We start from the raw sequence: 115,343 nt of genomic DNA, 5'->3' as shown, positions 1-115,343 counted from the left end.
TCCGAAACACACGCTGAAAAAATCTGTAAAATTATGGACATGGCTGTTAAAGTAGGTTGCCCATTAATTGGCCTTAATGATTCTGGTGGTGCTAGAATACAAGAAGGCGTAAGATCTTTAGGTGGTTATGCCGATATCTTTTACAGAAATGTGCAAGCCTCTGGGGTTATTCCTCAAATCTCAGCGATTATGGGTCCATGTGCAGGTGGTGCTGTATATTCACCAGCGATGACAGATTTTACCATTATGGTAGAGAACACAAGCTATATGTTTGTTACTGGCCCCAATGTAGTCAAAACAGTAACTAATGAGGAAGTAACCAGCGAGGAACTAGGAGGTGCACAAACCCATGCTTCAAAATCTGGTGTAGCCCACAAAACTTCAGAGAACGATATTGCATGTCTTGAGGATGTAAAAAAACTATTAAGCTATTTACCTCAAAATAATACGGAAAAACCAAAAAAAATAGATATTAAGATTGAAAGTGAGGTTCGCGATGTTTTATCAGATATTGTTCCAGACAATCCAAATAAACCATATAACATGCACGATGTTATTTCAGGTATTATAGATGATGACTCATTTTATGACATCCATAAAGATTATGCAGAAAGTATTATTGTAGGGTTTGCAAGGTTAGGTGGTAGAAGTATAGGAATTATAGCAAATCAGCCTTTGGCATTTGCAGGTGTATTAGGAGTTAATAGCTCAAGAAAAGCTGCTCGATTTACAAGGTTTTGTGACTGTTTTAATATTCCTTTACTGGTTTTAGTTGATGTTCCAGGGTTTTTACCGGGAACCGATCAAGAATGGAATGGTATTATTGTACATGGTGCAAAATTACTGTATGCATTGAGTGAAGCAACTGTACCAAGGGTAACTGTAATTACGAGAAAAGCATATGGAGGTGCTTATGATGTTATGAACTCCAAACATATTGGTGCTGATTTTAACTATGCGTGGCCAGGAGCTGAAATTGCTGTAATGGGAGCTAAAGGCGCTAGTGAGATTATTTTTAGAAAAGAAATAGCTGATGCGGATAACCCAGAAGAAAAATTGGCCGAAAAAGAAGCTGAATATGCTGAAAAATTCGCAAATCCATACAGAGCTGCAAAACGTGGTTTTATAGATGAGGTTATTTTACCAAAAAATACTAGGAGAAAACTTTTAAAGGCATTTACAATACTTGAAAATAAAAAAGTTGATAGTCCAAAACGAAAGCATGGAAACATCCCTTTATAAAAAAAGGAGTCTATCTCTAGACTCCTAATTTTACTTCAATTTACAGAATCCAAAAAGGACTCTCAATTAATCACAAATTTTACTTGTTTTGATAATTTAAACTAATTTGAAATACAACCAACCTAGTATATCAAAATAGAACTAAATCAAACCTTAAAAAAGAACAAATAATTAAACTTGATGAATTAATTTATTGATAATAGCAATATTCAAATATCAAAAAAACTTACAAATTCTCACAATAATTGACTACGCATTCAATACGCATCACTTATAAAGCAATAAAACTAATGGTTTAAGCCATTTTTCAAGGTATAAGAAAAAGTGTTTTCTATATACTCAAGAAGTGTGGTATCTGTTTTTACAAGATGTATCTTTTTTGAAATTCTATAACGTCTACTCTCAACAGATCTGATTGTGGTATTTAAAAAAACGGCTATTTCTTTATTTGTAAAGCCCATAAACAAATAATAACAGATTATGATTTCAGACTTGTTTAATTCAGGGTGAACTTCTTCAATTTTCTTAAAAAACTCAACATTTAACTCATTCATTATATCCAAATGACTCTCACTTTTATCTAACAAGGTTGAAGAATTGATATGCAAGTTTTTATATAAGTCTTTAATCTGTTCTTTCTGGTGATTTATACATTCAGTTCTGGAAATCTGTTTTACTTCTTTTTTAAGATTCTTTATATACGCTTCTAATCCATGAACTTTTAAAGCCAGCTGTTCATTATTAGTCTTTAAATAGGATAAGCTCGTATTGGTTTCCTGATTATAATTAACTAATTTATTTTTTTGCCTCTTAAAATGAATATATAGTAATAAAGAAAGTAATACTAGAAAAACAACTATGGTTACTGCTAAAAACCTATTAAAAGCCTTCTTTCTATTTTGAGAAATTAATTCTGATTCGGCTTTATCTAAAGAATCATTTACATCAAAACTAGCCTCAATTGTCTTGCTATGTATTTTATTATTTAAAAAAACCATAGAATCAATATAAATTTTTGAATTTTCTATGTTTCCTAAGTATTTGTTAAGATCTGCATGTAGTCCATAATAATCCTCTAATGCATCTTCCGACATGTATTTTGTTAACTTTGAAGATGATTCTAAATAAAAACTTGTTGAGTCAATATCCTTGTCTTTTAAATAAATATCAGCAAAACAAGTTTGTATTGCACCTTCAAAAGAGAAGTAATTATATTTCGTTATGGTAGTATCGTTCTTTAAAGATTTAAATTCATGATAATACTTATGAGCTTTTTTTAAATCGTCTAAATAAATATAGTTAGAAGAGAGCATATACAAGGCGAACATGTAATAGTACGCATCATCTTTTATGTTCTTATAATTTTTTAATTCTTTAAGTAAAAATGTGTTGCAACCTATGTAATCCCCATCAAGAAATTTTGCATAGGCTTCTGCTTGTAGCACTTCAACGTCACCATATTTATAGTCGCATTTTTCATAATAGTCTCTGGCTTTTTTTAAGTATTTATAGGCATCATTAATATTTCCTATAAAATATAGATTTGAAAAAAGTCCAACACTAGCCTCCCCTGCAATGCAAAATGTATTTTCCTTTTCCGCATATTTAATAGCTAAAATACAGCATTGGTGATATTTGGTATACTCATCAAAATCGTCATGAACTAGAGCTTTAAGAGAATAATATTCTGCAACTCTTCCTGGAATAAATTCTTCAAGTGGTTTTGGAATAGCTTCGAGAAAGGAAAGCGTTTTTTCCGAATCCGTATCAATATGGATATCTGCAGAGTCAATAAGCCTGAAATAATCATTATTTATCTGACCATAACCCAATAAACCGATAAACCAAAAATACAAGCACAAGCTTATAATCCTTAGAGAGAAATTAATTTTAAGCATGATTTTTAACTCTTACTATTTGTCAATAACGCAGTAAAAATATACAAATAAAAATAAAAGGCGTAAAGGATTACAAAATAAGGTTATAAAACAAAAACAAGTAGTTACACTTGGTTAATTATTGATAATAACAAATAAGCATATATTACTAAAAATAATTTATCAAGCCTCTTTTAAAGTATAAGAAAAAGTATCTTGCAAATAGTCAAGAAGTGTTGTGTCCGTTTTTACAAGGTTTATTTTTTTAGAAATTCTATATCGTCTACTTTCAACTGATCTGATAGTTGTGTTCAAAAACACAGTTATTTCTTTATTTGTAAAACCCATGAATAAGTAATAACAAATTATAACTTCAGATTTATTAAGTTTTGGATGCACTTCTTTAATATTCTTAAAAAATTCAATATTTAGATGGTTTACCAATTCTAAATGGCTTTCGCTCTTATCTAAAATAGTAGATGAATTAACATGTAGTCTTACATATAATTCTTTTATTCTTGTTTTTTGGATTTCTAAACATTTTAGAGAAGAAATATCTTTTACTTCATTTTTCAAATGTGTTAAATACTCTTCAAACCCACGCATTTTAAGAGCTAACTGCTCGTTGTTAGACTTAACATACGAAAGAGAATCAACTACCTTTGATGCTTCTTTAAGTTGATTACTCTTCTTCTTATAAAATAAGTAGTAAAAAAAACTAGATATAAGGACAATTGATATCAACAAAAAAATCAATGTTTTTTGCTTCTTAGTAATTCTATTTTTATGCTTTAGCTTTGATTCTACATCATTAATACTTTGGTTAATTGATAACGATGCGTCTCTATTAATCTCTAGCATATCATATTGAAAATCTTTTAAAGAGTCTAAATATGTTTCAACTAAATCAAAATTTTTCTTTTTTTTATGTAAATCAATATTGAGTGCATAGTAACTAGCAATATAGGTGTCATCTAAATAGTTTAATTGCTCCTTTGTATTGATTAAATAATTTTCACATGAATCTAATTGCTTTTGTCTAAAAAAATACTCAGCCATCTCAAAATATATAGAAGCCTCAAATGACCAATAATTAAAAGCGGTAATTGTTGGATTATCTTTTGTTGTTTTAAACTCTTTAAAATATGCTTGTGCCTTAGGCAAACTATCTATAGCTAGATAACTAAGTGCTATTTGTGCGTTAGCTTCCATATAAATATAACCATCTTCGTTAAGCACTGCTTTATACTTTTCAAGATTTGGAAGTAATTTTAAAATACTCCCATAGTAATCCTCTTTTAAGTAAGTTATGTAAGATTTTATAAGTTCAACCTCATATAGTCCATAAACATCATTGCTAAGTTTAAAATAATGCTCAGCTTGATTTAAATAGTTTAAAGAAATACTATCATTAACATCAGGAAAAACACATCTAAACAATTGAATATTCGCATCGCCTGCTACAAGGTAATCCTTATCAATTTCAGAATATTTTAGTGCACTAAGAAAGGATTGAAAAGCTTTAGCATCCTCATTTTTTAAACCATAAATATGTCCCTGGATGATATAAAACTCATCTAAATGACCACTTATATAATTTTCATGTGGCTTGGGAATAGAGTCCAGATAAGTTTGAGCAGTTTTTAAACTTACATCTAAATTATCTGAAGCAGCGTCTATATAACGTAAATAAGGACTAACATTTTGTCCTATGCATTGTTGTGATACTATCCACAACAAAAAAATACCATATATGGTTTTATTCGCCTTAATAATTAGAAACTTATAAAGTGAATATATTGAATTTTACATCCAATGCAACTCTGTTTTTCTAAAAAATCAGTTTATTTATATATTGTTTAATCAAAAATTAAAAATATAATAAAAAAAGCAAGTGTTTTTTTAAATATTTAACAATAATGAGAATTCCATATTGGTGGTATTATGCCCACCATTGGGCTGTTTAAATTCAAGATTAGAAGTATGTCTTACAGAATATCGTAAATCAAATTGAAGTTTATTTATCTCATAAGATAAGCCAAGTCCAAAAATATCTGAAAAAGCAAAACCTTTTGCTAATCTTTCAGTTGCTTTATCTGCATACATTGGTCCAACACTAATAATTGCATAAGAACTTATTCCATTGTAAATTTTATACCTAGAGATAAAACCACAATTTAAAACATACTCTTTTAAAGTTCTTCTCTGCATGTACAATTCGGTTAACTCCTCGTAATTATCAGCATCACTTGGTTTAATATAAAATCTATTTAAAAGTTGGTGTTCAACGATATTAAAACTAGGCTCTAAATTTACTTCAAAAGCCCATTTTCGCTTATCTTTAAATCTATAATTAATTTGAATTTTATAAAAATCGACTTCATGAATATAGTCATCTGCATTAAATGGAAATTTATCTTGTGCACCTGTACCATAAGTAAATCCAAATTTTAAATTTTCCTTTTTAATTTGAGCATTGATAAGATTTGTATTGAAAACAAATAGTCCTGCAAATAATAAAACGATACTAAAACTTAATCTCATTTAAATGTTAATAATTTTGATATTATGACTAATCCGAATAAATCCGTCGGTAAATATAATATTAAAAAGTTTAGATAAAATTCCCTAAAAAGTAAACATATTATTTATCAATGCCTATATTGTATTAATAGATTAATGATATGTTTATTTTGATTTTAATTGAAGTACTTTTGCTTCATGGAAAAACCCCATGAATTTAAACTAGAATTTGTAGCATTAATGGCGTCTTTAATGTCTATTGTTGCATTATCTATTGACGCTTTGTTGCCCGCACTTCCCGAAATTGGAAACCATCTTGGAGTGACCGACACCAACAATAACCAATTACTCATTACCATGATATTTCTAGGTTTGGGTTTCGGACAATTAATTTTCGGGCCTTTATCTGATAGTTTTGGTAGAAAACCTATGGTGTATTTTGGCTTTGTACTTTTTATAATTGCGAGTATTATTTGTGTGTCTACTAAAAACTTTGAGGTAATGATTTTGGGTAGAATTCTACAAGGTGTGGGTTTATCGTCTCCAAGAAGTATTGCATTATCTATGATTAGAGATTTGTTTAGTGGCGATTATATGGCTAAAATAATGTCAATTATAGTTATGTTTTTCATTTTAGTTCCGGTTGTTGCGCCAACCTTAGGGCAATGGATTATTCAAATTTTCAATTGGCAATCTGTTTTTTTCTTTAATTTGATATTTGGCGTCATTATAATGATTTGGTTTTGGTTACGACAAGAGGAAACGCTTCCGAAAGAAAAACGAATAAAATTCTCTCTGCATCTTTTTATAGATGGCACTAAAGAATTTTTTAAATATAAAGAAGCTGTTGCATTCACATTTGTATCTGGGTTTATAACAGGATCTTTTATGGTGTATTTAAGCACATCGCAACAAATATTTCAAGAGCAATACGATTTAGCAGAGTTATTCCCATACATTTTTGCAAGTTTAGCCATATCAGTAGGTTTCGCAACATATTTAAACAGCAGGCTTGTGGAACGATTTGGAATGTGGAATATGGCATATGTAGCTGCTATTGCTTACTCTATCGTGTCTATTTTATATGTTGTTTTATTTCATTCAGGTAAGAACCCTGATATTTTAATTTTGTTATCTTTTTTTGCATTACAGTTTTTTGCTGTAGGCTTCTTATTTGGTAACCTCCGCGCAATTGCTATGCAACCTTTAGGTCATATTGCAGGTATAGGTGCTGCAATAAACGGTTTTATCAGTACGGTTTTAGCGGTTCCAATAGCAAATTATATTGGTAGTTTTGTTTCTACCTCTGTCCTACCCTTATTTATAGGTTTTTCTATTTTTGGGTTACTATCCGTTTCTGTTTTTCTAATGATGAAAAAGCATCTAAACACCAGTATTTCATAAATTATAAGTAGCGATCCTTTATAACATCAATATGGTGTATTTCGTGCCCAAGTATAATAAACGCTGCAGCTCTTGCTGAAAGTGGATTGCCGCTGGCATGTCCTATAAATTTTAAATCGGTGGTATTTAAACTTTTTAGTAATTCAATAAAACTTTGCCGTACTGTTTTATATTCTTCCAATAAATCATCTAATGTTTTTTTATTAGCGTTTGAAGGATTAATAAAATCGTCTTGTTCAAATCCAGCCAAAGGTTTAGTATCATGTCTTGCAATTCTAAAACAACGATACATAAAAACACGCTCTGTATCTATAATATGCTGAAGAATTTCTTTTATACTCCATTTATCTGAGGCATATTGATATTCTAATTTATGCTCAGGAATAGATTTAAAAAAATCAACAACACTATTTTTTGCATCAATAAAACCATCAATTAATGTGATGTCTTTTGAAACCTTATTGGTATACGTTTCGTAATAAGCGTTACACTCTAATGGACTTAAATCTGTTACTTTCATAGGTTTTAAATTTTTGCTTGGTAGGTGTATAAATCATAATAGCGTCCGCCTTTTTCTATCAAAGTATCGTGCGTACCGCGCTCTACTATTTTTCCTGCTTCAATCACCAAAATTTGGTCTGCTTTTTTAATGGTACTTAAGCGGTGCGCAATTACTATTGTAGTCCTATCTTTCACCAATGCATTTAAACTTTTTTGAATTAAAGCCTCACTTTCGGTATCTAAATTTGAAGTAGCTTCATCTAAAATTATAATTTTAGGGTTCGACAAAATAGCACGTGCAATGGCTAAACGTTGCCGTTGTCCACCAGATAATTTTACACCGCGTTCTCCTATTAGTGTTTCTAAACCATCATCAAACCTATTGGTGAATTCATCAACATAAGCCGCTTTAACTGCATTTTGCAATTCATCTTCAGTAGCATTAGGTCTTGGAAATAAAATATTGTCTCTAATGGTGCCTTCAAATAAAAACTCATCTTGCAAAACCACGCCTAAATATTGGCGGTAGCTATTTAATTTTACTTTTGATACATCTTTATTATCAATAGTAATTTTTCCTGATTTCGGATTTAAAAACGTGGCCGATAAACCAGCTATTGTAGATTTTCCAGAACCCGAACTTCCTACTAAAGCTGTAACAGAACCCGCTGGCGCGTTAAAACTAATATGATGTAGTACGGTTTTATCTTCCTCATAGGCGAATGATACGTCATCAAAAACTATATCACCTTTTAAATGCTTTAGTGTGATGGTACGTTGTTGGTCATCTTCCTCAGCTGCCATATTCATTAATTCTTCGGTTCTATCCAAACCTGCCAACGCTTCGGTAAGTTGGCTTCCAATATTGCTCATTTGTACTATGGGCGCTATCATAAAACCAAGTACTAACGTAAAGAACAGAAAATCACCCGTCGTCATTTGTTCTTGAATCATATAATAACCTCCAATACCCATAATACCGGTTGTGGCAACACCTATTAAAAATGTTGACGAACTCGTCATTAACGCAGTGGCGGTCAAACTCTTTTTTACATTTTGAAATAACTTATCTACACCCTTTTCAAAAATTTGGTTTTCTTGGGCTTCTGCATTAAAAGCTTTTATAACACGAACACCTGCTAAAGTTTCGGTGAGTCTCCCTTTTACTTCTGCATTTATTTTACCCCTTGTTCTAAAAATAGGACGAATATATTTAAAAGCTCTAAGCGCAATATACCCGAATATTGAAAGTGGGATAAACACAAAAAGTGTCATCCATGGGTTTAATTTTATTAAAATAATCAACGAAACTATAGCAGTAAATGTGCCGCCTACCAATTGTACCAATCCTGTTCCTATAAGATTTCTAACGCCTTCAACATCACTCATAATTCTTGATACCAATGCGCCAGATTTTGTATTATCAAAAAAGCTAATGGGTAAAGACAGTACTTTTTTTTGAACCTGAGCACGCAACTCACTTATTAAATATTGCGCTTGCACACTTAATATTCTAGTTAAAGCAAATGATGTTGTGGCCTGTACTGTTATGGCTGCAATTACTACAGCTATTAGCGTATAAATTTGCGATGTATCCTTACTTGGGACAACCTCATCAAGTAGTACCTTACTTTGCCATGGTAAAATTAAACCAGCTAAACTACGAATTACAATAAGTATCAAACCCAAAAACACTAATTTTCGCCTTGGCCAAATAATTGTTTTAAAGGCTTGCGCCATCGTTACTTTTGGTTTAGATCTACTCTTAGTTTTTGATGTGTTTTGAAGATGCTGCATGCTATAGTTTTGAATCCTGAAAGGTAAGTTTTTCTTAAAAACTATACTATTAAACCATGGTAGAAATGATACATATTGGCAATGTTTACGCTCTCGCGTTTAAATGATATTCTAAACAAACAATCTAGTTCTAGCAATCCATAAATTCAAGCTAAATATTGGCAAAAAAATTCGTGATACTGGTTTCATTTATTACTTTTGAAACATAACATTGATACAAACTGAACAGATGAAAATAATTGGAATTGGTAAAAACTACGTAAACAACACAGCTGATATTGCGCCACTTAAAACAGGGCATCAACTTATATTTATTAAGGCAGAAAGCACACTTGTAACAGATAATAAAGATGTGATTTTCCCGAAAATAACAAACGCTTTAATTTATGAAGTAGAGCTAGTGGCCAAAATAGGAAAAACAGGTAAGGATATTTCTAAAAGTGATGCTGCATCTTACATTAGCCACATTGGTGTAGGCATTGATTATACTGCAAAAGATGTGTTGAGTGCTAGTAGAGAAAACAAAGGGCCTTGGGCTTTAGCTAAGGGTTTCGATGGTGCATCGCCTGTAAACGGATTTAAGGCCATTACAACATTTAGCGACATAAATAATATTAATTTTAGCTTAAACATTAATGGCAAGGAAGTACAACATGGAAATACAAGTCATATGATTTACAATTTCGCCGAAATTATCGCATTTGTTTCAAAATACATGACATTAGAGCCTGGTGATTTGATTTTTACTGGAACACCCGCAACTGGTGCTGGAGAAAATGTAAAAGGCGACCATTTACAGGCCTATGTTGAGGGCGAACTCCTTTTAGATTTTAAGTTGATATAATATTATTTAAAAACGAATAACGCCACAAAACAAAAAAACCTATGAAACTTCGCAGGTTTTTTTATGTTTATATTAATGTGCTGTCTTTTTAATTTTTATCAGTTTAAGTTTATCTAGCACTACCATAATACAGTAGGTAATATCTATCTCAAACCAACGCACTCCAAAATTTGCTCTTCCTCCATTTTTATGATGGTTGTTATGATAGCCTTCGCCCATCATCAATACATCAACAGGAAATAAGTTTTTAGACGTATCACTTACTTTAAAATTTGTATACCCATAAATATGGGCAAACCAATTAATAATTACGCCATGTATTGGCGCCATTAAAATGGCTATTGGTAATAACAACCATTGCCACCATGCTGTTGCAAAAGCAACAAAAAAACTTATATATGTAGCCGTAAACACTAATCGAGACCCTTTTGAGCTTGCAAATTTATCAAACGACTCCCATTGTGGTACATTTTTGGTAAATTTTTCTGGTACTGCAATACGTTTTCTATTAATATCTTGGTATGTGTTTTTTGTACGCCACATCATCGCAAAAACGTTAGTATCGTATTTTGGCGAATGCGGATCTTTTTCGGTATCAGCATACGCATGGTGCATTCTATGCATAACACCATACCCATAGGCACTTAAATAGTTAGAACCTTGAAATATCCAAGTTAACACATAACAAACCCGCTCTCCTAATTTAGACATGGTAAAGGTTTGGTGTGCAGCGTAGCGATGTAAAAAGAATGTTTGAAAAAACAAACCAGAATACCACAACACAATAATTAGAATAATAATTTTCATAGTTTCATTTTGGGTAAAGGTCTTAAATGTGGCTGATATCTAAAATGAACCTATGTTAAGAAATGGCATTACGAATTCTACTTAATGCCTGTGCTGTAACACCAATGTAAGAGGCAATATATTTTAGTGGAATTTCTTTTATCAAGTTTGGGCGCTCGGTAAACAAGTTAAGATAGCGTTGGGTAGCTGTTTCGTTTAAAAGCGATTGCTCTCGTTTAGATTTAATTAGAAATAAGCGCTCTGTAGAGAGCCTACCTATGGTATTACCCACAGCGGTTTTGGCATAAATTTCTTGTAAATCGTCATAAGAAATGCGCCAGAGCGACATGTCGGTTAACGCTTCAATGTCATATAAAGATGGTGTTCTTGTTAAAAAGGAATCGTAAGCACTTATAAATTCGTTTTCAAAACAAAACCCAAACGTAATGTCCTTAGCCGCTTTTGGTATGGTAAAACGCGCAACACCTTTTTCAATAAAAGAAATGTAATGCTCCTTTTCTCCTAGAGAAATCAATTTCTCCTTTTTTTTAAAAGTACTATATTTTAATTTTGAAGAAAATAACAACCAATCACTCTCGCTTATAGCAACTGTTTTCTCCAAATATGTTCTAATATTTTCCATATAGTATTGAAGGTCAAAAATAAGGTTATTTTATGATTACAAACCTTATAAAACCAATAAAACACAAGTTAAACTTGTGTTTTATAAAAGTGTTGTTTTCTATGTAAATATTAGAGTACATTATCCATAATATCTTGCACTACTTCTGGATTTAATAAGGTGCTAGTATCGCCCAAATTACTTGTGTCGTTGTGCGCTATTTTTCGTAAAATACGCCTCATAATTTTACCAGAACGTGTTTTTGGTAAACCTGATGTAAATTGAATTTTATCTAATTTAGCAATTGGGCCAATATGTTCTGTTATAATTTGATTAATTTCTTTTCGTAAGTTATCATGATTTCGAGACTCTCCTGTATCTTTTAGAATAACATAGCCATAAAGCGCATTGCCTTTTACATCGTGCGGAAAGCCAACAATTGCACTTTCTGCCACAGCAGGATGCTCGTTTACAGCATCTTCAATTGGGGCGGTTCCTAAATTATGTCCAGATACAATAATAACATCGTCTACTCTCCCAGTAATTCTGTAATACCCAACCTCATCACGCAACGCACCATCGCCTGTAAAATACATGTTTTCGAAGGCTGAAAAATAGGTGTCTTTATACCGTTGATGATTACCCCAAATGGTACGTGCCATACTTGGCCACGGAAATTTTATACACAGTCGCCCATCTACTTGATTGCCTTTTAATTCTTTAGCATTTTCATCCATAAGTGCTGGCTGAATGCCTATAAATGGCAAGGTAGCGTAAGTGGGTTTTGTTGGCGTTACAAATGGTATTGGCGTTATCATAATACCACCAGTTTCAGTTTGCCACCATGTATCTACAATAGGGCTCTTTTTTTTACCAATATTATCATTATACCAATGCCACGCTTCTTCGTTTATGGGCTCGCCAACGGATCCCAAGACTTTTAATGAAGACAAATCGTAGGCGTCTACCAATGCTGCACCTTGTTTTGCTAAGGCACGAATAGCTGTTGGTGCGGTGTAAAACTGATTTACTTTATGCTTTTCTACAACTTCCCAAAAGCGCCCAAAATCTGGATAACTTGGTACGCCTTCAAACATTACGGTTGTTGCGCCATTTGCTAACGGGCCGTAAACAATATAACTGTGCCCTGTAATCCAACCAATATCGGCAGTACACCAATACACGTCATCTTCTTTATACTGAAACACGTTTTTAAAGGTATAAGCTGCATACACCATATAACCAGCTGTAGAATGCACCATACCTTTTGGTTTGCCTGTAGAACCAGAGGTGTAGAGAATAAATAATGGGTCTTCGGCATCCATAACTTCTGCGTCGCAATGTGTTGATGCAGTATCTAAAAGTGGTTGTAACCAATGGTCGCGTCCTGAGGTCATATTAATATCAGATTGGATACGTTTTGCAACTAAAACAGAAGCTACACCTGCGCAACTTTCTAATGCTTCGTCTACAATACCTTTTAAATCTATGGTTTTAGCACCACGATAAGACCCATCGCTGGTGATTACCATTTTACAATCTGAATCATTAATTCGAGTAGATAATGCCGTTGCCGAAAACCCTGCAAATACTACTGAATGAATGGCACCAATTCTGGCACATGCTAAAACAGAAATTGCTAATTCTGGAATCATTGGCAAATACACGCAGACACGGTCGCCCTTTTTTATGCCTTGACTTTTTAAAACATTAGCAAATTTGTTAACACGTTCGTGCAATTGCTGGTACGTGATATGTTCTGCCGCTTCTTTAGGATCGTTAGGTTCAAAAAGTATCGCTGTTTTATCACCGCGCGTTGCCAAATGGCGGTCTATACAGTTTTCGGTAATATTAAGTTGAGCGCCTTCAAACCACTTTACTTCGGGTTTAGAAAAATCCCAACGTAACACCTTATCCCACTTGCGTTGCCACATAAAATGTTCTTCGGCTATTTCTTCCCAAAAATTTTCGGGTTCTCTAACCGATTTGCGGTATACTTGATAATATTCCTCTAAATGTTTTATATGGTAATTGCTCATTAGTTTTTAGGTTTATAGTGGTGCATTTAAAATTTAAAATTCTAAAAATAACAAAATATAGTGGTTTTTTAGTGTTTATGGCAAACATGCTATACGCTTTTGAAAGTACTTACCTTGGCGGATAAATGCGCTAGGGATTGCAGTGGAAAGCCCACAGCCCGACGCAGGAGGTGCGAGGACTTGCAACGTAAAGCCCGCCCGCTGGGAGCGCCCAAAAAAATTAATGTGTAGCATCGCCAGCACCGCTTGGTATTCTTATATTTTCAACAATTTCTTGAACATCTTCTGGAGGTGCTGGTGTAAACTGCATTACAATCACAGATACTATGAAATTTAATACCATGGCTACAGTGCCGAAACCTTCGGGTGATATACCAAACCACCATTCGCTTTTATTTGGGGTGACGTCATCAAACCAACCTAATCTATATTTTATCATGTAGAGTAACATGGCTGTTATACCTACAACCATTCCTGCAATGGCGCCTTCTTTATTCATTTTTTTGTAAAAAATACCTAGGATGATTGCTGGAAAAAATGAGGCTGCTGCCAAACCAAAGGCTAAGGCTACAGTTGCTGCAACAAAGCCTGGGGGATTTATGCCAAAATAACCCGCTACGCAAACGGCTGCAACTGCCGATAAGCGCGCTGCAATAAGTTCGCCTTTTTCTGAAATGTTAGGGTTTATCATTTTTTTAATTAAATCGTGTGAAACCGATGCTGAAATTACTAACAACAATCCTGCAGCTGTTGATAGTGCTGCTGCTAAAGCGCCTGCTGCTACTAAAGCGATAACCCAATCTGGCAATTGTGCGATTTCTGGATTTGCCAACACCATAATGTCATTATCTACAACTAGTTCGTTTTTAGTGGTATCTGCTAGGTATTGAATGCGACCGTCTCCATTTTTATCGGTAAATGTTATTAAACCTGTGGTTTCCCATTTTTTAAACCACTCTGGCACATTGGCGTAAGGTTGGTTTGAAACCGTTTCAATCATATTTGTTCTTGCAAATACGGCAACTGCTGGTGCTGCTGTGTATAGAATAACAATAAGCAACAATGCAATGCCTGCCGATTTTCGGGCGTCTTTTACGCGCTTTACTGTAAAAAACCTAACGATAACATGTGGTAAGCCTGCTGTACCAACCATGAGGGCTAGGGTAATTGCAAAAACATCTATAGTAGATTTTGAGCCCTTTGTATAAGCTGTAAACCCTAAATCGGTACTTAAACCATCTAATTTATCTAGTAAATACGTTTCAGAACCATCTGCTAATGTACTTCCAAACCCTAATTGCGGAATTGGGTTTCCCGTCATTTGAATAGAAATAAAAATTGCGGGTACCATAAAGGCAAAAATTAACACACAATACTGTGCAACTTGTGTATAGGTAATGCCTTTCATACCGCCTAAAACGGCATAAAACAAAACGATAATCATACCGATTATAACCCCTGTATTAATATCAACTTCTAAAAAACGAGAAAATACTAAACCTACACCTCGCATTTGTCCTGCCACATAGGTAAACGAAACAATAAGTGCACAAAATACACCTACAGATCGTGCTGTGTTAGAATAGTATCTATCGCCTATAAAATCGGGCACTGTAAACTTTCCAAACTTCCGTAAATAGGGTGCTAAAAGTAGTGCCAAAAGCACATAACCACCAGTCCAACCCATTAAATACACTGCTCCATCATACCCTGCAAAGGATATAATGCCCGCCATTGAAATAAACGATGCGGCACTCATCCAATCGGCAGCAGTTGCCATACCATTGGCTAATGGTGAAACGCCACCACCAGCTACGTAAAATTCTTTTGTTGATCCTGCTCTAGACCAAATGGCAATACCAATGTACAATGCAAACGTTAGGCCCACTAAAATATAAGTCCATTTTTGAATACCTAAACCTTCTGTGAGAAACAAACTAAACATCATATCCGTATTTTTTATCGAGTTTATTCATCAATCTCACATAAACAAAAATGAGAATAACAAACACGTACATGGCACCTTGTTGTGCAAACCAAAACCCTAGTTTAAAACCTCCAATTTTAATGGTGTCTAATGCATCTTTAAACAGGATTCCAGCTCCATAGGATACCAAAAACCATATCGTCATCAGTATCAGAACGTACTTTATATTCTCTTTCCAATAGGCTTTCGCATTTTTTTTATTTGTCATGATTTTTATTTTTTGGGCGTTACCACAAGGGTCGGGCTTTACGTTACAATCTTTTTGTAAGCTTCGCTTCGTCATCTTCAACCAAAAAATATTTTGGTCTTGATAGTCTCACAAAAAGGATTTCCACTGCAATCCCTAACGCAACCCACTCCTAACCCCTCCAAGGAATGGAATTTATACATCTATTAATATTTTAAGTTTTATTTAATCTTTTTAAGTAAGCCTTAATTTCTCTAACCACTTTAGGTGCCATAATAATAGTTGCCAACATAGTGGGTATTGCCATAAGTGCAAAAACACCGTCAATTAAATTTAACATCACACTAAAAGGCGTTGTTGCAGCAAGTATAATGCTCAAGATATAAATGTAATTATAATAATGCTTTTTATCAGCGCCAATTAAAAAAGACAAACATTTAGATCCATAATAAGCATACGAAAACAATGATGAAATACTAAAAATAGCCACACAAACCATAAGCAAATATTTACCATAAACAGGCATTGCATAATTAAAAGCAGAAGCTGTTAAACTTACACCATTATCCGAAGTGGTTTGCCATACACCTGTAACTAAAATAGCCAATGCTGTTAATGTACAAACTATTAAAGTATCAATAGCTGGTCCTAACATAGCAACTAAGCCTTCACGAACGGGTTCATCAGTTTTTGCTGCACCATGAGCCATGGGCGCAGTACCAATTCCAGCTTCGTTTGAAAATGCTCCACGGCGAATTCCTAGTAAAATTAAGGCACCTAAAACACCTCCCATAAACGCATCACCTTTGTAATAATCAGCTGAAAATGCATCTGTAAAAATCATCATAAAATATTTTGGTACTACTTCATAATTAGAAATTAGAATATACAGCACTAAAACAAAATATAATATGACCATAGAAGGCACCATTTTGGAAGCTGCATTACTAATGCGATTTAGCCCTCCAAGAATAATTACCGACGTTAAAGAAACAAGAATGAACGCCAAAATTAAATTCGATTTTAAACCGACTTCTACACCATTTGGAATTAATACAATATCATTTATGGCTTGTGTTAACTGATTAACATTAACAACAGGTAATGCGCCTAACATACCTAATAAACTAAACATTACAGCCAGAGGTTTCCATGCCTTTCCTAAACCTTCAGTTATAAAATACATGGGGCCACCTTGAATCTCGCCAGCAGTATCTTTTCCACGATACATAATAGCTAAAGTTGATGTGAAAAATTTGGTGGACATCCCCACAATGGCACTTATCCACATCCAAAACATCGCCCCGGGGCCACCAATAGAAATAGCTACAGCTACACCTGCAATATTTCCCATACCAATTGTAGAAGACAAAGCTGTAGTTAACGCTTTAAAGTGTGAGATTTGTCCAGGGTCATTGGGGTGATCATATTTACCTCTAAGTACATCAATCGCATGACCTAAGTATCGAAATGGTAAAAACCTAGACAAAACCAATAAATATAGCCCGCCACCTATTAACAAAATTACCAAGGGTAAGCCCCAAGCATAATTTGAAAAATCTTTAATGAGTTGCTCCATAAAAAGGTTTTATATTTTATAAATATATCACTTTACAAATATTTCAATTAATTATAAAGTATATTTAGGCATACTAAACTAACTTATGGTGCAATCTAATCGCCTATATTTTATTGACGCTGTTAGAGCATTTGCTATTTTAATGATGCTTCAAGGTCATTTTATAGACACATTATTGTCTCCTGCTTATAGAGATAATTCTAACACCTTATACAATATCTGGTCTTATTTTAGAGGTATTACAGCACCAACTTTTTTTACTATATCTGGATTAGTTTTTACTTACTTGTTATTGCGTGCTTATTCCAAAGGCAATGATAAGGCAAGAATTAAAAAAGGGCTTTTTAGAGGATTACTTCTTCTAGGGATTGGCTATAGTTTACGAATTAACTTAGTAAGTTGGTTATCAGGATATTTTAACCCATACTTTTTTGTAATAGATGTCTTGCAATGCATCGGTTTATCATTAATTTTCTTAATTATATTACACGTCTTATTTAAGAAATACAGTTACTTTTTTTCACTAGTGCTTTTTTCCATAGGATGTATTTGTTTTGTTACAGAACCACTTTACAGAAATCTAACTTTAGAAACTATACCAACATTTATAGCCAATTACATTACTAGTTCACATGGATCGGTATTTACTATTTTACCTTGGTTTGGATATTCAGCTTTTGGAGCCTTTATTTCTACTGTCTTTTTCAGACATCTACATCGAGGACGATTCAAAATTTCAACAATCATAACCTTTTTTATTGTAGGCTTATTTCTTATTTATTTTTCTTCTTTATTCCTTACCAGACTTAGCTATCTTACAAATATTGAATTATTTAAACTGAGTGCCGATTATAATTTTCTATTCACCCGTTTAGGAAATGTTCTTATCTTATTTGGAGTATTTTATGCTTTCGAAAACTTTTTAAAACAATCTATTATTGCACGAATTGGTGAAAAAACGCTTTCCATTTATGTTATACATTTTATTTTACTCTACGGAAGCTTTACTGGTTATGGATTAAAAAGGTTTTTAAGTAAATCTTTAGAGCCATCTACCGCAATATTTGGGGCCATCTTGTTTATGGTTATGGTTTGTTTTATTTCGTTTCACTATGCTAAAACCAATACTTTTGTTTATAATCTAATACGAAAATTGGTAGATACTATTAAAACTAAAAGAGATGGCTTACGATGAATATTTAGCAGATAGAATCCGTCAACAACTCAAAGAAAAACATATTGGTTTTTCAGAACTAAAAATGATGGGAGGTTTATGCTTTAAAGTAGATGATAAAATGCTTTGTGGTATTCATATCGATAAAAAATTTGGAGACAGTTTATTAATGGCTCGAATAGGCGAAGACTCTTATTTAAAAGTAATTGATAAACCCGAATGTTTACCCATGGATTTTACAGGACGCCCAATGAAAGGGTATATTTTTGTTACTCCAGATGGTTTTGATACTGAAAGTGAATTATCGTATTGGATAGATTTATGTTTAGCTTTTAATCCATTGGCTAAGGCAAGTAAATCTAGAAAACGAAATAGTTAAAAACGTATTATTTTATCTATTGAAGAGGTTCTCAAACTTAAAGATAACATGCCTTTAAATAATTATAGAAATGGCTACCAAAAAACTACAGAATTATGAGGTTTAATTATTAGTTTTGATTAAAAAATTATGACTTATAAAGCTGTTATTTTTGATTTAGATGGTACACTGGTAAATTCCATAAAAGACATCGCAGATGCTATGAATGTTGTACTGCAAAAACGAAACTATCCCACCTACGATTACGATACTTATAAAACCTTTGTGGGTAGCGGTGTAAAAAGCTTGGTTATAAAAGCCTTACCCAAAAATAAAACCAGCACAACAGAGGTAAATTTATGTCTTAACGATATGATGCAGGTGTATAGCGCATGTTGTACTTATAAAACAGAACCTTACCAAGGCATTTTAGAGCTTTTAGATACGCTACATAATAAAGGTTTAAAACTTGCCATTTTATCTAACAAAGAGGATGGCTTAACTAAAAAAGTAGCTTCAGCATTATTACCAGAATATATTACCCCTGTTTTAGGATTAAAAGACGAAGCCTTAAAAAAACCAAACCCAGAAGTGCTTTTGCAACTTTGCGAAACGCTAAATATAAACCCTGAAGAAGCCATTTACGTTGGTGATACTGACGTTGATATTTTAGTAGCAAAAAACGCCAATATGTGTGTTGTTGGGGTATCGTGGGGGTTTAGAGACCCGCAAGAATTAATAGCCCAAGGTGCAGATTTTATATTGCAAACGCCTAAGGATTTGCTTAACCTAGTTTAAGTACAATTAGCGTATTGATGCTCAAAATATTTCTAAAACAGATTAAAATATTGCTTTAAAATAAATAGTTGTGCTTATTGATTTTTGAATGAGAAAAATATAACTTCGCTTACTTGTGCTGAACTTGTTTCAGTATCGAACGATATAGTTCATTAAAACGAAACCATATCTAAACATTGTGTGTAATTAAATAGAACCTACTGATAATTGGAAAAGTCAATTAAAATAACTCGAAATCCTTATGAAGAACCTTATCACATTAATTTGATTTTTAAGGCTTCAAATGGAGACAGTATGGGACAACTTGAGATTTATGACAATGCGGATAGGCTTAAAAAATTAGCGGACGTTCTTGAAGATTTCCCATTTAAAGACGAGAAGAAATATTTATGGGAATTGGGTTCGGAAAAACCTAAGGATAGATTTGCATTCTATTTTAAGTGTGAATTCTCATTAATAAAACAAACGAGTGACTGTTTAGTCGGAATTAGGTTGAATAATAATGAAGACGGAATTGAAAAATCCATATCTGAATTTAATATACAATGCAAACCAGCGGAATTGAAAAAACTTGGACAACTATTCCGTGAATTTTCCAAATTGGAAAAAGAAACTCTGACTTGGAATGGACTAAATGGAAAAGTGGAATGAATAACTACAAACAACACTGTGTATAATTCATTGCTAGTAAAGGCTACTTACGAAAGTCCTTGCGGACTTTCTATCTGTTGATTTATTTGCTAACTTTAGTGCCTGCACACGCAACGAAATCATACACTAGACCGATAATCGCTAAAAAAAACAAACACCAAAACAATTTTGTTTAACTTATTTTTACAAAAATTAAACAAAATTGTATCTTTGTGTAAATAACTATGATTTTAGTCTTAAAAAATCATTTAGCAAAGCGATATATGTTTGGATTATTTAAAAAGAAATCAGAGAAAGAAAAACTACAAGATCAATACAAAAAGCTTTTGGAAGAGACGCACAAACTTTCTACTACCAATAGAAAGATGAGCGACCAAAAAGCATATGAGGCTGACGAGATTATGAAACAAATTGAAAAATTAGGCTAAGCCTTTGTTTACCATGAAAGCAGACAAAAAGCCTGATAACGTTGTGTTTAATACCGAAACTGAAGCCTATGACGCTGCGCTAAAGCCTTATGCAACTTCAGTTGGCGCACCTGTTATTAGCTCTACAGATAACACGCCTTGGAAAAACAGAAGCATCACCAAAATAAACCATAAAATAGAAACTAAATATTTAGAACTCCAAGCCGAATACAAAAAGATGATGGAAGAGTTTGAATACAACAAACTTATTTTTGATGCTAAATTTACGTTTGAACCTGTTATTGGTGAAGTATATCATTTATACAAGCGGGATAATGGCGAAACGTTTTTATCATTAATTGCACCTAATGAGTGTAACTTTAACGCATTAGGCAGTTTTTATTTAAATGCAGACCAAACGTGGCAAAAAGTCTAGCTTATAACTAAGTTACTTATTACAACATCACTCTACCTTAAAAACACGTTTTAGTGTTACGCGAATGTGATTTAACAGGTGTTATTTATTAACTATGTCAAAAAAGAATAGCACATATACCGATAAGTTATTCGCTAAATTGTAACACAATAAATAACTTGATTTATTTATCATTCTTATTATACTTCGAAATAATTCAATAAACTACTTGAAACATCCTAAAATTACTCTTAGTATATCCATACGATTTTTGGTATCTCACAAAACATAAATAATTATAAAAAATTACGTACAAATACGTATTGTTTTACAAGTAGGAAAATTCTAATTTTAACACATACTGAAACTCTCAGTGTGACATGAAATTCTAAAGCCAAGTAATCATTTAAAAAACAAAAACATGTGTACATCATTTTTAGCTTACAAATCCAATCTATTTGCCATAACAGGCAGATCTCTTGATTATGATCAAAGTAATAGTTATAAGACTATTATCACACCAACAGGTAACGTTTTTTCTTCTGTTCTAAACAATGGTGTTACTTGGACGTCATTATATAAAATTTGTACTGTTGCATCAGTTGTTAGTGATTCCAACTATCCAATTCCATTTGAAGGTATGAACTCTGTTGGAATTTCGATAAGTGGTAATCTAGCCAATGCACAATATCCTACAAGTAAATCTGGTAATGTTATTTCGTCTGATGACTTTGTAAATTATATATTAGCTCAGGTAGGTAACTTGAATCAAGTATCATCCTTACTTGCAAATTTAAATATACATAGTAAGTGGCAATACCATTATATTTTGTTTGATTCTTCTGGTAATAGTTTAGTGATAGAATTCAAAAATGGAGAAGTTATTTGTACACCTAATAAAACAAAAGTTTTAACAAACAACCCTGATTTAAATTTCCAGTTAGAAAACCAGAACAACTATGCAAATTGTAAAAATTGGTTTCCAGGAGCAACGCTTCCTGATTCAGGCGATCAGTTCCACGGTCAAGGCATGTTTGGAATACCAGGAGATTGGATGTCTACTTCAAGATTTACAAGAGTAAATACCATGTTAAACTATTCTACAAATTTAGTTACTGGAGTATCTGAAGCAATTTATTTAAGTAAAAAAATAATTGATTCCGCTAGCTTAATTAAGGGTATTGATTGTGGTTCTAGTTTTAGTGGAAAACCGATATATACTCAAATACAAATAATCAAAGATTTAATTAATAAAGTTATATACACAAGAGAATATGGAGTAAGTGATTGGACTATAAATAATTTATAGTCCAATACAATTACAAACATACTTTTTAACTTTAGTATATTATTTCAAATACGCTAAAACATTAGCTTCAATACGCTCTTGAATATTGGACACATCTGCCTTTACAAAGGTTTCGCCTGTGATGTTTTCGTAAAGTTCTATATAGCGTTCAGAAACTGTTTCTATATATTCATCGCTCATATGCGGTACCGTTTGTCCTTCTAAACCTTGAAACCCATTACTAATTAACCATTGGCGTACAAACTCTTTGCTTAATTGCTTTTGAGCTTCACTTCTATCTTGACGTTCTTGATAGCCTTCAGCATAAAAATAGCGTGAAGAATCTGGGGTGTGAATCTCATCAATTAATACAATTTTGCCATCTTTTGTTTTACCAAATTCATACTTGGTATCTACTAAAATTAAACCTCTTGACGCTGCAATTTCTGAACCTCTCTGAAATAATTTGCGCGTGTAATCTTCTAAAATCACATAATCTTCCTCTGAAACAATACCTTTTGCTAGTATGTCTTCTCTGGAAATATCCTCATCATGATCACCCATTTCTGCTTTAGTAGCTGGTGTGATGATAGGCTCTGGAAAGGCATCATTTTCTTTCATACCTTCTGGCATAGGCACACCACATAGCATACGCTTGCCTGCTTTATATTCACGAGCTGCGTGACCTGACATATACCCACGAATTACCATTTCTACTTTAAAGGGGTCGCATAAATGCCCAACAGCAACATTAGGATCTGGTGTTGCGGTTAGCCAATTGGGAACTAAATCTTCGGTAGCCGCCATCATTTTGGTAGCAATTTGATTGAGAATTTGTCCTTTATACGGAATGCCTTTTGGCATAACAACATCGAATGCAGATAATCTATCGGTGGCAACCATGACTAGTTCTTCGTCGTTAATATTGTAGACGGCCCGAACTTTTCCTTTATATAAACTCTTTTGTCCTGGGAAATTGAAATTGGTGTCTATTATGGTGTTACTCATTTTTTTTAATGTTTATGAGTTTATTTAATATCGCCATTACGAGGAGCATTTTTTTGCGACGTGGTAATCTCTTCCTTTTTAACAGATTGCCACATCACACAAAAAAGTGTGATTCGCAATGACGGTTCGTTGTTTATTCTAAAAAGCCCTAGCCCCGATTGAAGCGGCATCCTTTTTTTCTACAAAAAAAAGATATAGCGGAAAGCGGGAAATAGCTCCTAAAAAAAACATTAGTCTCTATTTTCTATGCTTTTATAAGCTTCAATAACTTTCTTTACAAGTTTATGGCGAATTACATCTTTGTCATCTAAAAAGATGATACCTACGCCATCAACATTTTTTAAAATTAATAGCGCTTCTTTTAAACCAGAAATGGTGCGACGAGGTAAATCAATTTGCCCAGGATCGCCTGTTAAAAGAAACTTTGCATGTTTACCCATACGTGTTAAAAACATTTTCATTTGGGCATGGGTGGTGTTTTGTGCTTCGTCTAGAATCACAAAAGCATTGTCTAAGGTTCGTCCACGCATAAAGGCTAATGGCGCTATTTGGATGGTACCTTTTTCAATGTAACTAGCTAATTTTTCTGGCGCAATCATATCTCGTAATGCATCGTAAAGCGGTTGCATATAGGGATCTAATTTTTCTTGCAAATCGCCAGGTAAAAACCCTAAATTCTCTCCAGCCTCTACTGCAGGACGTGTTAAAATAATACGCTTAACCTCTTTATTTTTTAAGGCTTGTACAGCTAAGGCAACACCTGTATAGGTTTTTCCCGTTCCTGCTGGACCAATAGCAAATACCATATCGTTTTTGTGCATGCTATCCACGAGTCTGCGTTGATTAGCCGTTTGAGCTTTTATCAATTTACCGCCTACACCATGTACTATGGTTTCTCCACTAGCTTTAGACGTTGTATAATCATCACTGCTTTGGCTCGTTAGGACACGTTCTATTGTGTTTTCATCAAGTTTATTATACTTCCCGAAATGTTTTAATAGCATGGTAATGCGTCTATCAAATTCCTCTAATAATTCTTCATCACCAAAGGCTTTAATTTTGTTACCGCGAGCTACAATTTTTAATTTAGGAAAGTACTTTTTAAGAAGTTCTATGTTTGCATTTTGAGCTCCAAAAAATTCTTTTGGAGTTATTTCTTCAAGTTCAATAATAATTTCGTTCAAAAGCGTGTTATAAGTTTAAAAGATTTACAAGTATAATATATTGAAATAATGTTTACTTAGATAAAATGATTTATTAGTTTTGTATATCATCTCTCAAACCCAAAAATACATAATTTTGGGTGAGTTAACATTAAAAACATATCAACAATTTTGCCTATGGCAATTATAACTTTAACAACTGATTTTGGGGAAAAAGATCACTTTGCTGGCGCGACAAAAGGCGCTATTTACAGTGAACTACCCGATGTTAAAATTGTTGATATCTCACACTCTGTTTCCCCTTTTAATATTCCTGAAGCGGCTTACATTATTCAAAATGCTTATAACAGTTTTCCAAAAGGGACCATTCATATTATAGGCATTGATTCTGAAATTAACCCAGAGAACAAACATATTGCCATTAAGCTAGACGAACACTACTTTGTTTGTGCTAATAATGGTATTATGAGTATGATATGCTCTGAAATTGCACCAGAGAAAATTGTTGAAATCAATATCCATGATAAAATTCAAACTAGTTTTCCTGTTTTAGATGTTTTTGTAAAAGTGGCCTGCCATATTGCCCGTGGTGGTACTTTAGAGGTTATTGGAAAAACCATTTCTGAGATAAAACCTATTAAAAACATTGTGCCTTACGTTAATGATGACAAAACACAGATTATAGGTAGCGTAATATATATTGATAATTATGGCAATGTAGTAACCAATATTAAGCGTAGTTTTTTTGAAACTGTTCAAAAAGGGCGTGATTTTGAAATTTCGGCTCGTAATTACACTTTTAAAAAGATTCTTAATAAATACAGTGATATTGTAAATTTTGAAATTCCGGAAAACAAACGAAACGATGAGGGTAGAAAACTTGTGGTTTTTAATTCTGGAGATTTTTTAGAAATTGCAGTTTATAAAAGTAATAGTGATACCGTTGGAAGTGCATCTACACTTTTAGGCTTAGGTTTAATGGATGCTGTGAGTATTAGTTTTGTAGCAAAACCTATTATACCTGAAGGTATTGAAATCCCGCAGAATATAACTAAAGCTGCGGACTACTAATTTAAAAAATATTTATGCTAGTAAGAATAGTAAAAATGGGATTTTACAAACAAAATGTAGAAGTATTTCTTGAGAATTTTGACAATACAAAAACCCAAATTAGAGCTTTTGAAGGTTGCGGATTTTTAGAATTGTATAGAGATAAAAACGATCCTAGTATATTTTTTACTTACAGTCATTGGGAGTCTGAAGAAGCCTTGGAAAATTATAGAAAGTCGGAATTATTTAATACGGTTTGGAGTAAAGTAAAACCCCTTTTTAGTATTAGGCCTGAAGCTTGGAGTGTTGATAAGTTGGAAAGTTTGGAGTAACAAATGAACCGTCATTGCGAAACAAATTAATAAATTTGTTGTGACAATCTGTTAAATTATAGAAAGATTACCATGTCGTTACCTCCTTGTAATGGCATACATATCGAAAAAGAAATGCTAGCAATTTTAAAAAAAGAAATAAACTCATTTTTCGCTTCTCCAATAGGGTATTTGGTTATTGCTATTTTTTTAGTTTTAAATGGGTTGTTCCTTTGGTTATTTAAAGGTGAATTCAATATTTTAGATTACGGATTTGCAGATTTATCATCCTTCTTTTTATTGGCACCTTGGATTTTGATATTCCTAATTCCTGCTGTTACTATGCGAAGCTTTTCAGATGAAAAGAAACAAGGCACTTTGGAGTTGCTTTTAACAAAACCTATCTCCCATTTTAATATTGTTTTAGGTAAATATTTTGGTGCGCTTGTTTTAATATTAATTGCGCTTTTGCCCACTTTGCTATATGTGTACACCGTTTATCAATTGGGTAACCCTATTGGCAATCTGGATATGGGAAGCATTTGGGGCTCTTATTTTGGCTTATTATTTTTAGTAACGGCTTATACAGCTATTGGTATATGCGCTTCAACATTATCAGATAATCAAATTGTAGCGTTTATATCTGCGGTTTTTATTTGTTTTATCTTTTATATTGGTTTTGAAGGTGTTGCAGAGTTTATCTCAAGTGATTTTATAGAGCAATTAGGCATGAGTACGCATTACAAAAGTATGAGCCGTGGTGTTTTAGATACCCGAGATATCATCTACTTTTTAAGCGTTACGTTGTTCTTTTTAATGCTAACTAAACTAAATATTAACAAAGTAAAATAAATGATTGTATCACCTTTATTTGTCATTTTTCTAGTGGTGGTTTTTATAGTCGTTTGGTTATTTGTAAATACCATAGATAAACGCAAATGGTTGACATTTTTAGTCAGTTTAGTATTAACTCCTGTTGTATATTTTTATTTGTTTTATCCGATGTTAAATATATTTAGTAGCTACCATCACGAAAAATATTTTGATGCTGAAGCTTGGGAAGACAAACCGGCATTACGTTACGAAATGACAAATCAAATTTTAACGGATAGTTTGTTTATAGGGAAAAACAAAAATGATATTAAAGTCCTTTTAGGAAAACCAGAATGGTATGGTTGGGACAACGCTATAAAAGCTAACTCAGAACAAAAATGGAATTACAATTTAGGTTTTAAACCCGGTGCATTCAACGATATGCAAGAATGTATAGAACTACAGTTTAAAAATAATATGGTTACATCTGTAAGACCTTATCAATTAGAAAAGACCTTTGAATAAGTATTTAAAACATATAATAATCCTTGTAGTTGCTTTAATTGCTCTTAACGTTATTAGCAGTAAGGTTTACAAGCGTTTCGATTTAACTTCAGACAATCGTTATACATTAAGCGATTCTTCTATAGAAATTATTAAAGATACAGACTCCCCTATTGTAGTTGATGTATTTTTAGAAGGCGAAGATTTTCCTTCTGAGTTTCGACGACTTAAAAATGAAACCAAACAGCTATTGGAAGAATTTCAAGCCGAAAACAGTAATATTGTCTTTAAATTTTTGAATCCACTTGAAGATGAATCAACTCGAGAAAGCAACATCCAACAACTTACTCAACGTGGATTAACACCCATGCAATTAAGTGTACAAGAGCAAGGTAAATCTACGCAAGCTGTTATTTTTCCATGGGCATTAGCAAGTTATAATGGGCAAACAGTTACCATTCCGTTAGTAAAAAATAAAATTGGTGCATCGCAACAAGAATTGGTTAATAATTCTGTTCAGCATTTGGAGTATGCGTTTGCTGATGGCTTTAGTAAACTTATAAAGCCAAAACGAAAAAAAATAGCCATCTTAAAAGGCAATAACCAATTAGAGGATAAATACTTAGTAGACTTCGCTAAAAAGCTAAAAGAATACTACTACATTGCACCTTTTACTTTGGATAGTGTGGCTTCAAATCCGCAAAACACCCTAAAAGCTATTGGTGCTTTTGATTTAATTATTTCTGCAAAACCCACCAAAGCCTTTACAGAAGAAGAAAAGTTGGTTTTAGACCAATACACAATGAATGGCGGAAAAAGCCTTTGGCTTATTGACGCTGTGGCTATGGAGAAAGATAGTCTATATAACGCTTCAGGAAAAAACTATGCGGTGCCTAGAGATTTAAATTTAACCGATTTCTTTTTTAAATATGGCGTCCGCATCAACCCTTATATGGTAAGTACACTTTACTCTGCGCCTATTACTTTGGCCATGGGAGAAGGCAGTCAATCACAATTCCAGCATTTAAAATGGCCCTATTCCCCTTTAGCGGGATCTAGTAGCAATCATCCTATTGTCAATAATTTAAACTTGGTACGTTTTGATTTTGCAAACCAAATTGACACACTTAAAAACAACCTTAACAAAACCATTCTACTTCAAAGTGCACCACTTACAAAATTAGAAGGTACACCACGCGAAGTAAGTTTAGAATTGGTTACTAAAGAGCAAAACCCTCAAGTTTTTAACAAGGGAAATCAAACACTTGCAGTGCTATTAGAAGGCGAGTTTCCTTCGGTTTACGAAAATCGTATTAAACCTTTTAATATTAATAACGCTAAAATAAAAAGCCCGCCAACAAAAATGATTGTTATAGCTGATGGTGATGTGATTAAAAACGACGTGATAAGAAATACCCCTCAAGAACTAGGGTTTGATAGATGGACGGGACAAACTTATGGCAACAAGGAATTTTTATTGAACGCCGTTAATTACTTATTAGACGATAATGGACTTATAAACATTCGGTCTAAAGAAATAGCGGTAGCCTTCTTAAATCAGCAAAAAATAGCCTCAGAAAAAACCAAATGGCAACTTATAAACATCTTACTACCACTCACATTACTTGCTGCCTTTGGTTTTGTTTTCAACTACCTCAGAAAGAAAAGATACGCTTCTTAAATGTTAATAAGTTTGTTTCCAAATAACCGCCTTTTGGAATATATTTGTAAGTAGCATAATTACAAATTAAACGAAGCAGGTTTCATGAAATTTATAGTATCCAGTACTTATTTATTAAAACAATTACAGGTTTTAGGTGGCGTTATTAATAGCTCGAACACCTTACCTATTTTAGATAATTTTTTATTTGAATTAGATAACAGTAAACTAACTGTTTCGGCCAGTGATTTAGAAACCACTATGGCATCAACTTTAGATGTTGAAAGTGATAGTGAAGGAAGCGTTGCTATTCCTGCTCGCTTGTTATTAGATACTTTAAAAACCTTCCCAGAGCAACCCTTAACTTTTGTTGTCGAAGACAATAATACAGTAGAAATAAGCTCTAACCACGGTAAATATGCTCTAGCTTATGCAGATGGTGCTGAATTCCCGAAGGCTGTAGCGCTTGAGGACCCAAGTAAAACTGTTGTAACTGGTGATGTATTAGCAACCGCTATTAGCAAAACTATTTTTGCTGCTGGAAATGATGATTTACGCCCCGTAATGAGTGGTGTGTTTTTTCAATTTTCTACAGAAGGCTTAACTTTTGTAGCAACAGATGCACATAAGCTAGTAAAATACACGCGTGAAGATGTAAAAGCCAACCAAGTGGCAGAATTTATTATGCCCAAAAAACCTTTAAATCTTTTAAAAGGTATTCTAGCTGCTAGTGAAGACGATGTAACCATTGAGTATAATGATAGTAATGCTAAATTTACATTTGAAAACTCTGAGTTGATTTGTCGATTGATAGACGGAAAATATCCAAACTACGAAGCGGTAATCCCGAAAGAGAACCCAAATAAATTAGTTATTGATAGAAACCAGTTTTTAAATTCTGTGCGTCGTGTTAGTATTTTCTCTAACAAAACCACACACCAAATACGCTTAAAAATTGCAGGTGCAGAATTAAATATTTCGGCAGAAGATATCGATTACAGCAATAAAGCCGAAGAGCGTTTAACTTGTGATTACCAAGGTGACGATATGCAAATAGGTTTTAACTCGCGTTTTTTAACTGAGATGCTGAATAACCTCAATGCCAATGATGTACAGTTAGAAATGAGCATGCCCAACAGAGCAGGTATTTTAACACCTGTAGATGGTTTAGATGATGGCGAACAAGTAACCATGTTGGTCATGCCAGTAATGTTAAACAATTAAATTCCTGCGAAGGCAGGAATCTCATAATATAAGCAGTAATCTCAAATAGATTGCTGCTTTTTTTGTCTCGCAAAGTCGCTAAGGCGCAACGTTTATATTAATGATAAAAAAAGTGCTGTTCTATTAATACTAATTTGGGCGTTACCCACAAGGGGTCGGACTATCCGTTACAAGTCCTCGCACCTCCTACGTCGGGCTGTGGGCTTTCCTCTTCTATCCCTAACGCGGGCTAATCTGCTAAGTCAATGTCTCTAAATCTTGGATTGGTTTATCTAAGTTGGTGAGTATTTAGAATTGATTTTTAAGAATGTATTGTTATAGTTGACTTTGTCAGAAAAATTAGCTAACTTCGTTTAACGTCGGATATAAGTCATTAAAACGACGCATATCCGCGGAACATTACCATACATTAGATGAAGAACATTACATTAATAATATTACTGATTTCTTTTCTTGGTTACGGACAAAGAAAAAGGGAGGTAATCGACAGTATTCATTCCAAAAGATTATGTCTAGGATACCCAGGAATAGTTGATATTCCAACAATTTCAGATGAATTTGAAAAATCTGAATATGTATTCACTGGAAAAGTTATAGAAATTATACGAAAAGAGACTCTTGAATCATCTGATATTGATGAAAATGGGCCAACAGATTTCCAACCAATTCAAAAGTACTGGTATGTTTTTGAAGTTTCTAAACTTTTTAAAGGAAAAAACAAGAAACATATTAAAATATTTGCAAGAATTTATAGCAGTACTTCTCCATTGTTAGTTTTAGATAAGGAATATTTGATTTATGCAAAAAAAGTATCAAAAAGAGAAAAAAAATATTTAGGACATTCCGACCCTTATATTTATTGTGGAGATAGATCTTGTCATATTAAATATGCTAAAAAAGATATCGTTGAGTTAAAAAAAATGATAGAATAAAAAACGTATGGTAACAATGTATAACCGCAATTACGGCGGATTCGACTACGTCCGAATCCACTCGGAATTGCTAACGTCTGTGCCAAACCGAAAATTAACGCATATTAACCCGTAACTGACGGTTATACGAGACCGTTAAACGAACCTGTCCCTAAAAACAAACAATCTTTTAAGTTTTTAATTAGCAGCCTATGCAAAAAACAAATAAACCAACCTCTTGGATTTATGTTTTAAAAGACCTTATTGACGCTTATTTTAAAAGTGCTAATAAGAAACCTAGAACGTGGCACCAACATGTTGTGCCTTACGAAGATGGTTGGGCTGTACGACGTGAGGGTAATAAACGTATTACCTCTAAACACCGAAAGCAAAGTACAGCTATAAACAAAGCCAAAACGATAGCTAAACGCCGTAATGCTGATGTGATTATCCATCACGCCAGTGGAGGGATACGTGAGCGTATTAATTATGACTAATGCTTAAATGGAAACGTGCTTTCTGCGTTAAGGATTGCAGTGGCATCCTTTTTAAAAGCTGGAAACTATAAATTTTTGAAGCAACTAGAATTTGACAGATAGTTACGTCCTCTCGGACTCACTATGACGTTTTAAAAAGATATAACGAAACATTTATGTTCATGAATTCAAAAATTTAAAATAGAAATGCATGAATAAAAGTCTGACCCTTTTTGAGGTAACGCCCAAAACATTAAAACAAATCTCCCGATTGATACTGAAACAAGTTGAGCACAAGAATTGGGATTTGTGATAATAATTATTGTCAGGTTGAGCGCAGTCGAAACCTCTTAGGTTTTCTACTTTCCAAGACATTTCGACTGCGCTCAATGTGACAAGTCGTTTTTATTTAAAGTTAAGTTTTACTAAAAAAAACGCCCACTAAAAGTGAGCGCTTTGGTTTATCTCGTAAATCGATTAAGGAATTTGCCTTAAAAGATTCCCGTCTACACGGGAATTCACTAACTAATAAAATTAAGAGATAAAGGATATGTTGGTGCTTCGCCTCGGCTTGCTCTTATGGCATTTACAATAGGGAATACTACTGATATAACGCCTAAAATAACAAAACCTAAAAGGCCTAAACCGAATAATAATATTAACGGAATACAGATGAGGCAATACACGATTAAACTTAACTGGAAGTTTATAATGTTTTTTCCATGGGTATCCATTTGATACACTTTTTCTTTTTGTGTAAGCCATAGCACTAGCGGTAATAATAAACTACCAAAACCAGTAACCAAAGTGATTAACTGACTTAAATGCGTGATGACTAATAATTGATTGTCTTGTCTCATGATGATTGATTTATTGATTGATACTTATATGACGCATATAAGTTTGAAATGTTACACCTTGAGTGGGGAAATATTAATTTTGGATGCCGTGATCTTTTAGGATTTTCTGGTAATCTGGATTGTCTTTTAAATACTTAAAGAATGATTTACTTTCTCTGCGAAAAGTTCTAGTTTGCTTATTCCTTATAGTATCTAAATGAAATAAAACACTATCGGTTTCTTTTAAGGCTGAAAAAACGACGGCGAGTTGATGGCTTTTTTCTGTGCGGTACGCATTTTTTCTTATGGAATCTAGTATTCTGTAACCTGAAAGCGTGTCGCCTACTTTTACATAACAATAGCCCAAGAAGCGATTGAAAACATCTTTTGTTTTTACAATATCTTCTAAATGTGGGATGGCTTTATCAAACTTATCTTGATCTAAATATAAATTAAAATACGCACGATCTACAACCAATTGATTACTACTACCGTGTAATTCTTGAATTTTATTGAGTAGTGTTTCTGCTCTTTGATACTCGTAATTCGTCATTAACGCTCTAAAATAACTGTTGGCTGTTGGGAAGGATAAAGGATCTAATCTATAAGCAATTTCTGCTTGCTCTAACTGCTTTTTAGTTTGATTGGTATACATAAAAAATGTAGAGTACTGATGTCTTGCCGTTAAATCGTTGGGAGAAAGTGCAATGGCTTTTTTAAAGGCAGCATCGGCAGCTTCTTGATTACCTTGAAAATTATTAATAAGTCCTCTTACGGAGTAAATTCTTGATACTTTATCATTAATAGCTTCTGCTTTTTCTAAATAACTTGCCGATAATTCTGAGGCTTCTTTAACGTTTCTATCAGAATAATAGGTTTCTAAATAAATAGAATTGGCAATTTCTGCGTAAGCTTCTGCATAATCAGGATCTAAAGCAATAGCCTCTTTATAAAACACAATGCTTTTTGCTAAACTTTCTTTATTGCGCTTATCGGCTTCATTTCTACCTTCTAAAAACAACTTATAGGCTTCAATATTTTTTGTTGGCACAATGGCTAACCCTTGTTGTTCTTCAAAAGACAAATTAAGTTCTAAGGCATCAACAATTTCTTCAGAAACCTCGGTTTGTAAACTGAAAATATTAGTTAAGGTTTTATCATAGTTTTCTGCCCACAAATGCTCGTCTGTTACAGCATCAATCAATTGTGCTGTTATTCTAACATCATCGCCGTACTTTCTAATACTACCCTCCAAAATATAAGACACACCCAATTCTTCGGCTATTTCTGGAATTGTTTTTTCGGTGTTTTTATATTGCATTACCGAGGTTCTTGAAATAACGCGTAAGTCTTTTAGTTTTGATAATTGGGTTAAGATATCTTCTGTGATACCATCCCTAAAAAATTCCGCATCATCATCTGTACTTAAATTATCAAAAGGCAAAACAGCTATAGATAGGTCGTTAGAAATTTCAGCTTTTTCTTTAAAGTTTTGGTATACTATTAACGCAGATAATAAAACTACAAATGCGGTTATTGCTAAAATTAAAGCCTTCTTTTTTGAAATGTTTTTTTCACTATTATTTGGTAACGTTTTTAATTTACCCTTAACCTCTTCTGGCTTAGGCACCACTAACCCATCATTTGAAATAGCAAATAATGGCATAGCATCTTCAACATTTTTTAACTCATAAGCGTCTAAAAACGTTGTTTTTATATGTTTATGACTTCTAATTTGATCGTGAACTTTATCTGAAATTAAAATGCTTCCAGATACCGCACAAGATTCTATTCTTGAAGCCACATTTACAGCGTCTCCAATAATATCATCTTTAGAATGAATAATATCGCCTACATGGATTCCAATCCGAATTGGGATTTTAGGGTCTTCAAGAAATGCTTTTTGTAATTCTATGGCGCAATCTACCGCCTCTACGGTGCTTTTAAAAGTACTTAGTGTACCATCGCCAAAATATTGAATGATTTTACCATTGTATGCCTCGGTCGTCATTTCAAAAGTATTTCTATGACGCTCTCGCATTTGTACAGCCTCCTTTTCATTATGCTGCATTAATGAGGTGTACCCCTCAATATCAGTAAACATAATAGCTGCTAGATGACGGTTGGTTGACATTTTAATAATAGCATTAGGTGCTACTAAATTAATTAAATATCTTTAATCAGTAAGGTTTAAAATTATTCTACTAAAAATAATTAATATCTTTAGCTTGAATAACCAAATTGATTATTAACATAGTGGACAAAAATAGTATTCAATTTTTATCTGAAATTCCTTTTTTTTCTGAAATTTCTAATGAGTCGCTTCGTCATTTATCTGAACACATTACCGAAGAAACATACATTAAGAATGAAGTGATTTTTGAAAAGAATACCATTGGCAATTCTATGTATGCGGTTTTGGAAGGTTCGGTAAAAATTCATGATAAAACCTATGTTTATGATACCTTATCTAAAGGGGATTGTTTTGGGGAATATGCTTTGATAGATAATGAAACACGTTCTGCATCAGTTACTGCTTTAGAAAAAACCAAGGTTTTAAAAATTGAACGCGACCATTTTCTTGACTTGCTTCAAGATGATAGCGGTTTTGCTCAAGGGATTTTATCGGTAATGATAAAACGGCATCGTGATCTTGATACCATTCAGGAGCGCTTAGCATCTTCAAAAATTGAAATTGAAAATGCTAATGGGAAATTAAGCGGCCTTATTAATGGTGCTATGGACGCTATTATTATGTTTGGTAACGATTTTAAAATTATTCTTACCAATCCTTCTGCCAATAAGTTATTAGAAAATGATGATGTGTTACAACGTAACGTTTTATTCTTTTTTGATGACGAAAGTGCTGATATTATTAAAGGTATCGTAAAATCTGAGGATAACAATAAAGCCGTTAATACATACCTTCCAGATGTTGTTAAAGTAATAGGTTCTGGAGATACAGAAACTTTAAACGAAGGTACCATTAGCAAATATGGTTCTGATACTAATCCATTTTACACCCTTATTTTAAGAAATATTGAAGAGCGATTAATTGCTGAGGATAAAATAAGTTTACTCACAAAACAAACGCAATATTTAGAAGAAGAAATCCAAGAGCTTACCAGCAGTTATGGGATAATAGCTGAAAACAAAAAGATGAAAGAGGCATTAAACCTTATTCATCAAGTTGCAAAAACTGATGCTACCGTTTTAATACATGGCGAAACCGGAACTGGAAAAGAGTTGGTTGCTCGTGCTATTCATAAAGAAAGTAATAGAAATGACAAACCTTTAATCAGGATTAACTGCGGCGCGATTCCTGCAAATCTTATTGAAAGTGAATTGTTCGGTCACAAAAAAGGGGCATTTACAGGAGCAACAGTAGATAGAAAAGGACGTTTTTTATTAGCGGATAGAGGCACTATATTTTTAGATGAAATTGGAGAAATGCCTTTGGAATTGCAACCCAAGCTACTTCGCGTTATACAAGAAGGCGAGTTTGATCCTGTTGGTAGTTCTGAAACTATTAAAGTTGATGTTCGTATTATTGCCGCTTCACACAGAAATCTTTTTGAATTTTCTAAAGAAGGTAAATTCAGAGAAGATTTGTATTATCGATTGAATGTATTTCCTATTAACGTGCCTGCTTTAAAAGAACGCGGAAACGATATTTGTTTAATTGCCGAAGAAATGATACAGCAGTTTTCTAAAAAACTGAATAAACAAATTCTGGCTTTATCTGATAACGACAAAGCTTTGTTAAGTAACTATGAATGGCCAGGGAATGTTAGAGAGCTTCAAAATTTAATTGAACGTGCCGTTATTGTATCGCAAAACGGAGCTATTAATTGGCAAGCTATTATACCCAATAATACAGATATTACTGAAATTCAAAAAGAAGCCCCTCAAGAAAAAATACTAACCTCAAAAGAGTTAGTGGCTTTGGAAAAAGAAAATATCCTGAAAGCATTAAGGCAAACCAAATGGAAAATATCTGGTGCTAATGGTGCCGCTTCTTTATTAGACTTACCTCCTACTACATTGGCCTCTAGAATTAAGGCGCTGAAAATAGAACGTCCGATTTAAAACTTACGACATTTCATAAATCTAATCACGATATTTCGTTAATATTCGAATTATCGTAACATTTAATTATGCCTAAAAACCATGTAATTATATGATTTTCAATTGATTAAAATGTTTGGCATGCCATTAGCATAATACCAACCAAACAATAATGTTTAACAATTTAAAATTAGAAAAAATGATTACAACAGCAAATGTAAAAAACGGAGTAAACGTAGATCAATTAGTTGAAACTATCAACCACATTCAAGAACAGCCAGAATTAGCAAAATTTGAATTCAGAGCTAAAAACAACTGGATTGATGGCGGACATTGTGTATCTAGTATCAAAAGCTTTTATGGTGCAGGACAAGAAGATTCTACTCGTGAAGAAACATTCACAATGGAATGTAGCCACCCACAAGTATTATTAGGAGCTGATGAAGCTGCTACACCACCAGAGGTATTATTACACGCATTAAGCTCATGCTTAACTGGAGCTATGGTTTATCATGCAGCAGCTAACGGCGTTGATATTGAAGGTGCAGAATCTAGCATCCAAGGTAATGCTGATTTACACGGATTCTTAGGATTAGATCCTGAAGTACGTATGGGATTTGACGGTATCAAATTCAGATTAAATGTAAAATCTGATGCCACTGCAGAACAATTAGAAAACTTTGCTAAGTTCTCTCCTGTATTTGACATGATTAGCAACCCTACTCCAATTTCAATTGAAATTGTAAAGCAGTAGTAAGCACCTTTAAAAAATGGCTACTCGAAAACTATTAGGAGTAGCCATTTTTTATTTCAAAACTTCATTTCACACACCACCACAAAATGAAAACTTCCACTCACAGCGTCATAAACGCAAATCAAGCCGTGGCACAAATTGCTTATAAAACTAATGAGGTATTCCCCATTTACCCCATTACACCAGCCTCAGAAATGAGTGAACTAGTTGAACAATGGCATGCAGAACAAAAGTCAAATGCTTTTGGAAGCTCGACTTCTGTTTTTCAAATGCAAAGTGAAGCTGGTGTTGCAGGCGCAATGCATGGTGCGTTACAAACAGGAAGTTTATCATCAACATTTACAGCATCCCAAGGGTTATTATTGATGCTGCCAAATATGTACAAAATTGCTGGAGAACTTACTCCAAATGTCATACATGTTGCCACAAGAAGTATTGCTACTCATGCGTTATCCATTTTTGGAGATCATAGTGATATTATGGCGGTTCGTCAATCTGGTTATGCGATGCTAGGTAGTGCATCAGTTCAAGAAGCTCACGATTTTGCTTTAATTTCTCAAGCGGCTTCTTTGGAATCTTCAATTCCTTTTGTGCACTTTTTTGATGGCTTTAGAACCTCTCATGAAATCAATACAATTAAATTAATTCCAGATGGTGTTATTCAATCTTTAATAGACCAAAATAAAATAAAGAGCCATAAAGACAGAGCTTTAAACCCTAACAAACCTGTTTTAAGAGGCACATCACAAGGTGCTGATGTATTTTTCCAAAGTAGAGAAGCCATCAATCCCTTTTATGATATCTGTCCAGAAATCGTTCAAAAAACAATGGATAGTTTCGCTTCACTAACAGGAAGACACTATAAGCTTTTTGATTATGTTGGACATCCTGAAGCAGAACACCTCATTATTTCAATGGCATCTTCAACAGAAACTATTGAAACAACCATCAATCAACTTAACGAAAAAGGCGAAAAATACGGACTTATAAAAGTTAGATTATTTAGACCTTTTAGTACAAAACATTTAGTTCAGGCTTTACCTAAATCAGTAAAATCAATTGCTGTATTAGACAAAACTAAAGAACCAGGTTCTACAGGAGAACCTTTATATTTAGACGTGCTTCAATCTATTTCTGAAGCTTTTCAAAAAAACAGACTATCTAGCTTTCCTAAAATAGTTGGTGGACGTTATGGCTTGTCTTCAAAAGAATTTACACCATCTATGGTTAATGCTATTTTCAATAATCTAAAAGAAGAACAACCTAAAAACAATTTCACAATTGGCATCAATGATGATGTGAAAAATTTAAGCTTAGATTTTTCAAAAACCATTAAAATAAAAAACAACTTGTACGAAGCTATTTTCTATCAAGAAAAAACAGAAAATGATAGTTTTTCAAATACTTTGAAACTTATAGGTAACAAAGAAAACACCTTTGTTCAAGGCTACACGCAATGTGATTATAAAAAATCAAACTCATATAACACAGCTCATTTAAGAATTAGCAACACACCAATTAAAGCACCATATTTAATAGAAGAAGCTGATTTTATTGGCTGTCAAAATGTAAACTTCACTTTAAACGACAACACATTACACAAATTAAAATTTAGGGGAACACTTTTAATTAACACTTCGCAAACGTCTAAAGCTTTTTGGCAGTCGTTATCGGTTAAGAATCAAAAGCTAATCAATGAAAAACAAATCAATGTGTTTGTTGTAAACATTGAAGAATTAAAAGCAAATCACGTTTTAAAGGACATAAAAATTTCTGAATTTCACGCTTGCTTTTTAGCAATCAAAAAGGATTTACTTTATGATGAAAATAGCATCGATTTAAATGGGTTTATATATAAAGTAAACACTTCTGCAGAAAGCATAACAACAGAAGAACCTGTAACATTTGACAATACGTTTAACGAAAGCCTTTTAGGTAAATTATTAGCAAAAAAAGGGAATGATGTACCTGTTAGTCTATTACCTATTGATGGCACATATCCAACAAACACATCACAATTTAACCCAATTCAAAATAGCACGTATTTACCAAATTGGAATACAGATTTATGTACACAATGCGGTGCTTGTAGTATGGCTTGCCCTCAAGCTGCACTTAGAATTAAAGTGTATGACGATGCTTATCTAAACGATGCTCCAAAAACTTTTAAACATATCATTTCTGAAGATTTTCATTTGATGAATTACACGATTCAGATTAACCCAGAACAATGTAATGGATGTAATAATTGTGTTGATGCTTGTTCTGTAAAAGCTTTAACCTTGGTTGACAAAAATGATAAAAAGGATGAAAATAAAAACTGGAACTACTTTGAAACTATTCCAGAATTTGACAGAACAAAAATTGATGTTTCAAAAGTAAGTCAGCAACAATTACAAGAACCTTTATTTAAATATTCAAGTGGTGTTGAAGGTTGTGGAGAAGCGCCTTATCTAAAATTGATGTCTCAATTATTCGGAGACAGGTTATTAATAGCAAATGCAACCGGAGCCAGTTCAATTTTTGGAGGCGCTTTACCCACAACACCTTGGGCTAAAAATGAAGACGGACAAGGTCCAGCATGGTCAAATTCATTATTTGAAGATAACGCAGAGTTTGGTTTAGGCTTCAGAATGTCTTTAAACCAACAAGAAAAACAAGCAACATATATATTAAAAAAGCTAAAACCTGAATTAAACCCAGATTTAGTTGAAGCTATTTTGAATACTGAACAAACTACAGAATTAGAAATAGCAAAACAGCGAAAAAATATTGAATTACTAAATAAAGAATTATTAAAATTGAATTCAAACGAAGCGAAACAACTTTTAAATATTTCGGATAATTTAGTTAAAAAAAGTGTTTGGATTGTTGGTGGAGATGGTTGGGCATATGATATTGGATATGGAGGTTTAGACCACGTTATCGCTTCAGGAGAAAATGTAAATATCTTGGTTTTAGACAACGAAGTTTATGATAACACGGGTGCACAAGCCTCAAAAGCAACACCTGTTGGAGCCGAAGCAAAATTTGCTTTCAACGGGAAACAAAAACAGAAGAAAGATTTGGGTCTTTTGGCTATGACTTATGATAATGTTTATGTGGCCTCAGTTGCTATTGGAGCAAACCAAGAACAAACTTTACGCACCTTTAATGAAGCTGAAAGTTTTGGTGGCCCTTCAATAATTATAGCTTATTGTCACAGCAATTCTCATGGTATTGATATGAAACAACCTAGCAAATATCATAAGGCTGCAGTAGATTCAGGGCAATGGTTATTATACAGAAATGACCCTAGGAGAGCTGAAAAAAGCTTAAATACTTTACAATTAGATTCAAAAAGACCTAATATTAAAATTCAAGAATATTTAGAACTTGAAAAACGTTTTTCTAAACTATTCAAGAAAGACGGAAAACACTTTAATCTATTCGTAAAAGAAATTCAAAAACAAGTAGACAAACGGTTTGCCAAATATTTATTTATAGCTTCTTTACCTGTTATGCTTAGATCCAAAATTAATCAAATAAAAAAAATTAAATAGTTAATTAGTTTCCTTGTTCATTGCCCTTTGCCTAAAATGATCATCAAACCATTCTGGTTCTTCTATTTCATTATCATATATATAATCAGCAATTTTTTGGATATTTTCTTTTGAGTAAGGCATTTTTTGCATGATTCCAAAACGCCTTACTGCACCATACATTTTTGAATCTTTTTCGTTTGGGTTTTTAATCCAGTTTTGAATACTCGTTATAAATTCTTCTTTTGAGGTATCTTTAAACATATAGTGTTTTTTTATGGCAATCATGGGTGGTGCGACACGTTTATCTTCAACTGTTGTCGCATCATGACAGGTATAGCAATAGGTTTCCATGAGTATTTTACCTTGGTGAATGGTATCATTTTCAATATTATTATTGGCAGTTGCATACGATACTTGGTTTTTAGTATTATTACAACTTGTGAATAATAAAACAATAAGGACTGTGAGCTTTAGGACGATTTTCATTATTTAGAGTTTTTACTGCTTATTCTATTTGTGGTGTTTAAATGTTTATTTGCATAACCAATAGCGGAATATCAATTTTAAAAGCAAATCGTTCCACGGTATGTGTTTTAAAAAGACGCTCTAGAAACGAGTGTCTTTTATTCATAATTGCTAGCATGTTAATATTATTTTTTTCAATGTAATCATGCACAACATGATACATATCATCACTTGGAGTATCAATAAATTCGTGCTTTGCATTTAAGAAGTTGTTGCTTAGAAAGTCGACATTATCATGGGCATCATAAACCAAATGGTTTTGGTCTGCAAGGTGCAAAATTTGTACTGAGGCTTTATTTAATATTTGTATTTCATTTAAAACTTCTAATTCTTCTTGATTAAATTGTTTTGAGTTTGTAGTTGCGAAAGCAAGATTTACTATTTTTTTAAACTTGCACCCGTCAGGTATGGCTAATACTGGAACGTTACAGCGCTGCATAACACGAACGGTATTACTACCAAAAAGCACTTTTCCTAAACCTGACGCTCCTTTAGTACCCATAATTATTAGATCTATACTATATTTTTTACAAGCTTGGTTAATGGAGTCTATAAAATTATCATAATCAACAATAGGATGAAATTTATGATTACTATTTTTAAACTCGTCGTTCAATGTTGTAATAATATTATCAATTGACTTTTTCGCAGCATCTATTAGTGTCTTATAAATAGTTGTAGATGAATTAACTACCATCATATCGTCTGTAATAAATGAAGATGCTTTCTGAACATTCAATATATGAAAGTTACATTCTTGATTTTTCAAAAACTCAATTGCGTAACAAATGGCATTCATTGAGTTTTTAGAGAAATCAGTTGGTAATAATATATTCTTCACGGTTTCAAAGTTTAGTTTATCTAGTAAACTTACACCTATATTTATGCAAATACTATGACATAAATCAGTAAAACATAGGCTATACAATATGAATAATTATTAGCATAATAGTTTTAAGCATTGTATTTTCGGCACAATAAATGATTAATGGTACGTTATAACCAAAAACACTATTTTATGAGACGTATTTACTTTTGTCTGCTTTTTCTTGTTTCTATTTCACTTTCAGCTCAAAACAATGCTATTGGTTTTGGTGAAAAACTAACCTATACAGCTTCCTATAACATGTCTGGCATTTTAAACGATTTAGCTGAAATCACCATGGAAACAAGTGTTGTTAAGACTTCTAAAGCTACTTTGTTACGCTTAAAATGTAAAGCAACCACCTACAGTAAATGGGATAACTTTTTTAAAATAAGAGACTTATATGAAAGCTATGTAAGCCCGAAAAGCCTTAAACCATATTTGTACAACAGAGATATAAATGAAGGTGGGTACCAAAAAAGTGTTAAATATACATTTAGCCATAAAACCAAAACAGTAAAAACAGTACAGACTAAGAAAAAGAGTAATTGGAATCAGAAAAAAACAGTTCCCATTAAATCTGACACAAAAGATATTATATCAACACTTTATACTTTAAGAACTTTTGATTTGGCAAATTTAAGTTCTGGTACAAGCAAAGTATTTACCATTTTATTTGACCGTGAAGAAGTAAAAGCCAAAGTAACTTACTTAGGTAAAGAATCCATTTCTACAGCATTAGGAAAGAAAACGTGTTATAAATTAGCATTAGGCTCTGTTAATTCAAACACTGTAAATGCAACATTATGGTTAAGTGCAGATGAAAATAAAATTCCTGTTTATGGAAAATTTAAAATTCCTGTTGGAACTGGAGAATTAAAAATAAAATCTGCTAGTGGTTTAAAGAATTAAATTTGTTTTAAGATGAAAAAATTATTCACTATTCTGGCATTAATTGCATCTATTCTTGCTATTATTCTTGCTGTTTTGCCAATATCAAACTTATCTATATTTCCAGCTATTGCCGCATTAATTTTTGGATTAATAGCTTTTTACATATCAAAAAAAACAGGAAAAGTTAAAAAAATCATTCAGTTTTCTTTCCTTTTAACCATTGCAGCGCTTTTACTTACTACCTATAAATCTATATTTACAGAAACTAAAGTTACTGATACAGATGCTATTAAAGCTACAGAGCAAAAACTAGAAGAAGAATCAATTCAAGAATTAGAAGAGCTTGATATTGAGATTGATGAATCAGAATTAGAAGATATTTCATTTGAAGAGTAAGTAATTTCGTCTTATAATTTGTTTATATTTGTTGTTAATTAAAATGAAACTAAAAGACTGATAATTCCCCTCCCTAAGGAAATGATTTGGTTATAGTTACATGTAATTAATAATTGCTTAATTATACATGAAAACCTTTTATATTCTCTCATTATTTGCCTTGATTGGCACTTGTGCCTCAAAAAAATATACGGCAAAAATACAAGATGTTAAAGATAGTATAGAACTAGTAGACACAACAGCTGTTTTAAAATATGCAAATACAATAACCGTAGAAGAATTAAAAAAACATCTATACCAATTTTCTTCAAATGAATTTCTAGGAAGACGAGTTGGAGAACCAGGTCAAAAACTGGCAGCTAAATTCTTAAAGACCTATTATCAAAACGAGGATATTCCATCCCCCTACGGAGACTCAAATTATTATCAAACTATTTCCTCTAATTTTTTTAATAAAAAATATAAAAATTCTGAAAATGTTTTAGCCTATATTGAAGGCTCAGAATATCCCGAAGACGTTATTATTCTCTCTGCTCATTTGGATCACCTGGGTATTTCTAAAGATGGTGTAATATTTAATGGTGCTGATGACGATGGTTCTGGAACGGTCGCTCTAATGGAAATGGCGCAAGCTTTTAAGCTAGCAGCAAATAATGGATACAAGCCAAAACGTAGTATTTTATTCCTTCATCTTACCGCTGAAGAGATTGGAAAAAGAGGTTCGGAATTTTACACACTTCATCCCGTTTTTCCTCTTGAAAATACTATTGCGAACCTCAATATTGATATGATTGGTAGGGTTGATAAATTTCATTTAAACAACAGGGATTATTTATATTTGATTGGTTCTGATAGGTTAAGTAAAGAGTTACATTACATTTCGGAAAAAGTAAATAATCAATTTTTTAATATTGATTTAGACTACCGGTTTAACGACGAAGGTGATATTAATGACTATTATGAACGTTCTGACCATTATAATTTTGCCTATCATAACATCCCTGTAATTTTTTATTTTAACGGTGAGCATGATGATTACCACCAAGTAAGTGATACAGCAGATAAAATTGATTATCCATTATTAGAAAGACGCATCAAGCTCATTTTTGCAACCTTATGGCAAATAGCAAATCAAGAACATCGTCTGGCTATTGATAAAAACAATGAACTGTTAAAATAGACTCAATTTTACGTCATCTATAAGTTCAATTTCGTAATATAGCAGATATTAAAATTTTAGACTTATGAAAAATTTTGTACTTCTATTTTGCGTAACTCTCTTTTTATCATCTTGTAGTTCCTCTCAAAATAAAAACAAAAATGGGAAAGAGGTTAATATTAAAGGATATTCAGCTTCCATTACTTCAGAAGAACTTAAAGATATGCTTTACGCCTATGCTTCAGATGAATTTGAAGGAAGAAAAACTGGTGAACCTGGACAAAAGAAAGCTATTGAGTTTATAAAAAATCATTACGTAGCAAATAACATCCCTTCTCCAATTGCTGATGGTGACTATTTTCAAGAAATTCCTTCCAGCTATTTTAGAAGCGGCATAAAGGATTCGGAAAACGTAGTTGCCTACATTAAAGGACGTGAAAAGCCTGATGAAGTTATTATTATTTCTGCTCATTTAGACCATATAGGTATTGATAAAAATGGAGACATTAACAACGGAGCTGATGATGATGGCTCTGGAACAGTGGCTATTTTAGAAATTGCTGAGGCATTTAAAAAAGCTGAAAAAGATGGAAATGGACCAAAACGTTCCATTGTTTTTCTTCATGTAACTGGAGAAGAAATAGGTCTTTATGGTTCACGTTACTATGCTGATGAAGATCCTATATTTCCTTTAAAAAATACGGTTGCTAATTTAAATATCGATATGATTGGTCGAGTAGATTCAAAACACAAAGAATCTGAAAAAAACTATCTTTATCTTATTGGTGCCGATAAACTAAGTAAAGAATTACATGATGTATCTGAAGCGGTAAACGAAAAGTATTTTAATTTAGAATTTGATTATACTTATAATGATGATAACGACCCCAACCGATTCTACTACCGTTCAGACCACTATAATTTTGCGAAGAACAATATACCTGTGATATTTTATTTTAATGGAACTCATGCAGACTATCACAGACCTTCTGATACTCCAGATAAAATAAACTATGAATTTTTAGAAACTCGTACAAGACTTATTTTCCATACCGCTTGGGAACTAGCAAATAGAGACGAACGCATTAAACTAGACTAAACTTATTCCAAAATATAATCTGCAGAAACAAATTCTAGAGGTTCTGTAGGAAACAATAAAGGATTATCATCTATAACACTATAGGAAAGAATGCATGAACTATTAGCTTCAATAATTCTGCATTTTTCGTTTGGTGAATTTGTAGCCGTTGCTCCTCCTCCAATGCTAATAGTAACTTGAGGAAACCCCTTTACATCAAAAGGATTAGGGTTAAAAAATTCTATTTCATAAGATAATGCATCTTAGTTGTTGTCAGTTTGTTGTGTAAAAACAAAACTTAAAAGTTCGTAAGTAACTGCTTTGGGCTCAATATCCTCTTCAACAGAATCATCTGAAGGGCAACTAAAGCATAAAAAAACTAAAAGCATCAAAGCCATTTTTGTAAATCTCATAACATCTAAAATAAAATTTTTTACAAAAAAAGCCTTTCAATCTCTTGAAAGGCTTTTACTTTTGGGTGGATGATGGGATTCGAACCCACGACCCTTGGTACCACAAACCAATGCTCTAACCAACTGAGCTACAACCACCGTGTAAATGCATTTTGTAATGCGTGTGCAAATGTAATTGTTTTCAATCTTTATTACAAAGACTTTTTTAATATTTTGATTAAGTTTTTATAACTATTTCAAATCAAATAAACTATCTACTGCTGGGTAACGTTCAACTGTGAAGCCTTCAGCATATTCAACACCTACTAATCGCCCTAGATCTCTAGCTCTATAAACAATACTATCAGTAAAATTTTTACTGGATATTGGTGTTTGAGGCTCTTTACTATTAGCATCATAAAATTGTGTTTTATAGGCTAATACAGCTTCCATTTTTTTATCTACAAACCCAGAAACATCGATAACTATATCTGGTTCCAAATTTTTCCATTGTATGTAATGATAAACCTGTTTTGGTCGCCAAGGTTTCTGCAAAATACCGTCTTCTTTAGTTTCAATTTTAAGTAATCCACTTAAAAAACAAGCATCACTGACTAGTTCACTTCCTTTTCCATGATCGATGTGCCTATCATCAATGGCATTACAAAGTATTATCTCGGGTTGATACTTTCTTATCATTTTAATAATAGCTAACTGATGCACTTTATCATTTATAAAAAAACCATCATTAAACTTCATATTGGTTCGTAAACTAACACCTAGAATTTTTGCCGCATTAAATGCTTCTTCATCCCTAGTTTCGGCAGTGCCTCTGGTTCCTAACTCACCTCTTGTTAAATCTATTATACCAATTTTTTTTCCTTGAGCTACTTCCTTTGCAATAGTTCCACCACAACCTAGTTCAACATCATCAGGGTGTGCTCCAAAAGCTAAAACATCTAATTTCATACAATAATTTTAATTTTTTATTAATGATTTACACAAAAAATAAACTACACAATTCATTCAAAATATAGAATACCTTAAAACTTCATACAACGAAAACGTATTCGCTGAAACATTCTTCATTTTTCACCTATTAAATATAATAATTCTTGAAAAATCAAGCATTAATTTAAAGCATGACTTTCGTCATAATAATTAGCAGTATTCAACGGTAATTTTACATCATAATTAACAAGCATAGTAAACATTGTGCTAAAGCTACTAAAGAATTACAAGATATGATCTATTTAATGCTAACCATTTTAGTTATTACCATTGGTCTCTTTGTTTGGGGAAAGTTTACACCTGATATTGTTGCCCTTATTTCTATGTTGAGTTTATTCTTAACAGGGATTTTAGATGCTACTGAAACTTTAAGTGGTTTTAGTAACCCAACTGTGATTATGATTGCCGCTTTATTTATTATAGGTGAAGGCATAGCACAAACAGGTTGGACAGCACTTGCTGGTAAGAAATTTGTAGAATGGGCAGGTAAAAGTGTACCCAAGCTACTTGTAATTATTACTTTTGGCGCTGGTATTTTATCTGGTTTTGTAAGTAATACTGGTACTGTAGCTACACTTATGCCACTAACCATTTCATCTGCTTGGAGTATAGGCACATTGCCTTCTAAAATGCTAATGCCTGTTGCTTTTGGTTCTAATACTGGTGGCCTTCTAACCCTTACCGGAACACCTCCAAATATTATTGCTAGTAATGCTTTAGTTGAAGCTGGTTTTGAAGGGTTTTCATTCTTTGAATTTGCTTTAATTGGTTTGCCGTTACTTATAATTGCATTACTATACTTTAGATATATTGGTTATAAACTTTTACCAAAAAACAAAACTAATAACAAACCTGTAAATATTGAATCTACTCTGCATAATTGGATTGAAGCTTATAAAGTAGATAGTGGTTACTATCGATTACGTGTGCGTTCAATTTCTCCACTCTTAAATACAAAAATTCAAAAATGGCAGTTTGAGAAAAAATATGATATTTCTATTATACGTATAAGAAGAAGGCATCCTAGTTTATTGAAAAAAGTCCCCAGTTTTATAGAGTTTCCTGACCCAAATACTGAGTTTTTATACCATGATATTATCACAGTAAAAGGAGATACAGAAGCCATTAATAAAATGATGATAACATTCAGGCTAGGTCTTTTACCTCTAGAACCTATTGCAGATGAGCTCAAAAACAATCTTATTAATCAAGAGGTGGGTATGACCGAAGTTATTGTTAACCCCAACTCTATGCTAGTAGGAAGGCATTACAAACTAGGTGATTACTTTAAACGATTTGGCATACAACTATTAGCAGCCTCTAGAAATAGACAGCCCATATTAGATAAAGAAATTACTGTAAAATCCGGAGATGCTTTTCTAATAAGAGGTACTTGGGAAGATATTGAAGACTTAAAAAAACAACATGAAAATTTAGTGATTATTGGTAGTCCTGAAGGAATGGCTAAGAATGTTGAAAATCTCAGTTATAAATCATTTATCGCACTAGGAGCATTGATTTTAATGATAATCTTTATGGTTTTCAAAATTGTCCCTGGTGCTATGGCTGCTTTAATTTCTGCTGGTGTTGTATTACTAACAGGTTGTGTTCCAATTTCTAAAGCTTATAAAGGGATTAGTTGGACAAGCGTTGTTATGATAGCAGCAATGATACCTATGGGTATTGCACTCCAAAAAACAGGAACTGCACAACTTATAGCAAATGCATTGGTTGATTATTTAGGCGCTATACACCCCATTTTATTATTGGGTTGCGTGTTTTTATTAACTACAACATTTAGTCAGGTTATTAACAACTCTGCCACAGCTGTGTTAATGGCTCCAATTGCAATTCTTGCAGCTAACTCACTCAACCTGTCTCCTGCTCCATTTATGATTGTAGTTGCTATTAGTGCATCAACAGCATTTTTAACGCCTATTGGCACTACTACAAATGCAATGGTTATGACGGCCGGGGGATATAAATTTATGAACTACTTAAAAGTAGGTGCACCTCTTTTACTCTTGTTTTTCATTATTACATTAATACTTGTACCTATAATTTGGCCATTTTAAATAAGATTAAAAAAGAAGGTTTTACTACTTTAAAATTACCTACAAATGAAATATTACATTATAATATTAATCTTAGTTATTAATATCAACACATCATTTTCTCAGGCTCCAGTAGAGGATAAATTAGGGTCTTGGTTCACTTTTGTTGGCAACCACAAAGTTTCTGACAAAGTTAGTTTTAGTACTTTAGTTCAAGCTTGGGACTACGAAGTAGCAGATAATTTTAACTTCATTTTATACAACCTGTCATTAAACTATAAGCTTACACCTAAAGTAACGACTTCAATAGCTTACGGATTTGCAGATATTGATAGTGGTTTTGAAACCAATAAACCACATACTTTTGAAAATCGTTTATCTGAGCAGGTTGGATATAAGCATAAGCTATTTAAACTTCCAATTGATCATAGGTTTAGAATTGAGCAACGTTTCCTCAATAAATCAGGTCCTGATGTTACACACAATAGACTACGTTATAGACTTGGCACTAAAATAGAGCTTAATAAAACCCTATTCTTACGTATTCACAATGAGTACCTCACAACTATTGGATCTAAAAAAGTAGATGCCTTTTCAGAGAATCGTTTTTATACTGCTTTGGGTATTAATGCTTCAAAATCTGTAAATATTCAAGTTGGTTATCTGAACAGAGCTATAAAAAAACTAAGTCTTCATAGGCTGCAACTAGGTTTGTTTTATAAAATGGATTTAAGAAAGAAAAAAGAAAATTAGTAGTTTGTTTGTTATGTTTACTAGAGAAAGTGCGAAAGCTACAAATAATGTAGTTTTAGCACTTTTTCATTGAAAAGACCAAGCTATAATTCTTGACACTTTATTCCCTTGCCCCATATTAATAGTCTTAATACTTGTCGCTCCTAATTTCTTCAAAGACGTGTACATACCTTTTACCAAATCTTTTTTTGAAACTAAGATTGTAAACCAAACACATTGCTCCTTAAATAATGAGCTTTCATAAAGGTAATTATGAATAAATGCTTTTTCTCCACCTTTATACCATAATTCATTTTGAGTTCCAGAGAAGTTTCTAACCAATTTATAACTTGCCTTATTTAGACCTTTTAACTTTCTAGTCGTCGCTTCTAAAGCATCAGCCTCTGATTTATAAAATGGTGGGTTACAAATAGACACCGAAAAACAATCTTCTTGATTTAAAACACCTTTAAAAATTTGAGACAGCTCTTTTTGATGGCGTAATTCAATACGATTCTTTAAGTTGTTTTTATCGATGATTTTCTGAGCAGATTTTAATGAGGTTTTATCAATATCGGTTGCAACAAAACGCCAATTATATTCTGATACTCCTAAAATAGGATAGATACAACTTGCCCCCGTACCAACGTCTAAAACATTTAAATTATCTGTAATTTTTGACGTCTTTAGCAAATCAGCTACATGATGAATATAATCTACACGCCCTGGGATTGGCGGACATAAATTAGCATCTGGAAACTCCCAAAACTTAATATTATAATCTTTAAACAACAAAGCTGTGTTTAGTGCTTTAACAGCTTTGGGGTTAGCAAAATCAATCGTTTTTGTTTCGTATTTATTTTCAAAAACAAAAGGTATTAAATCTGTAAATACGCTACACAAAGTATCTAAATCATATCCTGATTTATGCTTGTTATTTGGATGGAAACTTGTATGTGTTTTAATTTTTTTAAATCCTTTAATAAGTATTCAAAACTACAAAATAGATTTTTAGTACGTTTCTTTCAATTCTTATATATTCGCAAAAAAAATTACAAATGCTAAAAGCGGTTATTTTTGATATGGATGGTGTTATTATTGATAGTGAACCTATGCACAATAAAGCCTACCATGATATGTTTGATGAAGTTGGTATTGACGTTTCTTCAGAACTTTACGAATCTTTCACAGGGCAATCCACCATAAATATTTGCAAACGCTTATGTGACCATTTTGATCTTAAGGAAGCACCTGAAACTTTAGTAGCTTTAAAACGTAAGCATTACAAACAATTTTTTGATAGCAATTCTGATTTAGGGCTTATTGATGGTGTACTAGATTTGATAAAAAACTATTATAATAACGGATTAACATTAGTACTTGCCTCTTCAGCTGCTATGACCAGTATCAATCAAATTTTTGATCGTTTTGATTTAAACCAATATTTTGTAGCAAAATTAAGTGGTGGCGATTTAAAGCAATCAAAACCTCATCCAGAAATTTTTATTAAAGCTGCTGAAGCTACTGGTTTTTCAAAAGAAGAGTGTATCGTTATCGAAGACTCAACAAATGGTGTTGAAGCTGCGAAGGCTGCAGGCATTTATTGTGTGGGGTTTGATAGTTTTCATTCAAAGAACCAAGACTACTCAAAAGCGAATACTGTTATTACAGATTTTAAAGATATTTACTTTGATAAAGCGGTTAATCTTTTAAATTAAAAAAGGTACGTTTTCACATTCCTTTTTTAATTTTTTAAGTTGTATTATACTTAAGCATCATCACTCTTGTCACCTCCAAACAGTTTCTTTCTAAAGCCACTAAATAAAGCTACAGCCCCAATAGCAATAAACTTCCAGAATTTTAAAATTAAAGCAAAAAAGCCAGCTTTAGCTAAAATTTTCCCTGCTATTAATCCCCCTATTCCATAAGCTGCTACTTTATCAATATCTGGATTAAAATCAGAATAACGGTTTCCTGGAGTAAATTCTACACTATGTAAAATATTATCTCTGTCGGCATTAAATGTGCTTAACATATTTATATCTCCAATAGCATTTAAATTCAAATATCCTTTTCGCCCAAGTACACGAATGTTATAGTTAAGCGTATTTATCTCTGTATCCTCAAACTTCAATTCCTTAGCCCAGTGTAGCTTTTTATTCTCCTGATCATAATAGGGTTGCGATGCCCAACCTACCAACTCCATAGTTGGATAACCTTGAGCTGAGCGCTCTGGGTTAGATGCTTTAATATCTCCCTGCATCTCCTCTAGCAAGTCATCATAATCTAAATCTTCTGCATCTTCGTCTTCAATATAACCTTCTTCAGAATATTCAATTTCAACAGCATAAGTAAAATTATCATGCATTGGCGTCATATCCTCTGGGAATAATAATCCAATTGTCTCACTTGGTGGGTTTCCCCATAAATCAGTTAATACATATTTACTTTGCTCACTATCCAAAAACTTAAATCCCTCTGGTACATGAAGGGTAGCTAAACCATTATGAAGGTTTACTTCCCCACGTTGATAAGTAAATGTATTATTAATGCTATCTAAAGCTTTTTGGTAGGTTTCTAAATCAAAGGATAAAGTATCCGTTTCTTGTTGCGCATTTATTTGAATAGAAAAAAACAATAATAGCGCTAGAGTAATTTTATTCATCATTTTGAGTATAATTAGTTATGGTTTGTAATGCTAAAAATACTTTTTATTTTTAATCACCTGTATTTTCTTTCATTTTTTCTATAATCTGCTTCAATCTCTTCTTCCTAAGTGCAACATCAGATTTCTTTTTATTCTTCTTCTGTGCCATTAGTTTAGAATGCTTCGCCTTATTTTTCGTGTTTTTTTCCCTACCTTTTTTTGCCATATTTATTGTTTTGCTTTAAGTAAGGCATTTTGTTCTTCCATTAGTTCTGTAAGCTGTGATAGTAATTCAATATCCTTAGGTGTTGCAACGGTAACGTCGTTTGTATCTTGTGCTTTTTTCTTAAGCCTATTCATAAACTTAACTACAATAAATACGGTTAAACCAATAATCATAAAATCTAAAAACGCTTCAGCTAGTGCCCCATAACCGATGGCAACTTCTTCAGTAAGAATGGAACCATCGGTTTGTTTGGTGGCTTCTTGCAAAATTATTTTCTTATTCTGAAAATTTACCCCATCCGTAAGTAAAGACAATGGCGGCAGCATCACTTTTTTTACTAAAACATCAATAACTTTATTGAATGCTGCACCAATAATAATACCTATTGCCATATCCATCATATTTCCTTTTACGGCAAATTCTTTAAACTCTTTAAATAATTTCATTGCTATCAGTATTTATGTTTTTCAAATGTAAAGATATTGTATTGAAATACTATGTATAACTGGCTTCCTGCAGAAAAAAGTTTTATCTACAATAAACATTATCATTACATTCAATAATAAATAAAATTATTATCTTAAATACTAATATTATACATTATTATTCAATTAACTAATATTTTTAATTATTAGCTTTTTAGTTAATATTTTTGGTGTTTTAGATAAATATCTATACATTTGATGTTATATTTTACGTAATAGTATGACAAGCATCATCACAGGTGATATTATAAACTCTAAAAAAAGCTCTCCAAAACATTGGTTAGAGGCATTAAAGTCTGTGCTTAATAGTTTTGGGAAAACCCCACAAACATGGGAAGTGTATAGAGGCGATAGTTTTCAACTAGAAGTCACACCAGAGCAAGCATTACTTACATGCCTACTAATAAAAGCAACTATAAAACGTTTTAACGATTTAGATGTGCGTTTAGCTATTGGTATTGGTGAAAAAACATACCAATCTGAAAATATTACAGAATCAAACGGAAGTGCGTTTGTAAATTCTGGCGAGTGTTTTGAAAATCTTGACAAAACAACACTAGCTATAAAATCATCTTTTGAGCCGTTTGATACCGCTATAAACATCATGCTAGACTTAGCGCAATTAACTATAAACAATTGGTCTAGTAAATCTGCAATTTTAGTGAAAACAACATTAGAAAACCCCGATTTAAAGCAAAACCAAATAGCAGAAATTTTAAATCGTACACAAGGTAACATTAGCCAAGGTTTAAAAAGAGCTGGTTATGATGAGATAACAAAATTATTACACTATTATCAAACCCAAATACAATCCTTATGTTAGCTTTAGCTATAAAACTTGTACTTGCCCACACCATAGGCGATTTTTTGTTTCAACCCTACACATGGGTACAACACAAAGAAACCCATAAACATAAATCCAAGTACCTGTATTGGCATATTTTAATACACATTGTGGCGCTTGTTGTAGTATTGCAGTTCAATTTTCAATACTGGTTGCTATTAATCATAATACCTGTTTCACATTATATTATCGATGTAGTAAAACTACATTTAAACACACGAATGAATCCTCGGTTATTATTTGGACTTGATCAACTCGCACACCTCATCATTATTGCTTTAGTTGTCAAAATTTATCAGCCTTACACCGTTAGTATCACACAACTTTTCACCCCCAAAACTCTACTATTTTTAACCTGTATATTAGGCGTTACAAAAGCCTCGTCCATAATCATGCGAACCATTATATCAAAATGGGATTTATCAGAATACAACAAAGACACCACCCTCGAAGATGCCGGTGCTTATATTGGCATACTAGAGCGTCTTTTTGTGTTCATGTTCATCATCACAAATCATTGGGAAGGCGTAGGTTTTCTAATAACCGCTAAATCCGTTTTCCGCTTCAGCGATTTATCTAAAGCCAAAGACCGTAAACTCACCGAGTACATCTTAATTGGCACTTTAATCAGCTTTGGCTTAGCCATCTCATTTGGCTTAGGTTACGAGTACATTTCAAGTTTAATAGAACAATAATTTGGGCGTTATGAAGGCTTGGAGCTTTTATTCATACATTTCTGTTTTATTTTTTTGAATTTATGTATTTCGCTACAAGTCCTTAGAATTCCTATTTCGAGCTATTAGGTTACACAATACAAAAAGCGAGTTAATACAATACAAATAATAATGGAAGAAATACTAAGCAAAAATCTGATTTAAATGATACTCAAGATGACTAACATAATCTTCCATTAAAAACCTTAAATCAAAACTATCACCAGTATCAAGAATAATTTTAAAACTTAGAGTTTCCTCGTTCTGAATACTAAACAAATAAAGAATTCTATTATTAATTGATTTCCAAAAATCTAATAGTTCTTTTATAGAAGCATTTTGATATCCATTAGCCTTAACTAATTCATTTTGGCTATAACTTTCAAAACTATAGGGCTTTTCTTTAAATTGAATTTCAGTAAAACGTTGCAAATTATTTATACCAGAATCTATTAAGTGTCCTAAAATTTCTTTTTTAGACCATTTATCAGGAGATGCTTTAAAAAGTAATTCAGAATCGGAATATTCTAAAATACACATACATCCTTTTTGGAGTAATTGCTGCAACTTATGTTCCAATACTTTCATATAAATTTGTTAACTACTTTTTATAATACCTTGCATACCCACGATACGCAAAAAGCCCTAAAACCGCAATTATAGCAAAAGCAATAATAATAAACTTAATACTGATAATTTGGTCACCACTAGCATAACTATGTAAACCAGCTAAGTAAAAATTAACACCAAAATATGTCATTAAAATACTGGCAAATGCCACAATAGACATCAAGTTAAAAAACCAACGCCCACGTAATCCGGGAACCAATCGCATATGGATTACAAAAGCATAAACCATAATACTAATAAGCGCCCAAGTTTCTTTTGGATCCCAACCCCAATAACGTCCCCAACTCTCATTAGCCCACATACCACCTAAAAAATTTCCAATGGTAAGCATCACTAAACCAACCGTTAGAGCCATTTCGTTAATAGTAGTTAACTCCTTGATATTCAAATCCATTTTAACTTTATTAGCCTTAGTAGTAAAAATCATAAGAATTAGAGATACGATGCCTAAAATCATCCCTAAGGCAAACGGACCGTAACTTGCTACAATTACTGCTACATGTATCATGAGCCAATAACTGTTTAAAACAGGCTGTAGGTTAGCAATAGCAGGGTCCATCCAATTCCAATGTGCTATCATTAAAATCATAGACGTTACAAATGCTGCTGCTGCTATAGTTAAATTTGAAGATTTCAAGTTAAAGAAACCAGATAACTTTGATGAAAATGATGGAGATTCTCCTATTAACTCTTTTTTATCGCTCTTACTTATACCAGTAATCAAGCCAAATAACATGGTTGACCAAGCTACGTAAATCATAGATTCGTAAGCATCACTCCAAGGTGCATGTCCAGAGATATACCAACGGACAATCAATCCAGAAGTATGCAGTAAAAACAAGCCAATAATAACAAATTTTAATACTGTTACAGAAACATTTACAAATTTGCGCTTATCGTTAAATATTTGAGCAATTAACAATATAAAAAATAAGGCTCCAGTATACATGTACCATTTATAGAGCTTCTTGAAAATGTCATATTTGTTATAAAGTACTTCTGTTCTCACTTTATCATCGCTAAGCATAACATCACCACCATATTTGTGTTGTGTTTTTTTGAAAGCTTCTAAGAGCTTTTCGGCTTCATCGAAATTACCTGTTTGTTTCGCTTGATTTAAAGTGTATAAATAAGCTCTAAATCCATTTTTAACAAAACTTGAATACAATGAATCTTTTATCACTGTCGGGTTTTCTCTGTAATCATTATAAGAAATCCACTTGTTATTATCGTCATTTGGAATTGGAAAAACTTTTAATGAGCGTCCCTCAATAGTATTAAATAATAAACTTACGCGTTGATCGGCTTCCTTAATTTTTTTCTGATAACCATTAGGGACAGTTACACTGTAAGCATCATCCAAATATGGGCTTAGTTTATAGGTTCCATCGGGGTTTATAAAATCAGTTAACGCAAACAGTTTACCTTTCTTTTTTACGCCAATTATGGTCCGTAACGAGTCGGTTTCCATAGGTCTTAAATAAATAATAGGAACATTATACCATAGTTGCGGACTTTCCTGAATAGATAAAAATACTTGATTAGCATCAAAACCCTCGTAAGTATCATGTTTACTTAACTTACGAAGCATTTCAGATGCATATGTATTTACAGGCATCATTCGCCCACTTAAATCTTGGATAACTAATCGTCCAAATTTATCAGCGTGTTCTTTAGGAGCTACATTCGCTTTTAAAATGGAATCAATTTGTGCTTTTGTAGGTTGCGAGTGGTTATGCCCATCACCTTCATAGTGTTCTTGAGCAAAACCATGTAATCCAAAACACAACACCATAACGCTAAGCAACTTAGCTTTTTTAGCTTTCACTTTTTCCAAATAGCGTTTTAAATCTCCAAATCTAGAATGTTTAGAAAACAGAATAGCCATAAGTCCAAAATATAGCATAAAATAGCCTATATAAGTGATTAAGGTCCCCCAGTAATCATGATTAACAGAGAGTATAGTGCCTTTTTCATCAGGGTCAAACCCTGATTGAAAGAAGCGATAGCCATCATGGTCTAAAATATTATTCATATAAATTTTATAATCATAATCTTCAAACCTATCATCTAAAACTGTCACTTCACTTGAATAAGCAGAATACCCGCGCTCTGTTCCCGGGTAGCGTTCTGCTTCAAAATCGTTTAATTTTAAAGAAAAAGGCAACTCTAAAACTTTTGAGCCGTATTTGAAGGCAAAATCTAAACCACCAATTTTAACGATTTTAAAATTACTATTGGTTCCTTTTCCGCCTAAAAGTCCGACACGCTGTGTTTCTCCATTTGTAGTTACATTTAACACCACACCGTCTTCATCGTTTTTAAGAAGTTGTGATTTTTGAACCACATCAAAAACACCTTTTACTACGGGTTTAGGAAATACCATTTGCATATTCCCAATTTTATAAAGCGAGCGTAATGCTAGAGGTTGCAAACTGTCTTTGTAAAGTGTCCCTTGTGCTTTAGTGGCCATAGTCATGTAACTACCTTCAAAGGGAGACTTTATATTTAAAGAATCACCTTGAAATGTAATATTTATAGCCCCGTCTGTTGGTTTATTTAAGGCAAAAAGAATGTTATGAATACTAGATACTTGACCTACTTTTAAAAAATGATTATGAGCCCCACCTGATCCGGCTTCCACTATTTTTAAATATTCTTCACCATTGTTATCTGGAATAATATCTTCCTCTGCACCTACAATAAATTTTTCTAATGTAATGGTAACTGGTTGGTCTCCATACTCGGTGTTCAATGAAAAATCGTTTTCTAACCGTCCAGAAAAATCTACTTCGCTTTCTATAAAACGTTGTTGCACTTGTCCATTAATCTGGTAATCGCCATCAATAAAAGCTGTGATGTATGTTTTTTGTGAAAGAAATGAATTTTCTGTCGCACCTTCTCTAATAGCCATCATGCCTTCAAAACTAGCATACCGAGTGATGAAAGCACCTAATAAAATAAAAATGAAAGCTAAATGCAAAATAAAAGTTGCCCACTTTTCTTTTTTGTACAGTCTGTATCTGAAAATATTTCCTGTGAAATTAATAATAAAAAATACCATGATAGCTTCAAACCACCACGCGTTATAAATTAGGTTTCTAGTGTACGGTGTTGGCGATGTATCTTGTCCTGCGTCTAAAAATGTTCCTGTTGCCATAGCAACAGCAAAAAGTATAAATAAGACAGAAGTAAGTTTAGTAGAAAAGAAAATATTAGCGAGCTTTTTTTGCATAATTTGAAGCCTTTTAAAAGGTTTTGCAAATTTAATGATTAATGTTTATTTGGAAGTGTTAAAGTGTTGTAAAAGTTAGAAGGTTCAAGTAAGATGTATAAAGATTGAAAACGGTTAATGATTGTGCTTTTACTTAGACCTTGCTTCGAAAATTTTTAGGTATATAAACGTTCCCATTTTTCTGGCGCGTCGTTTGGCGTTTTCGGCATGTTCGCCTTTAAAAAGTTCTTCGATAGTTTCAAACCAAAGATTTAGCCACAACCCAAAGTGTAACTCTGTAAGGCTATTGTTGTTTTCTTTATCGACTTTTACATGTGCTTCTAGAGGGTCTCCTTGGTATTTGTGCTCTAATTTGCGTGTCATGAACAAACTGGTTTCCCAGAATGTAGTTAGTTTTTCCAAATGCGCATCCCAATCTTTAATAACATCATTAAAAAAAGGTCCAAGTACCTTATCTTTCCTTACTTTTTTGTAAAATGATGATACTAATAAATGTACATCTGCTCTGGTTTGAATATCATACTTCATCTTTTACAAAATTAGTTTATTTAAATAACTTTTTAAGGGGTTTATACTAACATAAACTGCACAAACCGTTGCTGCAATTGGGTGCGCAAGGGATAGTAGAGGAAAGCCCACAGTAAGCACACCTTAGTGGGCTTGCGAGGACTTGCAACGGATAGCCCGACCCTTTTGGGATGCGCCCAAAAATTAATAATTCTATAGTTTTAATTCATATTTCATTAGTATTTTAGCCATATGATTTCAGTTGTGATTCTTGGTGCGGGTAATGTTGGCACACATTTATTTAAAGGGTTTAGTAAGGCAGAGGATATTTCTGTTATTCAATGGTATAACAGGAGTTTACCTACTATTCAACCATATAAGAATGTGGTTGATATTACGAATGATTTACAGGCTTTAAAAGATGCTGATATTTATATTTTAGCGGTAAGTGATGATGTGATTCCGGAGTTGTCTAGCCAACTGCCTTTTGAGGGTAGGTTGGTAGCACATACATCTGGTAGTGCCAATATTTATGATTTGGATATGAAACACAAACGAGGCGTTTTGTATCCACTACAAAGTTTTAGTAAGACCGCCAAAATGGATTTTGCTAACGTGCCAATTTGTATTGAGACAATTGATAAAAAGAGTTACCCGTTATTAAAAAAGGTGGCCCTTAGTTTGGGAAGCCCAACAAAACGTATAAACAGCGACCAAAGGCGTGTGCTGCACCTAGCGGCTGTTTTTGTGAATAATTTTACTAATCAGTTGTATAGAGTTGGCCACGAGATTACAGAAAGTGAAGGGGCAGAATTTGATTTATTGAAACCACTTATTTTAGAAACTGCAAAAAAAGTACAAGAACTATCGCCTTACAAAGCACAAACAGGTCCTGCATTGCGAAACGACAAAAAGACGCTAAAAAAGCATTTAAAAACCCTAGAGCGTGAGCAACATAAAGCTATTTATGAATTACTTACAAAATCTATTCAACAAACCCATGGAAGCAAAAAGCTATAAAGAATACCTAGAGCATATTACCACATTTATTTTTGATGTTGATGGTGTATTAACCGATGGATCGGTAATGATAACTTCTTCTGGCGAGATGTTAAGAACCATGAATATAAAAGATGGTTACGCCTTAAAAACAGCTGTTGATGCTGGTTTTAATGTGTGTATTATTTCTGGCGGATCTAATGAAGGAGTTCGGATACGCTTAAAAGGCTTAGGGATTACCGATATTTATTTAGGTGCGCATAACAAAATTGAACAGCTTGATGATTATTTTTCCAAAAAAGGTGTGCAATCTGAACATGTGCTTTATATGGGTGATGATATTCCTGATTACCCTGTAATGAAAGGTATTGGCTTACCTTGTTGCCCGCAGGATGCAGTTCCTGAAATTAAGAGCATTTCAAAATATATTTCTCATAAAAAAGGTGGTAAAGGTGCTGTACGCGATGTGATTGAGCAAGTTTTAAAAGTTCAAGACAAATGGAACGGTAATTTTGGTGCTAAATACGATTAAAAAAAACTTTGGCTAGAAATAGAAGAAGACATAGTACGGGTTTTGGGTATATTGGTTTTGGCAATAATCAAAACGTTTTTAATCAATCTACAAAAAAAGCATTTTCAACTTTAAAAGAAAAACTTAACAGTGAAACGCATTATCACTATAAAGTAGATTTTCTTCATAAAAAACTTAGCAAAACTGAAAAGAACGCTATCAAAGAACGGATAAAAAAACAAGAGAAAATTAAGTTTCAAAAAACCATAGCTGCCTTTATTGCTCTAGCTATTCCTATATTTTTCTTTATAAAATTTTTAATTAGCAAACTAGCATCAAACATGTAACTCTTGGATTTATTAAACCTTATACGCTGGAAAAACTTATTAATGATTGCTCTTATGCAGTTACTTATTAAATATGCACTTCTAGAACCTTTTGGCGTACAAACTACTTTGGATGGTTTAGGTATTTTACTTTTAGTTACAGCTACCATTTGTATTGCTGCTGCTGGTTATATTATTAATGATATTTATGATGTTGAAACAGATTTAGTAAACAAGCCAAACAAGGTTATTATTAATAAGTCTATTTCAGAAAAAACAGCTTATAATTTATTTATAGGATTAAATTTAGCAGGTGTAGCCATTGGCTTTTATGTATCTCATTTGGTTGATAGAGCGTCTTTTTTCTCCATATTTGTTGTTATTTCTATTTTACTTTATGTATATGCTTCTTATTTAAAACGTACACTTTTAGTTGGCAATATTATTATTTCTGTACTTGTAGCTTTAAGTTTAATTATTGTTGGAATGTTTGAATTAATACCAGCAATAACAACAACAAACCAATCTACCCAGATCGTATTTTTTAAAGTTATTTTTGATTATGCTTTATTTGCTTTTTCTATAAATATATTACGGGAAATAGCAAAAGATATTGAAGATATTGATGGTGATTATAAAGCGGGTATGAATACCTTACCCATAGCTATTGGTAGAGAACGCGCAAAAAACATAATAACGACATTGAGTTTTATCCCTTTGGTTGGTATTATTTTTTATGTAGTTTCAGATTTGTATAAACAGCCCATTGCTGTTGGTTATTTTTTATTATTTGTTTTAGGCCCACTTATCTACACAAGTATAAAAACCTTTAGTGCTTCAACAAAAAAAGATATGCAACATATTAGCAATATGTATAAATGGATTATGCTTTTCGGGATGCTTTCCTTACTTTTATACAAGTATGTTATTCTGGGTTAAGATTTTGTCGCGTAAAGAATCATTATAATAAGCTATCGCAGAGGTTTAAAGCACATAAGTGGAACTATTTTTTGTCACGCGAATGTGCTAAGATGCACAGTTTAAACTGCGACTGCGACTGCGACTGCGACTGCGACTGCGACTGCGACTGCGACTAAAAAAACAAAAATGCTAAACGAAAAACTAAAAGACTTCAACATTATCCTCGCCTCAGGTTCCCCTAGAAGACAAGAGTTTTTTAAAAATTTAGACCTCAATTTTAAAATTCAAGTTAAATCCGTTAAAGAAGAATATCCACCACGATTAACACATTTTGAAATCAGTAATTATCTCGCTCAATTAAAAGCTTTACCTTTTAAAAAAGAACTTTCACATAATGATATTCTAATTACCAGCGATACCATTGTTTGGCACAACAATAAAGCTTTAGGTAAACCACGGGATGCAGATGAGGCTTTCAGTATTTTAAAATCGTTAAGCGGAGTAACACACGAAGTGATTACTTCGGTTTGTTTTACGACCCCTTCTTTTGAAAAAACACTTCATAACATTACTAAAGTGACTTTTAAAGCACTATCATATGAAGAAATAAATTATTATATTAAAACCTACAAACCCTTTGATAAAGCAGGCGCTTACGGCATTCAAGAATGGATTGGACAAATTGGCGTTACAAAAATTGAAGGGTCTTACTTTAACGTTATGGGATTACCAATTCATCTTGTTTACAAAACGTTAAATACCATTGCAGAAACAACTTAGCGTTGTAAATTTATGGTATGGATACGCTATACAAATTAATAAAAGACGTAAAAGCCCAAATACTATTTTGGCTATTCGCAGGAATCATATTACTAATAACTTCTTGTAAGGAGCAAAACAAGCAAAAGGATTTAGCCATATATACAAATCTTGATAAAGAGAAGGCTATTGAAGCTTTTAAAAAATCTCCAGAATTCAATGCCTATTGGTACGCTGGAGAAGCCGAAATTTCATCCTATAAATTAGAACAAGCCCGCTATGGCGAAATTCGAGAAGGTAAAGCCGTTTTAATCTATGTAACTGAAGATTTCCTTCCAGAAATACAAGTAAAAGCAGATTATCAAAATGCTAAAAACATTGCTGTTTTAAAATTAAATGCCACAAAACACTTTAATACTGGTGTATATCCCTACACCATTATGCAAAGTACCTTCTACCCTGTTTCAAACAATAAACACGCTATAAAAGTATCAAGTTCTATGCAAGAATGGTGCGGACATGTATATACTCAACTCAATAACAGAAAGCAATTTGAAGTTATGTCGCATTCCTATTTTGAGGGTGAAGCAGACCAAAATTTTAAACTCGATAAAGCTATTTTAGAAAACGAGTTATGGACCAAACTCAGAATCGATCCAAAATCTTTACCAACAGGAAGCTTAAAAATTATTCCATCGTTGGAATATTCGCGCCTAAAACATAAAACTATTAAACCGTATCCTGCTAGGGCTACCTTAGGTAACAACACTTACACTATTAATTACCCAGAATTAAACAGAACACTATCCATAACATTCAATCCAGAATTCCCCTATGATATTGAAGCTTGGAAAGAAACCTTTAAAAGCGGTTTTGGTCCAAACTCTAAAACATTAACAACCAGAGCAACAAAACTTAAAACTATAAAAACGCCCTATTGGCAAAAGAATAGTAACAAAGACGAGATACTTAGAGAAACCCTTCAGTTAGATTAATAATGTTTCCTTTTTGGGTGTATATTTGTATTATACCTTAAAGTAGCCATTATGTTTTTTGAAAATTACCAAAACGAATTAATCATATCTGGATTTGTACTCTTATCACTATTAATCATTCGATTAATCACCCATTTTACAATCTCAAAAATCGCAAAAAAGAATGGTATAAATGAAGCCAGAATACGATTAATGAAGCGCTATATAACAGTAACTTTATTACTAATAGCAGCGCTTATAGAAGCCTTTATTTTTGGAGCCAAATTTGAAGATTTAGCAGTTGTTTTCTCATCTGTTTTTGCAATTATAGGTATTGCTCTATTTGCCATTTGGTCTATTTTAAGTAATATAACCTCGGGCATTATCATGTTTTTTAATTTTCCTTATAAGGTAGGTGATAAAATAGAAATTCAAGATAAAGACTTTCCAATAACAGCCATTATAGAAGACATCAGAGCCTTTCAATTACATTTAAGAATAGAAAATGGAGACTTAGTTACCTACCCCAACAATCTAATGCTCCAAAAACCAGTAAAACTAGTAGAAAAAGATGCCATAGATGATATTGATGATGATGATGGTGCCCCAGCCGTTTAAAAATATTCTATATCTTTAAATTAAATTTAAAATAATGCCAAAAAGAATTTATCGTTCAAAAAAAAAGTTAGGTCAAATTCCTGGAAGTGTTATTTACACAGGTGAACGATCCAAAGAAAAGCTCTTTATTGATGCCTTTGATTATACCAAGGACTTTTGTACCGAAAAAGAATTGCAATCCGTTCAAGAAAGTTTTAAGTATAAAGATACCGATTCTGTAACATGGATAAATTTAAACGGCTTAAATCACGTTGATCAAATTGAAGCCCTAGGTAAACACTACGCATTACACCCATTAGTATTAGAAGATGTTGTAAACATAGCACAACGCCCAAAAATTGATGAGTATGATGATTATATATTTGTCTCATTAAAAATGTTGTATTATGATGATGAGCAACAAATTGTTTCAGAACAAGTCAGTTTTGTATTAGGCAAAAATTATGTCCTGTCATTCCAAGAAGCCGAAGGCGATGTTTTTGATCAAGTCAGAAACCGTTTAAGGCAATCCAAAGGTCGTGTACGCAACATGAAATCAGACTATCTGTTATACGTCTTAATCGATGCCATAGTCGACCATTATTTTAGTGTTATAGAAATTCTAGGCGATAAAATAGAAGATTTTGAAACCGCCATTTTTGCAGGTAATATAGAAGATGATGTTAGTCAAAAAATCCAAAACCTAAAACGCGAAATTCTAAGAGTACGTCGTGCCATATTTCCGCTACGCGAAGTTATAAACCGCATAGAGAAAAACGAAAGTCCACTCATACAAAAAAAAACAATTACGTATTACAGAGACATTTACGACCATTTAATTCAAGTTTCAGAAAACATCGATATCTACCGCGAAATGATATGGAGTTTAATGGATATGTACATGACCACCATCAGTAATAAAATGAACGAAGTCATGAAAGTCCTCACCATAATGGCATCCATTTTTATCCCGCTCACCTTCATCGCAGGCATCTACGGTATGAATTTCGAGTACATCCCAGAGCTACGCTATAAATACTCTTACTTCATCCTTTGGGGCGTCATGATTATCATGTTTTTAGGCATGCTCTATTATTTCAGGAAGAAAAAGTGGCTTTAATTTTTTAATGCTTGGGCGTTACCACAAGGGTCGGGCTTTCCGCTACAATCTTTTGCTTTTTGTCATTCCTGCGAAGGCAGGAATCCACTAACAAACACATAGCCTAATCAAAAAGTCTCTAATCTATTTACAGAAAAGCAAAAGGATTTCCACTACAATCCCTAACGCAAAGGCTAACTATATTTCAACATTAAAATTTCATTTTTAAATAATAGAAACCACCAACTTGATTTTGTAAAAAATTTCAACTAACTTCGTTTAACGTCGGATATCAAACATTAAAACGATTTCATATCCGCGAAACATTAACGGTAATTAAAACCAACCAATATGAAAAATACAATCGTACTGCTTCTAATACTTTTTGTTTCTTGTAAACTACCTTCCGACAAGAAAACCGAAACAAAGGATACTGAATTAGAACAATTGCGGACAAGTATTGATTCACTATTTAATTCTAATATCGGAGAAAATGAACCTGGAGCAGCTATACTTGTTTCTTATAACGGTAAAATGATTATTGGCAAAGGCTACGGAATGAGGGATCTGACAGAAAATCAACCGATAACAAAAAGCACTAATATGAGGATGGCTTCTGTCAGTAAACAATTCACAGCACTAACCATACTAAAACTTGTTGATGAAGGAAAAATATCATTAAATGATTCTGTTTATTCAATTTTTCCAATAGAAACTTTTAAGGATGGAACTACAATCGAGCAATTAATAAATCATACTTCTGGAAAAGCTGACGCTGAGAAAGCATTTTTTAAAGAATGGGATTCCACAATGATAGCAAACAATAAAAATATTTTAGAATGGTATTCTAGTGAAAATCGTACAATCACAAAACCAGGAGAAAAATATCAATACAATAATGGGATATATGAATTCATTCCTTGTATTGTTGAAAAAGTGAGTGGACAAGAATTTGCTGAATTTGCAAAGAAAAATATATTCAATAAAGCTGGAATGAAAAAAACCAATTTTTTCAATCTTACAAAACCTATTGAAATTGAAGAAAGAGCATTTTGTTATGAAAAAGACAGTTTAGGTAATTGGAAAAAAATGGATGGTCATTTTTTAAATGGTCTTTTAGGAGCTGGTGGAGTATATACAAGTGTAAATGATTATTTTCAATATGACCTAGCTTTAAGAAATAAGACTATTCTTTCTGAAAAAACTCACGAAATAATATTTAAACCTAGTTCCACGAATAAACATAATGGAGTTAAACGTTATTATGCAATGGGTTGGGGTGTTACTGACAGTACTGCAACGCATACAGGAGGTTGGTTTGGCACAAATACATTTACTAAAAGATATTTAAACAAGCCTTTAACAATAGCAATATTTATGAATCGAAAAACATTATTTACCAATGACTTGGTTAAAAAGACGGATTCATTAGTTATCGAATATGTAAAAAACTACCGCTAACAACTTATATGAAAAATTGCTAGTTTTACCCTAAACCAAAGTTTGTTGCTTTGTTTGCTAGCTTCTGATTTTCCCTCGGAAAATACTCGCGCACAAACACGCAACTTTTAATATACATAAACGATGGAATCCATTCAGCGAAAAGCTGACCAAAATGGCTCCGAAACTGTGTTGCTCCCTCCCTTTTGGTTCATGAATACCATCTTCCTGCTAAACCAAATTATGAACAACCAAAAATTAACAATTGTAGCTAAAATTTTGGCTAAGCCTGAACATAGAAACCTAGTTAAAAATGAATTAATCAAACTCATAGCACCCACAAAATTAGAAAAAGGATGCATTAACTATGATTTGCACCAAGATAACGACAATGAAAACCTGTTTTTGTTTTATGAAAACTGGGAAAACAGAGCGTTATGGGAAGCACATATGAAAAACACGCATTTAGCTGAATATGCAAAAGCTACAGATGGCGCAGTAGAATCGTTTTCTCTAAATGAAATGACGCCACTTTAATAGCATCTAAACAATATAAATAAGCGTTAAATAAAAACTAAAACCAGCATAATCGCTGGTTTCTTTTTTATATTTGATTTTAGCTAAAATTCAATCATGCATAAACGCTTACTTTACTTATTTATAGGGCTTATATCAGTATCTACTACACAAGCTCAAAAACCTAAAACACCTTCATCTTCAGAAATTTACGAATCTATTCAAAAATTAAATTTTTTAGGTTCTGTATTATATGTCGCGGCACATCCTGATGATGAAAACACACGATTAATTTCATATATGGCTAACCATGTTAAAGCCCGAACCGCCTATTTGTCGTTAACCCGTGGTGATGGCGGACAAAACCTTATCGGTCCTGAAATTAGAGAGCTTTTAGGCGTTATAAGAACCCAAGAATTACTTGCCGCGAGACGTGTTGATGGTGGCGAACAACGATTTACCAGAGCTAACGATTTTGGCTACTCGAAACACCCAGACGAAACTTTAGAAATTTGGGATAAAGACCAAGTATTAAGCGATGTGGTTTTAGCCATAAGGCAGTTTAAACCTGATGTGATTATCAATAGATTTGACCACCGAAAAGCTGGACAAACTCACGGTCATCATACCGCTTCTGCAATGTTAAGTATGGAGGCTTTTGATCTTGCTAACGACAAATTGGCCTACCCTGAATTAATAAAAAATACAGGAGTATGGCAACCTAAACGTTTGTTTTACAACACCAGTTGGTGGCGTTATGGTAGCAGAGAAGCATTTGACAAAGTTGATAAAAGCAATATGATTAGCTTTGATATTGGCACGTATTATCCGTTAAAAGGGATGAGTAATAACGAGTTGGCGTCTATAGCTAGCAGTCAGCATTTATGCCAAGGTTTTGGGCGTATGTCTACTCGTGGTACACAAGACGAATATATTGAGTTTTTAAAAGGGGCACCTCTTGATGGTGCCAATGATATTTTTGCTGGCATTGATACCTCATGGAATCGAATTAAAGGCGGTAAACCTATCGGAGCAATTCTAAATGCTATTGAAGCAAATTTTGATTTTACAAACCCTTCTGTACATGTTTCCGATTTGCTAAAAGCCTACAGAATGCTGCAAAATATTGAGAATGAACATTGGAAAACCCTAAAATCAAATGAGCTAAAACAAATTATCCAAATGTGCGCAGGCTTGTATTTAGAAGCTTCCGCTGAAACCCATTGGGCAACTCAAGGCGAAACCATAAAATTAAATATTGAAGTGCTTAACCGCAGTAGCTTACCAATAACTTTACAAAGTTTAACCAATACAAGTGGTTTAAATATTCAAAAAGAGATGGTACTTGGAAACAATACAAGATTCAATTTTAAGGAAGTACTTAAAGTTGAAAACCAAGCAAAACCCACAACACCATATTGGTTGAATAAAAAAGGAAGTTTAGGCATGTACCAAGTGGATGATAAATCTCTAATTGGAAAACCCGAAACACCAAGACGCTATGCAGTTGATTTTAATTTGCTTATTGAAAATACACCCATAACATTTTCAAAGCCTGTGATTCGTCGCTTTTCAAAACCAGACAAAGGCGAAATGTATCGTCCGTTTGAAATTATACCCGAAGCTTCAGCAAAAATTAAGGAAAACGTATTCATTTTTGAAAATAATGAGCAACAAGATATCACCGTTATTGTTAAAGCTGGACGCGATCATTTAGAAGGCGATGTAGAGGTATGTCACCCAAATGATTGGCAAGTGTATCCTAAAAAGCAAAAGGTAGCTATTGCGCATAAAGGCGAAGAACAAACCTTAGTTTTTACCGTGATTCCACCGACGAATCAAAGCGAAGGATTCATCGGACCTATTGTTCATATTGGAGATAAAGATTACGCTAAAGAACTCATAGAAATAGATTACGACCACATTCCCTTTCAAACGGTATTACTACCTAGCGAAAGCAAAGTGGTGCGTTTAGACATTAAAAAACGAGGTGAAAACATAGCTTATATACAAGGTGCAGGAGATGTAGTTCCAGAAAGTCTACGACAAATTGGTTACCATGTTCGTGTTATTACTTTAGATGAAATCACCCCAGAAACCTTAAGTAGATTTGATGCAGTGGTTGTTGGTATTAGAGCCTATAACACCTTAGAGGATATCGATTTTAAACAACAACAGTTATTTAACTTTGTTGAAAATGGCGGTAACATGATTGTGCAATACAGTACATCTTACCGTTTAAAGTCTGAACAATTAGCGCCTTTTGATTTACACTTATCTAGAGACCGTGTTACGGATGAAAATGCAGAAGTTCGCTTTTTAAATCCAGATCACGAGGTTTTAAATTTCCCCAATAAAATCACGCAAACCGATTTTGAGGGTTGGACGCAAGAACGTGGTTTGTATTTTGCGGATAGTTGGGGTAAAGAATTTACACCCATTTTTTCTATGAACGATAAAGGTGAAACGCCTAAAAACGGAAGTTTACTTATTGCCAAACATGGTAAAGGCTACTACATATATACGGGTTTAAGCTTTTTTAGAGAATTTCCTGCTGGGGTTTCTGGTGCGTATCGTTTATTCGCTAACATGCTATCTTTGGGTAAAGATGACATTAAAACCGCTATTAAATTAGAAGATTGATTATGGAAAACGTACCAAAACAAAAATGGAATAAGCTTTACACTATCGTTTTGGTGGCTAACGCTTTATATTTTATCATCTTTTATGTAATTACAAAAGCCTTTTAACTATGGACATGTTAAGTTGGATAGATTGGTCTATACTTGCTGTTACGCTCATTGCAATTGTGTCATACGGTACATGGCAAACGCGAGGCAGCAAAAATGTAAAGGATTATTTAAGAGGTGGAAACACCTCAAAATGGTGGACCATTGGTTTATCAGTAATGGCAACACAAGCAAGTGCTATTACATTTTTATCTACACCAGGACAAGCGTTTAACGACGGTATGGGTTTCGTGCAATTTTATTTTGGATTGCCTATAGCCATGATCGTGATATGCTTGGTATTTATTCCACTTTATCACCGCTTAAAAGTCTATACCGCTTATGAGTTTTTAGAAAACCGATTCGATTTAAAAACCAGAACCTTAGCGGCCATCTTATTTTTAATTCAGCGTGGTTTAGCAGCAGGAATCACCATTTTTGCGCCCGCCATTATCTTGTCTGTTGTTTTAGGTTGGAATTTACTCATACTCAATATTGTTATTGGCCTATTAGTCATTCTTTATACGGTATCTGGTGGCACCAGAGCTGTTAATGTAACGCAAAAACATCAAATGGTGGTTATTTTTATTGGTATGCTAGTTGCTTTCTTTTTAATAGTTGACAAACTACCACAAGATATCACCTTTACAAAAGCCTTGGAGATTGCTGGTGCAAGTGGTAAAATGGAAGTTTTAGATTTTTCGTTTAGCTTAAATAATCGTTACACCTTTTGGAGTGGTATTATTGGTGGTACGTTTTTAATGCTTTCTTATTTCGGGACAGACCAAAGTCAGGTACAACGTTACCTTTCTGGAAAATCTGTTAGAGAAATGCAACTTGGTTTAATTTTTAATGGCCTTTTAAAAATACCCATGCAGTTCTTTATTTTATTGGTTGGCGTTATGGTATTTGTCTTTTATCAGTTTAACGAAGCACCTGTAAATTTTAATCCTACAGCAACAGAGGTGGTTTTAAATTCTGAATATGCTGAAGACTATAAAAAACTACAAGAAGAGCAACTACAAATTTTTAGAGATAAGCAAAAAATTATTGAGGCTTTCATAGAATCTGATAATCCAGATACTGCAAAATATATAACTGCTGCTAATGCTGCCAATGAGGAATTAAGGCAAGAAGCCAGAGTTTTAATAGATAAAGCAAGTGAACTTAATGATATTAAAGTAGAGAGTAATGATAAAGACTACGTATTTATTCATTTTATTCTGAATAATCTCCCACGTGGTTTAATTGGCTTATTATTAGCCGTTATTTTAAGCGCTGCTATGTCTAGTACTGCAAGTGAATTAAATGCTTTGGGGTCTACAACAACTATTGATTTATACATCCGAAATACTGGAGAAAAAACAGAAGAAGAAAAAGTAAAAGCCTCACGCTGGTTTACTTTTTTATGGGGTATTATGGCTATTGGTGTAGCTTGTGTTGCTAATCTTGCTGAAAATTTAATTCAATTGGTAAATATTATTGGTTCTATTTTTTACGGTAATGTTTTAGGGATTTTCTTATTGGCCTTCTTCTTTAAGTTTGTAAAAGGTAACGCCGTATTTATTGCTGCACTAATTACTCAAGTACTTGTTATTACACTGTATTTTTTAAACGAGTTTGAATATATTAACCTACCATTTTTATGGTTGAATTTTGTTGGCTGTATTATTGTTATTACAGTCGCTTTAGGTATAGATTTCAAAAGAATTTCAAAAACCGACAGAAGTATTCTGGGTTTGCTAATTTTTATTCTACTCTACCTCAGTTATTTAATATTAAGAAATTCTAATTTGATTTAGTTAAATGATTACAAACAAAACCATAAACTGGGGCATTATTGGCCTCGGTAACATCGCACACAAATTTGCAACAGATTTATTAACTATTGGAGATGCTAAACTCTATGCTGTAGCCTCTAGAAATCAAGACAAAGCAGATGCATTTGCTTTGAAATATAATGCGCCAAAGGCGTTTGATAGTTATGAGGCTTTGGCACAAGACCCCAACATAGATGCTGTTTATATTGCTACACCACACGCTTTACATAAAGAAAACACGCTACTCTGTTTACAAAATGGTATTGCTGTACTATGCGAAAAGCCTTTTGCTATGGACGCAGAAGAAGTTGCAGAAATGATTGCAGTAGCAAAAGCAAATAATGTATTGCTTATGGAAGCACTTTGGACGTACTTTTTACCACACTATCAATATGTTTTGAAAGCTTTAAATGAAAACAAATTTGGTAAGCTGATAAAGCTTGAAGCTGACTTTGGGTTTTACCGTGCTTTTGATGATTCGCATAGATTATTCAATAAATCCTTAGGCGGTGGAAGTTTATTAGACATTGGCATCTACCCCATTTTTGTTACCCTATCTACGTTGGGAATTCCGAAACATATTGAAGCAGAAGCTACTTATTTTGAAAACGGTGCAGACGCTTCTTGTGATATGGTTTTTGAATATGATAACGCGGTTAAAGCGTACTTAAAAAGCTCGCTTATTGAAGATACGCCTACGGAAGCTATTTTCTATTGCGAAAACGGTGTTATTAAAATTAATAGCATGTTTCATGCGCCTGCAACGGTAACACTTATTTTAAATTCAGGGGATTCGGAAACTTTAGATTTTGGTTACAGCACGATTGGCTATAACTACGAAGCTATACATTTTAACAAACTACTAAAAGCAGGAAAAACTGAAAGTGATGTAATGACTTTTGGGTTTAGCGAACAACTAATAAAGATTCTAGACACTGTTAGAAACCAAATAAACCTGAGTTATTAATTTATAAAAACAACCTTGGCAAACAAGCGCGTTAGGGATAGCAGAGGAAATCCTTTTTAAAGATATTGACGAACTATAAATTTAGGTTTGGAAACTAGATTATACAGATTGCAACATCGCTCGCTACTCGCAATGACGTTTTAAAAAGATTATAACGGATAGCCCGACCCCTTGTGGGTAACGCCAAAATAAAAAAGCGCAACCATTAATGATTACGCTTTTCTATATGTTTATGAAGGTTATTTTACATAGCGCCCCATTCTTTTAATACTTTCTCGTTCTTTCTAATGTAAGCATCATATTTTGCTTCTTTTGCAAGTGCTAAAGATGACTTTGCAGCAGCAATAGCGCCTTTTTTATCTCCCGACTTAGCATGAATTAAAGCTTGTTGATGTATCCACCAAAACTTAGGCTTCGCTTTAGACATATCTACAGCTTTATCAATCCACTTAACGGCTTGGTCAATATTACCATCAGACTCTAAGTTGTAAACAGCCGCCGCATAATAATCGGCACCAGAAGGCCCATTCATAACCTTCTTAATATTAGCATTTACCTTAGCATCTGTTGGCACTGTAAAAGGGACAGCAGCATAAGATTTCTCCCAAATTAACTCTAAAACAGCACTATCATTTTTAATATTGTTAATATCAATAGCAAACGTTTCTACGTTAAACGGAACCTCTTCAACATCCACCTTAGCCGTAGCAACTACTTTACTATCATCCCATTTTTCTGGTGAAGGTGTTCCCCAGTTATTAGTATCGTTATAGAACATAACATCCCATTGTTTTGCCGAGTTTAGCTTTGTAAAAATAGCGTAAGATCCAGCTTTAACATCCTGTCCAGCAATTTTAACATCGTCGCTAAAAGTAATAACTGTGTTTTTATTAGCACCCGTTCTCCAAATGGTTCCAAAAGGCTCTAGGCCACCAAATATTTTACGTCCTTTTACCCCTGGTCTTGAATACTCAATAGTTATATCTGTTAACCCCACTTTTTGCTCTAATTTAGCTTTAGGGCTTGGTTGTGGAGTTTCTATTTGTGCATTTACGGTATATGTCATCGCAAAAGCAATACAAAGTAATAGTAATTTTTTCATGTTAGTAGTTATTAATTATTAGGTTTTTAAGACCTTAAAATTAACCATTCTGAAACGGGTTATTGTTAACAAAAGCTTAAAATAAGAGGTTGTATCTTTGTACAAAATTAATTTGGGCGTTACCGCAAGGGTCGGGCTTTACGCTATATCTTTTTTGCTTTTAATGGCAAAAAAGGATGTCGCTGCAATCCCTAACGCAAATTCGTCTTGATTTAACTAATAGTTATGAAACAATACATCTCCGAAACATTAGGCACATTCACTATGATATTCTGTGGCTGTGGAGCCATGACCATTAACGAAATAACCAGTGGAAGTATTTCTCACGTAGGTGTTGCCACAACTTGGGGGCTTATAGTCATGGCCATGATTTATGCCTTTGGTGAAATATCAGGAGCACATTTTAATCCAGCAGTTACTATAGGTTTTGCCTTTGCAAAAAAATTTCCTTTAAATAAAGTACCCAAATATATTTTAGCACAAACTATAGGTGCTGTTTTTGCAATTTTCTTATTGTGGTTTCTCTTTCCTGAAAGTCAGTTTTTAGGAGAAACTACTCCTGCAGAAGGTTTTCCTGCCTATAAAGCTGCTATTTTAGAGTTCTTATTAACCTTCTTTTTAATGGTGGTGATTATTAATGTTTCTACTGGAAGTAAAGAAATAGGCACCATGGCAGCCATTGCCGTAGGTGGTGTAATTCTCTTGGAAGCTATGTTTGCAGGCCCCATGACAAAAGCATCTATGAATCCTGTACGCTCTTTCGCTCCTGCTCTTTTTACCGGAAATTTTCAGTATTTATGGTTGTACATTACTGCACCAATTTTGGGCGCTATTGCCGCTGTTTCTAGTTGTAAATTGGTTAAGGATGAGCAATGTTGCTAGATTTTGAACATACTTTCCTAGGATAAAGCACCCCTAAAGTCCCCTCAAGGGGACATCACTCATACTCTTTAAACAAACTGTTTTTCAAAAGAAATCTACAATTTCAAAAAAAATATATTGCAAAGCATACTAAATATTAGATCTTAACTTTTGCGTTTGAGTTAGCATATGTCCCCTTGAGGGGACTTTAGGGGTGTAAAATTCTTATTCATTTTTTAGAAAAAGTTTATCTTTCAAAAATGAAAAACAAAATCATTCCATACAATCCAAAACTAAAAGAACGCGCTAGACAATTAAGAAAAAACAGCACGCTTCCAGAAGTACTTTTATGGCAAAAAATCAAGCAATGAGCATTTGGTGTTCAGTTTCATAGACAAGTTCCTATGCTAAATTATATTGTTGATTTCTATTGTCATGAAATACAATTAGCTATTGAAATTGATGGACAGAGTCATGATTTCAATGATGTGTATGATTTAAAAAGACAAGATGAGATAGAGGCTTATGGTGTCACGTTTTTAAGATTTTCAAATGAAGATATAAAGAATAATATGTTTAGTGTTTTGCTAGTTATTGAGCAGACTTGCGAAAAATTATTAAATCTATAGTCAATACACCCCTAAAGTCCCCTCAAGGGGACATCACTCATACTCTTTAAAAAACCATCTCTTTCTATTAATTTTTAACCGTAAACACTTTTTTAACAAAACCCTTTCCTTTTCCAGTAAGCTAGTGTCCCCTTGAGGGGACCACAGGGGTGTACATAAATTAGTATTTTTTCAAACCAAAATTTAATTTTGTTTAACTTTTTTTATTATTAGTTAAACATTTTGTATCTTTACCATAAATAAATCAATTATGGCAAAGAAAAAAAACATTTCAAAAAACGATATCATCACTTGGTACATGGATTATGTACTAGAGCATGATGAGAACCCAAAAACTGTTTTTGCATTTGCTAAGCAGCACAAGTTTGAAGAAGCTTTATTCTATAAATATTTTGCTTCTTTTGAAGCCATAGAAAAAGGCATTTTTGAAGCTTTTTTTACAAATTCTGTTAACATTCTGTATAAAAACGAGGATTATAAAATTTTTGACGCTAGAAACAAATTATTGAGCTTCTATTACACATTTTTTGAAAATCTTACTGCAAATAGGAGTTATGTAAAGCATGTTTTAGATAAATATAAAAACGATTTAAAAGGTTTAAAAATTCTTTCTAACTTAAAAACACACTTTACCATATACATTAGTGAACTAGGAATCCAAATGCTGGATATAAAACAAGAACAACTAGAGAAAATTCAGGATAGAGCATTAAAAGAATCAGCATGGTTACAATTGCTATTAACTATGAAGTTTTGGTTGGATGATACTTCTGCTTCTTTCGAAAAGACAGATATTTTTATCGAAAAATCAGTCAATACGACTTTTGATGTTTTAGACATAGCCCCAGTAAAAAGTGTTTTAGACCTTGGAAAATTTTTATTTAAGGAAAAATTCCACATGAATTAAGATAAAGAAAATGAAGACTATAGATAACATACCTACATCAAAAATTCAAAGAGCTACAAAGCTAGTATCTACCGGAGCAAAAGTTGGCGTGAACTATTTAAAGTATTATGGCGACAAACTAGTAAATGATGAAGTGGTAGCCAAAGAACGCTTAAACAAAAACAATGCTACAGATATTTATGACGGATTGAAACAACTTAAGGGAAGTGCCCTTAAAGTAGCACAAATGCTAAGTATGGAAAAAAGTATTTTACCACAAGCTTACGTGGAAAAATTCTCTTTAGCACAGTTTTCTGTACCGCCATTATCGCCACCACTGGTTATAAAAACATTTAAAAAATATTTTGGAAAACACCCTAATGAACTGTTTGATACTTTTAATGCAACTTCTGTAAATGCTGCAAGCATCGGTCAGGTGCATGTTGCCTTTAAGAATGGGAAAAAACTTGCTGTGAAAATCCAATATCCAGGAGTTGCAGAGAGTATCGCTTCAGATTTAGCTATGGTTAAGCCTGTAGCTATGAGCATGTTTAATATCAAAGGGAAAGATTCTGATAAATATTTTAAGGAAGTTGAATATAAATTGATTGAGGAAACCAATTATGTTTTAGAAGTAGAACAGAGCAAAGAAATTGCTAATGCCTGCTCGCACATTCCTAACCTTAGGTTTCCTAAATATTACGAGGATTTATCTTCTGAACGTATCATCACTATGGATTATATGGAAGGTGAACACCTTTCGGAATTTACAGGGCATAATAGAGACCAACATAAAGCTTATAAATTAGGACAAGCCCTTTGGGATTTTTACATGTATCAAATTCATAACTTAAAGAAAGTACATGCAGACCCACATCCTGGGAATTTCCTAATTTCTAAAAAAGGAGAATTAATAGCGCTTGATTTCGGGTGTATGAAATCTATCCCTCAGGAATTTTATACACCTTATTTTGAGCTTGCCTTACCTGAAAATATTACTAATAGAGATTATTTTGTTTCAAAACTCTATGAACTTGAAATTTTAAGAGAAGATGACTCTAAAGAAGAGATCTCTTTCTTTACAGAAATGTTTCATGAAATGCTAAGCTTGTTTACACAACCCTTTCATCAAGACCGTTTTGATTTTTCAGATGAATCATTTTTTGGGAAAATTGCGGAATTGGGTGAACGCTATTCTAAAAGTACCGACTTGAAAAAAATGAATGGCAATCGCGGATCTAAACATTTCATTTACATCAACAGAACCTTTTTTGGTCTTTACAACTTAATGTTTGATCTAAAAGCTCAAAATATCAAAATTAACAATTATCTAAGCCTAGTATAAAATGAAATATTTTAGTGAATCAGATATTGAAAATTTAGACCACATCTATAAAATAAATTTGATGAATAGTTGTTCTGGTTACAAATCTGCTAACCTGATTGGTTCCATTTCAAAAGATGGCGTAGAAAATGTAGCTGTGTTTAGTTCTGTAACTCATATTGGTTCGAGTCCTGCAATGTTAGGTTTTTTTTTGCGACCAACAACCGTAATTAGAAACACTTATGAAAATTTAAAAGCTACTGGTGTTTACACCATCAATCACATACACGATAATATTAAGGAAGATGCTCATCATACCTCAGCAAAATATGATAGTTCAATTTCAGAATTTGAAGTCACAAACCTAAAAGCTGAATATAAAGCAGGAGTTGCAGCTCCGTTTGTAAAAGATGCGCCCATTCAATTAGCAATGCAATATGTTGAAGAGTACCTAATACAAGCTAATAATACCATTTTAGTTATTGGAAAAGTGATTGGATTGTATGTTGATAACAAACTTATTGAAAATGACGGATTTATTAACCTACCTAAAGGCAAAGTTGCAGCTATAAACGGTTTGGATGGGTATGTAGTACCAGAAAGCAAAACACGCTTTGGATACCAAAGACCAAAAACTTTAGCTGAGTTATCATGAAAATTCTCGTAACAGGAGCAACAGGCTACATAGGCAAACGCCTTATCCCCTTTTTATTAAATCAAGGGCATACTGTTATTTGTGTTGTTAGAGATAGATTGAGAGCTGATAAAAGCTACACTGAAGATGAAAACGTGTATGTTATAGAGGCCGATTTTTTAAAGCCTGAAACACTAAAAAATATACCTAAAAGTATTGATGCAGCTTATTACCTTATACATTCCATGTCTAACTCTTCAAAGAACTTTGAATCTTTAGAAGAAAGATGTGCAGTAAACTTCAAAAAATATATAGAAACCACCGATGTTAATCAGGTTATCTATTTAAGTGGTATCACTAATGAAGATAAACTTTCTAAACATCTTCGTTCAAGAAAAAACGTAGAAGGTATATTAGTTTCAGAGCAATATGCATTAACTATCTTTAAAGCAGGAATTATAGTAGGTTCGGGAAGTTCTTCATTTGAAATTATAAGGGATTTAGTTGAAAAGCTCCCCTTCATGATAGCGCCAAAATGGTTAAATACCAAAACACAACCATTAGCTGTTAGAGATGTTTTAGCATTTTTATCCAGAGCTGTTGGTAACGAAGCTGTTTACAATAAAAGTTTTGATGTTTTTGGTCCAGAAACAATAACATACAGAGAAATGTTGTTACAATTTGCTGAGGTGCGTGGATTGAAACGTTATATTTTAACAGTACCTGTTATGACACCAAAATTATCATCATACTGGTTGTATTTTGTAACTTCAACATCTTATAAATTAGCAACATCGCTTGTGGCTAGCATGGGAGTTCAAATTATTGGTAAGTCTAGTGATATTAATCAAATTTTAGATGTAACACCCATAACATATAAAGAAGCTGTATCATTAGCGTTCGAAAAAATTGAGCAAAATAGTATTGTTTCTAGCTGGAAAGATTCCATGATAAGTAGCGGACGATTGGGAAAACAATTACATAAATATGTGAACGTACCAAAATTTGGATGCTTTAAAGACTACAAGGAACGTTACATAGTTGACACCAATGAAACCATAGAAAAAATATGGAGTATTGGTGGTAAAAATGGTTGGTACTACGGAACTATACTTTGGCGTGTTAGAGGTTATATAGACAAACTTTTTGGAGGGATTGGTTTAAGACGTGGGCGCACTAGCCCAACTGAATTGGATGCAGGAGATGCTCTAGATTTTTGGCGTGTGATTTTTGCAGACAAAAACAAGAAAAAACTTTTACTCTATGCAGAAATGCGCTTACCTGGAGAGGCTTGGTTGGAGTTTAAAATTGAAGATCATAAACTAAAACAAACCGCAACATTTAGACCCAGAGGATTATGGGGACGCATATATTGGTACAGCGTTTTACCTTTTCATGGTTTTATATTTTCTGGAATGATTAATAAATTAGTTGAAGTTGAGTCACAAAAAGCCACACTTACCACAGAAAATCTGTAAAACTTGCAATTTACCCTTTTCATGGAGAAAGAAATGGGAAAACAATTGGAATAGCGTTAAATATTGTAGCGAAAGATGCAGGAGAAAAAAAGTAACATTGGTTTAGTTTGGTTTAGAAACGATTTACGCGTTAATGATAACACGGTTTTAAATAAAGCCGCAAAGTACCACAAACATATTATTGCAGTTTATTGTTTTGATCCAAGACATTTTCAAGTTAACAATTTTGGATTCAAAAAAACTGAAAAATTTAGAGCAAAATTTTTAATTGAAACTGTTAACGATTTAAAACAAAATCTTAACAACTTAAATATTGAGCTATTTGTTTATAATAAAAAACCAGAACACGCCATTCCAAGACTTGTAGAGCAATTCAATATTAAATCTATTTATCTTCAGAAAGAATGGACAAGTGAGGAAGTTGAAGTTTTAGTGGCTTTAAAACAGAATAATCCTGAAAACATATCATTCCATGAATACTACAATCAATTTCTTTTTCATCCAGAAGATATTGATATGGACTTTCAAAAAATCCCTCAGGTATTCACCAATTTCAGGAAAAAAGTTGAAAAGTATAGTACAATAAGGACAACGGATTATTCAATAACTCCAGAAGCTATCAAAACAATTTCTAATACCACTAAAATTCCAACACTTAGAAGTTTAGGTTTTGAAGATTTCAATACCCATCCCAATTCTGCCTTTCCTTTTAAAGGAGGAGAAAATTCGGCTTTAAACCGTTTGGATGATTACTTCTTTCAAACTAAAAAATTAGGGTTTTACAAGAAAACAAGAAATGGTTTAATTGGTAAAAACTATAGCTCTAAATTTTCTTCTTGGTTAGCAAACGGTAGTATTTCACCAAGAACTATCTATTGGTCTATTAAACAATTTGAAAGAGAGCATTATAAAAATCAATCGACATATTGGTTAATTTTTGAATTGATATGGAGAGATTACTTTAAATACGTATCATTAAAATACGGAAATAACATCTTCAAAATTAGTGGTATTCTTAAAAAAGATTATCCATGGAAAACTGATGAAATTTTAATTAACAAATGGATTGAAGGTGAAACTAAATCAGCATTTGTAAACGCTAACATACTAGAACTAAAACATACAGGATGGATGAGTAATAGAGGTAGGCAAAACGTGGCGTCATTTTTTTCAAAAAACATGTTACTAGATTGGAGAATTGGTGCAGCCTATTTTGAATCGCTACTGATAGACTTCGATGTGCATAGTAATTATGGCAATTGGATGTATGTTTCTGGTGTTGGTAACGATCCTCGAAACAGAAAATTTAACGTGGATTTACAAGCAAAACGCTATGATGCCAATAATAAATTTCAAAATTTATGGTTGCAACCTACACTATTTTAAATGAAAACATTAAGACTCATATTAGGCGATCAGCTCAACATAAAACACTCGTGGTTTAAGCAAACTAACGATAACGTTTTGTATTGTATGTTTGAAATGCGCCAAGAAACAGACTATGCAAAACACCATATCCAAAAAATAATTGGTTTTTTTGCTGCAATGCGCCAGTTTCATCAAGATTTAAAATCTCAAGGCCATCAACTTACTTATTACAAAATCAATGATTCCAAAAACACACAAAACCTAACAGAAAATCTTTCGCAGTTAATAGAAAAACATAGCATTGAACATTTTGAGTATATCCTTCCTGATGAATATCGATTAGATGAGCAATTAAAAACCTTTTGTGATAATTTTCAAATTTCAGCAAAAGCAATTACAGCAGAACATTTTTATACCGAAAGAGACGATTTAAAAACCTTCTTCAAAGGAAAAAAGCAATATCTCATGGAAAACTTCTACAGAGATATGCGCAAAAAACATGATATTTTAATGGTGGCTAACCAACCTGAAGGCGGCAAATGGAACTATGATAAAAGCAACAGAAACAAATGGAAAGGTGATGTAGAAATCCCAAACTACAAGCTTTTTAAAAATAATGTATCTGAAATTGTAAAAGATATTGAAAATGCCAAAATAGAAACTATAGGCAAGTTTGAAATCAAAACATTCTCCTACCCTATTTCTAGAATACAGACCTTAGAACAACTCAAATATTTTTGTAAACATTTGCTTATTCATTTTGGTGATTATCAAGATGCAATGCATACAGATGAGGAGTATTTGTTTCATTCACGATTATCTTTTGCCATGAACTTAAAGTTGATTTCTCCAAAAGATATTGTAAAAACCGTGATGAACTATTACAGAAAACACGGAGCACATATTGAAATATCCCAAGTGGAAGGTTTCATTCGCCAAATTATAGGATGGCGAGAATATATGCGAGGGATGTATTGGGCATTTATGCCAGAATATAAAAGTTTAAACGCACTGGATAATCAAAACAAACTACCAGAATTCTTTTGGACAGGTAATACCAAAATGAATTGTTTAAAACACACCATTACAAACTCGTTAGATAATAGTTATGCCCACCACATACAACGACTAATGATTACCGGGAATTATGCGCTACTAACGCTAACCAATCCTGATGCAGTTGATGCATGGTATTTGGGTATTTATATTGATGCCGTAGAATGGGTGCAGCTTACTAATACTAGAGGAATGAGTCAGTTTGCTGATGGTGGTAAAATAGCAACTAAGCCTTATGTATCTTCAGGTTCCTACATCAACAAAATGAGCAATTACTGTTCCAGTTGTCATTACAACAAAAGTAAAAAAACCGAAGAAGAGGCTTGTCCGTTTAATAGTTTGTATTGGAATTTCCTTGCCGAAAAGCGCGAGTATTTAGGAAATAATTTCAGAATGGGTATGATGTATAGCTTACTTGATAAAATGGATCAGGGTCAGCTACAAAAATTAAAAAAACGCGCACAACATATAATTGCAAATCAAGATGAATACTAAGCCTCAAGTAAATGTAGTGTGGTTGAAACGCGATTTGCGTTTACACGATAACGAAGCTATTTTTAATGCATTAAAAGCCGGAAAACAAGTATTGTTACTATATAGCTTCGAGCCACTTTTGATGGAAGATTCACATTATAGCGAACGTCATTGGAATTTTATAAGAGAGTCCCTTGTAGATTTAAACGATGAACTTCAGCACTATAATTCTAAAGTGCTTGTGGTACAATCTGATATTATTGCAGCGATAAACCAATTACAATCAGATTTTCGTATTTCGGATATTTATTCTCACCAAGAAACAGGCATTCTTGTGACTTACGAACGCGATAAAAACTTCAAACGCTTTTGTAAAAACAATTTGATTAACTGGCATGAAAATATCAATAACGGAGTTATTCGGGGTTTAAAAGATAGAGAAAGCTGGAACGAAAAAGTAGATGCATTTTATGCCATTGAGCCACTCCCCTTTCAGCCAAAGGATAACCAATTGGTTTCAGTTAAAGTCATAAACCAGATAGAGCACAACTTAAACATACCAAGTTTAACTACTCCTAAATTCTCAGCTTTTCAAAAAGGAGGACGTTCTGTTGGAAAAAAATATCTCAAATCTTTTTTTTCAGAGCGCTATGGTAATTACATGCTGAATATCTCAAAACCAGAATTAGCAAGAACAAGTTGTAGTAGAATTTCACCATACATTGCTTGGGGAAATCTATCTGTTAGAGAAGTATATCATGAGGCTTATCATTTAAAAGAAACTTCAAAACACAAGAAAGCTTTAGAAGCATTTATGTCTAGATTACGCTGGCAAACTCATTTTATTCAAAAATTTGAAATGGAACATACCATGGAAGAAGCAAGTGTAAACAAAGGATTCCATAGACTAAAAAAAAGTATCTCAAAAACATATCAAACCGCATGGGAAACTGGAAATACAGGATATCCGCTAGTGGATGCATGTATGCGATGTTTAAACGAAACAGGCTATTTAAATTTTAGAATGCGTGCCTTAGTGGTTTCATTTTTTACACATAACCTATGGCAACCATGGCAAGAAGCTACTACACATCTGTCTCAGATGTTTTTAGATTTTGAACCTGGTATACATTTCCCACAATTACAAATGCAAGCAGGAGAGACAGGTACAAATATGCTACGCATTTATAATCCAGTAAAAAATAGTTTAGAACACGACCCTGAAGCTTCATTTATAAAAAAATGGGTACCAGAATTAGAATTACTAGACACGCCATTTATACACCAACCCTATTTAATGACAGAAATGGACCAACAGTTCTGTAACTTTAAACTAGGAAAAGACTATCCAAAACCAATTGTAGATTTAGAAACTTCACGTAAAAAAGCAAGTGATACACTTTGGAAACTCAGAAATGACAAAACTGTGCTAGAGGAAAGTAAAAGAATTCTCAGGAAACACACCCTTAAAAAAAGGTTTTAACAACAATAAAATACTGAAAGTCAAATATTTATAACTTAAATAAATTTTATCAATAGTTTGATATCTTTTTTTGTTTAACTTTTTTATTTAAATGTTAAACATTTTGTATATTTGGAATAAGAAAGAGTAAAATGATTCTAGATACTACATATCATAATAAAGAGCACAAACAACTTTTATACAATTTGGTTGGTAGATCTTTTACGCTTTTAGAATCATTAAAAATGAAAGGGATTGGATCAAAACGAATGATTGTTGGTGAAGTAAGTCCGAATATGAATCGTTACACGAATATAGTATCAGATATCAATTATGCTAATATTGAACTCAGAAAAAATGGGATTTTAATTTTTATCAACAAGGGGCTTAAAAATTTTACTTGGGCTATTCCATATTACCAACTGGTTATTTACAAAACAAATGGTACTAGCATTCATGCACAAGGGAAATTTATTCACTTTAAAAACAATAAAACTTTTAAAGAAAACAAACGCTTTTTTGAGAAAATGTTAGATGAAAAGATAAAATTTGATGAACAATATAACTTTCAAAATATATGACAATATATGACATTGATAGAGTTATAGAAATGGCTTGGGAAGATAGAACAACTTTTGAAGCTATTCAATTTCAATTTGGATTGAAAGAACAAGATGTTATTGAATTAATGAGAAGAGAGTTGAAACCGAGTAGTTTCAAATTATGGAGAAAACGTGTTCAAGGTCGATTTACAAAACATGAAAAATTGAGATCATTTGACAAAGGCCGCTTTAAATGTAGCCGACAAAAACAAATTACACACAACAAAATTTCAAAACGTTAACGTGCTTTGATTAATTAAATATTTAAGACAGCACACAAAAAAAATATTATGCAATTAGAAAAATTAAAGACAAACGGACACAAATTGAATGGCTTTTCTTTGGAAGATATTGGAGATGATCACCTTTATACGGGTTTAGAAACTCCAATGCGAAAAGACGCCTTTAAGCTAACAGATTCTGAAAAGAAAGAACGCATTGCAATTTTATTTGAAGAAATCATGGAGGTAATGGGGTTAGATTTAACTGACGACTCACTACAAGGCACACCAAAACGTGTGGCTAAAATGTATATTGATGAGATATTCTCAGGATTAAATCCAAATAACAAACCTAAAGTAGCCTTGTTTGATAATAAATATCAATACAAGCAAATGTTGGTAGAAAAAAACATTACGTTTTATTCTAACTGTGAGCACCATTTTGTGCCAATTATAGGAAAAGCCCATGTAGCTTACATATCATCTGGTAAAGTCATTGGTCTATCAAAACTTAATAGAATTGTACAATATTATGCAAAACGTCCGCAAGTTCAAGAACGTTTAACAAATCAAATAGCAAACGAATTAAAAACAATTCTAGATACTGAAGATGTAGCTGTGATTATTGATGCTAAACACCTTTGCGTATCTTCTAGAGGTATAAAAGATGATACCTCATCGACGGTTACCGCATATTATGGCGGAGAATTTAATACTTCAGAAAAAATTACAGAACTACAAAATTATTTAAACGGGTAATATTATGGAAATTGAATTAATCAATAAAGCTTTAGAATTTGAGCAAAGAAAAATGAGATCATTGTCTACAAGTGACCGTGTTAAACTATCTAGAGAAGCAAAAGCCTTAATCTTAGACCTTAATCAGATTTATAAGGTAAAAAAAGATGATAAAATTATGGATATCATGAAACGTTTAACCGTCATAAAAAGAAAAGTTGAAAAGCGGTTGAAAATGCGTCTCTAATGATATTGTTATCAAAAACAGGAGGTTAAAAACCCTAAATATTAAATTTTACCTAATATTTAGGGTTAAAAATAGGTAATCTTCCATATTTTATTATATTGCGAAAATGTGCAAATAATAGTGCATTTATATCAAATATAGTAAGAATAAAAATTTATGGAGATTATTGACAAAGCTTTAGAGTTCGAACAACGTAGACACACTTTTAAAACAACAAGTGAACGTATCGAATCATCTAGAGAAGTAAAAAGTTTAATATTAGGCTTAAACGACATCTACAAAGTAGAAAAAGATCCTGAAATTATGGATTTGATGAAGCGTTTAACCGTCATTAAACAAAAAATAGAAAAAAGGCTAAAGGGCAGGCCATAAAACTTAATGCCCTGAAACCCATGAAAACAATAATTGTAGTTGGTGGTAGTAAGGGCATTGGAAAAGCTTTAGTTGAAAAACTGTTAGCCCACTCAAAAGTTATAAACTTTAGTAGAAGTATACCAGAAACGTCGCATAGCAATTTGACTCACCACCAATGCGATGTTACACAAGATGAATTACCAGATATTGAAACAGCAGACGGATTAGTTTACTGCCCAGGTAGCATTAATTTAAAACCCATCTCACGTTTAACTATTGATGATTTTAAAAATGATTTTGAAATCAATGTGCTTGGAGCTGTAAAGGTAATTCAGAGATATCTTCCTATTTTAAAAAATGGAAACCATCCATCTATAGTTTTATTTAGTACAGTTGCTGCCAAATTAGGAATGCCCTATCATGCTAGTATAGCGGTAGCTAAATCAGGTGTGGAAGGGTTAGTCAAATCTTTGGGTGCAGAACTTGCTCCTACATTTCGCATAAATGCCATTGCACCAACGGTTACGGATACTGATTTAGCATCTAAACTCCTCCGTAATGATAAAATGATAGAAAATATAACCGAACGTCACCCTCTTAAAAAATTTCTATCACCAGAAGAAGTTGCAGATATGGCTGAGTTTTTATTGTCAAAAAAATCATCATCTATCTCAGGTCAGGTTTTTGAGATGGACTGCGGCATTGTAAGCTTTAAAATTTAAGCTATGAATATATTAAAAACATTTGTTGCTACGCTTGGTTCAAATTCCGTTAAAAAGAAAATGAATATAAACTCCATTTATGAAATAAAAATAAATACACTTTACGGACAACCAATAGACCTATCCAAATTTAAAGGAAAGCATCTACTATTCGTAAATGTTGCATCCAAATGCGGTTTTACACCTCAATACAAAAAACTACAAGATTTACATGAGCAATATGAAGATAAACTTCAAGTTATAGGTGTGCCCTGTAATCAATTTGGAAATCAAGAACCCGGAGATGCTGAATCCATTACTGAATTTTGTAAAATTAATTACGGAGTATCCTTTTTAATTACTGAAAAAATAAAAGTAAAAGGAAATCAGATGCATCCATTATACCTGTGGCTAACCCAAAAGGTTAATAATGGTATTTCCAATTCGTCAGTGAAATGGAATTTTCAAAAATACTTAGTAGATAAAGATGGGATTTTGGTGGACTATTTTTTTTCTGCTACCAACCCTTTGAGTTCTAAAATCACAAAACACTTGAAATAAAATGCTATGTTGGGATTATTTAAAAGAAAATCAAAATTAGAAAAGTTAGAAGAAAAATTTAAAAAATTGATGCGCGAATGGCATGCACTATCCTCAGTAAACAGAGCAGCAAGTGATAGTAAATATGCCGAAGCTCAAAATATCGCAAAACTAATTAGCAAACTCAAACATGAAGAAGCTGCTTAAATACATATTAATATTTTTAATCATAAATTTTGGTGCATTGGGCATTGGTAATTGGTTAATGGATAATGGACCTAAAACAGAGTGGTACATCAATCTAAACCAAGCGCCTTGGACTCCCCCTGGCTGGGTTTTTGGAGCTGCTTGGACCACAATTATGGTATGCTTCTCTGTATATATGGCATATTTGTATAAACTAAAGCCTAGTAGTAAAGTATTAGGCTTGTTTTCAATACAGTTTATACTTAATGTTATGTGGGGTTACATATTTTTTAATCAACATTTAGTGGGCATTGGCTTTACTACAATTCTGATTTTAACTTTTGTTGTAGCAGTATTCGCAACTTCTTTTAGAAACGATTTGAAATACAAAACCCTTTTAATTATGCCTTATTTAATTTGGTTGTGTATTGCTACTTCACTTAATGGTTACATTTTATTAAACAACTAGAATGAAAATATATACATTACATAAAAAACAAAACCTACCTATAACTGTAGAAAAAGCTTGGGATTTTTTATCAGACCCAAAGAATTTAAAGACTATAACACCAGATTATATGGGTTTTAATATTTTATCTGGGGCCGATAGAGAAATGTATGCAGGACAAATTATTCAATACATTGTAACACCAGTCTTAGGCATAAAAACCAAGTGGGTTACTGAAATTACACATTGCGTTGATAAGAAATATTTTGTTGACGAACAGCGTTTCGGGCCTTATGCTTTGTGGCATCATAAACATTTTATAAAAGAAATTGATGGAGGTGTTGAAATGGAAGACATTATTGATTATAAAGTACCTCTAGGTTTGCTTGGTCAACTTGTTCATCCTATTTTAGTAAAACCAAAGTTAGAAGAAATCTTTAATTATAGAACGGAAAAGCTGGAAGCCTTGTTTGGTAAATATTAAATATGAAACAACCCATATCGATTTTTTGGTTTAGACGCGATTTACGTTTAGACGACAACAAAGGTTTTTACGAATCCCTAAAAAGTGAATCACCTGTACTTCCTATTTTTATTTTTGATTCCGAAATTCTAGATAAACTTCCTGAAGATGATGCTCGAGTAACATTTATTCATGAAACGCTTCAAGAGATGCGTAATGCTCTACTAGATAAATATGGTAGTAGTATTGGCATATATCATGGTAAACCGCTAGATATTTATAAAAAATTAGTTGAAAATTATAATATTACCTGTGTTTATACCAATCATGATTACGAACCCTATTCCAAAGAACGAGACAATACAATCAAAGCATTTTTAAACGAACAAAATATTGAATTCAAAACCTTTAAGGATCAAGTTATTTTTGAAAAGGACGACGTTGTAAAAGCTGATGGTAATCCTTATGTAGTATACACGCCATACATGAAAACTTGGAAAGAAAAATTCAAATCTTATGATTTAAATTTTTACAAAACTAAATCTTATCTAGGTAATTTAGTTAAAAATTTGTCATTGCCAAATTTAAGCCTATCAGATATTGGTTTTAAAATATCCAATCAAAAAATTAAATCTTACATAGTTACTCCTAATTTAATCCAAGAGTATGAAGCCACTCGTAATTTCCCTGCAAAAGATTCGACCTCAAGATTAGGACCGCATTTACGGTTTGGCACCGTTAGTGTTCGTGAAATGATAAAAAAAGCAATTTCAGAAAAAAACGAAATATTCTGGCAAGAATTGATTTGGCGTGAATTTTTCATGCAAATTCTTTGGCACTTTCCGCATACTTCTGATACTAGTTTTAAGGCAAAATACGATCGTATTCAATGGCGTAATAATGAACAGGAATTTAAAGCATGGTGTGAAGGTAAAACAGGATATCCATTTGTGGATGCTGGCATGCGACAACTTAACGAAACTGGTTTTATGCACAATAGAGTGCGTATGCTTGTGGGGAGCTTTTTATGTAAACATTTACTTATTGATTGGCGTTGGGGCGAAGCCTATTTTGCTGAAAAGTTGCACGACTACGAAATGGCTAGTAACATTGGTAATTGGCAATGGGTAGCTGGTAGCGGTGTTGATGCTGCGCCTTACTTCAGGATTTTTAATCCTACTACACAGATACAAAAGTTTGATAAAAACTTAGATTATATTAAAAAATGGGTGCCAGATTTTCAAGAACTCACTTACCCAAAACCAATCGTAGAACATAAATTTGCCCGTGAGCGTTGTTTAGAGACTTATAAAAATGCTTTAAATTAACAACTAGTTAAAAAACGCTATCAAAATTATACTAGTAGTTAATCACCCTTGTATTTATACGTTAACTGCTATGTTTGAAATTCCAAGTTAAGAGTAATTTAATAGTTAAGTTACAATACAACCTCAGAAAAATAATACCTTGGTAACAAAACCATAAAACGATAACATTTTATTAAGAGTGTGCTTTTTATATTTTTCTATCTTTATAACTCATCAAACAAACTAAAATATTATGAATACACAAGATGTAGCAAATAAGTGGGCACAAATGTGTCGTGAAGGTAAAAACCTAGAATGTATAGAGAAACTATACGGCGATAATGTAACGAGTAAAGAAATGCCCGGGGTGCCTTATGGCGAGGTGCTTACAGGAAAGCAACAAGTTTACGATAAAAGTAAGCAGTGGTTGGATAATGTTGTAGAATTTCATGATAGTGAAATTAGCGACCCCATGGTTGCTGATAACCACTTTACTAGTAAAATGAGTTTTGACGTGACTTTTAAAGACCGAGGCAGACAGCAAATGGAAGAGATTTGTGTGTTTGAGGTAAATGATGGTAAAATTGTAAACGAGCAGTTTTTCTATACGATGTAAGCTTTATACAACTTAATACACCTAAAACCTCAATTTTTAATTGAGGTTTTTTATTTAAGAATTGTAATTTATTAAATACTATTTTTTTTCCTAATTTTCAGGGTGATAACTTTAGAAATTCAAAATAAATAATTCTAACCCATGAAAAAGATTTATTCGGTTGAAGAATATATTGAAGAACATGATAATTTTAGTAAAGCCTTAATTATCCTTAGAAATATTATAAACTCTACAGAAGTAGAAGAAACAGTTAAGTGGAGTGCCCCTGTTTATATGGTTAATGGTAAAAATGTTTTAGGGCTAGGTGCTTTTAAAAACCATTTTGGTATTTGGTTTTTTAATGGTGTGTTCTTGAAAGACGAACTTAATTTACTTGTAAACGCTCAAGAAAACAAAACAAAAGCTTTAAGACATATGCGTTTTAATACGATTGAGGATATTGATAAAAACATTGTTTTGAGTTATATAAAAGAAGCTATTGAAAATCAAAAACTGGGTAAAGAAATTAAACCCAATAGAAAGAAAAAAGAAACCATTATTCCTGATGAATTAAACGCTGTTTTAAAATCCAACAAAGATCTAGAATTAGCTTTTCTGAGCTTATCGCCTTATAAACAACGTGAATATTGTGAGTATATAAGTTCTGCAAAACGAGACGCCACAAAACAAACACGTTTAGAGAAAATTACACCTATGATTTTACAAGGTGTTGGATTAAATGATAAATATAAAAACTGCTAAAGTTTTAACCCATGTAGATTTAAAGCAAAAAAAAGCTTCCCATGTAGGAAGCTTTTTATTATCATATCACTGCTAATTGTTAATCTATTTAACTTTAGCAGGGGCATTAAGTTTAGTACTCATTTCCATAGAAATAGCAGATCTATCAAACTTTAACTTTCCAGCCATAGTTTCAATAACACAACTATTATCTTTATCATTCAGTTCAGCAACTTTACCATGTAAACCACTTTTAGTAATAACGCGATCACCACGTTTCAATTCTGCTGCAAACTTCTTTTCTTTTTTAGCACGTTTCATTTGTGGTGCAATCATAAAGAAATACACAACAACAAACATTAATACAAATGGTAGTAAACTACCGAATCCTCCTTCTCCCATTATAAATTTATTTAGCTTTTAGCAGGTACTGGCTTATTAACTTTATTTGGGTCTGGTTTTACAAATGCTGAAATCTTTACAATTTCAGAACCTTTTTCCGTATTTGCCGTTACAGTGATAGTTTTAGATACTTTATTAGAACCACTTCCATTAAACTTAACAGTAAACTCTCCCTTATCACCTGGTAACAAAGGTTCTCTACTCCAATCTTGCGGTACAGTACAGCCACAAGAACTTTTAATATCTGTAATTACTAAAGGGGCATCACCTGTGTTTGTGTATTTAAACGTAGTCTCTACCTTTGTTTTAGCCTCGATTTCACCAAAGTCATGTTCTTTCTTATCAAACTCAAGTACTGGAAATTTTGATGCTACAGCATCTCTTTCAGCAGCAGCAGCTATATTAGTTTCTTCAATTTTTTTAGCAACATTCTCTTTACAAGAGGTAAATGCTATTAAACACATAGCACTAAGGCCTAATATTATTTTCTTCATAATAGATATTTTTAAAACTTTTGTTGAGCAAAAATAGTAATTATTTAATCGATTGAAAATTTTTGTATTCTTCTTAACAATTCTTTGAGAGTATTCTTAACTTACATCAATCCCCTACCTACTTTATTCAACACACCCTCAGCCTCATACTCCTTAACTAACTTATCTAAAATACCATTAATAAAAATACTGCTTTTGGGAGTAGAATATTCTTTTGAAATTTCTAGATACTCATTAATTGTTACTTTCACTGGTATTGACGAGAAATTTTTCAACTCACAAATAGCCATTTGCAACAATACATAGTCTACATTTGCTATACGGTCTGAGTCCCAATTTTTTGTTTTCTTATCAATCTCCTCATTAATAACAGTTCTGTTTAAAAGTGTTTTCTTAAACAAATCAATAGCAAACTGCTTATCTTCAACATCCTTATATAATTTTGGTGTAAAATAATTTTCAGGAGCACTCGCTTTCACTTTTCTAAGCAATTTCAAAATGGTAGTGTTTACCGTTGGAAGATCATCTAACCAGGTTAGGTTTTTATCTTCCATATAATCATAAAGCTTATCGTTGGGAGCAATAATATCTTTAAAAACATCGACAATAAAATCCTTGTCTTCCTTAAAGTCAGACACTCTAGTTTTCATATAATCATTATACAAATCACTAGAAATAATGTCTTTAAAAATAATATCTACATATTCATCATCCAACTCCCAATTGGTAATTTTCTTTTCCTCTAATTGCTCTTTTAATTGCGTATTTTCTCTAAGAAGTTTTAATATTTGATTGTTTACAAATTTTTTATTGGGGTCTATATCCTCTTTAGTGGCAAGATGTTTGTTTCGTTTCTTTTGCAAATCGCTTTCAGCTCGTTTTTGAACTTCAATCAATAGAGACATCAATAGCAAATACAAATTATACATATTATCAATACTAAAAAGTAAAAACTTCTGATCTTTAGAAAAATCATCGCTTTCACTTCCCTTAAAAGCATACATTGTCTGCATCACTTTTACACGTATATGTCTTCTATTTAGCATCATTACAAAGAACTTTTTGAAAAAGAAGAATTACTCTTCATGGTTTTAATGCCGCAAAAATAACACTATATTTTAGTACTCAACAAAAAAAGCAAACTTATTTGGGCGTTACCCAAGGGTCGGGCTATCCGCTACAAGTCCTCGCACCTCACCCGATAGTTATCGGGATCGGGCTGTGGGCTTTCCACTACTATCCCTAACGCAGGCATATCCGCAAAGCACAATCCATATACCAAAGCATATTTCTTTTTTAAAAGATATTTAACACTTTGCAAACCTTATAAATCAACCTATTCTTTATTATTGAGTTATATTTGCAAATCGATTCCTATCTGGATAAATGAAAGAATTAAGGCACCTCAATAAATACTTTTTTAAATATAGAACACATCTAATCATTGGTTCTATTATTACCATAGTGGCACGTTTGTTTTTACTGTACACACCACGTTATGTAAAAAAAATATTTGTAGCCATAGAGCGGTATTTTGATAAATCAATAAACGAAACCACCTTTAGAGCAGACTTATTAGAAGCCATCCTCTATATTATTGGAGCTGCTGTAATTGCTGCTATTCTTACGTTTTTTATGAGGCAAACCATCATAAACGTATCTCGTTATATTGAATACGATTTAAAAAACGAAATTTATGACCAATACCAAAAGCTCTCATTAAACTTCTACAAACAAAATAGAACAGGTGATTTAATGAACCGTATTACCGAAGATGTAACACGAGTTAGAATGTATGGTGGACCAGCCTTAATGTACAGCATTAACACACTTGCACTATTTGTTATTGTAATTATTTACATGATTAATGCATCGCCAAAGTTAACCTTGTACACCATTGTTCCTTTGCCTATCCTCTCTGTAATCATTTATAAATTAAGCAAAGAAATACATAAACGAAGCACCATAGTACAAGAGTATTTATCAAAACTTTCAACCTTTACGCAAGAATCTTTTAGTGGTATTTCTGTAATTAAAGCCTATGGCATTGAACCGCAAACGTCGGTTAATTTTAAATCGCTAGCTTCAGAAAGCAAAAAAAAACAAATTGATTTAACTAAAGTACAAGCTTGGTTTTTCCCCATGATGATTCTGCTAATCGGCACAAGCAACCTCCTTGTAATTTATATTGGTGGTATGCAATATATTAATGGTGAAATAGAAAGTATTGGTACCATTGCAGAATTTATTATTTACGTAAATATGCTAACATGGCCTGTAGCCACCGTAGGTTGGGTTACTTCTATTGTGCAACAAGCAGAAGCCTCCCAAAAGCGCATTAATGAGTTTTTAAAAATAGAACCTGAAATTAAGAACAACATAGCTAACCATACAGAAATTACAGGCGATATTGCCTTTAAGAATGTATCTTTTACTTATGATGACACAAATATTCAAGCGTTAAAAGATGTTAGTTTTAGCATTAAAGCTGGTGAAACTTTAGCCATTTTAGGAAAAACAGGGTCGGGAAAATCGACAATTTTAGATTTAATAGGTAGACTTTATGATATTGATGCTGGCTCTATCTCAATAAATAACACCTTTATTAATAATCTAAATTTAACCGACTTACGAGACAGCATCGGTTATGTTCCACAAGATGCTTTTCTGTTTTCTGATACCATAAAAACAAATATAAAATTTGGTAAAGAAGACGCCACAGATGAAGAAGTTATTGAAGCTGCTAAAAATGCTCAAGTACACAAAAACATTATTAAGTTCAATAATGGATACGACACCGTTTTAGGTGAACGTGGTATAACTCTATCTGGAGGGCAAAAGCAACGCGTATCTATAGCTAGAGCCATTATAAAATCGCCTAAAATTTTATTATTTGATGATTGTTTATCTGCAGTAGATACTGAGACCGAAGAAAAAATCTTAAAAAACCTTAGCAAAATATCACAAGGTAAAACATCCATCATTGTTAGTCATAGAGTATCATCTGCTAAAAATGCTGATAAAATCATTGTTTTAGAAGATGGAGAAATTATTCAAGAAGGCACTCATGATAAGCTAATTGATACCGAAGGTTATTATAAAGAGTTATACCTAAAACAATTAAGCGAAACTTCTTCTAATAAAACTTAGTGTTTTTATTTATACATTTAGGAGCTTTTATTCAATTAAATGCAACAAAATCTAATATTCTAAAAAGAAAATTTAAAATTTATTGGTTAGTATCGTTTTTTTTTAGATTTTTGATACTGTAAATAGATAGTAATTTTAAAGAATTATAATGATATGATGGAGAAAGAGGAAATTTTTTCAAAAGTATTAAGAGCAGGAAGACGAACATATTTTTTTGATGTTAGAGCTACAAAAGCTGAAGATTATTACTTAACCATAACGGAAAGTAAAAAATTCACAAATGACGATGGATCGTTTCATTACAAAAAACACAAAATATACATTTACAAAGAAGACTTTACTGAGTTTAAAGAAATTTTGGCTGAAATGACAAATTACATCATTGCTGAAAAAGGTGATGAAGTTATTAGTGAGCGTCATCAAAAAGATTTTAAAAAGGAATATGATGATGGCTCGCGAGTTACTGAAGCTGATTTAAAAACAGGTTCAACTGATAGTTTTACAGACGTAAATTTTGACGATATATAGTCAGCAGCTAACAATAAAATTATAAAATCTAAACCGTAGTTAACCACTACGGTTTTTTTATACCTTAACTGCCAATAAGGTAATACATAAACTGGTTAGTAAATATCCCAATGCCGCGACTCAATCTCATGTTACTACTATTCCTAAGCAAATTATTAACCAAAGAGGAGCAAGAGTAACAACCAATGCAAATCGAAATGTTGACAAGAACTCTACCTCAATTATTTTAGGTTTTACAGCGTATTTCCAAAGCTAAAAGGCGTCATAAAGACCGCTAAAAACGTAGCAAAAGCAATTAAACTCACTGATAAGACTGTATTCCATTTAGCCAAATGCATCATAAAATTTGAGATGTTTCCGCCTGGGCAAGCAGCAACCATAAACATTCCCAAAGCAATATTGGGTTGAGGCCTTATCAAAAGCACTAAAAGAAACGTAGCTAATGGTAGAAATATAAATTAAGATAAAACCCCTATTAAAACTAACTTTGGCTGTTTTATTAACGCCCTAGATCATCAAAAGTAATTCCTAAAGACACTCCAAACATAACAATTGCGAGCGCTACATTTAATACCCATAAGCCATTGCTATCAAAGTTGATTTGAACCTTATCTAATTCTTGCATAAATTAATTTACAGGTGTTCCGTTTTTAACTTTAGTCTCTGGATTTAAAAGTATAACGTCGTTTTCTTTTACGGCTCCTAAAACTAAACATTCACTCATAAATTTAGCAATCTGTTTTTTTGGAAAGTTAACCACAGCAATAATTTGTTTATATAATAAATCGTCTTTGGAATATAATGTGGTAATTTGTGCAGAAGAGGTTTTTATTCCCAAATTTCCAAAATCAATTGTAAGCTTATAGGCAGGATTTCTGGCTTCTGGAAAATCATTAACTTCAATGATGGTTCCAACTCTTAAATCTACTTTAGTGAAATCTTCAAAAGATATTGTACTCCTCATTTTTTAAAAATACAAATTTTAACGAACTTTGAGGAAATATAAAATTATGGCAAGAACACCTTCAAATATGCTTCCGTTAGGAACAAAAGCACCAGATTTTTCGCTTTTAGATACTGTATCAGATACTACATTAAACTTAGATGAATTAAAAGGTGAAAAAGGAACGGTTATTATGTTTATTTGTAACCACTGCCCTTTCGTTATTCATTTAAATTCTGAATTGGTTGCTATAGCAAATGAGTATGCTTCTCAAGGTATTTCTTTTATTGCTGTTTCAAGTAACGATGTGATAAACTATCCGCAAGACAGCCCTGATAAAATGAAAGTCCATGCACAAAACGAAGGCTATCCGTTTCCTTATTTATATGACGAAACACAGGAAGTAGCCAAAGCTTACGATGCAGCTTGCACACCAGATTTATATCTTTTTAATGCTGAATTAAAACTTACTTACCGAGGTCAACTTGATGATTCTAGACCTGGAAATAGTATACCGCTTTCTGGAAAAGATTTAAGACATGCCCTAGGTTGTTTACTAGAAAACAAAGAAAATACTGAAACTCAAAAACCAAGTATTGGTTGCAACATTAAATGGAAAGTCTAATTAAGTTTTAGTTGCCATATACCTACATGCTGCCATTTGCCAAACTTCATACCAACCTCGCGTAAGTTAGCCACTTGTTTGAAACCTAGTTTTTCGTGAAGTTGTATACTCGCCTCATTCGGGATGGTTAACACCCCCAGAACGGTATGTAAATCTGTTGCTTTTAGCTGTTTAATTAATTCAGTATATAACTTTGTACCTATCTGCTTTCCATGTACATCGTGTTTTACATACACAGTAGATTCTGCTACAAAATCATAAGCTGCTCTTGGTCTAAATCTACTTCCGTAAGCATACCCTAATATTTTATTATTTTCCTCGTAAACAATGTATGGGTAATTAGGAATAATATTATTTATTTTTTCTGTAAAAGTTTCAATAGTCAAAGGCTCTATATCAAAATTAGCCGTTGTGTTAATCACATAGTAATTATAAATATCTAATAGTGCTTGAGCATCATTTATATGTACCGGTCTTATCATTTACAACCAACCTTTGCGCTTCATAATGTTTTCAATATGCGCATAATGATGGTTACTATGCCATGCATAATTACCTGTATTATAACTTAAAAGTACTTCACTATTAGTTTCAGGATGTATAAAGCTTCTATTAAAATCTTCTTTTGACATGCCTTTGAGCAGATTCACGAGTTTGTAATGAATGGCTTTTAAATGCTCTACAGACATTTGTATTGGTGCCGATTTACTATCATTCAACTCTGCCCAATCTGCCTCATTATAAGCTTTAATCAAGGGTTTATCTTCTGTTAAAGCCCACTTAAAACGTGTATAACTATGATGATGACTGTCAGAAACGTGGTGTACAACTTGCCTAATTGTCCACCCATCTGGTCTGTAAGGTGTATCTAATTGTTCTTTTGAAAGATGTTTAACTAATGCTTCAAAACGAATTGGAAAAGTTTCTAAAGTAGAAACCCATTCTGCAATATGCTTTTCAGTAATTTTTTCAGGACATTGAAATTGCCCGATAGGATATTTTAATTTCTCTAGTGCTTTCGAATCCACAATATAAATTTTAAAATGTGGTTCTAAAATAAGTATTATTTATGGTTATGCAACCTCAACTATCCCTTTTTTAGCCCAATTAACCGCTTCGTATAATGAATTGAAGTTTTTGATTTTGTTTTTGAAAAACAAATTTTCAACTACAAAATTAATTTTACTAGTCGGCTTATTCGAAACAATATAGTATGCTTTAAGGTAGTAGTTACTTTTGAAGAATTTAAGCCAATCTGCAGCCATAACAGCATAAGAATTTATACGATTAGAAATATAAATTATATCACTCCCATCTGTACCTAAATAACAAGATACATCTTCAACAATCTGTTTAGCATGATTACTCCAACTAACATTTATACCTTGGTTCATTTCTGAAACAATAAATCCATTAAATATGAATACGTTTCCAAAAGAATAATTGAGTTCTTTTAAAACTTCGGAGTATAAGTTGGTTTGTTTTACGCTAATCATGAGGCAAAACTATAACTATAAAATATATGGTTTTAAAAAACTCGATAAATAAAATAATTTAACGTTATGATGCTAAAACAAAAAAAGACACCTAAGTTAGGTGTCTTTTTATCTAATATATCTTTAATATGGATGAGATCAAATCTCTCTAGCTTTTTTTAAAAGCTATTCACTGCTTACTTAACATCCATCAATTCTACATCGAATATCAAGTTAGCATCTGGAGGAATAACACCTCCAGCACCTCTGCTTCCATAACCTAAATGACTAGGAATAACCAATCGTGCTTTGTCTCCAACGTTTAATAAACTAATACCTTCGTCCCAACCAGGAATAACTTGTCCAACTCCTAATGGAAAATCTATAGGTTCATTTCTTTTGTATGAAGAATCGAAAACTGTTCCATCAATTAACTGCCCTTTGTAATGTACAGATACTGTTTTTCCTTTTTCTGCTTTTACACCATCTCCTTTTTGGATAATTTGGTAACGTAACCCGCTTTCCGTTTTATCAAAACCTGCTGCCACTTTATCTAAAGCTGCTTCGTGTTTTGCTTTTTCTTCAGCTAGTCTTTTTTCTCTAGAACCTTCAAATGTTCTAAATGCCTCAACAGCATTAAAAGATTCGGCCTCTTCACCTACTCTTACAATTTCTAAACTTTCAATTTTATCACCTTGTGCTATGGCATCAACAACTTCTTGTCCGTGTTCAACCTTTCCAAAAACAGTGTGCTTATTATCCAACCAATCGGTTGCAATGTGCGTTATAAAAAACTGACTTCCGTTAGTTCCTGGTCCTGCATTAGCCATAGATAATACACCTGGCCCGTCGTGCTTTAAATCTGGATGAAACTCATCATCAAACTGATATCCTGGGTTTCCAGCTCCTGAACCTTGCGGACAACCACCTTGAATCATAAAATCTGGTATAACTCTATGAAATTTTAAACCATCATAATATGGTGCTCCTTGTGGTTTTACAGAATTTTCTAAATTTCCTTCAGCTAAAGCTACAAAGTTTCCAACTGTCCCTGGTGTTTTTTTGAATTCTAAAGCGACTAATATTTCGCCTTTTGATGTATTAAATTTTGCGTATAATCCGTCTTGCATGATGCTTATTTTGTTTGAAGTTGCAAATATATGAAACATAGATAACTAAAACTGAATACTGAAAAAAAATCATAAGATGTATGTTGTATGTACCTTTTTAAAAAAATAACTACCATTATATAAAATGATTTATGATTATAATTTTGTGGTTATAATTATAATTTTAGTTTTACAAAAACGCTTTATTATGAAATTTAGCTTAGATAAAATTCTTGCCGCTTTTGGTAATATTCGTGCCATGGAGCGTACACATGTTGATAATTATACCGAAGATATTATTAACGCCATTGATGAAGAGGCTTTTGCCGTTTCTGAACAAAATGTACTATTTGCCAAAACTTCAGAATTAGGAGGTTATTTTTATGTAATAACTATAGTTGTGGGCAGTTTTAAAATCAAAACGATTAAAGGTGCTAAACTCGCATTAAAAGGAACTGAGATTGATTTGGTACTAAAATCTGATATGGATGAATTTGAATCTGATTATTCCAACGTATCAAATAGATTTATTACACGCATAGATTTTCAAATTGAGGAAAACGATGTTGCTAATTTTGATAAAAATAAGATTACCTCTTTAACTCTAAGTGCTAAGAAACAAGAGGTTGTTTTTAAGACGCTTTAAGCTGAAGATTTTAGTTTAACACAACACTTGATTTTGTCAGAAAAATTAGCTAACTTCGTTTAACTTCGGATATAAAACATTAAAACGATTTCATATCCGTGAAATAGTTGTAGGCAATATGCACTCACATTGAACATTTTTAACTAATTTTAAACAACGGAACACATGAAAAAACAAAAACTGCAAAACCTACTCCAACTTGGAATTCTAATCTTCGGGATTTCTTTACTTCTCACCAATTGCGAAAAAGAAAACGACACTCTTCAACCCATTCAAGAAACCAATTCAAATCCTTATTCAGTTACAAAGGTTAAGTTTAACGAAATATCAAACAATTCAAATTTATTAAGTAAAATAAATGCCATAAAAAAAGGCGTAGAACAAAATAATATTAGTGCGTCAAAAACAAGCCAAAAAAAGACAGTTTATATTTCTGAATATGATTTCTACATTGACACAGATGAAGCTAAATATTTAGAAGAGTCAGATGGAACTTATCATTCTTATACTTTTCCTATATACAAAATAAATAATGAGACAAGTAATTTGTTTCAAAACCTATTCTTTTCATTCAATGATTCGAACGGTGATTACGATACGTTTGTTATCAATTATAATTTAACGCCTTCTGAAAGAGAGAATATAAACAATTTGAGTTCCTCAGAGCTAGAGGATAAAACTTCGATGACATATCTTGAAAACTTCGACACAGACGTTATTCTCAATTCCTTAGTTTATGTAGATGTAGAAACATCAACTTGTTGGTCTGGATCATATGATGAAAGCCCTTCAACTGGATGGGAAGGTTCATATGTAACATGGACACAGTTTGATTGTGCAGGAGGAGGTAGTGGATCTGGTGGAACAAGTAGTAACAATGATGATACTAGTAATACTGAAGTACCAGCAACAAATGAAGGAAGTACCACAACCAGTAACCCAAACAATTCATCAGGAGGACGTGGAGGTACAATAAATAATGATGCTCCTATTAGCGCACCCTATGTAATGCCGTTAGACCAACAAAGAAAAAAGACTTTTACGAGCATTCAGTTAACTGATGAAGAGTTTACCTTATTTTCAAGTTTAAGTTTAGAAACACAAAATACTATTTTTGAATTTCTTGAAAACCAAATGAACTCAGGAGATTTAGACTTATTATTAACACAATATCCACACGAAGCTGTTGAGTTTGTTAAAAATGCTAACAGAGACCTAACTCTAAACAAAAAAGTAGATTTAGAAGAAAGTTTTGCATCCCCTTTTAATGTAGATTTAGAACTTGTTAGACCAACAGTTCTTAATCCTGAACCTGAAAAAGTTAAGTTTATGTGTATTTATAATAAACTTATAAAATCCTAAAAATTTAAAAAGTTGTTTGTTGATACTTTTGGAAACAGTGAAAATATGCATGTACAATTTAAAATTGTTGACAACATACCTCCAACTCCTCCCTCAACCACAGAACCTAATGGAGTCACTAAAACACGGGCTTTATCAGTAAATCCTACAACTGGTGAAATTGTAAAATATAATGCTGTTATTGAAATCAATAAAAGTAACATGGGCGTTAGTTCTATCTCGTTGGCAAAAACGATACTTCACGAATCAATCCATGCCTACCTAACAGTAAAGCAATATGGTTGCAACCAAGGAACACCTTTAGAAGGTTATGATGATGTGGAACTAAGCGAATTACTAAATATTTATTTTTCAACAGCTTGTCCTGCTCAATCCGACCATGAATTTATGTTTGATTCCTTATTGCCAATCATGTCTGAAATTTTGGCAGATATTAAAGATGATTTGATTCCATTATCTCACCAACAATCTGCTGAAGAAGATTATACATTCATTGATGAAAATAATCCAACTGGAACAGAAGTTCCTTGGGATTGGAGTCAGTTTTACAAATATTTAAGTATGGCTGGTTTGCAAAATTCTAATGCTTTTAAAAATAATATCGAAAATACTCCTAGTAAATTTGAAAACTATAATAGCTATAAAGATATTGGAATACTTGGATTTAGTAATGAATGTAATGATTAAAACACAAAATATGAAAAAAACGATAATAATAAGTCTCGTTTTATCTTTAACAATTAATTGTTATTCTCAAAATTTAGAAAAAATTAAACAAAGTGAAGTATTATTTATACTTCACAATGGAACAAATGGCAATTACCAATCTAAACGAATTTCACAAAAATTTAAAGATAAAAGAGCCAGTATAACATATAATTTCTTCTTTAAAGAAGAAAACTATTATTCACTGCAAAGTGAAGTAATGAGGTTTATTTATTGGCATTATTCCGATTTTGATGAGCAATATAAAGATAATCCTGTGCCCTATTTTAGATTAAATAAAAGTTTTTTAAAAAAAAACAAAGACATTATTATAACTGGAGAATTTATGCAAAAAATTGGGTATATTGAATCTGTAAAATTAATTAATAATGCTAAAACTATCTTTTTAATTGATAAGACCGAATTACAAAATAAAGAGATTATTGTAAAAGAGGTTAGGTGTTTTTACGTTGCGGAAGAATAAATACTGCCTACAACACGGTATATAAAAAATAGCAGTTAAGAGCTTAAGCAAAGGTTTGGTTCTTTTCTGCTATCTTTGTTTCTAAACCGAAAAATGGCACATACAAATCTGCTACTTTTCATATACCAACACGTTAAACGAACTCTTCCAAAAAAAACCAATATAGTTCAAGAAATTAAGCTAGCAAACTAGCCCGCGTTAGGGATTATAGTGGCATCCTTTTTAAAAAAAGTAAGCCATAAATTTGCTTTTGAACTTGAATTTAACAGATTGTGACGTCGCTAGCTCCTCACAATGACGTTTTAAAAAGATATAACGTAAAGCCCGACCCTTGTGGTAACGCCCAAATAATTTTTAGGTTAATTGGCTACTTCGCTGATAAATTTGATTCGGTATAGCCGGAGTTCTTCATCGTCATAATCACCATCAAACTCATCTATTGCTGCGTCAATATCGTCAGTTTCAGATTCCATAAAATAGTCGTGGATTTCTTCTTGCTGGTCTTCATCCAGAATATCGTGCAGCCAATAATCGATATTTAATTTGGTGCCTGAATAGACGATAACTTCCATTTCTTTGATGAAGGCATCCATTTCCATGCCTTTGGAAGATGCAATATCATCTAATGGGAGTTTTCTATCTATATTTTGAATGATGTATAATTTATTTGCAGAGTTACTTCCTGTAGATTTTACGACTAAATCGTCTGGACGGGTAATCTCATTTTCTTCAACATACTTTGCTATAAGCGCTACAAAATCTTTACCGTATTTTTTGGCTTTACCTTCGCCTACGCCGTGTACATTACTCAACTCGGATAGATTTACTGGGTATTTTAGTGCCATGTCTTCTAAAGACGGGTCTTGAAAAATAACAAACGGCGGGACACCAAGTTTTTTAGCACTCTTTTTACGCAAATCTTTTAGCATGCCCATAAGCACATCGTCTGCGACAGCACCTCCTCCTTTTTCGGCTGTTATTATGGTACCATCTTCTTGCTCGCCCTCAAAAATATGATCTTCGGTCATCATAAAAGTCTTCGGGTTTTTTATAAAGTCTTTACCGTCTTCAACTAACTTTATAACGCCGTAAGTTTCAATATCTTTTTTAAGGTAACCAGCAACCAAAACTTGCCTTAATAAGGCCATCCAATATTTATTGTCTTGGTGTTTTCCTTTTCCAAAAAATGGTTGTTCGTTAGTTTTATGGGAGTTAATTAAAGCGTTTTCTTTACCCACTAACACATTAACTAAATCTTTGGACTTGTATTTTTCATTTGTATTATCAATAGTTTCAAGCAACAACTTTACGTTGTCTTTGGCTTCCACTTTCTTTTTTGGATGCCTTACATTATCATCCATATCGCCTCCTTCACCAGTTTTAGTATCAAACTCTTCACCAAAATAGTGAAGTATAAACTTCCTTCTGGAGATAGATGTTTCCGCGAAAGCGACAACTTCTTGAAGTAAGGCCTGCCCTATTTCTTGTTCTGCTACAGGTTTACCAGACATGAATTTTTCTAGTTTTTCAATATCCTTATAGGCGTAAAAAGCTAAACAATGCCCCTCGCCACCGTCTCTACCTGCCCTACCTGTTTCTTGGTAATAACTTTCTATACTTTTTGGAATATCATGATGGATTACAAAACGTACATCGGGTTTGTCTATTCCCATACCAAATGCTATGGTTGCCACCACAACATCTACATCTTCCATTAAGAATTTATCTTGATGACTGGAACGCGTTTTGGCATCTAAACCTGCATGATATGGCACTGCATTAATACCATTTACCTGCAGAACTTGTGCTAACTCTTCAACACGTTTTCGGCTTAAACAATATACTATTCCAGATTTACCATCATTTTGTTTTATAAAACGTATGATATCAACATCTACATTTTTTGTTTTTGGCCTTACTTCATAATACAGGTTAGGCCTATTAAAAGATGCTTTAAAGGTGGTTGCATTGCCTATACCTAAATTTTTAATAATATCTTCTTGAACCTTTGGTGTAGCTGTAGCTGTTAATCCTATAATAGGAATATTGTCTCCAATACGTTTGATAATATGACGTAGGTTTCTATATTCTGGTCTAAAATCATGCCCCCATTCGCTAATACAATGCGCCTCGTCTATAGCCATAAACGATATCTTGACCGTACGTAAAAATTCAACGTTTTCCTCTTTGGTTAACGATTCTGGTGCTACATAAAGCAGTTTCGTAATACCGCTAACAATATCTTCTTTAACCTGTTTTATTTCAGTTTTATTTAATGAAGAATTTAACACATGGGCTACACCATTATGTTTTGAAACACCTCTTATGGCATCCACTTGATTTTTCATTAGTGCTATTAAAGGCGATACCACGATAGCTGTACCTTCTTGCATTAAAGCTGGTAGTTGGTAACACAAAGACTTACCGCCACCAGTTGGCATAATAACGAAAGTGTGATTTCCTGATAATAAGCTTTCTACAACATCTTCTTGAAGCCCTTTGAATTTATTAAACCCAAAATATTTTTTAAGAGCAGCATGCAAGTCACTTTTTGTTATTGACATGAATTGTATAAAATTATTGTTTGATTAAAACTCTAAATTGCTAAATATTGGTTGATTAATTTCATTAAGCATTTAGAGAACCCTCATATTTTTTTCGTTAGTTTTGTAACGAATTTTCAAATTACAACAAAATTTGAATCTTTGATGTATGATTAAAGATAATAAAATCTTTAAACATCAACTCAAAAATAATAAATTTTGAAAAACAAAAGTTCTATTATTGATATTGCGAGACATACCATTGAAATGGAAAGTAAGGCCATTTTGAATTTATCCGAATTAATAACCAATGATTTTGCCGAAGCTACACAGCTTATTTACAACTCAAAAGGTCGCGTTATTATTACTGGTATAGGTAAAAGCGCTATTATTGCAAACAAAATTGTAGCAACATTAAATTCCACTGGAACGCCTTCAGTTTTTATGCACGCCGCAGATGCCATTCATGGTGATTTAGGGCTTATTCTTAAAGATGATGTTGTTATTTGTATTTCAAAAAGTGGAAACACACCCGAAATTAAAGTACTTATTCCTTTAATAAAAAGTGCGAACAACAAGATGATAGCTATAACGGGAAATAAAGATTCTTTTTTAGGAGAGCATGCCGATTTTATTCTTAATGCTTATGTTGAAAAAGAAGCTTGCCCTAATAATTTAGCACCTACAACTAGTACCACTGCACAATTGGTAATTGGTGATGCTCTTGCAGTATGCTTATTAGAGTTACGAGGTTTTTCAAGTAACGATTTTGCAAAGTATCATCCTGGTGGTGCTTTAGGAAAGAAGCTGTATTTACGTGTTCAAGACATTTCTTCTGTAAATGAAAAACCAAAGGTTAACCTTGACACCAGTATTAAAAATGTTATTGTTGAGATAACCGAGAAAATGCTGGGTGTTACAGCTGTTGTTGAAAATAATGCTATAGTAGGGATTATTACAGATGGTGACCTAAGACGCATGCTAAGCAAAGTTGATGATTTTTCTAAATTAACAGCAAAAGATATAATGAGTGCTAATCCAAAACGTATTGAAGCTAATGCTATGGCCATTGATGCTCTTGAAGTTATGGAAAACAATGGCATATCTCAATTATTGGTTGAAGAAAATGGCAAGTATGCTGGTATTGTACATCTACACGATTTAATAAAAGAAGGTATTATATAATGGCAAAAAAGGATATTAATGAGATGTCTTTTTTAGATCATCTTGAAGATTTACGTTGGCATTTAATAAGAATATGTTTAGCAGTCGTTATTGTTGCGACTTTGGTTTTTATTTTTAGTCGATTTGTTTTTGATCAAATTATTTTCGCACCTCTAGATATGAGTTTTCCAACATATAATATGTTGTGCCAAACTGCTAAATTTATTGGTGTAAATACTACATTTTGTGCTGAAGAAATGCCAATGATTCTTCAAAATAGGACCATGGCAGGTCAATTCTCAGCAGATATCTGGACGGCTATTCTTGGTGGTTTTATAATATCATTTCCCTACGTTATTTATCAATTATGGAAGTTTATTAGCCCAGGTCTTCATGAAAACGAACGCAAGCATTCTAGAGGATTTATTATAATTTCTTCTATGCTATTTTTTATAGGTGTACTTTTTGGATATTATATTGTTACGCCATTATCACTAAATTTTTTAGCCAATTATAGTATTTCTACAAAAGTGGATAATCAAATTGATATTAGCTCATACATTGCATTGGTTAGGTCTTCTGCCTTGGCATCAGGATTAATTTTTGAGCTACCCATAATTATTTACTTTTTAACTAAAATTGGACTAGTAACCCCACAAATATTAAGGAAGTATAGAAAATATGCCCTTGTTATTGTTTTGATTCTTTCAGCAGTTATAACACCTCCAGACATTGCAAGTCAGGTTATAGTAGCAATTCCTATTTTAATTTTATATCAAGTAAGCATTTATATTTCTAAAGTGGTGATAAGAAATCAGAAGAAAAAAGAAAAACAGCTTGCTTAAATTATTTAAGTAGAATAAGAAAAATAACATTCCGTTATTGTAGTGTATATGATTTCACTATTTTTAACGTTCAGTATATAAAATATGATTTTAAGAGCCGAAAACTTAATGAAGTCCTATAGCGGACGAAAAGTAGTAAAGGACGTTTCACTTGAAGTTAAGCAAGGGGAAATTGTTGGTCTTTTAGGACCCAATGGTGCCGGAAAAACAACATCTTTTTACATGATTGTAGGTTTAATTAAACCCAATGGTGGTCATATTTACATAGATAATACTGAGATTACAAAATATCCCATGTATAAACGTGCCCAAAACGGCATTGGATATCTTGCTCAAGAAGCTTCGGTATTTAGAAAACTAAGCATTGAAGATAACATTCTAAGTGTACTGCAACTCACTAAACTGAGTAAAAAAGAGCAACACATGAAAATGGAATCGCTTATTGAAGAATTTAGTTTAGGGCATATTCGTAAAAGTCGTGGTGATTTATTATCAGGTGGTGAACGTAGACGTACAGAGATTGCTCGTGCACTAGCAACCGACCCCAATTTTATTCTTTTAGATGAACCCTTTGCAGGTGTAGATCCTGTAGCGGTGGAAGATATTCAACGTATTGTGGCCCAACTTACCAAGAAAAACATCGGTATTCTTATTACTGACCATAATGTACAAGAAACATTAGCCATCACAGATAGAACATACTTAATGTTTGAAGGCGGTATATTAAAGCATGGTATTCCTGAAGATCTTGCAAATGATGAAATGGTTCGTAAGGTCTATTTAGGGCAGAATTTTGAATTGCGTAAAAAGAAAATCAGGGATTAGTTTTTTTTAAAATCGAAAAACAACTAACCCCTGAGGCTAAATATTTAATTTTTGTTTGCAGCAGCATCTGCTATTCCAGGAAAGTCCCAAACAAAATTTCTTCTATTTAATAAACCAAAATCACCACCATCATCCCAAACTACGGGTACAATACCTTTACTCATACAAGCTTCAACAAAATAATCTGCATGTTTTAATCGTTCAGATTTATCAGCTAAAAGACCTATACTACCCCATTCACCCATTACTACAGGTAATCCTTTAGATATAAAATTGGCTTCTATCCTATTCATCAGGGCATCTATATCCGCTTTATCAGCATCTGAACCCCAATCTGGATCACTGGCTTCTAGTGCAAATCTAAAAGGTACATAGGCATGTATTGAAATAATAACATTAGCATCATTATTTGGTATCACAAAGTCATCCCAAGTTTTCTGAACTACAGAAGCTGCATAAGGCGCTACCATAACTTTACGGAGCTCATTATTACCACCTGTTTTCCTTATAGCATCTAAAATTGTTACATAGTAATCGTTTAAAACTGTTCTCCCTTCTTCAGTACCACCTGTCCATTGTTCTGGAGTATCCTTATGCCTAGGTTCGTTTAACAATTCAAAAATTAGATAATCACTATAATCTTTAAAGTTATTAGCTATTTGTGTCCAAACTTTGTCTAATTGATCTTTTGTGAAAGTTGCTTGTGCTACCGTGGGTATAATCCATTTATCATCATGATGAATATTGATTATTACATACATCCCTTTTTCTAAAGCATAATCTATAATTGATTCAACCCTAGTAAAATAGTTTTTTTCAATTTCAAAATTTGGAGCATCACCCATATTATACCCCCATGTCACAGGAAGTCTAAGGGTTCTAAATCCTCTGTTGTAAATAGCGTCAACCACACCTGTAGTTGGCAGAGGGTTACCCCAAGCTGTCTTATCATTATCCCTAACATCAAAAGAATTTCCAAAATTCCAACCAGGCCCCATATCGGCTACTAATTCTGATGCAGAAATATCCCTAATATCACCTGTAACCTCTTCTATTTCTTCAATTTCTTCTTCCTCTTCAATTTCTTGCTCTATTTTTGTAACATCTCCACTATCGCTTGAAGTTGAGCAATTAATTGTTAATATTCCTAAAAATAAAATAAACCACATTTTTCTCATAATTGTTTTTTTACAAATATAATGGCATTTCAAAAAAAACATTGTGACAAATCGAGCATTAGATGTAAATAATCAGTACCATTATTAAACTATGATGTTGAATACTAATATTTACTGAGTTTCACCAGAAAGAACTTTTAAGCTATGGTTAAAATACAAGGCTTAAAACATTTCGTAGTTTATATGCAAATATTAAAATATTTGTTATATCTTTATGATATCATTTTAATATCATTATAAACTAATTTAATTATGAAAGAAGAGAAAATAATCACACCAGCTAATGGCTATATAATGCTATTTATATTTCTTATTATGTTTATAGGAAGTATAGTTGCCATCATTATAACAGAAAACCTTTTCTTTATAATAACCATAATTTTTGCCATATTTATAGCTTTTGGTTTTATTATGGTACAACCTAATAACTCAAGAGTATTATTACTTTTTGGAAAGTATTTAGGCACCATAAATAAAAATGGTTTCTATTGGGTTATACCATTTTACACGAAAAAGAAAATATCCTTACGTGCTAGTAACTTTGATAGCGAACGCTTAAAAGTGAATGACAAGCTTGGTAACCCAATTATGATAAGTACTATTTTAGTTTGGCGCGTTCAAGATACTTACAAAGCCGCATTTGATGTGGATAATTATGAAAACTTTGTTCGTGTTCAAACTGATGCTGCGGTTCGTAAATTAGCAAGCATGTATCCTTACGATAATTTTGCAGATGAAGGCCATGTGGAAGACATAACATTACGCTCTAGCGTTAATGAAGTGAGTGAAGCCCTAGAAAAAGAAATCCACGAACGTCTTTCTATAGCTGGTATTGAAGTATTAGAAGCAAGAATAGGCTATTTAGCTTATGCACAAGAAATTGCTAACGCTATGTTAAAACGCCAACAAGCAACAGCCATAGTAGCCGCAAGACACAAAATTGTTGAAGGTGCTGTTAGCATGGTAGAAATGGCTCTTGCAGAACTAAGTAAAAAAGACATAGTTGATTTAGATGAAGAACGTAAAGCAGCTATGGTGAGCAACCTTATGGTTATTTTATGTGGCGACAAGGATGCCTCCCCTGTTTTAAATACTGGTACTTTAAATCAATAAGCTATATTTGGTATATTAAACACACTTGAATAACCTAAATCTAAATGGCAAAAAAAAAGGCTTTTGCATTACGTATAAACGAAGAAATGCTCAAGGCTATTGAAAAATGGGCTGCGGATGAATTCCGCAGCACCAATGGTCAAATTGAATGGATGTTGAATGAAAGCCTAAAAAAGGCTAAACGCTCTCCCAAGAAAAACAAGGAGTAGCTATAAATTTATTCTTTCTTACCTGACACCTCCTGCTCCTGCAACAACTTCTTTTGGTATCTGCCTTGTACAATATCTACAATTACTAAAACAACAATAACAAAATAGAAAGTTGTTTTACTCATTGGAACAATTTCATTTTCAAATATTTTTAAATGAGCCAAGTGCCCTCCTTCTGTAACTAACATAATTCCAACAATAAATAAGATAAATAGACCTAAAACCTCATACATTCTGTTTTTAGCTAGAAATACAGAAATTCTATCTGCTAATACCAACATTAACAAACCACTAAAAACAATAGCTATAGCCATTATAATAAATGCAGTTGTTGAATTTTCTATAGAACTTGTTAATCCAATTGCAGCCAAAATGGAATCAAAAGAAAACACTAAATTCATTATCACAATACTAGTTATTGCAGCATTGGCTGATTTTCTTCTTCCACCATCTCCACTTTCAACATCATGACTCAAATCTTTTGTTGAAATCATGTGCCAAATCTCTTTTATAGCCGTATAAATAATAAAACCTCCTCCTGCAAGAACAATTAAACTATGTCCGTTAAATGCAAACTTTAAAACATCATCTATACCTCCTGTTAAAAAAGAAAATGGTTCTTGGAAGAAATCTATAATGGACACTAAAACAAAAAGTAAAACAATTCTTAATGCGATAGCTATCAAAATACCTACTTTTCTAACACGTTTCTGATCTGAAACTGGCGCTTTTTTACTTTCCAAAGAGATGTATAACAGATTATCAAATCCTAAAACAGCTTGTAAAAGCACTAACATAAGTAGCGTGAAAATGTTTTCTAACATGGGTTCTAATTTATTTTGAAGTTGTATTGTCTAAAACAGACAGAATAATATAAAGTAATATGATGATTGGTATGGCAGCAAATTGTAAAACAATTAATAACACAATGCACAAAATTATAAATATGTAACGGATAACATTATCTTTAAAGCTATAATTTTTGAACTTTAATGCGAATAATTTGATACCCGAATTAAGCAAATAACAACTTAAAAAAGTAAGCCCTATTAAAAACCACTTATTTAAAATAATAGCATTAATAGTATCATTATTCTGAAATTCGATGATTAAAGGCAGTGAAATGATCAATAAAGTATTTGCTGGCGTAGGCAAGCCTTTAAAGTATGTTTGTTGATCTTCATCAATATTAAATTTTGCTAATCTGTAGGCCGAAGCCAATGTAATTAATAAGCCCAAAAGTGGCCATACATAATAAAACTCTGGGTTACTAAATTCAAACCCAATAGTTCTATTATACCCAAAACCATCAACGGTCTCTTGCCATGAAGGACCTGTTAACTGTAATAATTTATACATTACAATCCCAGGAACCAAGCCACTTGTTACCATATCTGCCAAAGAATCTAATTGTAGTCCCAATTCACTTTGCACATTTAATTTTCTAGCAGCAAAACCATCAAAAAAGTCAAAAAATATGCCCAAAAACACAAAAAGAGCAGCAAAAACAAAGCTATTATTTACCGCCAGAAGTACAGCGATACACCCACAAAACAAATTTAGTAGCGTAAGTGCATTAGGTATATGTTTTTTCATAGTTAACTTGCTTAGATTTTGTAAAAATAACAAACAAATTGAGTCTAAAGCAATATCTATTATATTTTGAAGTTTTAAAGAATGTAAATTATGTGCATCTTTGTAAAAAAATTGCGATTGAGACTTTACATCACCACGTTATTTTGTGTTCTATCTGCGTCTTTATTTAGTCAAACCGTTAGAAAATACTCTAATGAGTTTATGAATATAGGTGTAGATGCTGCTGCATTGGGTATGAGTAGCGCCGTTACAGCTCACGCCTCTGATGTTAACGCTGGTTATTGGAATCCTGCTGGACTTTTAAAACTTGAAGACAGTCAGCTTGCATTAATGCACTCTAGCTATTTTGCGAATATTGCCAATTACGATTATGCAGCCTACGCAATGCCTCTAGATGATAGAAGTGCGGTAGGTATATCACTAATTCGTTTTGCGGTTGATGATATTTTAAATACAACTCAACTTATTGATGCCGAAGGAAACATAAACTACGACAGAATCAGTTTATTTTCAACTGCAGATTATGGGTTAACATTTTCCTATGCTAGACAACTACCTGTACAAGGCTTAAACTATGGTATAAATGCAAAAGTTATAAGAAGAGTTATTGGAGATTTTGCTTCTTCATGGGGGTTTGGTTTAGATGTTGGTATTCAATTTGAAACCAACAACGATTGGAAGTTTGGTGTTATGGCCAGAGACATAACAACTACTTTTAATGCATGGGCTATTGATGAAGATGAATTTGCCACTATTAGTGATGCTATTGAAGGGCAGAATCAAGAATTACCAGAAACCACAGAAATTACTATTCCTAAATTACAAATTGGGATTTCCAAGTTAGTAGATTTCAATGTTGATTATACGCTTTTAACTTCAGTTAATTTGAATGTTAGGTTTGAAGAAAATAACGATATCATTTCTACATCATTTGCCAGTATAAACCCTGCTTTAGGTTTTGAGTTTGGATATATCGATATGGTTTACCTTCGTGCTGGTATGGGTAATTTTCAAAATGAATTACAAATTGATAATAGCGACCAGTTAACCTTCCAACCTAGCTTTGGTTTAGGTTTTAAATACAATGGCATTCAAATTGATTATGCTTTTACCGATATTGGAGACCAAAGTGTTGCTCTTTATTCAAATGTATTTTCTCTAAAACTTGATTTTAGTATCTTTAGATAGCACTTAGCATACATTTGCAAAATAATTAAACCGTTTAATGGTAAAACTTGAAAAATTGAAAAAAATACTCCTCCTTGCCTTTCTTTTTTTATTTACCAACACTCATTTTGCTCAACAAAGTCAACTGTCTTCTCAAGCAGAAATAAGCGTACTTACGGTAGGCCCAGGATCATCTTTAAATGACGCCTTCGGTCATAGCGCATTCAGAATAAAAGATGTAAACAAGGACATTGATGTTGTTTACGGTTACGGTGAATATGATTTTGATGCCCCAAATTTCTATTTAAAGTTTGCACAAGGAAAACTCAACTATCTTATTAATAAAACTGAATTTAATCGATTTTATCAAATCTACAAATACTACGATAGAGGGATAAAAGAACAGCTGTTAAATCTTTCACAAAGCGAAAAACAAAAGCTATACGATTATTTAATAGACAATTATAAACCCGAAAACAGACGCTATTTATACGAATTCTTTTTTGATAATTGTGCCACTAAAATTAAAGATGTAACTAATGTTACTCTAAATAATACTATAACGTTTAACAAACCTAGAGGTTTTAAAGATTCCACTTTCAGAACCTTAATACAAAACAATCTAAACAGAAATTCCTGGGGGAGTTTGGGCATTGACTTAGCTCTTGGCTCAGTTATAGATAGACAAGCTACCCCTGAGCAACATATGTTTTTACCTGAAAACATCTATAGGTTTTTTGAACATGCAACCATTGAAAGTTACAACAAACCTCTGGTTAAGTCTAACAGAGTATTGTATGTAAAAAAAGATATTCCTCAAACTAGTAATTTTTTATTGAGCCCTCTTTTTATTTTAAGTATTATTAGTCTTTTAATTATTTATACAACCTGTAAAGACTATACAAAATCAAAACGAAGCAAATGGCTAGATGTTATACTTTTTATACTTACAGGATTGATTGGTATTCTAATATTGTTATTATGGTTTGCTACCGACCATACTGGTACACATCAAAACTATAATTTACTTTGGGCTTTTGCTCTTAATGTTTTATTTGCACATCAACTTCTAAAAACAAAAGCTTCCAGATGGTTTATAAAATATTTAAAGTTTTTAATTATTTTACTTTCCCTATTAACACTACATTGGATTATTGGTGTACAAGTTTTTGCAATTGGACTAACTCCGCTTTTAATAGCCTTGTTTATTAGATATATTTTTTTAATAAAGTATTACGGTAAATTATAATTTCTTTTTTTAGAAAACCTTTAAACTGAAAATTACTTATATACTACTGGCCTCGAAAGAAAATAATAGTACTTAATGTTTTTATCAAAATATTCATATCAAGAAAAAAGCCCCTGTGTTTGATATAATATAAATCATATTGTAGTTTAAGTAAACTATCATCAATTGATGCTGCATATCTTGTTTTTACCTGTGCCCAACCTGTAAGTCCTGGCTTAACAATGTGACGTGTTTCGTAAAAGGGCAGCATTTTAGATAGTTCTCTAACAAAAAATGGAC

General features: G+C 32.8%; 120 protein-coding genes, 1 tRNA gene and 1 pseudogene (2 of these 122 cut by a window edge). 80 read left to right on the top strand and 42 right to left on the bottom strand.

Going from position 1 to position 115,343, the window contains the following annotated elements:
• Positions 1-1,242, top strand: the 3' portion of a protein-coding gene (locus tag Q0772_RS10460) for an acyl-CoA carboxylase subunit beta (protein WP_298344054.1). 309 nt of this gene lie to the left of the window's left edge; only the last 1,242 of its 1,551 coding nucleotides appear in the window; its start codon lies beyond the left edge, outside the window; it ends in the stop codon at positions 1,240-1,242.
• Between the two features lie 287 nt (positions 1,243-1,529).
• On the opposite strand, the gene Q0772_RS10455 is transcribed toward Q0772_RS10460, so the two are convergent.
• From Q0772_RS10455 to Q0772_RS10445, 3 genes are all read right to left on the bottom strand, one after another.
• Positions 1,530-3,140 (bottom strand): hypothetical protein, encoded by a 1,611-nt coding sequence (locus Q0772_RS10455; protein ID WP_298344051.1) that lies wholly within the window; start codon positions 3,138-3,140, stop codon positions 1,530-1,532.
• 162 nt (positions 3,141-3,302) lie between these two features.
• Positions 3,303-4,856, bottom strand: coding sequence for a hypothetical protein (locus tag Q0772_RS10450; RefSeq protein WP_298344048.1), 1,554 nt, complete (start codon positions 4,854-4,856; stop codon positions 3,303-3,305).
• A gap of 165 nt (positions 4,857-5,021) precedes the next feature.
• On the bottom strand, positions 5,022-5,663 hold the full coding sequence (locus Q0772_RS10445; RefSeq protein WP_298344044.1) for an acyloxyacyl hydrolase: 642 nt from the start codon (positions 5,661-5,663) through the stop codon (positions 5,022-5,024).
• A 177-nt stretch (positions 5,664-5,840) separates the two neighbouring features.
• On the opposite strand from Q0772_RS10445, the gene Q0772_RS10440 reads away from it, so the two are divergent.
• A complete protein-coding gene (locus tag Q0772_RS10440; RefSeq protein WP_298344040.1) occupies positions 5,841-7,046 on the top strand; it encodes a multidrug effflux MFS transporter in 1,206 nt (401 codons plus the stop codon).
• Position 7,047: 1 nt separating this feature from the next.
• Here the strand turns inward: Q0772_RS10440 and Q0772_RS10435 are convergent, their stop codons facing one another.
• Together Q0772_RS10435 and Q0772_RS10430 are read right to left on the bottom strand one after the other, a co-directional pair.
• A complete protein-coding gene (locus tag Q0772_RS10435) occupies positions 7,048-7,566 on the bottom strand; it encodes a DinB family protein (RefSeq protein ID WP_298344037.1) in 519 nt (172 codons plus the stop codon).
• A gap of 5 nt (positions 7,567-7,571) precedes the next feature.
• Positions 7,572-9,344: an ABC transporter ATP-binding protein gene (locus Q0772_RS10430; protein ID WP_298344034.1), complete on the bottom strand. Its 1,773-nt coding sequence runs from the start codon at positions 9,342-9,344 to the stop codon at positions 7,572-7,574.
• A gap of 229 nt (positions 9,345-9,573) precedes the next feature.
• Between Q0772_RS10430 and Q0772_RS10425 the strand changes: the two genes are divergently transcribed.
• Positions 9,574-10,188: a fumarylacetoacetate hydrolase family protein gene (locus Q0772_RS10425; RefSeq protein WP_298344031.1), complete on the top strand. Its 615-nt coding sequence runs from the start codon at positions 9,574-9,576 to the stop codon at positions 10,186-10,188.
• A gap of 72 nt (positions 10,189-10,260) precedes the next feature.
• Here the strand turns inward: Q0772_RS10425 and Q0772_RS10420 are convergent, their stop codons facing one another.
• The 6 genes from Q0772_RS10420 to Q0772_RS10395 form a co-directional block, all read right to left on the bottom strand.
• A complete protein-coding gene (locus Q0772_RS10420; protein WP_298344028.1) occupies positions 10,261-10,995 on the bottom strand; it encodes an acyl-CoA desaturase in 735 nt (244 codons plus the stop codon).
• A gap of 55 nt (positions 10,996-11,050) precedes the next feature.
• A complete protein-coding gene (locus Q0772_RS10415) occupies positions 11,051-11,617 on the bottom strand; it encodes a Crp/Fnr family transcriptional regulator (protein WP_298344026.1) in 567 nt (188 codons plus the stop codon).
• Between the two features lie 110 nt (positions 11,618-11,727).
• Positions 11,728-13,635: an acetate--CoA ligase gene (gene acs, locus Q0772_RS10410; RefSeq protein ID WP_298344023.1), complete on the bottom strand. Its 1,908-nt coding sequence runs from the start codon at positions 13,633-13,635 to the stop codon at positions 11,728-11,730.
• Between the two features lie 220 nt (positions 13,636-13,855).
• Entirely contained in the window at positions 13,856-15,583 is a 1,728-nt protein-coding gene (locus tag Q0772_RS10405) for a sodium:solute symporter family protein (RefSeq protein WP_298344021.1), read from the bottom strand.
• A complete protein-coding gene (locus Q0772_RS10400) occupies positions 15,573-15,830 on the bottom strand; it encodes a DUF4212 domain-containing protein (protein ID WP_298344018.1) in 258 nt (85 codons plus the stop codon). The genes Q0772_RS10405 and Q0772_RS10400 overlap by 11 nt, the downstream gene beginning before the upstream one ends.
• Positions 15,831-16,023: 193 nt before the next feature.
• Complete coding sequence (locus Q0772_RS10395; RefSeq protein WP_298344014.1) at positions 16,024-17,388, bottom strand: alanine/glycine:cation symporter family protein; 1,365 nt, start codon at positions 17,386-17,388, stop codon at positions 16,024-16,026.
• A gap of 85 nt (positions 17,389-17,473) precedes the next feature.
• Between Q0772_RS10395 and Q0772_RS10390 the strand changes: the two genes are divergently transcribed.
• The 7 genes from Q0772_RS10390 (at position 17,474) to Q0772_RS10360 (ending at position 22,500) form a co-directional block, all read left to right on the top strand.
• Complete coding sequence (locus Q0772_RS10390) at positions 17,474-18,583, top strand: heparan-alpha-glucosaminide N-acetyltransferase domain-containing protein (protein ID WP_298344011.1); 1,110 nt, start codon at positions 17,474-17,476, stop codon at positions 18,581-18,583.
• Positions 18,570-18,941, top strand: coding sequence for a TfoX/Sxy family protein (locus Q0772_RS10385; protein ID WP_298344009.1), 372 nt, complete (start codon positions 18,570-18,572; stop codon positions 18,939-18,941). Before Q0772_RS10390 ends, Q0772_RS10385 begins: the two co-directional genes overlap by 14 nt.
• Positions 18,942-19,070: 129 nt before the next feature.
• Entirely contained in the window at positions 19,071-19,718 is a 648-nt protein-coding gene (locus Q0772_RS10380) for an HAD family hydrolase (protein WP_298344007.1), read from the top strand.
• Positions 19,719-19,925: 207 nt separating this feature from the next.
• Positions 19,926-20,369: a hypothetical protein gene (locus Q0772_RS10375; RefSeq protein ID WP_298344004.1), complete on the top strand. Its 444-nt coding sequence runs from the start codon at positions 19,926-19,928 to the stop codon at positions 20,367-20,369.
• A gap of 263 nt (positions 20,370-20,632) precedes the next feature.
• Positions 20,633-20,797: a Lacal_2735 family protein gene (locus tag Q0772_RS10370; protein WP_298344640.1), complete on the top strand. Its 165-nt coding sequence runs from the start codon at positions 20,633-20,635 to the stop codon at positions 20,795-20,797.
• Positions 20,798-20,810: 13 nt separating this feature from the next.
• Positions 20,811-21,212 (top strand): DUF2452 domain-containing protein, encoded by a 402-nt coding sequence (locus tag Q0772_RS10365; protein ID WP_298344003.1) that lies wholly within the window; start codon positions 20,811-20,813, stop codon positions 21,210-21,212.
• Between the two features lie 400 nt (positions 21,213-21,612).
• On the top strand, positions 21,613-22,500 hold the full coding sequence (locus Q0772_RS10360; protein ID WP_298343998.1) for a linear amide C-N hydrolase: 888 nt from the start codon (positions 21,613-21,615) through the stop codon (positions 22,498-22,500).
• Between the two features lie 39 nt (positions 22,501-22,539).
• Here the strand turns inward: Q0772_RS10360 and Q0772_RS10355 are convergent, their stop codons facing one another.
• Both Q0772_RS10355 and Q0772_RS10350 read right to left on the bottom strand, forming a co-directional pair.
• Positions 22,540-23,487, bottom strand: a complete 948-nt coding sequence (locus Q0772_RS10355) for a phosphoribosylaminoimidazolesuccinocarboxamide synthase (protein WP_298343994.1) — start codon at positions 23,485-23,487, stop codon at positions 22,540-22,542.
• A gap of 230 nt (positions 23,488-23,717) precedes the next feature.
• On the bottom strand, positions 23,718-24,671 hold the full coding sequence (locus Q0772_RS10350) for a PhoH family protein (RefSeq protein WP_298343992.1): 954 nt from the start codon (positions 24,669-24,671) through the stop codon (positions 23,718-23,720).
• Positions 24,672-24,827: 156 nt separating this feature from the next.
• Between Q0772_RS10350 and Q0772_RS10345 the strand changes: the two genes are divergently transcribed.
• The 8 genes from Q0772_RS10345 to Q0772_RS10310 all read left to right on the top strand — a co-directional run bounded on the left by Q0772_RS10345 (position 24,828) and on the right by Q0772_RS10310 (position 31,620).
• Positions 24,828-25,721 (top strand): SAM-dependent chlorinase/fluorinase, encoded by an 894-nt coding sequence (locus Q0772_RS10345; RefSeq protein ID WP_298343989.1) that lies wholly within the window; start codon positions 24,828-24,830, stop codon positions 25,719-25,721.
• Between the two features lie 14 nt (positions 25,722-25,735).
• A complete protein-coding gene (locus Q0772_RS10340; RefSeq protein ID WP_298343986.1) occupies positions 25,736-26,032 on the top strand; it encodes an antibiotic biosynthesis monooxygenase in 297 nt (98 codons plus the stop codon).
• 114 nt (positions 26,033-26,146) lie between these two features.
• On the top strand, positions 26,147-26,863 hold the full coding sequence (gene gldF, locus Q0772_RS10335) for a gliding motility-associated ABC transporter permease subunit GldF (RefSeq protein WP_298344637.1): 717 nt from the start codon (positions 26,147-26,149) through the stop codon (positions 26,861-26,863).
• The gene (locus tag Q0772_RS10330) at positions 26,864-27,349 is read left to right on the top strand and encodes a hypothetical protein (RefSeq protein ID WP_298343983.1); all 486 of its coding nucleotides are present in this window, start codon (positions 26,864-26,866) and stop codon (positions 27,347-27,349) included.
• A complete protein-coding gene (gldG, locus tag Q0772_RS10325; protein ID WP_298343980.1) occupies positions 27,342-29,009 on the top strand; it encodes a gliding motility-associated ABC transporter substrate-binding protein GldG in 1,668 nt (555 codons plus the stop codon). The genes Q0772_RS10330 and gldG overlap by 8 nt, the downstream gene beginning before the upstream one ends.
• 84 nt (positions 29,010-29,093) lie before the next feature.
• Positions 29,094-30,212 carry a DNA polymerase III subunit beta gene (gene dnaN / locus Q0772_RS10320; RefSeq protein ID WP_298343977.1) on the top strand — a complete coding sequence of 373 codons (1,119 nt, stop codon included), beginning with the start codon at positions 29,094-29,096 and terminating at the stop codon, positions 30,210-30,212.
• Positions 30,213-30,625: 413 nt separating this feature from the next.
• The gene (locus tag Q0772_RS10315) at positions 30,626-31,144 is read left to right on the top strand and encodes a hypothetical protein (RefSeq protein ID WP_298343974.1); all 519 of its coding nucleotides are present in this window, start codon (positions 30,626-30,628) and stop codon (positions 31,142-31,144) included.
• 191 nt (positions 31,145-31,335) lie between these two features.
• Positions 31,336-31,620 (top strand): DUF2188 domain-containing protein, encoded by a 285-nt coding sequence (locus Q0772_RS10310; RefSeq protein WP_298343971.1) that lies wholly within the window; start codon positions 31,336-31,338, stop codon positions 31,618-31,620.
• Between the two features lie 500 nt (positions 31,621-32,120).
• On the opposite strand, the gene Q0772_RS10305 is transcribed toward Q0772_RS10310, so the two are convergent.
• Together Q0772_RS10305 and Q0772_RS10300 are read right to left on the bottom strand one after the other, a co-directional pair.
• On the bottom strand, positions 32,121-32,459 hold the full coding sequence (locus Q0772_RS10305) for a DUF4870 domain-containing protein (RefSeq protein ID WP_298343969.1): 339 nt from the start codon (positions 32,457-32,459) through the stop codon (positions 32,121-32,123).
• Between the two features lie 73 nt (positions 32,460-32,532).
• A complete protein-coding gene (locus Q0772_RS10300) occupies positions 32,533-34,572 on the bottom strand; it encodes an adenylate/guanylate cyclase domain-containing protein (RefSeq protein WP_298343966.1) in 2,040 nt (679 codons plus the stop codon).
• Between the two features lie 122 nt (positions 34,573-34,694).
• On the opposite strand from Q0772_RS10300, the gene Q0772_RS10295 reads away from it, so the two are divergent.
• The 3 genes from Q0772_RS10295 to Q0772_RS10285 all read left to right on the top strand — a co-directional run bounded on the left by Q0772_RS10295 (position 34,695) and on the right by Q0772_RS10285 (position 40,802).
• Entirely contained in the window at positions 34,695-36,527 is a 1,833-nt protein-coding gene (locus tag Q0772_RS10295) for a sigma 54-interacting transcriptional regulator (protein WP_298343964.1), read from the top strand.
• Between the two features lie 178 nt (positions 36,528-36,705).
• A complete protein-coding gene (locus Q0772_RS10290; RefSeq protein WP_109353067.1) occupies positions 36,706-37,260 on the top strand; it encodes an OsmC family protein in 555 nt (184 codons plus the stop codon).
• Between the two features lie 86 nt (positions 37,261-37,346).
• Positions 37,347-40,802, top strand: a complete 3,456-nt coding sequence (locus Q0772_RS10285; protein WP_298343957.1) for a 4Fe-4S binding protein — start codon at positions 37,347-37,349, stop codon at positions 40,800-40,802.
• Here Q0772_RS10285 and Q0772_RS10280 read toward each other — a convergent pair whose 3' ends face one another.
• Positions 40,803-41,270 (bottom strand): hypothetical protein, encoded by a 468-nt coding sequence (locus Q0772_RS10280; RefSeq protein ID WP_298343954.1) that lies wholly within the window; start codon positions 41,268-41,270, stop codon positions 40,803-40,805. It lies immediately after the preceding gene.
• A 37-nt stretch (positions 41,271-41,307) separates the two neighbouring features.
• Entirely contained in the window at positions 41,308-42,150 is an 843-nt protein-coding gene (locus Q0772_RS10275) for a universal stress protein (protein WP_298343951.1), read from the bottom strand.
• A gap of 177 nt (positions 42,151-42,327) precedes the next feature.
• Between Q0772_RS10275 and Q0772_RS10270 the strand changes: the two genes are divergently transcribed.
• The 4 genes from Q0772_RS10270 (at position 42,328) to Q0772_RS10255 (ending at position 45,722) form a co-directional block, all read left to right on the top strand.
• Positions 42,328-43,086: a DUF3108 domain-containing protein gene (locus Q0772_RS10270; protein ID WP_298343949.1), complete on the top strand. Its 759-nt coding sequence runs from the start codon at positions 42,328-42,330 to the stop codon at positions 43,084-43,086.
• A 12-nt stretch (positions 43,087-43,098) separates the two neighbouring features.
• Positions 43,099-43,464: an FUSC family protein gene (locus Q0772_RS10265; protein ID WP_298343947.1), complete on the top strand. Its 366-nt coding sequence runs from the start codon at positions 43,099-43,101 to the stop codon at positions 43,462-43,464.
• Between the two features lie 127 nt (positions 43,465-43,591).
• The gene (locus Q0772_RS10260) at positions 43,592-44,644 is read left to right on the top strand and encodes a M28 family peptidase (protein WP_298343944.1); all 1,053 of its coding nucleotides are present in this window, start codon (positions 43,592-43,594) and stop codon (positions 44,642-44,644) included.
• Between the two features lie 64 nt (positions 44,645-44,708).
• A complete protein-coding gene (locus Q0772_RS10255; RefSeq protein ID WP_298343941.1) occupies positions 44,709-45,722 on the top strand; it encodes a M28 family metallopeptidase in 1,014 nt (337 codons plus the stop codon).
• Between the two features lie 242 nt (positions 45,723-45,964).
• Here the strand turns inward: Q0772_RS10255 and Q0772_RS10250 are convergent, their stop codons facing one another.
• The 3 genes from Q0772_RS10250 to bshB1 all read right to left on the bottom strand — a co-directional run bounded on the left by Q0772_RS10250 (position 45,965) and on the right by bshB1 (position 47,062).
• Positions 45,965-46,090 carry a hypothetical protein gene (locus tag Q0772_RS10250; RefSeq protein WP_298343939.1) on the bottom strand — a complete coding sequence of 42 codons (126 nt, stop codon included), beginning with the start codon at positions 46,088-46,090 and terminating at the stop codon, positions 45,965-45,967.
• An 88-nt stretch (positions 46,091-46,178) separates the two neighbouring features.
• Positions 46,179-46,252, bottom strand: a tRNA-His gene (locus Q0772_RS10245).
• A gap of 93 nt (positions 46,253-46,345) precedes the next feature.
• Positions 46,346-47,062, bottom strand: a complete 717-nt coding sequence (bshB1, locus tag Q0772_RS10240; protein WP_298343936.1) for a bacillithiol biosynthesis deacetylase BshB1 — start codon at positions 47,060-47,062, stop codon at positions 46,346-46,348.
• Positions 47,063-47,337: 275 nt separating this feature from the next.
• On the opposite strand from bshB1, the gene Q0772_RS10235 reads away from it, so the two are divergent.
• Together Q0772_RS10235 and Q0772_RS10230 are read left to right on the top strand one after the other, a co-directional pair.
• On the top strand, positions 47,338-49,179 hold the full coding sequence (locus Q0772_RS10235) for an SLC13 family permease (protein ID WP_298343933.1): 1,842 nt from the start codon (positions 47,338-47,340) through the stop codon (positions 49,177-49,179).
• Positions 49,180-49,224: 45 nt separating this feature from the next.
• The gene (locus Q0772_RS10230; RefSeq protein ID WP_298343930.1) at positions 49,225-49,911 is read left to right on the top strand and encodes a DUF2490 domain-containing protein; all 687 of its coding nucleotides are present in this window, start codon (positions 49,225-49,227) and stop codon (positions 49,909-49,911) included.
• A 66-nt stretch (positions 49,912-49,977) separates the two neighbouring features.
• Here the strand turns inward: Q0772_RS10230 and rlmF are convergent, their stop codons facing one another.
• Positions 49,978-50,856 carry a 23S rRNA (adenine(1618)-N(6))-methyltransferase RlmF gene (rlmF, locus tag Q0772_RS10225; RefSeq protein ID WP_298344635.1) on the bottom strand — a complete coding sequence of 293 codons (879 nt, stop codon included), beginning with the start codon at positions 50,854-50,856 and terminating at the stop codon, positions 49,978-49,980.
• A gap of 92 nt (positions 50,857-50,948) precedes the next feature.
• Between rlmF and Q0772_RS10220 the strand changes: the two genes are divergently transcribed.
• Positions 50,949-51,608, top strand: a complete 660-nt coding sequence (locus Q0772_RS10220) for an HAD family phosphatase (protein WP_298343927.1) — start codon at positions 50,949-50,951, stop codon at positions 51,606-51,608.
• 50 nt (positions 51,609-51,658) lie between these two features.
• On the opposite strand, the gene Q0772_RS10215 is transcribed toward Q0772_RS10220, so the two are convergent.
• From Q0772_RS10215 to mscL, 3 genes are read right to left on the bottom strand one after another with little or no spacing between them, the layout of a single operon-like run.
• Positions 51,659-52,558: a DUF2167 domain-containing protein gene (locus Q0772_RS10215; protein ID WP_298343924.1), complete on the bottom strand. Its 900-nt coding sequence runs from the start codon at positions 52,556-52,558 to the stop codon at positions 51,659-51,661.
• 49 nt (positions 52,559-52,607) lie between these two features.
• Positions 52,608-52,763, bottom strand: a complete 156-nt coding sequence (locus tag Q0772_RS10210; protein WP_298343922.1) for a hypothetical protein — start codon at positions 52,761-52,763, stop codon at positions 52,608-52,610.
• A gap of 2 nt (positions 52,764-52,765) precedes the next feature.
• Positions 52,766-53,209, bottom strand: a complete 444-nt coding sequence (gene mscL / locus Q0772_RS10205) for a large conductance mechanosensitive channel protein MscL (RefSeq protein WP_298343919.1) — start codon at positions 53,207-53,209, stop codon at positions 52,766-52,768.
• Positions 53,210-53,468: 259 nt separating this feature from the next.
• On the opposite strand from mscL, the gene Q0772_RS10200 reads away from it, so the two are divergent.
• The gene (locus Q0772_RS10200; RefSeq protein ID WP_298343916.1) at positions 53,469-54,071 is read left to right on the top strand and encodes a SatD family protein; all 603 of its coding nucleotides are present in this window, start codon (positions 53,469-53,471) and stop codon (positions 54,069-54,071) included.
• Complete coding sequence (locus Q0772_RS10195; protein WP_298343913.1) at positions 54,065-54,787, top strand: DUF3307 domain-containing protein; 723 nt, start codon at positions 54,065-54,067, stop codon at positions 54,785-54,787. Before Q0772_RS10200 ends, Q0772_RS10195 begins: the two co-directional genes overlap by 7 nt.
• Before the next feature lie 162 nt (positions 54,788-54,949).
• Here Q0772_RS10195 and Q0772_RS10190 read toward each other — a convergent pair whose 3' ends face one another.
• The 3 genes from Q0772_RS10190 to Q0772_RS10180 all read right to left on the bottom strand — a co-directional run bounded on the left by Q0772_RS10190 (position 54,950) and on the right by Q0772_RS10180 (position 59,198).
• Positions 54,950-55,393, bottom strand: a complete 444-nt coding sequence (locus Q0772_RS10190; protein WP_298343911.1) for a DinB family protein — start codon at positions 55,391-55,393, stop codon at positions 54,950-54,952.
• A gap of 13 nt (positions 55,394-55,406) precedes the next feature.
• A complete protein-coding gene (gene ccsA / locus Q0772_RS10185) occupies positions 55,407-58,670 on the bottom strand; it encodes a cytochrome c biogenesis protein CcsA (RefSeq protein WP_298343908.1) in 3,264 nt (1,087 codons plus the stop codon).
• Between the two features lie 129 nt (positions 58,671-58,799).
• Positions 58,800-59,198, bottom strand: coding sequence for a group III truncated hemoglobin (locus Q0772_RS10180; RefSeq protein ID WP_298343905.1), 399 nt, complete (start codon positions 59,196-59,198; stop codon positions 58,800-58,802).
• A 231-nt stretch (positions 59,199-59,429) separates the two neighbouring features.
• Between Q0772_RS10180 and Q0772_RS10175 the strand changes: the two genes are divergently transcribed.
• From Q0772_RS10175 to Q0772_RS10115, 13 genes are all read left to right on the top strand, one after another.
• Positions 59,430-60,197, top strand: a complete 768-nt coding sequence (locus Q0772_RS10175) for a Rossmann-like and DUF2520 domain-containing protein (RefSeq protein ID WP_298343902.1) — start codon at positions 59,430-59,432, stop codon at positions 60,195-60,197.
• Entirely contained in the window at positions 60,178-60,708 is a 531-nt protein-coding gene (locus Q0772_RS10170) for an HAD-IIIA family hydrolase (protein ID WP_298343897.1), read from the top strand. Before Q0772_RS10175 ends, Q0772_RS10170 begins: the two co-directional genes overlap by 20 nt.
• A gap of 8 nt (positions 60,709-60,716) precedes the next feature.
• Positions 60,717-61,034 carry a hypothetical protein gene (locus tag Q0772_RS10165; RefSeq protein WP_298343894.1) on the top strand — a complete coding sequence of 106 codons (318 nt, stop codon included), beginning with the start codon at positions 60,717-60,719 and terminating at the stop codon, positions 61,032-61,034.
• Positions 61,035-61,037: 3 nt separating this feature from the next.
• The gene (locus Q0772_RS10160) at positions 61,038-61,952 is read left to right on the top strand and encodes a geranylgeranylglycerol-phosphate geranylgeranyltransferase (RefSeq protein ID WP_298343891.1); all 915 of its coding nucleotides are present in this window, start codon (positions 61,038-61,040) and stop codon (positions 61,950-61,952) included.
• Between the two features lie 168 nt (positions 61,953-62,120).
• Entirely contained in the window at positions 62,121-62,714 is a 594-nt protein-coding gene (locus Q0772_RS10155; protein WP_298343888.1) for a Maf-like protein, read from the top strand.
• A gap of 17 nt (positions 62,715-62,731) precedes the next feature.
• A complete protein-coding gene (locus Q0772_RS10150) occupies positions 62,732-63,688 on the top strand; it encodes a septum formation inhibitor Maf (RefSeq protein WP_298343886.1) in 957 nt (318 codons plus the stop codon).
• A 51-nt stretch (positions 63,689-63,739) separates the two neighbouring features.
• Complete coding sequence (locus tag Q0772_RS10145; RefSeq protein ID WP_298343883.1) at positions 63,740-64,285, top strand: mechanosensitive ion channel domain-containing protein; 546 nt, start codon at positions 63,740-63,742, stop codon at positions 64,283-64,285.
• 34 nt (positions 64,286-64,319) lie between these two features.
• Complete coding sequence (gene corA / locus Q0772_RS10140; RefSeq protein WP_298343880.1) at positions 64,320-65,384, top strand: magnesium/cobalt transporter CorA; 1,065 nt, start codon at positions 64,320-64,322, stop codon at positions 65,382-65,384.
• 330 nt (positions 65,385-65,714) lie between these two features.
• Positions 65,715-66,824 (top strand): serine hydrolase domain-containing protein, encoded by a 1,110-nt coding sequence (locus tag Q0772_RS10135; RefSeq protein WP_298343878.1) that lies wholly within the window; start codon positions 65,715-65,717, stop codon positions 66,822-66,824.
• A gap of 222 nt (positions 66,825-67,046) precedes the next feature.
• Positions 67,047-67,340, top strand: coding sequence for a putative quinol monooxygenase (locus Q0772_RS10130; RefSeq protein WP_298343876.1), 294 nt, complete (start codon positions 67,047-67,049; stop codon positions 67,338-67,340).
• Between the two features lie 96 nt (positions 67,341-67,436).
• Positions 67,437-69,962: a PIG-L family deacetylase gene (locus tag Q0772_RS10125; protein ID WP_298343873.1), complete on the top strand. Its 2,526-nt coding sequence runs from the start codon at positions 67,437-67,439 to the stop codon at positions 69,960-69,962.
• A gap of 109 nt (positions 69,963-70,071) precedes the next feature.
• Positions 70,072-71,850, top strand: a complete 1,779-nt coding sequence (locus Q0772_RS10120) for a sodium:solute symporter (protein WP_298343870.1) — start codon at positions 70,072-70,074, stop codon at positions 71,848-71,850.
• A gap of 4 nt (positions 71,851-71,854) precedes the next feature.
• Positions 71,855-72,835: a Gfo/Idh/MocA family oxidoreductase gene (locus Q0772_RS10115; RefSeq protein ID WP_298343867.1), complete on the top strand. Its 981-nt coding sequence runs from the start codon at positions 71,855-71,857 to the stop codon at positions 72,833-72,835.
• 244 nt (positions 72,836-73,079) lie between these two features.
• Here the strand turns inward: Q0772_RS10115 and Q0772_RS10110 are convergent, their stop codons facing one another.
• The gene (locus tag Q0772_RS10110) at positions 73,080-73,937 is read right to left on the bottom strand and encodes a DUF2911 domain-containing protein (protein ID WP_298343864.1); all 858 of its coding nucleotides are present in this window, start codon (positions 73,935-73,937) and stop codon (positions 73,080-73,082) included.
• Between the two features lie 225 nt (positions 73,938-74,162).
• Between Q0772_RS10110 and Q0772_RS10105 the strand changes: the two genes are divergently transcribed.
• From Q0772_RS10105 to Q0772_RS09995, 23 genes and pseudogenes are all read left to right on the top strand, one after another.
• The gene (locus Q0772_RS10105) at positions 74,163-74,819 is read left to right on the top strand and encodes an aquaporin (protein WP_298343861.1); all 657 of its coding nucleotides are present in this window, start codon (positions 74,163-74,165) and stop codon (positions 74,817-74,819) included.
• 239 nt (positions 74,820-75,058) lie between these two features.
• Positions 75,059-75,427 (top strand): annotated as a pseudogene (locus tag Q0772_RS10100) (DUF559 domain-containing protein).
• A gap of 250 nt (positions 75,428-75,677) precedes the next feature.
• The gene (locus Q0772_RS10095; protein WP_298343858.1) at positions 75,678-76,334 is read left to right on the top strand and encodes a TetR family transcriptional regulator C-terminal domain-containing protein; all 657 of its coding nucleotides are present in this window, start codon (positions 75,678-75,680) and stop codon (positions 76,332-76,334) included.
• Positions 76,335-76,344: 10 nt separating this feature from the next.
• On the top strand, positions 76,345-77,658 hold the full coding sequence (locus tag Q0772_RS10090; RefSeq protein WP_298343855.1) for an AarF/UbiB family protein: 1,314 nt from the start codon (positions 76,345-76,347) through the stop codon (positions 77,656-77,658).
• A 1-nt stretch (position 77,659) separates the two neighbouring features.
• On the top strand, positions 77,660-78,292 hold the full coding sequence (locus tag Q0772_RS10085; protein WP_298343852.1) for a flavin reductase: 633 nt from the start codon (positions 77,660-77,662) through the stop codon (positions 78,290-78,292).
• A complete protein-coding gene (locus tag Q0772_RS10080) occupies positions 78,289-79,749 on the top strand; it encodes an SDR family oxidoreductase (protein WP_298343849.1) in 1,461 nt (486 codons plus the stop codon). Before Q0772_RS10085 ends, Q0772_RS10080 begins: the two co-directional genes overlap by 4 nt.
• Positions 79,709-79,855, top strand: coding sequence for a DUF2256 domain-containing protein (locus tag Q0772_RS10075; RefSeq protein ID WP_298343846.1), 147 nt, complete (start codon positions 79,709-79,711; stop codon positions 79,853-79,855). The genes Q0772_RS10080 and Q0772_RS10075 overlap by 41 nt, the downstream gene beginning before the upstream one ends.
• The gene (locus tag Q0772_RS10070) at positions 79,825-81,135 is read left to right on the top strand and encodes a DASH family cryptochrome (protein ID WP_298343843.1); all 1,311 of its coding nucleotides are present in this window, start codon (positions 79,825-79,827) and stop codon (positions 81,133-81,135) included. Before Q0772_RS10075 ends, Q0772_RS10070 begins: the two co-directional genes overlap by 31 nt.
• The gene (locus tag Q0772_RS10065; RefSeq protein ID WP_298343840.1) at positions 81,136-82,668 is read left to right on the top strand and encodes a cryptochrome/photolyase family protein; all 1,533 of its coding nucleotides are present in this window, start codon (positions 81,136-81,138) and stop codon (positions 82,666-82,668) included. It begins immediately after the preceding gene.
• A complete protein-coding gene (locus tag Q0772_RS10060; RefSeq protein WP_298343837.1) occupies positions 82,658-84,130 on the top strand; it encodes a deoxyribodipyrimidine photo-lyase in 1,473 nt (490 codons plus the stop codon). The genes Q0772_RS10065 and Q0772_RS10060 overlap by 11 nt, the downstream gene beginning before the upstream one ends.
• Positions 84,131-84,261: 131 nt before the next feature.
• The gene (locus Q0772_RS10055; protein ID WP_298343834.1) at positions 84,262-84,690 is read left to right on the top strand and encodes a hypothetical protein; all 429 of its coding nucleotides are present in this window, start codon (positions 84,262-84,264) and stop codon (positions 84,688-84,690) included.
• On the top strand, positions 84,687-84,953 hold the full coding sequence (locus Q0772_RS10050; RefSeq protein ID WP_298343831.1) for a TIGR03643 family protein: 267 nt from the start codon (positions 84,687-84,689) through the stop codon (positions 84,951-84,953). The genes Q0772_RS10055 and Q0772_RS10050 overlap by 4 nt, the downstream gene beginning before the upstream one ends.
• A gap of 48 nt (positions 84,954-85,001) precedes the next feature.
• Entirely contained in the window at positions 85,002-85,691 is a 690-nt protein-coding gene (gene folE / locus Q0772_RS10045) for a GTP cyclohydrolase I FolE (protein ID WP_298343828.1), read from the top strand.
• A 10-nt stretch (positions 85,692-85,701) separates the two neighbouring features.
• Positions 85,702-85,917: a hypothetical protein gene (locus tag Q0772_RS10040; RefSeq protein WP_298344632.1), complete on the top strand. Its 216-nt coding sequence runs from the start codon at positions 85,702-85,704 to the stop codon at positions 85,915-85,917.
• A 156-nt stretch (positions 85,918-86,073) separates the two neighbouring features.
• Positions 86,074-86,289 carry a hypothetical protein gene (locus tag Q0772_RS10035; RefSeq protein WP_109353114.1) on the top strand — a complete coding sequence of 72 codons (216 nt, stop codon included), beginning with the start codon at positions 86,074-86,076 and terminating at the stop codon, positions 86,287-86,289.
• A gap of 20 nt (positions 86,290-86,309) precedes the next feature.
• Positions 86,310-86,993, top strand: a complete 684-nt coding sequence (locus tag Q0772_RS10030) for an SDR family oxidoreductase (RefSeq protein WP_298343821.1) — start codon at positions 86,310-86,312, stop codon at positions 86,991-86,993.
• Between the two features lie 3 nt (positions 86,994-86,996).
• Positions 86,997-87,533 carry a glutathione peroxidase gene (locus Q0772_RS10025; RefSeq protein WP_298343819.1) on the top strand — a complete coding sequence of 179 codons (537 nt, stop codon included), beginning with the start codon at positions 86,997-86,999 and terminating at the stop codon, positions 87,531-87,533.
• A gap of 6 nt (positions 87,534-87,539) precedes the next feature.
• Complete coding sequence (locus Q0772_RS10020; protein ID WP_298343816.1) at positions 87,540-87,719, top strand: Lacal_2735 family protein; 180 nt, start codon at positions 87,540-87,542, stop codon at positions 87,717-87,719.
• Positions 87,703-88,167, top strand: coding sequence for a TspO/MBR family protein (locus tag Q0772_RS10015; RefSeq protein ID WP_298343814.1), 465 nt, complete (start codon positions 87,703-87,705; stop codon positions 88,165-88,167). Before Q0772_RS10020 ends, Q0772_RS10015 begins: the two co-directional genes overlap by 17 nt.
• A gap of 1 nt (position 88,168) precedes the next feature.
• A complete protein-coding gene (locus Q0772_RS10010; RefSeq protein ID WP_298343810.1) occupies positions 88,169-88,630 on the top strand; it encodes an SRPBCC family protein in 462 nt (153 codons plus the stop codon).
• Positions 88,631-88,632: 2 nt separating this feature from the next.
• The gene (locus Q0772_RS10005) at positions 88,633-89,937 is read left to right on the top strand and encodes a deoxyribodipyrimidine photo-lyase (protein WP_298343807.1); all 1,305 of its coding nucleotides are present in this window, start codon (positions 88,633-88,635) and stop codon (positions 89,935-89,937) included.
• A 232-nt stretch (positions 89,938-90,169) separates the two neighbouring features.
• Positions 90,170-90,532 carry a SnoaL-like domain-containing protein gene (locus Q0772_RS10000; protein ID WP_298343804.1) on the top strand — a complete coding sequence of 121 codons (363 nt, stop codon included), beginning with the start codon at positions 90,170-90,172 and terminating at the stop codon, positions 90,530-90,532.
• Positions 90,533-90,673: 141 nt separating this feature from the next.
• Positions 90,674-91,273 (top strand): YdeI/OmpD-associated family protein, encoded by a 600-nt coding sequence (locus tag Q0772_RS09995; RefSeq protein WP_298343801.1) that lies wholly within the window; start codon positions 90,674-90,676, stop codon positions 91,271-91,273.
• An 84-nt stretch (positions 91,274-91,357) separates the two neighbouring features.
• Here the strand turns inward: Q0772_RS09995 and yajC are convergent, their stop codons facing one another.
• The 3 genes from yajC to nusB all read right to left on the bottom strand — a co-directional run bounded on the left by yajC (position 91,358) and on the right by nusB (position 93,197).
• Positions 91,358-91,654: a preprotein translocase subunit YajC gene (gene yajC / locus Q0772_RS09990; RefSeq protein WP_298343798.1), complete on the bottom strand. Its 297-nt coding sequence runs from the start codon at positions 91,652-91,654 to the stop codon at positions 91,358-91,360.
• 11 nt (positions 91,655-91,665) lie between these two features.
• A complete protein-coding gene (locus Q0772_RS09985) occupies positions 91,666-92,148 on the bottom strand; it encodes a DUF1573 domain-containing protein (protein ID WP_298343795.1) in 483 nt (160 codons plus the stop codon).
• Between the two features lie 101 nt (positions 92,149-92,249).
• Entirely contained in the window at positions 92,250-93,197 is a 948-nt protein-coding gene (nusB, locus tag Q0772_RS09980) for a transcription antitermination factor NusB (protein WP_298343792.1), read from the bottom strand.
• 337 nt (positions 93,198-93,534) lie between these two features.
• Here nusB and Q0772_RS09975 point away from each other — a divergent pair, with 337 nt between their 5' ends.
• Positions 93,535-95,298: an ABC transporter ATP-binding protein gene (locus Q0772_RS09975; RefSeq protein ID WP_298343789.1), complete on the top strand. Its 1,764-nt coding sequence runs from the start codon at positions 93,535-93,537 to the stop codon at positions 95,296-95,298.
• 153 nt (positions 95,299-95,451) lie between these two features.
• Positions 95,452-95,826 carry a PUR family DNA/RNA-binding protein gene (locus tag Q0772_RS09970; RefSeq protein ID WP_298343787.1) on the top strand — a complete coding sequence of 125 codons (375 nt, stop codon included), beginning with the start codon at positions 95,452-95,454 and terminating at the stop codon, positions 95,824-95,826.
• A gap of 233 nt (positions 95,827-96,059) precedes the next feature.
• Here the strand turns inward: Q0772_RS09970 and Q0772_RS16270 are convergent, their stop codons facing one another.
• Complete coding sequence (locus Q0772_RS16270) at positions 96,060-96,251, bottom strand: hypothetical protein (protein WP_366105533.1); 192 nt, start codon at positions 96,249-96,251, stop codon at positions 96,060-96,062.
• A 203-nt stretch (positions 96,252-96,454) separates the two neighbouring features.
• Positions 96,455-96,790 (bottom strand): tRNA-binding protein, encoded by a 336-nt coding sequence (locus tag Q0772_RS09960; protein ID WP_298343785.1) that lies wholly within the window; start codon positions 96,788-96,790, stop codon positions 96,455-96,457.
• A gap of 46 nt (positions 96,791-96,836) precedes the next feature.
• On the opposite strand from Q0772_RS09960, the gene Q0772_RS09955 reads away from it, so the two are divergent.
• Entirely contained in the window at positions 96,837-97,394 is a 558-nt protein-coding gene (locus Q0772_RS09955; protein WP_298343782.1) for a thioredoxin family protein, read from the top strand.
• Here Q0772_RS09955 and Q0772_RS09950 read toward each other — a convergent pair.
• The 4 genes from Q0772_RS09950 to Q0772_RS09935 all read right to left on the bottom strand — a co-directional run bounded on the left by Q0772_RS09950 (position 97,391) and on the right by Q0772_RS09935 (position 99,999).
• On the bottom strand, positions 97,391-97,876 hold the full coding sequence (locus Q0772_RS09950; protein WP_298343779.1) for a GNAT family N-acetyltransferase: 486 nt from the start codon (positions 97,874-97,876) through the stop codon (positions 97,391-97,393). The two genes, Q0772_RS09955 and Q0772_RS09950, sit on opposite strands and share 4 nt — an antisense overlap.
• Entirely contained in the window at positions 97,877-98,422 is a 546-nt protein-coding gene (locus Q0772_RS09945; RefSeq protein WP_298343777.1) for a YfiT family bacillithiol transferase, read from the bottom strand. It abuts the gene before it with no gap.
• A 45-nt stretch (positions 98,423-98,467) separates the two neighbouring features.
• Entirely contained in the window at positions 98,468-98,890 is a 423-nt protein-coding gene (locus Q0772_RS09940) for a hypothetical protein (protein WP_298343774.1), read from the bottom strand.
• A gap of 176 nt (positions 98,891-99,066) precedes the next feature.
• On the bottom strand, positions 99,067-99,999 hold the full coding sequence (locus Q0772_RS09935) for a peptidylprolyl isomerase (protein ID WP_298343771.1): 933 nt from the start codon (positions 99,997-99,999) through the stop codon (positions 99,067-99,069).
• A 187-nt stretch (positions 100,000-100,186) separates the two neighbouring features.
• Here Q0772_RS09935 and Q0772_RS09930 point away from each other — a divergent pair, with 187 nt between their 5' ends.
• From Q0772_RS09930 to Q0772_RS09915, 4 genes are all read left to right on the top strand, one after another.
• Entirely contained in the window at positions 100,187-100,624 is a 438-nt protein-coding gene (locus Q0772_RS09930; RefSeq protein WP_298343768.1) for a hypothetical protein, read from the top strand.
• Positions 100,625-100,789: 165 nt separating this feature from the next.
• Positions 100,790-101,986, top strand: a complete 1,197-nt coding sequence (locus tag Q0772_RS09925) for a hypothetical protein (RefSeq protein ID WP_298343765.1) — start codon at positions 100,790-100,792, stop codon at positions 101,984-101,986.
• 12 nt (positions 101,987-101,998) lie between these two features.
• Complete coding sequence (locus Q0772_RS09920; protein WP_298343763.1) at positions 101,999-102,673, top strand: hypothetical protein; 675 nt, start codon at positions 101,999-102,001, stop codon at positions 102,671-102,673.
• A gap of 10 nt (positions 102,674-102,683) precedes the next feature.
• Positions 102,684-103,175 carry a hypothetical protein gene (locus tag Q0772_RS09915; protein WP_298343760.1) on the top strand — a complete coding sequence of 164 codons (492 nt, stop codon included), beginning with the start codon at positions 102,684-102,686 and terminating at the stop codon, positions 103,173-103,175.
• A gap of 359 nt (positions 103,176-103,534) precedes the next feature.
• Here the strand turns inward: Q0772_RS09915 and Q0772_RS09910 are convergent, their stop codons facing one another.
• A complete protein-coding gene (locus tag Q0772_RS09910; RefSeq protein ID WP_298343757.1) occupies positions 103,535-105,739 on the bottom strand; it encodes an ATP-dependent DNA helicase RecQ in 2,205 nt (734 codons plus the stop codon).
• 198 nt (positions 105,740-105,937) lie between these two features.
• Here Q0772_RS09910 and Q0772_RS09905 point away from each other — a divergent pair, with 198 nt between their 5' ends.
• The 3 genes from Q0772_RS09905 to lptB all read left to right on the top strand — a co-directional run bounded on the left by Q0772_RS09905 (position 105,938) and on the right by lptB (position 108,552).
• Positions 105,938-106,903, top strand: coding sequence for a KpsF/GutQ family sugar-phosphate isomerase (locus Q0772_RS09905; protein ID WP_298343754.1), 966 nt, complete (start codon positions 105,938-105,940; stop codon positions 106,901-106,903).
• Positions 106,903-107,727, top strand: a complete 825-nt coding sequence (gene tatC / locus Q0772_RS09900; RefSeq protein WP_298343751.1) for a twin-arginine translocase subunit TatC — start codon at positions 106,903-106,905, stop codon at positions 107,725-107,727. Before Q0772_RS09905 ends, tatC begins: the two co-directional genes overlap by 1 nt.
• Positions 107,728-107,811: 84 nt before the next feature.
• On the top strand, positions 107,812-108,552 hold the full coding sequence (lptB, locus tag Q0772_RS09895; protein WP_298343748.1) for an LPS export ABC transporter ATP-binding protein: 741 nt from the start codon (positions 107,812-107,814) through the stop codon (positions 108,550-108,552).
• A 44-nt stretch (positions 108,553-108,596) separates the two neighbouring features.
• Here lptB and Q0772_RS09890 read toward each other — a convergent pair whose 3' ends face one another.
• The gene (locus Q0772_RS09890) at positions 108,597-109,721 is read right to left on the bottom strand and encodes a glycoside hydrolase family 5 protein (RefSeq protein ID WP_298343745.1); all 1,125 of its coding nucleotides are present in this window, start codon (positions 109,719-109,721) and stop codon (positions 108,597-108,599) included.
• Between the two features lie 261 nt (positions 109,722-109,982).
• Here Q0772_RS09890 and Q0772_RS09885 point away from each other — a divergent pair, with 261 nt between their 5' ends.
• Together Q0772_RS09885 and Q0772_RS09880 are read left to right on the top strand one after the other, a co-directional pair.
• A complete protein-coding gene (locus Q0772_RS09885; protein ID WP_298343742.1) occupies positions 109,983-110,843 on the top strand; it encodes an SPFH domain-containing protein in 861 nt (286 codons plus the stop codon).
• A 44-nt stretch (positions 110,844-110,887) separates the two neighbouring features.
• Positions 110,888-111,052 carry an Arc family DNA-binding protein gene (locus Q0772_RS09880; RefSeq protein WP_298343739.1) on the top strand — a complete coding sequence of 55 codons (165 nt, stop codon included), beginning with the start codon at positions 110,888-110,890 and terminating at the stop codon, positions 111,050-111,052.
• 8 nt (positions 111,053-111,060) lie between these two features.
• Here the strand turns inward: Q0772_RS09880 and Q0772_RS09875 are convergent, their stop codons facing one another.
• Both Q0772_RS09875 and Q0772_RS09870 read right to left on the bottom strand, forming a co-directional pair.
• Positions 111,061-111,876, bottom strand: coding sequence for a tellurium resistance protein TerC (locus Q0772_RS09875; protein ID WP_298343736.1), 816 nt, complete (start codon positions 111,874-111,876; stop codon positions 111,061-111,063).
• A 10-nt stretch (positions 111,877-111,886) separates the two neighbouring features.
• Positions 111,887-112,648: a CDP-alcohol phosphatidyltransferase family protein gene (locus Q0772_RS09870; protein ID WP_298343734.1), complete on the bottom strand. Its 762-nt coding sequence runs from the start codon at positions 112,646-112,648 to the stop codon at positions 111,887-111,889.
• Positions 112,649-112,849: 201 nt separating this feature from the next.
• Here Q0772_RS09870 and Q0772_RS09865 point away from each other — a divergent pair, with 201 nt between their 5' ends.
• Positions 112,850-113,836: a PorV/PorQ family protein gene (locus Q0772_RS09865; protein WP_298344629.1), complete on the top strand. Its 987-nt coding sequence runs from the start codon at positions 112,850-112,852 to the stop codon at positions 113,834-113,836.
• Between the two features lie 55 nt (positions 113,837-113,891).
• Positions 113,892-115,064, top strand: coding sequence for a DUF4105 domain-containing protein (locus Q0772_RS09860; RefSeq protein ID WP_298343731.1), 1,173 nt, complete (start codon positions 113,892-113,894; stop codon positions 115,062-115,064).
• A gap of 43 nt (positions 115,065-115,107) precedes the next feature.
• On the opposite strand, the gene Q0772_RS09855 is transcribed toward Q0772_RS09860, so the two are convergent.
• Positions 115,108-115,343, bottom strand: the final stretch of a protein-coding gene (locus Q0772_RS09855) for an exopolysaccharide biosynthesis polyprenyl glycosylphosphotransferase (RefSeq protein WP_298343728.1). 1,156 nt of this gene lie beyond the right edge of the window; 236 of the gene's 1,392 nt are visible here — the last part of the coding sequence; the start codon falls outside the window, past its right edge; it ends in the stop codon at positions 115,108-115,110.

The organism is uncultured Algibacter sp. (assembly GCF_947490405.1).
Taxonomy (GTDB): Bacteria; Bacteroidota; Bacteroidia; order Flavobacteriales; family Flavobacteriaceae; genus Algibacter_B.
This window is presented reverse-complemented; position numbering and strand designations above follow the sequence as displayed.

What these genes read in the sequence shown, in the direction of transcription:
- corA (WP_298343880.1), top strand. Translation starts at nt 64,320, where the DNA reads ATGCCAAAAAGAATTTATCGTTCAAAAAAAAAGTTAGGTCAAATTCCT.
- Q0772_RS09970 (WP_298343787.1), top strand. Translation starts at nt 95,452, where the DNA reads ATGATGGAGAAAGAGGAAATTTTTTCAAAAGTATTAAGAGCAGGAAGA.
- Q0772_RS10110 (WP_298343864.1), bottom strand. Translation starts at nt 73,937, where the DNA reads ATGAAAAAATTACTATTACTTTGTATTGCTTTTGCGATGACATATACC.
- Q0772_RS10190 (WP_298343911.1), bottom strand. Translation starts at nt 55,393, where the DNA reads ATGAAAGTATTGGAACATAAGTTGCAGCAATTACTCCAAAAAGGATGT.
- Q0772_RS10385 (WP_298344009.1), top strand. Translation starts at nt 18,570, where the DNA reads ATGGCTTACGATGAATATTTAGCAGATAGAATCCGTCAACAACTCAAA.
- Q0772_RS10340 (WP_298343986.1), top strand. Translation starts at nt 25,736, where the DNA reads ATGCTAGTAAGAATAGTAAAAATGGGATTTTACAAACAAAATGTAGAA.
- Q0772_RS10445 (WP_298344044.1), bottom strand. Translation starts at nt 5,663, where the DNA reads ATGAGATTAAGTTTTAGTATCGTTTTATTATTTGCAGGACTATTTGTT.
- Q0772_RS10215 (WP_298343924.1), bottom strand. Translation starts at nt 52,558, where the DNA reads ATGATGAATAAAATTACTCTAGCGCTATTATTGTTTTTTTCTATTCAA.
- Q0772_RS10405 (WP_298344021.1), bottom strand. Translation starts at nt 15,583, where the DNA reads ATGATGTTTAGTTTGTTTCTCACAGAAGGTTTAGGTATTCAAAAATGG.
- Q0772_RS10090 (WP_298343855.1), top strand. Translation starts at nt 76,345, where the DNA reads ATGAAGACTATAGATAACATACCTACATCAAAAATTCAAAGAGCTACA.
- Q0772_RS10250 (WP_298343939.1), bottom strand. Translation starts at nt 46,090, where the DNA reads ATGCTTTTAGTTTTTTTATGCTTTAGTTGCCCTTCAGATGATTCTGTT.
- dnaN (WP_298343977.1), top strand. Translation starts at nt 29,094, where the DNA reads ATGAAATTTATAGTATCCAGTACTTATTTATTAAAACAATTACAGGTT.
- mscL (WP_298343919.1), bottom strand. Translation starts at nt 53,209, where the DNA reads ATGAAATTATTTAAAGAGTTTAAAGAATTTGCCGTAAAAGGAAATATG.
- Q0772_RS10030 (WP_298343821.1), top strand. Translation starts at nt 86,310, where the DNA reads ATGAAAACAATAATTGTAGTTGGTGGTAGTAAGGGCATTGGAAAAGCT.
- Q0772_RS09985 (WP_298343795.1), bottom strand. Translation starts at nt 92,148, where the DNA reads ATGAAGAAAATAATATTAGGCCTTAGTGCTATGTGTTTAATAGCATTT.
- Q0772_RS10355 (WP_298343994.1), bottom strand. Translation starts at nt 23,487, where the DNA reads ATGAGTAACACCATAATAGACACCAATTTCAATTTCCCAGGACAAAAG.
- Q0772_RS10080 (WP_298343849.1), top strand. Translation starts at nt 78,289, where the DNA reads ATGAAAATTCTCGTAACAGGAGCAACAGGCTACATAGGCAAACGCCTT.
- Q0772_RS10290 (WP_109353067.1), top strand. Translation starts at nt 36,706, where the DNA reads ATGATTACAACAGCAAATGTAAAAAACGGAGTAAACGTAGATCAATTA.
- Q0772_RS10060 (WP_298343837.1), top strand. Translation starts at nt 82,658, where the DNA reads ATGAATACTAAGCCTCAAGTAAATGTAGTGTGGTTGAAACGCGATTTG.
- Q0772_RS10065 (WP_298343840.1), top strand. Translation starts at nt 81,136, where the DNA reads ATGAAAACATTAAGACTCATATTAGGCGATCAGCTCAACATAAAACAC.
- Q0772_RS10050 (WP_298343831.1), top strand. Translation starts at nt 84,687, where the DNA reads ATGACAATATATGACATTGATAGAGTTATAGAAATGGCTTGGGAAGAT.
- Q0772_RS10280 (WP_298343954.1), bottom strand. Translation starts at nt 41,270, where the DNA reads ATGAAAATCGTCCTAAAGCTCACAGTCCTTATTGTTTTATTATTCACA.
- Q0772_RS10265 (WP_298343947.1), top strand. Translation starts at nt 43,099, where the DNA reads ATGAAAAAATTATTCACTATTCTGGCATTAATTGCATCTATTCTTGCT.
- Q0772_RS10055 (WP_298343834.1), top strand. Translation starts at nt 84,262, where the DNA reads ATGATTCTAGATACTACATATCATAATAAAGAGCACAAACAACTTTTA.
- Q0772_RS10300 (WP_298343966.1), bottom strand. Translation starts at nt 34,572, where the DNA reads ATGTCAACCAACCGTCATCTAGCAGCTATTATGTTTACTGATATTGAG.
- Q0772_RS10085 (WP_298343852.1), top strand. Translation starts at nt 77,660, where the DNA reads ATGAAATATTTTAGTGAATCAGATATTGAAAATTTAGACCACATCTAT.
- Q0772_RS09930 (WP_298343768.1), top strand. Translation starts at nt 100,187, where the DNA reads ATGAAATTTAGCTTAGATAAAATTCTTGCCGCTTTTGGTAATATTCGT.
- Q0772_RS09925 (WP_298343765.1), top strand. Translation starts at nt 100,790, where the DNA reads ATGAAAAAACAAAAACTGCAAAACCTACTCCAACTTGGAATTCTAATC.
- Q0772_RS10070 (WP_298343843.1), top strand. Translation starts at nt 79,825, where the DNA reads ATGCAGGAGAAAAAAAGTAACATTGGTTTAGTTTGGTTTAGAAACGAT.
- Q0772_RS10235 (WP_298343933.1), top strand. Translation starts at nt 47,338, where the DNA reads ATGATCTATTTAATGCTAACCATTTTAGTTATTACCATTGGTCTCTTT.
- Q0772_RS10315 (WP_298343974.1), top strand. Translation starts at nt 30,626, where the DNA reads ATGAAGAACATTACATTAATAATATTACTGATTTCTTTTCTTGGTTAC.
- Q0772_RS09975 (WP_298343789.1), top strand. Translation starts at nt 93,535, where the DNA reads ATGAAAGAATTAAGGCACCTCAATAAATACTTTTTTAAATATAGAACA.
- bshB1 (WP_298343936.1), bottom strand. Translation starts at nt 47,062, where the DNA reads ATGAAATTAGATGTTTTAGCTTTTGGAGCACACCCTGATGATGTTGAA.
- Q0772_RS10015 (WP_298343814.1), top strand. Translation starts at nt 87,703, where the DNA reads ATGAAGAAGCTGCTTAAATACATATTAATATTTTTAATCATAAATTTT.
- Q0772_RS10115 (WP_298343867.1), top strand. Translation starts at nt 71,855, where the DNA reads ATGATTACAAACAAAACCATAAACTGGGGCATTATTGGCCTCGGTAAC.
- Q0772_RS10430 (WP_298344034.1), bottom strand. Translation starts at nt 9,344, where the DNA reads ATGCAGCATCTTCAAAACACATCAAAAACTAAGAGTAGATCTAAACCA.
- Q0772_RS10415 (WP_298344026.1), bottom strand. Translation starts at nt 11,617, where the DNA reads ATGGAAAATATTAGAACATATTTGGAGAAAACAGTTGCTATAAGCGAG.
- Q0772_RS10330 (WP_298343983.1), top strand. Translation starts at nt 26,864, where the DNA reads ATGATTGTATCACCTTTATTTGTCATTTTTCTAGTGGTGGTTTTTATA.
- Q0772_RS10345 (WP_298343989.1), top strand. Translation starts at nt 24,828, where the DNA reads ATGGCAATTATAACTTTAACAACTGATTTTGGGGAAAAAGATCACTTT.
- Q0772_RS09995 (WP_298343801.1), top strand. Translation starts at nt 90,674, where the DNA reads ATGAAAAAGATTTATTCGGTTGAAGAATATATTGAAGAACATGATAAT.
- Q0772_RS10310 (WP_298343971.1), top strand. Translation starts at nt 31,336, where the DNA reads ATGCAAAAAACAAATAAACCAACCTCTTGGATTTATGTTTTAAAAGAC.
- Q0772_RS10420 (WP_298344028.1), bottom strand. Translation starts at nt 10,995, where the DNA reads ATGAAAATTATTATTCTAATTATTGTGTTGTGGTATTCTGGTTTGTTT.
- gldF (WP_298344637.1), top strand. Translation starts at nt 26,147, where the DNA reads ATGCTAGCAATTTTAAAAAAAGAAATAAACTCATTTTTCGCTTCTCCA.
- Q0772_RS09955 (WP_298343782.1), top strand. Translation starts at nt 96,837, where the DNA reads ATGGCAAGAACACCTTCAAATATGCTTCCGTTAGGAACAAAAGCACCA.
- Q0772_RS09885 (WP_298343742.1), top strand. Translation starts at nt 109,983, where the DNA reads ATGAAAGAAGAGAAAATAATCACACCAGCTAATGGCTATATAATGCTA.
- Q0772_RS10400 (WP_298344018.1), bottom strand. Translation starts at nt 15,830, where the DNA reads ATGACAAATAAAAAAAATGCGAAAGCCTATTGGAAAGAGAATATAAAG.
- Q0772_RS10155 (WP_298343888.1), top strand. Translation starts at nt 62,121, where the DNA reads ATGCTAAACGAAAAACTAAAAGACTTCAACATTATCCTCGCCTCAGGT.
- folE (WP_298343828.1), top strand. Translation starts at nt 85,002, where the DNA reads ATGCAATTAGAAAAATTAAAGACAAACGGACACAAATTGAATGGCTTT.
- Q0772_RS10285 (WP_298343957.1), top strand. Translation starts at nt 37,347, where the DNA reads ATGAAAACTTCCACTCACAGCGTCATAAACGCAAATCAAGCCGTGGCA.
- Q0772_RS10105 (WP_298343861.1), top strand. Translation starts at nt 74,163, where the DNA reads ATGAAACAATACATCTCCGAAACATTAGGCACATTCACTATGATATTC.
- yajC (WP_298343798.1), bottom strand. Translation starts at nt 91,654, where the DNA reads ATGGGAGAAGGAGGATTCGGTAGTTTACTACCATTTGTATTAATGTTT.
- Q0772_RS09935 (WP_298343771.1), bottom strand. Translation starts at nt 99,999, where the DNA reads ATGCAAGACGGATTATACGCAAAATTTAATACATCAAAAGGCGAAATA.
- Q0772_RS10095 (WP_298343858.1), top strand. Translation starts at nt 75,678, where the DNA reads ATGGCAAAGAAAAAAAACATTTCAAAAAACGATATCATCACTTGGTAC.
- Q0772_RS09960 (WP_298343785.1), bottom strand. Translation starts at nt 96,790, where the DNA reads ATGAGGAGTACAATATCTTTTGAAGATTTCACTAAAGTAGATTTAAGA.
- Q0772_RS10000 (WP_298343804.1), top strand. Translation starts at nt 90,170, where the DNA reads ATGAATACACAAGATGTAGCAAATAAGTGGGCACAAATGTGTCGTGAA.
- Q0772_RS10145 (WP_298343883.1), top strand. Translation starts at nt 63,740, where the DNA reads ATGTTTTTTGAAAATTACCAAAACGAATTAATCATATCTGGATTTGTA.
- Q0772_RS09880 (WP_298343739.1), top strand. Translation starts at nt 110,888, where the DNA reads ATGGCAAAAAAAAAGGCTTTTGCATTACGTATAAACGAAGAAATGCTC.
- Q0772_RS10435 (WP_298344037.1), bottom strand. Translation starts at nt 7,566, where the DNA reads ATGAAAGTAACAGATTTAAGTCCATTAGAGTGTAACGCTTATTACGAA.
- Q0772_RS10120 (WP_298343870.1), top strand. Translation starts at nt 70,072, where the DNA reads ATGGACATGTTAAGTTGGATAGATTGGTCTATACTTGCTGTTACGCTC.
- Q0772_RS10125 (WP_298343873.1), top strand. Translation starts at nt 67,437, where the DNA reads ATGCATAAACGCTTACTTTACTTATTTATAGGGCTTATATCAGTATCT.
- Q0772_RS09940 (WP_298343774.1), bottom strand. Translation starts at nt 98,890, where the DNA reads ATGATTAGCGTAAAACAAACCAACTTATACTCCGAAGTTTTAAAAGAA.
- tatC (WP_298343751.1), top strand. Translation starts at nt 106,903, where the DNA reads ATGGCAAAAAAGGATATTAATGAGATGTCTTTTTTAGATCATCTTGAA.
- Q0772_RS10230 (WP_298343930.1), top strand. Translation starts at nt 49,225, where the DNA reads ATGAAATATTACATTATAATATTAATCTTAGTTATTAATATCAACACA.
- nusB (WP_298343792.1), bottom strand. Translation starts at nt 93,197, where the DNA reads ATGATGCTAAATAGAAGACATATACGTGTAAAAGTGATGCAGACAATG.
- Q0772_RS09915 (WP_298343760.1), top strand. Translation starts at nt 102,684, where the DNA reads ATGAAAAAAACGATAATAATAAGTCTCGTTTTATCTTTAACAATTAAT.
- Q0772_RS10425 (WP_298344031.1), top strand. Translation starts at nt 9,574, where the DNA reads ATGAAAATAATTGGAATTGGTAAAAACTACGTAAACAACACAGCTGAT.
- ccsA (WP_298343908.1), bottom strand. Translation starts at nt 58,670, where the DNA reads ATGCAAAAAAAGCTCGCTAATATTTTCTTTTCTACTAAACTTACTTCT.
- Q0772_RS10455 (WP_298344051.1), bottom strand. Translation starts at nt 3,140, where the DNA reads ATGCTTAAAATTAATTTCTCTCTAAGGATTATAAGCTTGTGCTTGTAT.
- Q0772_RS10305 (WP_298343969.1), bottom strand. Translation starts at nt 32,459, where the DNA reads ATGAGACAAGACAATCAATTATTAGTCATCACGCATTTAAGTCAGTTA.
- Q0772_RS09870 (WP_298343734.1), bottom strand. Translation starts at nt 112,648, where the DNA reads ATGAAAAAACATATACCTAATGCACTTACGCTACTAAATTTGTTTTGT.
- Q0772_RS10255 (WP_298343941.1), top strand. Translation starts at nt 44,709, where the DNA reads ATGAAAAATTTTGTACTTCTATTTTGCGTAACTCTCTTTTTATCATCT.
- lptB (WP_298343748.1), top strand. Translation starts at nt 107,812, where the DNA reads ATGATTTTAAGAGCCGAAAACTTAATGAAGTCCTATAGCGGACGAAAA.
- Q0772_RS10175 (WP_298343902.1), top strand. Translation starts at nt 59,430, where the DNA reads ATGATTTCAGTTGTGATTCTTGGTGCGGGTAATGTTGGCACACATTTA.
- Q0772_RS10200 (WP_298343916.1), top strand. Translation starts at nt 53,469, where the DNA reads ATGACAAGCATCATCACAGGTGATATTATAAACTCTAAAAAAAGCTCT.
- Q0772_RS09890 (WP_298343745.1), bottom strand. Translation starts at nt 109,721, where the DNA reads ATGTGGTTTATTTTATTTTTAGGAATATTAACAATTAATTGCTCAACT.
- Q0772_RS10005 (WP_298343807.1), top strand. Translation starts at nt 88,633, where the DNA reads ATGAAACAACCCATATCGATTTTTTGGTTTAGACGCGATTTACGTTTA.
- Q0772_RS10035 (WP_109353114.1), top strand. Translation starts at nt 86,074, where the DNA reads ATGGAGATTATTGACAAAGCTTTAGAGTTCGAACAACGTAGACACACT.
- Q0772_RS10130 (WP_298343876.1), top strand. Translation starts at nt 67,047, where the DNA reads ATGAACAACCAAAAATTAACAATTGTAGCTAAAATTTTGGCTAAGCCT.
- Q0772_RS10180 (WP_298343905.1), bottom strand. Translation starts at nt 59,198, where the DNA reads ATGAAGTATGATATTCAAACCAGAGCAGATGTACATTTATTAGTATCA.
- Q0772_RS09950 (WP_298343779.1), bottom strand. Translation starts at nt 97,876, where the DNA reads ATGATAAGACCGGTACATATAAATGATGCTCAAGCACTATTAGATATT.
- acs (WP_298344023.1), bottom strand. Translation starts at nt 13,635, where the DNA reads ATGAGCAATTACCATATAAAACATTTAGAGGAATATTATCAAGTATAC.
- Q0772_RS10150 (WP_298343886.1), top strand. Translation starts at nt 62,732, where the DNA reads ATGGATACGCTATACAAATTAATAAAAGACGTAAAAGCCCAAATACTA.
- Q0772_RS10210 (WP_298343922.1), bottom strand. Translation starts at nt 52,763, where the DNA reads ATGGCAAAAAAAGGTAGGGAAAAAAACACGAAAAATAAGGCGAAGCAT.
- Q0772_RS10135 (WP_298343878.1), top strand. Translation starts at nt 65,715, where the DNA reads ATGAAAAATACAATCGTACTGCTTCTAATACTTTTTGTTTCTTGTAAA.
- Q0772_RS10395 (WP_298344014.1), bottom strand. Translation starts at nt 17,388, where the DNA reads ATGGAGCAACTCATTAAAGATTTTTCAAATTATGCTTGGGGCTTACCC.
- Q0772_RS10360 (WP_298343998.1), top strand. Translation starts at nt 21,613, where the DNA reads ATGTGTACATCATTTTTAGCTTACAAATCCAATCTATTTGCCATAACA.
- Q0772_RS10020 (WP_298343816.1), top strand. Translation starts at nt 87,540, where the DNA reads ATGTTGGGATTATTTAAAAGAAAATCAAAATTAGAAAAGTTAGAAGAA.
- Q0772_RS10025 (WP_298343819.1), top strand. Translation starts at nt 86,997, where the DNA reads ATGAATATATTAAAAACATTTGTTGCTACGCTTGGTTCAAATTCCGTT.
- Q0772_RS10170 (WP_298343897.1), top strand. Translation starts at nt 60,178, where the DNA reads ATGGAAGCAAAAAGCTATAAAGAATACCTAGAGCATATTACCACATTT.
- Q0772_RS10380 (WP_298344007.1), top strand. Translation starts at nt 19,071, where the DNA reads ATGACTTATAAAGCTGTTATTTTTGATTTAGATGGTACACTGGTAAAT.
- Q0772_RS10010 (WP_298343810.1), top strand. Translation starts at nt 88,169, where the DNA reads ATGAAAATATATACATTACATAAAAAACAAAACCTACCTATAACTGTA.
- Q0772_RS09865 (WP_298344629.1), top strand. Translation starts at nt 112,850, where the DNA reads ATGAATATAGGTGTAGATGCTGCTGCATTGGGTATGAGTAGCGCCGTT.
- Q0772_RS10440 (WP_298344040.1), top strand. Translation starts at nt 5,841, where the DNA reads ATGGAAAAACCCCATGAATTTAAACTAGAATTTGTAGCATTAATGGCG.
- Q0772_RS10195 (WP_298343913.1), top strand. Translation starts at nt 54,065, where the DNA reads ATGTTAGCTTTAGCTATAAAACTTGTACTTGCCCACACCATAGGCGAT.
- Q0772_RS10365 (WP_298344003.1), top strand. Translation starts at nt 20,811, where the DNA reads ATGAAAGCAGACAAAAAGCCTGATAACGTTGTGTTTAATACCGAAACT.
- Q0772_RS10370 (WP_298344640.1), top strand. Translation starts at nt 20,633, where the DNA reads ATGTTTGGATTATTTAAAAAGAAATCAGAGAAAGAAAAACTACAAGAT.
- Q0772_RS09875 (WP_298343736.1), bottom strand. Translation starts at nt 111,876, where the DNA reads ATGTTAGAAAACATTTTCACGCTACTTATGTTAGTGCTTTTACAAGCT.
- Q0772_RS10220 (WP_298343927.1), top strand. Translation starts at nt 50,949, where the DNA reads ATGCTAAAAGCGGTTATTTTTGATATGGATGGTGTTATTATTGATAGT.
- Q0772_RS10390 (WP_298344011.1), top strand. Translation starts at nt 17,474, where the DNA reads ATGGTGCAATCTAATCGCCTATATTTTATTGACGCTGTTAGAGCATTT.
- Q0772_RS10270 (WP_298343949.1), top strand. Translation starts at nt 42,328, where the DNA reads ATGAGACGTATTTACTTTTGTCTGCTTTTTCTTGTTTCTATTTCACTT.
- Q0772_RS10260 (WP_298343944.1), top strand. Translation starts at nt 43,592, where the DNA reads ATGAAAACCTTTTATATTCTCTCATTATTTGCCTTGATTGGCACTTGT.
- Q0772_RS09910 (WP_298343757.1), bottom strand. Translation starts at nt 105,739, where the DNA reads ATGTCAATAACAAAAAGTGACTTGCATGCTGCTCTTAAAAAATATTTT.